109 protein-coding genes (1 of these 109 running past the window's edge) are annotated in these 115,343 nt (G+C 66.7%); 64 read left to right on the forward strand and 45 right to left on the reverse strand.

Annotation, left to right across the window (positions count from 1 at the left end; all coding sequences use genetic code 11):
• The 8 genes from RJ1_RS14635 to RJ1_RS14670 form a co-directional block, all read left to right on the forward strand.
• Window positions 1–851: MCE family protein (locus RJ1_RS14635; RefSeq protein WP_174694985.1), on the forward strand; the 851-nt coding region annotated here is incomplete at its 5' end.
• Window positions 848–1,927 carry an MCE family protein gene (locus RJ1_RS14640; RefSeq protein WP_073360969.1) on the forward strand — a complete coding sequence of 360 codons (1,080 nt, stop codon included), beginning with the start codon at window positions 848–850 and terminating at the stop codon, window positions 1,925–1,927. The genes RJ1_RS14635 and RJ1_RS14640, both read left to right, overlap by 4 nt.
• Window positions 1,924–2,919, forward strand: coding sequence for an MCE family protein (locus tag RJ1_RS14645; RefSeq protein WP_073360971.1), 996 nt, complete (start codon window positions 1,924–1,926; stop codon window positions 2,917–2,919). Before RJ1_RS14640 ends, RJ1_RS14645 begins: the two co-directional genes overlap by 4 nt.
• Window positions 2,919–4,175, forward strand: a complete 1,257-nt coding sequence (locus RJ1_RS14650) for an MCE family protein (protein WP_073360972.1) — start codon at window positions 2,919–2,921, stop codon at window positions 4,173–4,175. The genes RJ1_RS14645 and RJ1_RS14650 overlap by 1 nt, the downstream gene beginning before the upstream one ends.
• Window positions 4,172–5,473: an MCE family protein gene (locus RJ1_RS14655; RefSeq protein WP_073360974.1), complete on the forward strand. Its 1,302-nt coding sequence runs from the start codon at window positions 4,172–4,174 to the stop codon at window positions 5,471–5,473. Before RJ1_RS14650 ends, RJ1_RS14655 begins: the two co-directional genes overlap by 4 nt.
• Complete coding sequence (locus RJ1_RS14660; RefSeq protein ID WP_073360975.1) at window positions 5,470–6,717, forward strand: MCE family protein; 1,248 nt, start codon at window positions 5,470–5,472, stop codon at window positions 6,715–6,717. Before RJ1_RS14655 ends, RJ1_RS14660 begins: the two co-directional genes overlap by 4 nt.
• Window positions 6,718–6,851: 134 nt before the next feature.
• Window positions 6,852–7,448: a hypothetical protein gene (locus RJ1_RS14665; RefSeq protein ID WP_073360977.1), complete on the forward strand. Its 597-nt coding sequence runs from the start codon at window positions 6,852–6,854 to the stop codon at window positions 7,446–7,448.
• A 79-nt stretch (window positions 7,449–7,527) separates the two neighbouring features.
• A complete protein-coding gene (locus tag RJ1_RS14670) occupies window positions 7,528–8,424 on the forward strand; it encodes a hypothetical protein (RefSeq protein WP_073360979.1) in 897 nt (298 codons plus the stop codon).
• Window positions 8,425–8,587: 163 nt separating this feature from the next.
• Here the strand turns inward: RJ1_RS14670 and RJ1_RS14675 are convergent, their stop codons facing one another.
• Complete coding sequence (locus RJ1_RS14675; protein ID WP_073360980.1) at window positions 8,588–10,750, reverse strand: MMPL family transporter; 2,163 nt, start codon at window positions 10,748–10,750, stop codon at window positions 8,588–8,590.
• 410 nt (window positions 10,751–11,160) lie between these two features.
• Between RJ1_RS14675 and rpoB the strand changes: the two genes are divergently transcribed.
• The 4 genes from rpoB to RJ1_RS14695 all read left to right on the forward strand — a co-directional run bounded on the left by rpoB (window position 11,161) and on the right by RJ1_RS14695 (window position 20,416).
• A complete protein-coding gene (gene rpoB, locus RJ1_RS14680; protein ID WP_073360982.1) occupies window positions 11,161–14,667 on the forward strand; it encodes a DNA-directed RNA polymerase subunit beta in 3,507 nt (1,168 codons plus the stop codon).
• 117 nt (window positions 14,668–14,784) lie between these two features.
• Window positions 14,785–18,741 (forward strand): DNA-directed RNA polymerase subunit beta', encoded by a 3,957-nt coding sequence (locus RJ1_RS14685; protein ID WP_073360984.1) that lies wholly within the window; start codon window positions 14,785–14,787, stop codon window positions 18,739–18,741.
• Window positions 18,742–18,891: 150 nt separating this feature from the next.
• A complete protein-coding gene (locus RJ1_RS14690; RefSeq protein ID WP_073360985.1) occupies window positions 18,892–20,121 on the forward strand; it encodes a M23 family metallopeptidase in 1,230 nt (409 codons plus the stop codon).
• Window positions 20,122–20,215: 94 nt separating this feature from the next.
• Window positions 20,216–20,416: a hypothetical protein gene (locus RJ1_RS14695; protein WP_073361120.1), complete on the forward strand. Its 201-nt coding sequence runs from the start codon at window positions 20,216–20,218 to the stop codon at window positions 20,414–20,416.
• Between the two features lie 5 nt (window positions 20,417–20,421).
• On the opposite strand, the gene RJ1_RS14700 is transcribed toward RJ1_RS14695, so the two are convergent.
• Both RJ1_RS14700 and RJ1_RS14705 read right to left on the reverse strand, forming a co-directional pair.
• Entirely contained in the window at window positions 20,422–20,934 is a 513-nt protein-coding gene (locus RJ1_RS14700) for a SixA phosphatase family protein (protein ID WP_073360987.1), read from the reverse strand.
• A gap of 9 nt (window positions 20,935–20,943) precedes the next feature.
• Entirely contained in the window at window positions 20,944–21,957 is a 1,014-nt protein-coding gene (locus tag RJ1_RS14705; protein WP_083400721.1) for an aldo/keto reductase, read from the reverse strand.
• A 134-nt stretch (window positions 21,958–22,091) separates the two neighbouring features.
• Between RJ1_RS14705 and RJ1_RS14710 the strand changes: the two genes are divergently transcribed.
• A complete protein-coding gene (locus tag RJ1_RS14710; protein ID WP_073360988.1) occupies window positions 22,092–22,928 on the forward strand; it encodes a helix-turn-helix transcriptional regulator in 837 nt (278 codons plus the stop codon).
• On the opposite strand, the gene RJ1_RS14715 is transcribed toward RJ1_RS14710, so the two are convergent.
• Window positions 22,929–23,708 carry an acyl-[acyl-carrier-protein] thioesterase gene (locus RJ1_RS14715; protein ID WP_073360990.1) on the reverse strand — a complete coding sequence of 260 codons (780 nt, stop codon included), beginning with the start codon at window positions 23,706–23,708 and terminating at the stop codon, window positions 22,929–22,931. It abuts the gene before it with no gap.
• 152 nt (window positions 23,709–23,860) lie between these two features.
• On the opposite strand from RJ1_RS14715, the gene RJ1_RS14720 reads away from it, so the two are divergent.
• The 7 genes from RJ1_RS14720 (at window position 23,861) to RJ1_RS14750 (ending at window position 31,350) form a co-directional block, all read left to right on the forward strand.
• Window positions 23,861–25,522: an FAD-dependent oxidoreductase gene (locus RJ1_RS14720; RefSeq protein ID WP_073360991.1), complete on the forward strand. Its 1,662-nt coding sequence runs from the start codon at window positions 23,861–23,863 to the stop codon at window positions 25,520–25,522.
• 37 nt (window positions 25,523–25,559) lie between these two features.
• Window positions 25,560–26,525: an NADPH:quinone oxidoreductase family protein gene (locus RJ1_RS14725; RefSeq protein ID WP_073360992.1), complete on the forward strand. Its 966-nt coding sequence runs from the start codon at window positions 25,560–25,562 to the stop codon at window positions 26,523–26,525.
• Window positions 26,526–26,632: 107 nt separating this feature from the next.
• Window positions 26,633–27,103: a MarR family winged helix-turn-helix transcriptional regulator gene (locus RJ1_RS14730; protein ID WP_073361123.1), complete on the forward strand. Its 471-nt coding sequence runs from the start codon at window positions 26,633–26,635 to the stop codon at window positions 27,101–27,103.
• Complete coding sequence (locus RJ1_RS14735; RefSeq protein ID WP_073360994.1) at window positions 27,100–28,629, forward strand: DHA2 family efflux MFS transporter permease subunit; 1,530 nt, start codon at window positions 27,100–27,102, stop codon at window positions 28,627–28,629. Before RJ1_RS14730 ends, RJ1_RS14735 begins: the two co-directional genes overlap by 4 nt.
• 196 nt (window positions 28,630–28,825) lie before the next feature.
• Complete coding sequence (locus RJ1_RS14740; protein WP_073360995.1) at window positions 28,826–29,923, forward strand: LLM class flavin-dependent oxidoreductase; 1,098 nt, start codon at window positions 28,826–28,828, stop codon at window positions 29,921–29,923.
• The gene (locus RJ1_RS14745; RefSeq protein ID WP_073360997.1) at window positions 29,907–30,353 is read left to right on the forward strand and encodes a MarR family winged helix-turn-helix transcriptional regulator; all 447 of its coding nucleotides are present in this window, start codon (window positions 29,907–29,909) and stop codon (window positions 30,351–30,353) included. The genes RJ1_RS14740 and RJ1_RS14745 overlap by 17 nt, the downstream gene beginning before the upstream one ends.
• Before the next feature lie 19 nt (window positions 30,354–30,372).
• Complete coding sequence (locus RJ1_RS14750; RefSeq protein ID WP_073360998.1) at window positions 30,373–31,350, forward strand: pirin family protein; 978 nt, start codon at window positions 30,373–30,375, stop codon at window positions 31,348–31,350.
• A gap of 13 nt (window positions 31,351–31,363) precedes the next feature.
• Here the strand turns inward: RJ1_RS14750 and RJ1_RS14755 are convergent, their stop codons facing one another.
• The 3 genes from RJ1_RS14755 to RJ1_RS14765 are packed head-to-tail and all read right to left on the reverse strand — an operon-like array spanning window position 31,364 to window position 33,335.
• A complete protein-coding gene (locus tag RJ1_RS14755; protein ID WP_073361000.1) occupies window positions 31,364–32,308 on the reverse strand; it encodes a serine/threonine dehydratase in 945 nt (314 codons plus the stop codon).
• Window positions 32,309–32,339: 31 nt separating this feature from the next.
• On the reverse strand, window positions 32,340–32,768 hold the full coding sequence (locus RJ1_RS14760; RefSeq protein ID WP_073361001.1) for a PaaI family thioesterase: 429 nt from the start codon (window positions 32,766–32,768) through the stop codon (window positions 32,340–32,342).
• 3 nt (window positions 32,769–32,771) lie between these two features.
• Window positions 32,772–33,335 carry a TetR/AcrR family transcriptional regulator gene (locus RJ1_RS14765; RefSeq protein ID WP_073361003.1) on the reverse strand — a complete coding sequence of 188 codons (564 nt, stop codon included), beginning with the start codon at window positions 33,333–33,335 and terminating at the stop codon, window positions 32,772–32,774.
• A 90-nt stretch (window positions 33,336–33,425) separates the two neighbouring features.
• Here RJ1_RS14765 and RJ1_RS14770 point away from each other — a divergent pair, with 90 nt between their 5' ends.
• Both RJ1_RS14770 and RJ1_RS14775 read left to right on the forward strand, forming a co-directional pair.
• On the forward strand, window positions 33,426–34,628 hold the full coding sequence (locus tag RJ1_RS14770) for an adenylate/guanylate cyclase domain-containing protein (RefSeq protein WP_073361004.1): 1,203 nt from the start codon (window positions 33,426–33,428) through the stop codon (window positions 34,626–34,628).
• Window positions 34,629–34,709: 81 nt separating this feature from the next.
• Window positions 34,710–35,042 (forward strand): hypothetical protein, encoded by a 333-nt coding sequence (locus tag RJ1_RS14775; protein ID WP_073361006.1) that lies wholly within the window; start codon window positions 34,710–34,712, stop codon window positions 35,040–35,042.
• On the opposite strand, the gene RJ1_RS14780 is transcribed toward RJ1_RS14775, so the two are convergent.
• Complete coding sequence (locus RJ1_RS14780; RefSeq protein WP_073361007.1) at window positions 35,018–35,578, reverse strand: TetR/AcrR family transcriptional regulator; 561 nt, start codon at window positions 35,576–35,578, stop codon at window positions 35,018–35,020. The two genes, RJ1_RS14775 and RJ1_RS14780, sit on opposite strands and share 25 nt — an antisense overlap.
• 104 nt (window positions 35,579–35,682) lie before the next feature.
• On the opposite strand from RJ1_RS14780, the gene RJ1_RS14785 reads away from it, so the two are divergent.
• Window positions 35,683–37,125 (forward strand): FAD-dependent oxidoreductase, encoded by a 1,443-nt coding sequence (locus RJ1_RS14785; protein ID WP_073361009.1) that lies wholly within the window; start codon window positions 35,683–35,685, stop codon window positions 37,123–37,125.
• Here the strand turns inward: RJ1_RS14785 and pepN are convergent.
• The 4 genes from pepN to RJ1_RS14805 are packed head-to-tail and all read right to left on the reverse strand — an operon-like array spanning window position 37,115 to window position 42,237.
• Window positions 37,115–39,625 (reverse strand): aminopeptidase N, encoded by a 2,511-nt coding sequence (pepN, locus tag RJ1_RS14790; RefSeq protein ID WP_073361010.1) that lies wholly within the window; start codon window positions 39,623–39,625, stop codon window positions 37,115–37,117. The two genes, RJ1_RS14785 and pepN, sit on opposite strands and share 11 nt — an antisense overlap.
• Before the next feature lie 37 nt (window positions 39,626–39,662).
• Window positions 39,663–40,517 (reverse strand): EamA family transporter, encoded by an 855-nt coding sequence (locus RJ1_RS14795; RefSeq protein ID WP_073361011.1) that lies wholly within the window; start codon window positions 40,515–40,517, stop codon window positions 39,663–39,665.
• A 19-nt stretch (window positions 40,518–40,536) separates the two neighbouring features.
• Complete coding sequence (locus tag RJ1_RS14800) at window positions 40,537–41,337, reverse strand: crotonase/enoyl-CoA hydratase family protein (protein WP_073361013.1); 801 nt, start codon at window positions 41,335–41,337, stop codon at window positions 40,537–40,539.
• A 57-nt stretch (window positions 41,338–41,394) separates the two neighbouring features.
• Window positions 41,395–42,237 carry an SDR family oxidoreductase gene (locus RJ1_RS14805; RefSeq protein WP_073361125.1) on the reverse strand — a complete coding sequence of 281 codons (843 nt, stop codon included), beginning with the start codon at window positions 42,235–42,237 and terminating at the stop codon, window positions 41,395–41,397.
• Between the two features lie 92 nt (window positions 42,238–42,329).
• On the opposite strand from RJ1_RS14805, the gene RJ1_RS14810 reads away from it, so the two are divergent.
• The 14 genes from RJ1_RS14810 (at window position 42,330) to tuf (ending at window position 58,160) form a co-directional block, all read left to right on the forward strand.
• Window positions 42,330–43,121 carry a TIGR03084 family metal-binding protein gene (locus RJ1_RS14810; protein ID WP_073361014.1) on the forward strand — a complete coding sequence of 264 codons (792 nt, stop codon included), beginning with the start codon at window positions 42,330–42,332 and terminating at the stop codon, window positions 43,119–43,121.
• Entirely contained in the window at window positions 43,118–44,824 is a 1,707-nt protein-coding gene (locus tag RJ1_RS14815; RefSeq protein WP_073361016.1) for an acyclic terpene utilization AtuA family protein, read from the forward strand. Before RJ1_RS14810 ends, RJ1_RS14815 begins: the two co-directional genes overlap by 4 nt.
• Window positions 44,821–45,969: an acyl-CoA dehydrogenase family protein gene (locus RJ1_RS14820; RefSeq protein WP_073361017.1), complete on the forward strand. Its 1,149-nt coding sequence runs from the start codon at window positions 44,821–44,823 to the stop codon at window positions 45,967–45,969. The genes RJ1_RS14815 and RJ1_RS14820 overlap by 4 nt, the downstream gene beginning before the upstream one ends.
• Entirely contained in the window at window positions 45,966–47,564 is a 1,599-nt protein-coding gene (locus RJ1_RS14825) for an acyl-CoA carboxylase subunit beta (RefSeq protein WP_073361018.1), read from the forward strand. The genes RJ1_RS14820 and RJ1_RS14825 overlap by 4 nt, the downstream gene beginning before the upstream one ends.
• Before the next feature lie 8 nt (window positions 47,565–47,572).
• Complete coding sequence (locus RJ1_RS14830; protein WP_073361126.1) at window positions 47,573–49,582, forward strand: acetyl/propionyl/methylcrotonyl-CoA carboxylase subunit alpha; 2,010 nt, start codon at window positions 47,573–47,575, stop codon at window positions 49,580–49,582.
• Window positions 49,579–50,769 carry an acyl-CoA dehydrogenase family protein gene (locus RJ1_RS14835; RefSeq protein ID WP_073361020.1) on the forward strand — a complete coding sequence of 397 codons (1,191 nt, stop codon included), beginning with the start codon at window positions 49,579–49,581 and terminating at the stop codon, window positions 50,767–50,769. The genes RJ1_RS14830 and RJ1_RS14835 overlap by 4 nt, the downstream gene beginning before the upstream one ends.
• A gap of 1 nt (window position 50,770) precedes the next feature.
• Window positions 50,771–51,571, forward strand: coding sequence for an enoyl-CoA hydratase family protein (locus tag RJ1_RS14840; RefSeq protein WP_083400484.1), 801 nt, complete (start codon window positions 50,771–50,773; stop codon window positions 51,569–51,571).
• A 60-nt stretch (window positions 51,572–51,631) separates the two neighbouring features.
• On the forward strand, window positions 51,632–52,297 hold the full coding sequence (locus RJ1_RS14845) for a TetR/AcrR family transcriptional regulator (RefSeq protein ID WP_073361021.1): 666 nt from the start codon (window positions 51,632–51,634) through the stop codon (window positions 52,295–52,297).
• Window positions 52,298–52,335: 38 nt separating this feature from the next.
• Entirely contained in the window at window positions 52,336–52,860 is a 525-nt protein-coding gene (locus RJ1_RS14850; RefSeq protein ID WP_073361023.1) for a DUF3558 domain-containing protein, read from the forward strand.
• A gap of 11 nt (window positions 52,861–52,871) precedes the next feature.
• Window positions 52,872–53,411: a DUF3558 domain-containing protein gene (locus RJ1_RS14855; RefSeq protein ID WP_073361024.1), complete on the forward strand. Its 540-nt coding sequence runs from the start codon at window positions 52,872–52,874 to the stop codon at window positions 53,409–53,411.
• Between the two features lie 362 nt (window positions 53,412–53,773).
• Window positions 53,774–54,148, forward strand: coding sequence for a 30S ribosomal protein S12 (gene rpsL, locus RJ1_RS14860; RefSeq protein ID WP_005252198.1), 375 nt, complete (start codon window positions 53,774–53,776; stop codon window positions 54,146–54,148).
• The gene (rpsG, locus tag RJ1_RS14865; RefSeq protein WP_073361026.1) at window positions 54,148–54,618 is read left to right on the forward strand and encodes a 30S ribosomal protein S7; all 471 of its coding nucleotides are present in this window, start codon (window positions 54,148–54,150) and stop codon (window positions 54,616–54,618) included. The genes rpsL and rpsG overlap by 1 nt, the downstream gene beginning before the upstream one ends.
• Window positions 54,619–54,777: 159 nt before the next feature.
• Complete coding sequence (gene fusA / locus RJ1_RS14870) at window positions 54,778–56,880, forward strand: elongation factor G (RefSeq protein WP_073361027.1); 2,103 nt, start codon at window positions 54,778–54,780, stop codon at window positions 56,878–56,880.
• Between the two features lie 89 nt (window positions 56,881–56,969).
• Window positions 56,970–58,160 carry an elongation factor Tu gene (tuf, locus tag RJ1_RS14875; protein ID WP_073361029.1) on the forward strand — a complete coding sequence of 397 codons (1,191 nt, stop codon included), beginning with the start codon at window positions 56,970–56,972 and terminating at the stop codon, window positions 58,158–58,160.
• Between the two features lie 70 nt (window positions 58,161–58,230).
• Here tuf and RJ1_RS14880 read toward each other — a convergent pair whose 3' ends face one another.
• From RJ1_RS14880 to RJ1_RS14905, 6 genes are read right to left on the reverse strand one after another with little or no spacing between them, the layout of a single operon-like run.
• A complete protein-coding gene (locus RJ1_RS14880) occupies window positions 58,231–58,503 on the reverse strand; it encodes a YciI family protein (protein ID WP_073361030.1) in 273 nt (90 codons plus the stop codon).
• Window positions 58,504–58,537: 34 nt separating this feature from the next.
• Complete coding sequence (locus tag RJ1_RS14885; RefSeq protein WP_073361032.1) at window positions 58,538–59,113, reverse strand: hypothetical protein; 576 nt, start codon at window positions 59,111–59,113, stop codon at window positions 58,538–58,540.
• The gene (locus RJ1_RS14890; protein WP_073361034.1) at window positions 59,110–60,087 is read right to left on the reverse strand and encodes a DUF6286 domain-containing Asp23/Gls24 family envelope stress response protein; all 978 of its coding nucleotides are present in this window, start codon (window positions 60,085–60,087) and stop codon (window positions 59,110–59,112) included. Before RJ1_RS14890 ends, RJ1_RS14885 begins: the two co-directional genes overlap by 4 nt.
• Complete coding sequence (locus RJ1_RS14895; protein ID WP_073361035.1) at window positions 60,080–60,259, reverse strand: DUF2273 domain-containing protein; 180 nt, start codon at window positions 60,257–60,259, stop codon at window positions 60,080–60,082. The genes RJ1_RS14890 and RJ1_RS14895 overlap by 8 nt, the downstream gene beginning before the upstream one ends.
• The gene (locus RJ1_RS14900) at window positions 60,256–60,570 is read right to left on the reverse strand and encodes an Asp23/Gls24 family envelope stress response protein (protein ID WP_073361037.1); all 315 of its coding nucleotides are present in this window, start codon (window positions 60,568–60,570) and stop codon (window positions 60,256–60,258) included. The genes RJ1_RS14895 and RJ1_RS14900 overlap by 4 nt, the downstream gene beginning before the upstream one ends.
• Window positions 60,567–61,028: an Asp23/Gls24 family envelope stress response protein gene (locus RJ1_RS14905; RefSeq protein ID WP_073361038.1), complete on the reverse strand. Its 462-nt coding sequence runs from the start codon at window positions 61,026–61,028 to the stop codon at window positions 60,567–60,569. Before RJ1_RS14905 ends, RJ1_RS14900 begins: the two co-directional genes overlap by 4 nt.
• A 188-nt stretch (window positions 61,029–61,216) precedes the next feature.
• On the opposite strand from RJ1_RS14905, the gene RJ1_RS14910 reads away from it, so the two are divergent.
• The 6 genes from RJ1_RS14910 to RJ1_RS14935 all read left to right on the forward strand — a co-directional run bounded on the left by RJ1_RS14910 (window position 61,217) and on the right by RJ1_RS14935 (window position 65,531).
• Complete coding sequence (locus RJ1_RS14910) at window positions 61,217–61,744, forward strand: Rv1363c family protein (protein ID WP_073361039.1); 528 nt, start codon at window positions 61,217–61,219, stop codon at window positions 61,742–61,744.
• Window positions 61,741–62,256 (forward strand): Rv1363c family protein, encoded by a 516-nt coding sequence (locus RJ1_RS14915; RefSeq protein ID WP_073361041.1) that lies wholly within the window; start codon window positions 61,741–61,743, stop codon window positions 62,254–62,256. The genes RJ1_RS14910 and RJ1_RS14915 overlap by 4 nt, the downstream gene beginning before the upstream one ends.
• An 11-nt stretch (window positions 62,257–62,267) precedes the next feature.
• On the forward strand, window positions 62,268–62,711 hold the full coding sequence (locus RJ1_RS14920) for a hypothetical protein (protein WP_073361042.1): 444 nt from the start codon (window positions 62,268–62,270) through the stop codon (window positions 62,709–62,711).
• 117 nt (window positions 62,712–62,828) lie between these two features.
• Window positions 62,829–64,004, forward strand: coding sequence for an acyl-CoA dehydrogenase family protein (locus RJ1_RS14925; RefSeq protein WP_073361044.1), 1,176 nt, complete (start codon window positions 62,829–62,831; stop codon window positions 64,002–64,004).
• 9 nt (window positions 64,005–64,013) lie between these two features.
• Window positions 64,014–65,141, forward strand: coding sequence for an acyl-CoA dehydrogenase family protein (locus tag RJ1_RS14930; RefSeq protein ID WP_073361045.1), 1,128 nt, complete (start codon window positions 64,014–64,016; stop codon window positions 65,139–65,141).
• 186 nt (window positions 65,142–65,327) lie between these two features.
• Complete coding sequence (locus RJ1_RS14935; RefSeq protein WP_073361046.1) at window positions 65,328–65,531, forward strand: hypothetical protein; 204 nt, start codon at window positions 65,328–65,330, stop codon at window positions 65,529–65,531.
• Between the two features lie 7 nt (window positions 65,532–65,538).
• Here the strand turns inward: RJ1_RS14935 and RJ1_RS14940 are convergent, their stop codons facing one another.
• Genes RJ1_RS14940 through RJ1_RS14960 form a run of 5 tightly spaced genes read right to left on the reverse strand, consistent with a single transcriptional unit; the run spans window position 65,539 to window position 72,767 of the window.
• Window positions 65,539–66,699: a VWA domain-containing protein gene (locus tag RJ1_RS14940; RefSeq protein ID WP_073361048.1), complete on the reverse strand. Its 1,161-nt coding sequence runs from the start codon at window positions 66,697–66,699 to the stop codon at window positions 65,539–65,541.
• A complete protein-coding gene (locus RJ1_RS14945) occupies window positions 66,696–68,864 on the reverse strand; it encodes a DUF5682 family protein (protein WP_174694986.1) in 2,169 nt (722 codons plus the stop codon). Before RJ1_RS14945 ends, RJ1_RS14940 begins: the two co-directional genes overlap by 4 nt.
• Window positions 68,861–69,964 carry an ATP-binding protein gene (locus RJ1_RS14950; RefSeq protein ID WP_073361051.1) on the reverse strand — a complete coding sequence of 368 codons (1,104 nt, stop codon included), beginning with the start codon at window positions 69,962–69,964 and terminating at the stop codon, window positions 68,861–68,863. Before RJ1_RS14950 ends, RJ1_RS14945 begins: the two co-directional genes overlap by 4 nt.
• Window positions 69,961–71,436 (reverse strand): DUF5691 domain-containing protein, encoded by a 1,476-nt coding sequence (locus RJ1_RS14955; RefSeq protein ID WP_073361052.1) that lies wholly within the window; start codon window positions 71,434–71,436, stop codon window positions 69,961–69,963. The genes RJ1_RS14950 and RJ1_RS14955 overlap by 4 nt, the downstream gene beginning before the upstream one ends.
• Entirely contained in the window at window positions 71,433–72,767 is a 1,335-nt protein-coding gene (locus RJ1_RS14960; protein ID WP_073361053.1) for an SWIM zinc finger family protein, read from the reverse strand. The genes RJ1_RS14955 and RJ1_RS14960 overlap by 4 nt, the downstream gene beginning before the upstream one ends.
• Before the next feature lie 127 nt (window positions 72,768–72,894).
• Here RJ1_RS14960 and RJ1_RS14965 point away from each other — a divergent pair, with 127 nt between their 5' ends.
• Window positions 72,895–73,410: an SRPBCC family protein gene (locus RJ1_RS14965; protein ID WP_073361055.1), complete on the forward strand. Its 516-nt coding sequence runs from the start codon at window positions 72,895–72,897 to the stop codon at window positions 73,408–73,410.
• A gap of 9 nt (window positions 73,411–73,419) precedes the next feature.
• On the opposite strand, the gene RJ1_RS14970 is transcribed toward RJ1_RS14965, so the two are convergent.
• Together RJ1_RS14970 and RJ1_RS14975 are read right to left on the reverse strand one after the other, a co-directional pair.
• Complete coding sequence (locus tag RJ1_RS14970; protein ID WP_240319767.1) at window positions 73,420–73,776, reverse strand: antibiotic biosynthesis monooxygenase; 357 nt, start codon at window positions 73,774–73,776, stop codon at window positions 73,420–73,422.
• A 67-nt stretch (window positions 73,777–73,843) separates the two neighbouring features.
• Window positions 73,844–74,347 carry a GNAT family N-acetyltransferase gene (locus RJ1_RS14975; RefSeq protein ID WP_073361057.1) on the reverse strand — a complete coding sequence of 168 codons (504 nt, stop codon included), beginning with the start codon at window positions 74,345–74,347 and terminating at the stop codon, window positions 73,844–73,846.
• Between the two features lie 190 nt (window positions 74,348–74,537).
• On the opposite strand from RJ1_RS14975, the gene RJ1_RS14980 reads away from it, so the two are divergent.
• Genes RJ1_RS14980 through RJ1_RS14990 form a run of 3 tightly spaced genes read left to right on the forward strand, consistent with a single transcriptional unit; the run spans window position 74,538 to window position 77,724 of the window.
• A complete protein-coding gene (locus RJ1_RS14980) occupies window positions 74,538–75,062 on the forward strand; it encodes a MarR family winged helix-turn-helix transcriptional regulator (RefSeq protein WP_083400483.1) in 525 nt (174 codons plus the stop codon).
• Window positions 75,055–76,854: an AMP-dependent synthetase/ligase gene (locus tag RJ1_RS14985; RefSeq protein WP_073361058.1), complete on the forward strand. Its 1,800-nt coding sequence runs from the start codon at window positions 75,055–75,057 to the stop codon at window positions 76,852–76,854. Before RJ1_RS14980 ends, RJ1_RS14985 begins: the two co-directional genes overlap by 8 nt.
• A gap of 18 nt (window positions 76,855–76,872) precedes the next feature.
• On the forward strand, window positions 76,873–77,724 hold the full coding sequence (locus RJ1_RS14990; RefSeq protein WP_073361060.1) for a patatin-like phospholipase family protein: 852 nt from the start codon (window positions 76,873–76,875) through the stop codon (window positions 77,722–77,724).
• Window positions 77,725–77,727: 3 nt separating this feature from the next.
• Here RJ1_RS14990 and RJ1_RS14995 read toward each other — a convergent pair whose 3' ends face one another.
• Window positions 77,728–78,975: a lipase family protein gene (locus RJ1_RS14995; protein WP_073361061.1), complete on the reverse strand. Its 1,248-nt coding sequence runs from the start codon at window positions 78,973–78,975 to the stop codon at window positions 77,728–77,730.
• A 120-nt stretch (window positions 78,976–79,095) separates the two neighbouring features.
• Here RJ1_RS14995 and RJ1_RS15000 point away from each other — a divergent pair, with 120 nt between their 5' ends.
• Window positions 79,096–79,590, forward strand: a complete 495-nt coding sequence (locus RJ1_RS15000; protein WP_073361063.1) for a GNAT family N-acetyltransferase — start codon at window positions 79,096–79,098, stop codon at window positions 79,588–79,590.
• A gap of 4 nt (window positions 79,591–79,594) precedes the next feature.
• On the opposite strand, the gene RJ1_RS15005 is transcribed toward RJ1_RS15000, so the two are convergent.
• The 5 genes from RJ1_RS15005 to RJ1_RS47175 all read right to left on the reverse strand — a co-directional run bounded on the left by RJ1_RS15005 (window position 79,595) and on the right by RJ1_RS47175 (window position 83,304).
• A complete protein-coding gene (locus tag RJ1_RS15005; protein WP_073361064.1) occupies window positions 79,595–80,356 on the reverse strand; it encodes an amino acid ABC transporter ATP-binding protein in 762 nt (253 codons plus the stop codon).
• A complete protein-coding gene (locus tag RJ1_RS15010; RefSeq protein ID WP_073361066.1) occupies window positions 80,353–81,021 on the reverse strand; it encodes an amino acid ABC transporter permease in 669 nt (222 codons plus the stop codon). Before RJ1_RS15010 ends, RJ1_RS15005 begins: the two co-directional genes overlap by 4 nt.
• Window positions 81,022–81,031: 10 nt before the next feature.
• Window positions 81,032–81,820: an amino acid ABC transporter substrate-binding protein gene (locus tag RJ1_RS15015; protein WP_073361067.1), complete on the reverse strand. Its 789-nt coding sequence runs from the start codon at window positions 81,818–81,820 to the stop codon at window positions 81,032–81,034.
• A 105-nt stretch (window positions 81,821–81,925) separates the two neighbouring features.
• Complete coding sequence (gene tnpB / locus RJ1_RS15020) at window positions 81,926–83,116, reverse strand: IS607 family element RNA-guided endonuclease TnpB (protein ID WP_174694987.1); 1,191 nt, start codon at window positions 83,114–83,116, stop codon at window positions 81,926–81,928.
• Between the two features lie 8 nt (window positions 83,117–83,124).
• The gene (locus RJ1_RS47175) at window positions 83,125–83,304 is read right to left on the reverse strand and encodes a helix-turn-helix domain-containing protein (protein ID WP_174694988.1); all 180 of its coding nucleotides are present in this window, start codon (window positions 83,302–83,304) and stop codon (window positions 83,125–83,127) included.
• A gap of 178 nt (window positions 83,305–83,482) precedes the next feature.
• On the opposite strand from RJ1_RS47175, the gene RJ1_RS15025 reads away from it, so the two are divergent.
• Window positions 83,483–84,964, forward strand: coding sequence for a SulP family inorganic anion transporter (locus RJ1_RS15025; RefSeq protein ID WP_073361069.1), 1,482 nt, complete (start codon window positions 83,483–83,485; stop codon window positions 84,962–84,964).
• On the opposite strand, the gene RJ1_RS15030 is transcribed toward RJ1_RS15025, so the two are convergent.
• Window positions 84,961–85,731, reverse strand: a complete 771-nt coding sequence (locus RJ1_RS15030; RefSeq protein WP_073361070.1) for a deoxyribonuclease IV — start codon at window positions 85,729–85,731, stop codon at window positions 84,961–84,963. The genes RJ1_RS15025 and RJ1_RS15030 overlap by 4 nt on opposite strands.
• A 200-nt stretch (window positions 85,732–85,931) precedes the next feature.
• Between RJ1_RS15030 and RJ1_RS15035 the strand changes: the two genes are divergently transcribed.
• Both RJ1_RS15035 and RJ1_RS15040 read left to right on the forward strand, forming a co-directional pair.
• Entirely contained in the window at window positions 85,932–86,180 is a 249-nt protein-coding gene (locus RJ1_RS15035; protein WP_073361072.1) for a helix-turn-helix transcriptional regulator, read from the forward strand.
• Complete coding sequence (locus tag RJ1_RS15040) at window positions 86,180–87,415, forward strand: type II toxin-antitoxin system HipA family toxin (RefSeq protein ID WP_073361073.1); 1,236 nt, start codon at window positions 86,180–86,182, stop codon at window positions 87,413–87,415. The genes RJ1_RS15035 and RJ1_RS15040 overlap by 1 nt, the downstream gene beginning before the upstream one ends.
• A gap of 6 nt (window positions 87,416–87,421) precedes the next feature.
• Here RJ1_RS15040 and RJ1_RS47180 read toward each other — a convergent pair whose 3' ends face one another.
• The gene (locus RJ1_RS47180; protein WP_174694989.1) at window positions 87,422–88,036 is read right to left on the reverse strand and encodes a hypothetical protein; all 615 of its coding nucleotides are present in this window, start codon (window positions 88,034–88,036) and stop codon (window positions 87,422–87,424) included.
• Window positions 88,037–88,106: 70 nt separating this feature from the next.
• On the opposite strand from RJ1_RS47180, the gene RJ1_RS15050 reads away from it, so the two are divergent.
• From RJ1_RS15050 to RJ1_RS15060, 3 genes are all read left to right on the forward strand, one after another.
• A complete protein-coding gene (locus RJ1_RS15050; RefSeq protein WP_073361074.1) occupies window positions 88,107–89,282 on the forward strand; it encodes a hypothetical protein in 1,176 nt (391 codons plus the stop codon).
• Window positions 89,279–89,719, forward strand: coding sequence for a PPOX class F420-dependent oxidoreductase (locus tag RJ1_RS15055; protein ID WP_073361131.1), 441 nt, complete (start codon window positions 89,279–89,281; stop codon window positions 89,717–89,719). The genes RJ1_RS15050 and RJ1_RS15055 overlap by 4 nt, the downstream gene beginning before the upstream one ends.
• Window positions 89,720–89,892: 173 nt before the next feature.
• The gene (locus RJ1_RS15060) at window positions 89,893–90,792 is read left to right on the forward strand and encodes an alpha/beta fold hydrolase (RefSeq protein WP_073361135.1); all 900 of its coding nucleotides are present in this window, start codon (window positions 89,893–89,895) and stop codon (window positions 90,790–90,792) included.
• Window positions 90,793–90,858: 66 nt separating this feature from the next.
• Here RJ1_RS15060 and RJ1_RS15065 read toward each other — a convergent pair whose 3' ends face one another.
• The 12 genes from RJ1_RS15065 to RJ1_RS15120 form a co-directional block, all read right to left on the reverse strand.
• The gene (locus tag RJ1_RS15065) at window positions 90,859–91,185 is read right to left on the reverse strand and encodes a hypothetical protein (protein ID WP_240319765.1); all 327 of its coding nucleotides are present in this window, start codon (window positions 91,183–91,185) and stop codon (window positions 90,859–90,861) included.
• 489 nt (window positions 91,186–91,674) lie between these two features.
• Complete coding sequence (locus RJ1_RS15070) at window positions 91,675–92,157, reverse strand: VOC family protein (RefSeq protein ID WP_073361076.1); 483 nt, start codon at window positions 92,155–92,157, stop codon at window positions 91,675–91,677.
• 64 nt (window positions 92,158–92,221) lie between these two features.
• Window positions 92,222–93,307 carry a branched-chain amino acid ABC transporter permease gene (locus RJ1_RS15075; protein ID WP_073361077.1) on the reverse strand — a complete coding sequence of 362 codons (1,086 nt, stop codon included), beginning with the start codon at window positions 93,305–93,307 and terminating at the stop codon, window positions 92,222–92,224.
• A gap of 86 nt (window positions 93,308–93,393) precedes the next feature.
• Window positions 93,394–94,284, reverse strand: a complete 891-nt coding sequence (locus tag RJ1_RS15080; RefSeq protein WP_073361079.1) for a branched-chain amino acid ABC transporter permease — start codon at window positions 94,282–94,284, stop codon at window positions 93,394–93,396.
• Window positions 94,281–95,039 (reverse strand): ABC transporter ATP-binding protein, encoded by a 759-nt coding sequence (locus tag RJ1_RS15085; RefSeq protein WP_073361081.1) that lies wholly within the window; start codon window positions 95,037–95,039, stop codon window positions 94,281–94,283. Before RJ1_RS15085 ends, RJ1_RS15080 begins: the two co-directional genes overlap by 4 nt.
• Window positions 95,039–95,848: an ABC transporter ATP-binding protein gene (locus RJ1_RS15090; RefSeq protein WP_369691049.1), complete on the reverse strand. Its 810-nt coding sequence runs from the start codon at window positions 95,846–95,848 to the stop codon at window positions 95,039–95,041. The genes RJ1_RS15085 and RJ1_RS15090 overlap by 1 nt, the downstream gene beginning before the upstream one ends.
• Window positions 95,845–97,056 carry a substrate-binding domain-containing protein gene (locus tag RJ1_RS15095; protein ID WP_074872922.1) on the reverse strand — a complete coding sequence of 404 codons (1,212 nt, stop codon included), beginning with the start codon at window positions 97,054–97,056 and terminating at the stop codon, window positions 95,845–95,847. The genes RJ1_RS15090 and RJ1_RS15095 overlap by 4 nt, the downstream gene beginning before the upstream one ends.
• 343 nt (window positions 97,057–97,399) lie before the next feature.
• On the reverse strand, window positions 97,400–98,521 hold the full coding sequence (locus RJ1_RS15100) for an Rv3169 family protein (RefSeq protein WP_073361087.1): 1,122 nt from the start codon (window positions 98,519–98,521) through the stop codon (window positions 97,400–97,402).
• Window positions 98,522–98,566: 45 nt separating this feature from the next.
• Window positions 98,567–98,947 (reverse strand): hypothetical protein, encoded by a 381-nt coding sequence (locus tag RJ1_RS15105; protein WP_073361089.1) that lies wholly within the window; start codon window positions 98,945–98,947, stop codon window positions 98,567–98,569.
• Entirely contained in the window at window positions 98,944–99,951 is a 1,008-nt protein-coding gene (locus RJ1_RS15110; RefSeq protein WP_073361091.1) for a phosphotransferase family protein, read from the reverse strand. The genes RJ1_RS15105 and RJ1_RS15110 overlap by 4 nt, the downstream gene beginning before the upstream one ends.
• 14 nt (window positions 99,952–99,965) lie before the next feature.
• Window positions 99,966–101,165, reverse strand: coding sequence for an acetyl-CoA hydrolase/transferase family protein (locus RJ1_RS15115; protein WP_240319762.1), 1,200 nt, complete (start codon window positions 101,163–101,165; stop codon window positions 99,966–99,968).
• On the reverse strand, window positions 101,162–102,037 hold the full coding sequence (locus RJ1_RS15120; protein ID WP_073361092.1) for a cyclase family protein: 876 nt from the start codon (window positions 102,035–102,037) through the stop codon (window positions 101,162–101,164). Before RJ1_RS15120 ends, RJ1_RS15115 begins: the two co-directional genes overlap by 4 nt.
• 920 nt (window positions 102,038–102,957) lie before the next feature.
• On the opposite strand from RJ1_RS15120, the gene RJ1_RS15125 reads away from it, so the two are divergent.
• From RJ1_RS15125 to RJ1_RS15175, 10 genes are all read left to right on the forward strand, one after another.
• Entirely contained in the window at window positions 102,958–104,277 is a 1,320-nt protein-coding gene (locus RJ1_RS15125; protein ID WP_083400481.1) for a metal-dependent hydrolase family protein, read from the forward strand.
• A gap of 11 nt (window positions 104,278–104,288) precedes the next feature.
• Entirely contained in the window at window positions 104,289–105,155 is an 867-nt protein-coding gene (locus RJ1_RS15130) for a sugar phosphate isomerase/epimerase family protein (RefSeq protein WP_074872919.1), read from the forward strand.
• A 566-nt stretch (window positions 105,156–105,721) separates the two neighbouring features.
• Window positions 105,722–106,867 (forward strand): thiamine pyrophosphate-dependent dehydrogenase E1 component subunit alpha, encoded by a 1,146-nt coding sequence (locus RJ1_RS15140; RefSeq protein WP_162850334.1) that lies wholly within the window; start codon window positions 105,722–105,724, stop codon window positions 106,865–106,867.
• A complete protein-coding gene (locus tag RJ1_RS15145) occupies window positions 106,864–107,841 on the forward strand; it encodes an alpha-ketoacid dehydrogenase subunit beta (RefSeq protein ID WP_073361097.1) in 978 nt (325 codons plus the stop codon). Before RJ1_RS15140 ends, RJ1_RS15145 begins: the two co-directional genes overlap by 4 nt.
• A 10-nt stretch (window positions 107,842–107,851) precedes the next feature.
• On the forward strand, window positions 107,852–109,129 hold the full coding sequence (locus RJ1_RS15150) for a dihydrolipoamide acetyltransferase family protein (protein ID WP_073361098.1): 1,278 nt from the start codon (window positions 107,852–107,854) through the stop codon (window positions 109,127–109,129).
• Between the two features lies 1 nt (window position 109,130).
• Window positions 109,131–110,522 carry a dihydrolipoyl dehydrogenase gene (gene lpdA, locus RJ1_RS15155; RefSeq protein WP_073361100.1) on the forward strand — a complete coding sequence of 464 codons (1,392 nt, stop codon included), beginning with the start codon at window positions 109,131–109,133 and terminating at the stop codon, window positions 110,520–110,522.
• Window positions 110,519–112,162, forward strand: a complete 1,644-nt coding sequence (locus RJ1_RS15160; RefSeq protein WP_073361101.1) for a class I adenylate-forming enzyme family protein — start codon at window positions 110,519–110,521, stop codon at window positions 112,160–112,162. The genes lpdA and RJ1_RS15160 overlap by 4 nt, the downstream gene beginning before the upstream one ends.
• Window positions 112,159–114,105 (forward strand): flavin-containing monooxygenase, encoded by a 1,947-nt coding sequence (locus RJ1_RS15165; RefSeq protein ID WP_240319761.1) that lies wholly within the window; start codon window positions 112,159–112,161, stop codon window positions 114,103–114,105. The genes RJ1_RS15160 and RJ1_RS15165 overlap by 4 nt, the downstream gene beginning before the upstream one ends.
• Entirely contained in the window at window positions 114,102–114,866 is a 765-nt protein-coding gene (locus RJ1_RS15170) for an SDR family NAD(P)-dependent oxidoreductase (protein WP_073361103.1), read from the forward strand. The genes RJ1_RS15165 and RJ1_RS15170 overlap by 4 nt, the downstream gene beginning before the upstream one ends.
• A 97-nt stretch (window positions 114,867–114,963) precedes the next feature.
• A protein-coding gene (locus tag RJ1_RS15175; RefSeq protein WP_073361104.1) for a CaiB/BaiF CoA transferase family protein crosses the window boundary here: on the forward strand, window positions 114,964–115,343 show its beginning. 796 nt of this gene lie beyond the right edge of the window; only the first 380 of its 1,176 coding nucleotides appear in the window; the start codon lies at window positions 114,964–114,966; its stop codon lies off the right edge, out of view.

Genomic DNA, 115,343 nt, shown 5'->3' on the forward strand with positions numbered 1-115,343 from the left:
AGGGGCTGAGTGGCCGCGGTGCCGAGCTCGGTCTCACGCTGGACCGGCTCGAGGAGATCTTCGGCGGGCTGAACACCGAACTTCCTGCGATCCAGGAGGATCTGCGTGGTCTCGCGGACTTCTCGCAGACGTACTCGGAGGCTGCCCCCGACCTGGTCAACGCCCTCGACAACCTGCGCACCCCCGGAAATACGGTGGTGGAGAAGCAGGGTGAGATCTCCACGCTGCTCGCCTCGCTGACCGGAACCGCATCGAGCACCGCGGATCTCCTGCAGACCAACGCAGAATCCATCGTCAGCATCGCCGCCGACTCGCGAGAGGCACTGCAGATCCTCGGCCGCTACTCGCCGAGCTTCGAATGCACGTTCGCGGGCTTCGCGAAGTCCGCCCCCGTCGCCCGGGAGCTGCTGGCGCCGGACGATCCGTACCCGGGTGTGCGTGCCAGCGTGCAGTTCGTCAACCCGAAGGGGCGTTACGTGCCCAACCAGGACGAGCCGCGCCTGCTCGACGACCGCGGACCGGCGTGCTACGACAACGTCACCGCACCGGGTGGAAAGTTCCCGCAGTATCCGGGCGGGTCTTCCTACAACGACGGCGCCTACCAGGTGCCCTCGCGCAACCCGGGCCCGTCGACCATCGATTTCTTCCCGGCGCCCGCCGGCGTTCCCGATCAGGTCCCGGGGTACGGAGCCGAGGTCACGCCCGCCAGCTACGCGGGTTCGAAGATGGAGCAGGACACGTTGGACGTCGTCTACGGCGAGGCCGGCGGCATGGCGCCGGAGGACGTGCCGAGTTGGACGACGCTCGTCGGCGCGCCGACCATGAGGGGGACTGAGGTGAGCTTCAAGTGAGGGGCCTGACCGCACCATTGGTCAAGCTGATCGTGTTCGCCGTGGTCACCATCCTGGCGACCGGTCTGCTGGCCGCCACCATCGCCAACCTCGGTGGCGGCGGTGGCACCAAGTTCAACGCGATCTTCTCGGACGTCACCTCCCTCAACGAGGGCGACGAGGTCCGCATCGCCGGTGTACGCGTGGGTCAGGTCGAGAAGATCTCGATCCACGACGACCGCGAAGCGGAGGTTCAGTTCACGGTGTCGGAACGGGACTGGCTGCCTGCCAGCACCACCGCGACCATCCGCTTCCGGAACCTCGTGGGGCAGCGCTACATCGCGCTCGAACAGGGTGAGGGTCAGCAGGGGATGAAGATGAGCGGTGGCGACACCATTCCGATGGAGCGGACCAAGCCTGCCGTCAACCTCACCACGCTGTTCGACGGCTTCCGGCCGCTGTTCCAGACTCTCAGCGCCGACGACGTGAACAAGCTGTCGTACCAGATCATCCAGGTGTTCCAGGGTGAGTCGGGGACCATCACGGAACTCGTCAAGAACACGGCCAGCCTCACCAACACCGTCGCCGACAAGGATCGGGTGATCGGTGCGGTGATCAACAACCTCAACGACGTGCTCGCCACGGTGAATCAGCGTGATGATCAACTCGATTCGTTGATCGTCAACACCCAGCAGCTGGTCACGGGGTTGGCCGACGAGCGGGGAACCGTCGGTTCGGCGGTGACGTCCCTCGCGGGGCTCACCGACGCGACGGCCGATCTGCTCGAACCCACCAGACCGTCCATCCAGGAATCCATCACGTCGCTGAACACGCTGGCGACGACGTTGAACCGTAACTCCGACACCGTCAACAGCGTTCTCCAGACGCTTCCGGTGAAGCTCGAAAAGCTCGGCCGAGCAGCCAGTTACGGATCCTGGTTCCAGTTCTACCTCTGTGGAGTCGACATCGTCGCAGGACCAGGCACCGCGCCCCAACTGAACCTGCCCACGGGCTTGCCCACCGTCAACCAGCCGCTGTATACGAACTCGGCCAAACGGTGCACACAGGACGGCCTACAGGAGTTGCAGACACGATGAGCAGACGTCGCAGCCCGGCAGTGGCTGGTGCCCTCGGCATTCTCGTGGTGCTGTTGGCCACCCTGTCGGCTTTCTTCCTCGATTCGCTGCCATTCATCGGCGCCGGGTCGACGTATCACGCCGAATTCACCGAGGCGGCGGGCCTGAAGCCCTCCAACGAGGTGCGCATCGCCGGTGTCAAGGTCGGCAAGGTCACGTCGGTCGAACTCGACGGCGACCACGTGGACGTCGCCTTCAAGGTGTCGGACGCGTGGGTCGGCAACGAGACGTCGGCATCCATCCAGATCAAGACGATCCTGGGCCAGAAGTACCTGGCCCTCGACCCCCGCGGCTCCGACACCCTGAACCCGAGCGACACGATCCCGTTGGACCGCACCACGTCTCCGTACGACGTGATCGAAGCGTTCTCGGCCGCCGCACAGACGGTGGGCGACATCGACTCCGACCAGCTCGCGCAGAGCATGGTGACGCTGTCGCAGGCCTTCGAGGGAACACCCACGGAGATCCGCGCGTCCCTGGACGGTGTCAGCAGGCTGTCGCAGACCATCGCGAGCCGCGATCAGGAACTTCAGAAGTTGTTCGACGCGACCGGTAAGACCACCAAGGTCCTCGCCGACCGCAACGCCGAGTTCAACCGGCTGATCAGCGACGCCGGTCTGCTCCTCGGTGAGCTCAACAGCCGTCAGCAGTCGATTTCCCAGTTGCTCACCGGAACACAGCGCCTGTCACAGCAGTTGACCGGACTCGTGCGCGACAACGAGGCCGCCATCGGTCCCGCGCTCGAACAGCTCGACGGCGTCGTCGAGATCCTCAAGGCCAACAACGAGAACCTGGACAAGGCGATGAAACTGTACGAGCCCTTCGTACGCCTGTACACGAACGTGGTCGGTAACGGTCGCTGGTTCGACCAGGTCGTGGTGAACCTGCTGCCGCCGGGTCTGCCCGACATTCCCGGTCCGCGCGAACCCGTCCGCACGTTGGGGGGTAACTGATGGCAGACGTCGAGAACGGAACCGACCGCGGAGGACGCGGCGGGATCGCCCTCATCGCAGGAGTCGTCATCGTCGCGCTGGTGATCGCCGGTGCCCTGTGGTGGGTGTTCTTCCGGGCAGGCACCACGAAGATCACCGCGTACTTCGACAAGTCGGTGGGTATCTACGAGGGCTCGGATGTGCGGGTGCTCGGTGTGAAGGTCGGATCGGTCGACGGCGTCGAGCCGCAGGGCGATCAGGTGAAAGTCGACATGCGCGTCGATCGCGGCGTCGACATTCCCGCCGACGCGAAGGCCGCGCAGGTCACGCCGTCCGTGGTGTCCGACCGCTACATCCAGCTCGCGCCGGCCTACACGGGCGGCGACACGATGCAGAGCGGTGCCGTGATCTCGCGGGACCGTACCGCGACCCCCGTCGAGGTCGACCAGTTGTACGCGAGCATCGAGGAGCTCTCGACCGCGCTCGGCCCGAACGGGGCGAACAAGGACGGCGCGCTGTCACAGTTCGTCGAGACCGGTGCCGCCAACCTCGACGGCAACGGTGAAGCACTGGGGCAGAGCATCAATCAGCTCTCCGACGCTGCCCGCACCCTCAACGAGAGTCGCGGCGACCTGTTCGACACCGTCAAGAACCTCCAGGTCTTCGTGGGCGCGCTGGCGGCCAACGATCAGCAGGTCCGCGACTTCAACTCGCAACTCTCCGATCTGTCCGGATTCCTGGCGGGGGAGAGGGAGAACCTCGGCGCCGCCCTGAACCAGCTCGCGATCGCACTCGGCGACGTCTCGAAGTTCGTGGCGGACAACCGGGAACTCCTCGCCGAGAACGTGGACGACCTGGTCCCGGTGACGCAGACCCTCGCCGACAACCGCGAGTCGCTGGTCAACTCACTGACGCTGCTTCCGCTGGCGATCAGCAACCTCGCCAACTCGTACGACGCGGAGTCGGGCACCCTGGCCTCACGCCTCGCGTTCCCCGATCTGCAGGATCCGGCGGGTGTCGCCTGCAAGTTGATCGACCTCGGCAAGCTGGTTCCCGGCGACCCGCGGTTCGAGCAACTCGGTCGCCAGATGCAGCCGCTGATCGACAACTGCGCCAACGTCACGTCGCAGATCACGCAGTCGGCGAAGACTCCGTCGCTCGTGCTTCCGTTCGGGATCATGAGTGCGGACAACATTCAGCGGACGGTCACGCCCGGCACGGTGCCGGGTGTCGTGTCCCCGCGATTCGAAGGCGCAACGGGTGGTGAGGGCGAATGAAGCGGTCGATAATCCTCGGCGCCGGCGCGTGCGCCGTCGCCATCGCGGTGAGTTCCTGCTCCTCGGAGGGAATCTACGGAGTTCCTCTGCCGGGCGGTCCGGACGTCGGCAACGACCCGATGCACCTGACGATCCAGTTCGACGACGTCCTCGACCTGGTTCCGCAGTCCGCCGTCAAGGTCGACGGTGTGCCCGTGGGCCGGGTCGAATCGATCAAGGTGGCGCCGGACGGCTGGACGGCCGACGTGGAGGTCATTCTCGACTCGTCCGTCGATCTCGCGGCCAACGCGGTCGCCGCCATCGAGCAGACCAACCTGCTCGGTGAGAAGTTCGTCCAGCTGTCCGAGCCGCCGGAGGACAAGGATCCCGCGCGACTCGAGGACGGCGACACGATCTCTCTCGATCGCACCCGCCACGCCACGGAGATCGAGCAGGTACTCGGCGCGCTGTCGCTGCTGCTCAACGGTGGCGGTGTCGGACAGTTGCAGCCGATCGTGCACGAACTGACCACCGCCCTCGACGGGCGCGAGGACCGGGTGCGGGGACTCCTCGAGCAGGCGAACACGCTCATCGACGGTCTCAACCAGCAGCGGGACGACATCACCCGCGCCCTGGACGGCCTCGATGCGTTGACCACCCGGGTGGACGAACAGAACGAGAAGATCGGCCTGATCCTCGATCAGCTCCCGATCGCCACCGAAGTGCTCAACGAGCAGCGCCCGCAGCTCACCCAGATGCTGACGCAACTGGACCGGCTCGGCACCGTCGGAACCGACGTGATCAACAGGTCGAAGAATGACCTGATCGCGGATCTCCTCGCGCTGCGGCCAACGCTCAAGGCGCTCGCCGACTCGGGCGACAACCTGCCCAATTCGCTCGCGTTCATCCCGACCGTCCCCTTCCCGGACGGTGTGGAGAAGATCGCGCTCGGCGGATCGGTCAACCTGTTCCTCACGGTCGACCTGCAGATCGGCGACGCACTGAGCGCACTCGGCGTCGGCCAGGGCGACCCGGTGTACGTGCCGCCGAAGTTCGGTGAACCCAAGCCGATCGTGGACCCGTCGAACCCGTACTACAACGGCAACGGGCCGAAGCCGGGCTGGCCGACGGTGTCACTGCTGCCGATTCCGCCGATCATCCCCGCCCCGACAGGCCTGCGGATCCCGGGTCTCCCCGGGGCAGCACCCGCGGCCGGCAACGGTGGCGCGGGGAACGGCACGACGGACGGCCAGGCGCCGTCGCCGCAGAACCCGCTCGGGGGACTGCTGGAGCAGTTCGGAATCGGGGGTGGACAGTGAGGTCACGACTGGTCAGAATCCAGCTCGTCGCGTTCGCCGTCGTGGCGATGCTCGGGCTGGTCTACGTCGGTGCCAAGTACGTTCGCCTCGACAACCTGCTCGGGTTCGGTGAGTACGACGTGAACGCGCAGTTCAAGGATTCCGGCGGAATCTTCACCAACGCCGAGGTCACGTACCGCGGTGTTCCCGTCGGGCGCGTCGGCGACCTGTCGCTCACGGCGGACGGCATCAACGTCGAGTTGAAGATCTCCTCGGGCGGTCCCGACATCCCGGCGTCGGCCAAGGCCGTCGTCGCCAACCGATCCGCCATCGGTGAGCAGTACGTGGACCTGCAGCCCGACAGTGACCAGGGGCCGTACCTCGAACAGGGCTCGGTGATCACCGAGGCCGACACCTCGACACCGGTTCCGGTCGAGCAGGTGCTCATGGCCACCGACGGACTGGTCAGGTCGGTTCCGGTCGACTCTCTGCGCACGGTCGTCACCCAGCTGGGCACCGCGTTCAACGGCAAGGGGGAGGACCTGCAGACACTTGCGGATTCTCTGTCGACCCTGACGAAGGACGGCCTCGACGTCCTCCCGCAGACACTGGCCCTCATCAGGGACAGCCAGACGGTGCTGGCGACACAGTCCGATCAATCGTCGGCGATCGTCCAGTTCAGTGCGGACCTCGACGCGGTGGCGGCGCAGCTGCGCACCAGCGACCCCGATATCCGGTCCATCATCGACAAGGGAATTCCGGCGAGCGAGGAGATCGGTCAGCTGGTGAACGAGACCGGTCCGAGCCTCACCACCGACCTGACGAACCTTGCCGCTGTGGGCGACAAGCTGGCCCCGCAGGCGATCGCGCTCCGGCCGATCCTGATGTTCCTGCCGGCCATTGCGGCGTCCGCGTCGACCGTGGCACCGGGCGACGGTACGGTGCACCAGGGCATCGTCCTGGAAACCAACAATCCGCCGTCGTGCACACTGGGTTACGAAGGGACGCAGCAGATCCTGGCCGAGATGAAGCGGCAGGACCCGAACTTCGACGACACCCAGCAGGACTTCCCGTTCAACACGAAGGCCAACTGCGACGCTCCTCAGGGAAGCGTGACGGGTGTCCGGAGTGCCGACCGCATCGTGTTCGCCGATCCGGACACGATCCAGCCGTGGGATTTCAAGCCGAAGGTCATGCCTGACACTCTCAACTTGAATCCCATCGCAACGCAGCTCGCGCCGCTCCTCGGGGTTACTCCCAAGTAGCATTCGGTCCTTACCGAGGGCGAGTAGAAGAAAACAATCAGTAGGGTATTGGTGTGACGCGAATTACCACGCCCCCGGAGTCGGGACAACCGGCTCCGGGGAAGGACAGAACTCTGAAGGCCTCGTTTGCTGCGGTGACCGCACTGGTGGTGATCGCGGTTGTCGCAGCCGGATGGTTTGGCTTCGGGTGGGCGCGCGCTCTCTTCGTGGACAAGCCGATCGCCGACGCACGCGACTCCGCGTTGACCGGCGCCCAGCAAGCCGCGATCAACCTCAACTCGGTCGATTCCGCGGACCTCGACGGATCCTTCGAGAACATGAAGTCGTCCATCACCGGCGACAAGATGAACCAGGACCTCCAGGCGACGATGGACGGGTTCACCGACCAGATGCGTCAATCGGGGGCGGCGAGCAAGGCCGAACTGATTCAGGGCACGCTCACCGAACTGAACACCGACGACGGCACCGCCAAGGCACTGGTCGTCGTGGCTGTCACCACCACCTGGCCGGATCGCTTCGACAAGGCCAAGGTGACGATGCGGATGGACGTCCAGGACGTGGACGGGGTCTGGAAGGCCTCGTCGGTCGAACCGGTGGGCGGACGTATACCGCTCGAGAGCGGTCCGGTACCTGCCAACGGCGCAGCCCCGGCTCCCGCCGAGCAAGCGCCGGCCGAACAGGCCCCGGCCGAGCAGGCGCCGGCCCCCGAAGGTGACAGCGGCGGCCAGTAGTCCTGATGCACCGCGGTGGCGCGCCGCCGCGGTGTCCACGTCGACGACAGCTCGTCGTGCAATGAGAAAGTGGTGAATTATGCCCCCCAAGCGCCGCAACAACGTGCCGGACAGCGCTGCAAAGGGCAGGCGTCCGCGCGTGGCGGGGACCCGTCAGGTCACGCCGAAGCCGCCCCGATCGGAAACCCCGGTCGAGAAGAAGGAGCCGGTGACACAGGAGGAACCCGTCGAGAAGCCTGCGAAGGCGACGACACCCGAGACCGAGGCGACCGCGGTAGCGGCGGCTGTGACGTCCGAGACCGCGAAGGCGTCCGACACGGACAAGACGGTGTCGATGGCGAAGCCGGTGTCGACCGCGAAGCCGGTGTCGACCGCGAAGGCGGCGTCGGCGGGAAAGGCGAAGGTCCCCAACCTTCAGCCGCGCATCAGCAAGCAGCAGGCGCCGGCGGTCGCCGAGCCCGAGACGGGCAGCGGGACCGGCCGCGTCACGTGGAAACTCGTCGGGATCCTCGGCGCCGTCGCGGTGGTCCTGGGAGTGTTCGCCGCGGTCGCGGCGTTCAAGCCCGGAGCCGACATCAGCAACACCGCCTGGGTCGACGCAGGAGCAACTGCTGAAGTGACGAAGGCGGGCACCGAGGCGATCGAGACGCTGTACACCTACAGCTACGAGACCATCGATCAGGACTTCGACAAGGCGCGCGGCTACCTTGACGACGCCAAGCGCGCAGAGTTCGACTCGACCGCGGACACCACCAAACAGGCAGCCATCCAGACGAAGACGGCAACCCAGGCGTCCGTCACGGACATCGGGGTCACTGTGCTCGACGGCGACCGCGCCGAACTCCTCGCGCACATGAACGTCAGCGCCACCGGTGACGCAGTCGCTCAGGGCAGTGCCGCCACTCCGCTGTCGATCAAGATGGAGAAGATCGACGGCAAATGGGTGCTCTCCGACATCTCCGACAGTGAAGGCTGAGTCGGCACCGCCGAGGTGAAGGCTGAGTCGGCACCGCCGACGTGAAGGCTGAGTCAACAGCCCGGAAAGTATTGATCCGGAACGGGATTCGCGGGCTGGGTACGGGTGATGGCTGAATCATCGTTGCCGGCACGGTGAGCCGATCTCGGACCGTGAATCTGCGTCACTGCTGGACGGGAATCTCTTGTTGCGGTGCCTGTTTCGGGTTCCCGGATGATCCGGGTGTGGGCGTCTTCCGTGCCAGGAATCCCGGCGCCCACCAGTTGGCCTCGCCCATCAACTTCACCAACGCGGGCACCAGCATCATGCGGATGACGGTGGCGTCGATGATCAGCGCGACGATCATGCCGAGGCCGATGAACCGCATCATCGTCAGCTCCGAGAGCGTGAACGCGCCCGTGACGACGATCAGCAGCGCGGCCGCCGCCGTCACGATGCGTCCCGTGTGCGCCGTGCCGATGCGCACGGCCTCCTCGGTCGACGCCCCGTTCTCGTGGGCCTCCACCATCCGGGACATGAGGAAGATCTCGTAGTCGGTGGAGAGCCCGAACACGACCGCGATGATCAGCACGACCATCGTCGCGGGCAGCGGCCCCGGCGTCACGCCGAGAAATTCGGCACCGTGACCGTCCTCGAAGATCCACGTGAGCACGCCGAAGGACGCGGCGAGGCTGAGGGTGGCCATGGCGATCGCCTTCAGCGGCAGCACCACGGACCGGAAGGCCAGGAGCATCAGCACGAAGGTGACGGCCACCATGATCCCGATCATCCACGGCAGTCGCGCGGCCATCGCATCCAGTCCGTCGGCGGTCAGGGCGTTCAACCCGCCGAGCATCTTCTCGGTGCCGGCCGGGGTCGGGAGGTCGCGCAATTCGGCCGCCGTCGCCATCGCCCCCGTCGTCCGGTCCGCGTCGTCGAAGACGGCCCGGATGGCGACGAACGTGTCGGTGGCGCCGACCGGGACCACCCGCTGGACGCCGTCGACCGCGGCCGTCGCCCGAAAGAACTCGGCCGTGGCGGACGGTGGCGGGGCCTTACCGTCGCTGCCCTGCAGGACCAGCGTCGCGCCGTTGTTGGCGAGGGGGAAGTCGGCGGCGAGATCGTCGACGGCGAGCCGGAGCGGGTGCGCCGCGGGCAGTCCGGTGTGGTCGAGATCACCCAGCGACGCGCCTGCGAGGGGCGCGGCGAGCACGAGCAGCCCCGCGACGATGCCTGTCGCGATCACGACAGGCCGCCGCATGACCCGGGCGGCGACGCCGCCCCAGAATCGGTGCGCCCGGTCCTCGCCGCGCTCGACCACGCCCGGTCGCCACGTCAGCGAGTTGATGCGAGGCCCGAGCAGAGCCAGTGCTGCGGGCACTGCCGACAGCGACAGCACCGCGGCGATCCCGATGGCTGCCATCCCGCCGTAGGCGAAGGACCGGACGATGGCCTGGGGAAAGACGAGCATGCCCACGAAACCGCACACCAGGAGGAGTGCGGAGAACCCCACGGTTCTTCCCGCGGTGGCGAGCGTCGTGCGAACGGCGTCGTCGGTGGGCGCGCCCGATCGCAGTTCCTCGCGGAACCGGGTCACCACGAACAATCCGTAGTCGATGGACATGCCCAGCCCGACGAGGCTCGCGATGTTCACCGAGAATGCGCTGACCTCGGTGAAGTACGAGATCACCCGCAGGGCGCCGAGGGCGCCGAGGATCGCGAGACCGCCGACGCACAGCGGGACGGCGGCCCCGACCAGCCCGCCGAAGATGACGAGCAGAAGCAGCAGCAGGATCGGGAACGACACCGCCTCGGCTCGCAGCAGATCGCTCTCGGACACCTCGTTGTAGGCGTTGGCGGCCGCGCTGAAGCCGCTGAACTCCGCGTCCGTGCCGTCGATCTCCAGCAGGGGCTGGAGAGCGTGGTACGCGGAGATGCGAGTGTTCTCGTCGCCGGTCAGCGACAGCACCGCCAGTGCCTCGGTGCCGTCTGTGGAACGCAGGAACTCCTTCGCCTGCGGCGGCGCGGACCAGTACGACAAGGGAGTGTTGGCGAGCACTCCGGGATCGATCCGGGCGAGATGGGCCGCCACCTCGGGCCCGAGATCGTCGATCGTCGAACCCGGACGTGCGTGGTAGGTCACCGCCAGGTCGGGGGTCTGCCGTCCGAACGTCCCCTCGATCAGGCGCTCGACACCCGCGGACTCGCTGCCCGGATCGGTGTATCCGCCGAGGCTCAGCCGGTCGAACACCCCCGAACCCCACGCCCCGCCGATCAGCACCAGCAGAACCGTGGCGGCGACGACCAGCGTCGGGCGGGCAACGACGAACGAACTCCAGCGCGTCACGGCTCTGCTTCCCTCGAGAATCGACGGCGATCGCGTGCGCATATTGTTCACCGCCCGTGAGCGGGTGGGAAGGGGCGCCGGAAACGCTCCGCGGGCCTGCCGAAACGACGCGACACGCCCCCTAACTCTTGACGCCGGGGTGATCACGCGTCACTCTGATGCGTGAACATGCGCAGTGACGCGTGGCCGAGCGCCCGGCTGGGTGCTGTTTCGGGTGCCCGACTCGACATCTACTGAGTTTGGGTGTACTTTTGGACGTTGCGCTGGCTGCCTCCTGTCCACCTCTCGTCCGCACCGCTGCGAAGTGCTTCACTCTTCAGCAACTGTGGCGAGTTTCGTTCGGGTTGTAACCAGCGAAATTCGAAGCAGATACAGCGGCGGTCGCAACAGCACAGAGCGGCCCGCGTGAGGTGCTGGAAGGACGCATCTTGGCAGTCTCTAGCCAGACCAAGGCAGTTTCCGGAATCCCCGGAGCCCCGAAGAGGGTTTCTTTCGCGAAGATTCGCGAACCCCTCGAAGTCCCCGGGCTTCTTGATGTACAAACCGATTCGTTCGAGTGGTTGATCGGTGCGCAGAGCTGGCGCGAACGTGCCGCCGCTCGTGGCGACAGCGCAATCTCCGGAGGTCTCGAGGACATTCTCGCGGAGCTTTCCCCGATCGAGGATTTCTCGGGCTCGATGTCTCTGTCCTTCTCGGACCCGCGCTTCGACGAGGTGAAGGCCTCGACGGACGAGTGCAAAGACAAGGACATGACCTACGCGGCGCCGTTGTTCGTCACCGCGGAGTTCATCAACAACAACACCGGTGAGATCAAGAGCCAGACGGTCTTCATGGGCGACTTCCCGATGATGACCGACAAGGGCACGTTCATCATCAACGGCACCGAGCGTGTCGTGGTCTCGCAGCTGGTGCGTTCCCCCGGCGTCTACTTCGACCACTCCGTCGACAAGGGCACCGAGAAGGACCTGCACAGCGTCAAGGTCATCCCGGGCCGTGGTGCATGGCTCGAGTTCGACGTGGACAAGCGCGACACGGTCGGCGTCCGCATCGACCGCAAGCGCCGCCAGCCCGTCACCGTGCTGCTGAAGGCCCTCGGCTGGACCACCGAGCAGATCACCGAGCGCTTCGGCTTCTCGGAGATCCTCATGGCGACGCTGGAGAAGGACAACACCGCCGGCACCGACGAGGCTCTGCTCGACATCTACCGCAAGCTGCGTCCGGGCGAGCCGCCGACCAAGGAGAGTGCGCAGACGCTCCTGGAGAACCTGTTCTTCAAGGACAAGCGCTACGACCTGGCTCGCGTGGGTCGCTACAAGATCAACAAGAAGCTGGGCCTGAACCTCGGACAGCCGATCGTCGCGTCGACCCTCACCGAGGAAGACATCGTCGCCACCATCGAGTACCTGGTGCGCCTGCACGCCGGTGACACCGAGATGACCGCCCCCGGCGGTGCTCCGGTGCCCGTCGAGGTCGACGACATCGACCACTTCGGCAACCGTCGTCTGCGCACGGTCGGTGAGCTCATCCAGAACCAGATCCGCGTGGGCTTGTCCCGCATGGAGCGCGTGGTTCGTGAGCGCATGACCACACAGGACGTCGAGGCGATCACGCCGCAGACGCTGATCAACATCCGGCCCGTCGTGGCTGCGATCAAGGAGTTCTTCGGAACCTCCCAGCTGTCGCAGTTCATGGACCAGAACAACCCGCTGTCGGGGCTGACGCACAAGCGTCGTCTGTCCGCCCTCGGCCCGGGTGGTCTGTCCCGTGAGCGTGCCGGCCTCGAAGTGCGCGACGTTCACCCGTCGCACTACGGCCGCATGTGCCCGATCGAGACCCCTGAGGGTCCGAACATCGGTCTGATCGGTTCGCTGTCGGTGTACGCACGGGTCAACCCGTTCGGCTTCATCGAGACGCCGTACCGCAAGGTCGAGAACGGCCAGGTCACCGACCAGGTCGACTACCTGACCGCGGACGAAGAGGACCGCCACGTCGTCGCACAGGCCAACTCGGCCCTCGACGCCAACGGTCACTTCACCGACGATCGCATTCTGGTCCGTCGTAAGGGTGGCGAGGTCGAGTTCGTCTCGTCCGCCGAGATCGACTACATGGACGTCTCACCGCGACAGATGGTGTCCGTCGCGACCGCGATGATTCCGTTCCTCGAGCACGACGACGCCAACCGTGCCCTGATGGGTGCCAACATGCAGCGTCAGGCGGTGCCGCTCGTGCGCAGCGAGGCTCCGCTCGTCGGTACCGGCATGGAGCTGCGTGCCGCCGTCGACGCGGGCGACGTCATCGTCACCGAGAAGAGCGGTGTCGTGGAGGAGGTCTCCGCCGACTACGTCACGGTCATGGCCGACGACGGAAGCCGCAAGACGTACCGGATGCGCAAGTTCGCGCGGTCGAACCAGGGCACCTGCGCCAACCAGCGTCCGATCGTGGACGAGGGACAGCGTGTCGAGTTCGGACAGGTCCTCGCCGACGGCCCCTGCACCGAGAACGGTGAGATGGCGCTCGGCAAGAACCTGCTCGTCGCGATCATGCCGTGGGAAGGCCACAACTACGAGGACGCGATCATCCTGTCGCAGCGCCTCGTGGAAGAGGACGTCCTGACCTCGATCCACATCGAGGAGCACGAGATCGATGCCCGCGACACCAAGCTCGGTGCCGAGGAGATCACTCGCGACATCCCGAACGTCTCCGACGAGGTCCTCGCCGACCTCGACGAGCGCGGCATCATCCGTATCGGTGCCGAGGTTCGTGACGGCGACGTGCTGGTCGGAAAGGTCACGCCGAAGGGCGAGACCGAGCTGACCCCCGAGGAGCGCCTGCTGCGCGCCATCTTCGGTGAGAAGGCCCGCGAGGTTCGCGACACGTCGCTGAAGGTTCCCCACGGTGAGACCGGCAAGGTCATCGGCATCCGCGTGTTCTCGCGCGACGACGACGACGATCTGCCCCCCGGTGTCAACGAGCTGGTCCGCGTCTACGTGGCACAGAAGCGCAAGATCCAGGACGGCGACAAGCTCGCCGGCCGCCACGGCAACAAGGGCGTCATCGGCAAGATCCTCCCGCAGGAGGACATGCCGTTCCTGCCCGACGGCACCCCGGTCGACATCATCCTGAACACCCACGGTGTTCCGCGTCGTATGAACATCGGTCAGATCTTGGAGACCCACCTCGGGTGGATCGGCAAGACCGGCTGGAACGTTCAGATCGCCGGCGACGGCTCCCGTCCCGATTGGGCGGAGCAGCTGCCGGAGGAGATGCTGTCTGCACCTGCCGACTCCAACATCGCCACCCCGGTGTTCGACGGCGCCAAGGAAGACGAGCTCACCGGTCTCCTCGGTTCGACGCTGCCGAACCGCGACGGCGAGGTCATGGTCGCGTCCGACGGAAAGGCCACGTTGTTCGACGGCCGTTCCGGCGAGCCGTTCCCGTACCCGGTGTCGGTCGGCTACATGTACATCATCAAGCTGCACCACCTGGTCGACGACAAGATCCACGCTCGTTCGACCGGTCCGTACTCGATGATCACCCAGCAGCCGCTCGGCGGTAAGGCCCAGTTCGGTGGCCAGCGCTTCGGTGAGATGGAGTGCTGGGCGATGCAGGCCTACGGCGCGGCATACACGCTGCAGGAGCTGCTCACCATCAAGTCGGACGACGTGGTGGGTCGAGTCAAGGTGTACGAGGCCATCGTCAAGGGCGAGAACATCCCCGAGCCTGGCATCCCCGAGTCGTTCAAGGTGCTCCTGAAGGAGCTCCAGTCGCTCTGCCTCAACGTGGAGGTGCTGTCCTCGGACGGCGCGGCCATCGCGATGGCCGACGGTGACGACGAGGACCTCGAGCGGGCCGCAGCGAACCTGGGCATCAACTTGTCCCGGAACGAAGCGGCGACGGTCGACGACCTCGCGAACTAGGTTTCGGTCCCCGGGTCCTGAGAAATCAGGGTCCGGGGGCGTAGTTCACATTTGAATTGGCAGTCAGGTATCGGCGGCCACCGCTGATCCACAATCCCTCTGGGGAAAGGAAGTTACGTGCTCGACGTCAACTTCTTCGATGAACTCCGCATTGGCCTCGCCAGTGCAGAGGACATCCGCAATTGGTCCTACGGCGAGGTCAAGAAGCCGGAGACCATCAACTACCGCACGCTCAAGCCCGAGAAGGACGGCCTCTTCTGCGAGAAGATCTTCGGCCCCACCCGGGACTGGGAGTGCTACTGCGGTAAGTACAAGCGTGTCCGCTTCAAGGGCATCATCTGTGAGCGCTGCGGTGTCGAGGTGACTCGCGCCAAGGTTCGCCGTGAGCGCATGGGACACATCGAACTGGCTGCCCCGGTCACCCACATCTGGTACTTCAAGGGCGTGCCCAGCCGTCTCGGCTACCTGCTCGACCTGGCGCCGAAGGATCTCGAGAAGATCATCTACTTCGCCGCGTACGTCATCGTCGGTGTCGACGAGGAACTGCGTCACAACGAGCTGTCCACTCTCGAAGCCGAGATGCAGGTCGAGAAGAAGACCGTCGCGGATCAGCGTGACGCCGACCTCGAGGCCCGCGCGCAGAAGCTCGAAGCCGACATCGCCGAGCTGGAGGCGGAGGGCGCCAAGTCCGACGTCCGTCGCAAGGTCAAGGACGGCGGCGAGCGCGAGATGCGTCAGCTCCGTGACCGCGCTCAGCGTGAGCTGGACCGTCTCGACGAGATCTGGACCACGTTCACCAAGCTGAGCGTCAAGCAGCTCATCGTCGACGAGCTCCTGTACCGCGAGCTGGTCGACCGCTACGGCGAGTACTTCACCGGTGCCATGGGCGCCGAGTCGATCCAGAAGCTCATGGAGACCTTCGACATCGACGCCGAAGCCGAGAACCTCCGCGAGACCATCCGCAGCGGCAAGGGGCAGAAGAAGCTCCGCGCCCTGAAGCGTCTCAAGGTCGTGGCAGCGTTCCAGACGAACCGGAACTCGCCCATGGGCATGGTTCTCAACGCCGTCCCGGTGATCCCGCCGGAGCTGCGTCCGATGGTTCAGCTCGACGGTGGCCGTTTCGCCACCTCCGACCTGAACGACCTGTACCGCCGCGTGATCAACCGCAACAACCGCCTCAAGCGACTGATCGACCTCGGTGCCCCCGAGATCATCGTCAACAACGAGAAGCGGATGCTGCAGGAGTCCGTGGACGCGCTGTTCGACAACGGCCGTCGTGGCCGTCCGGTCACCGGTCCCGGTAACCGTCCGCTGAAGTCCCTGAGCGACCTGCTCAAAGGTAAGCAGGGTCGTTTCCGTCAGAACCTGCTCGGTAAGCGCGTCGACTACTCCGGTCGTTCCGTCATCGTCGTCGGCCCGCAGCTCAAGCTGCACCAGTGCGGTCTGCCGAAGCTGATGGCTCTCGAGCTGTTCAAGCCGTTCGTGATGAAGCGCCTGGTCGACCTGAACCACGCGCAAAACATCAAGTCCGCCAAGCGCATGGTGGAACGTCAGCGCGCACAGGTGTGGGACGTCCTCGAAGAGGTCATCGCCGAGCACCCCGTGCTGCTGAACCGTGCACCGACGCTGCACCGCCTGGGCATCCAGGCCTTCGAGCCGCAGCTGGTCGAGGGTAAGGCCATTCAGCTCCACCCGCTGGTGTGTGAGGCCTTCAACGCCGACTTCGACGGTGACCAGATGGCCGTGCACCTTCCGCTGTCCGCGGAGGCGCAGGCCGAGGCTCGCATCCTGATGCTGTCGTCGAACAACATCCTGTCGCCCGCGTCGGGTCGTCCGCTCGCCATGCCGCGTCTGGACATGGTGACCGGCCTGTACCACCTGACACGTCTGGACGAGGGTGTCACCGGTGAGCTTGTTGCCGCCAGCCACGATCAGGCAGAGCAGGGCGTGTACTCCTCGCCCGCCGAGGCACAGATGGCGGTCGACCGTGGCGCTCTCACGGTGCAGTCCCTGATCAAGGTGCGTCTCACGACTCAGCGTCCGCCGCGTGACCTGGAAACAGAGCTGTTCCCCGAGGGTTGGAACTATGGCGACGGCTGGACTGCGGAGACGACTCTGGGTCGCGTGCTGTTCAACGAGCTGCTTCCGGCGGACTATCCGTTCGTCAACGAGCAGATGCCGAAGAAGCGTCAGGCGACGATCATCAACGATCTCGCCGAGCGGTACCCGATGATCGTGGTCGCACAGACCGTGGACAAGCTCAAGGACGCAGGGTTCTACTGGGCCACGCGTTCGGGTGTCACCATCTCGATCTCGGACGTCCTCGTGCCGCCGGAGAAGGCTCAGATCATGGAGTCCTTCGAGGCTCAGGCCGATCAGATCGAGAAGAAGTACCAGCGCGGTGCTTTGAACAAGACCGAGCGCAACAGCGCACTGGTCAAGATCTGGTCCCAGGCCACCGACGAGGTCGGTAAGGCCATGGAGGCCCACTTCCCCGACGACAACCCGATCCCGATGATCGTGAAGTCCGGCGCCGCCGGCAACATGACTCAGGTTCGCTCGCTCGCCGGCATGAAGGGTCTGGTGACCAACCCGAAGGGTGAGTTCATCCCGCGTCCGATCAAGTCTTCCTTCAAGGAAGGCCTGACCGTTCTCGAGTACTTCATCAATACGCACGGTGCCCGTAAGGGTCTTGCCGATACCGCACTCCGTACGGCCGACTCGGGTTACCTGACCCGCCGTCTGGTGGACGTGTCGCAGGACGTCATCGTCCGCGAGGAGGACTGTGGAACCGAGCGGGGCATCATCACCACGATCGCGGAGAAGCAGGCCGACGGCTCGATGATCCGCGATGCTCACGTGGAGACGAGCACCTACGCTCGTACCCTGTCCGCGGACGCGGTGGACGAGAACGGCAACGTCATCGTCCAGCGCGGACACGACCTGGGCGACCCGGCCATCGACGCGCTGCTCGAAGCGGGCATCACCAAGGTCAAGGTCCGTTCGGTGCTCACCTGCACCACGGGCACCGGCGTCTGCGCCACCTGCTACGGCCGTTCGATGGCCACTGGCAAGCTGGTCGACATCGGTGAGGCCGTCGGTATCGTCGCCGCACAGTCCATCGGTGAGCCCGGTACCCAGCTGACCATGCGTACCTTCCACCAGGGTGGCGTCGCCGGCGAGGACATCACCGGTGGTCTGCCGCGCGTCCAGGAGCTGTTCGAGGCCCGCGTCCCCAAGGGCAAGGCCCCGATCGCCGATGTCACCGGGCGCGTGCAGCTCGAGGACGGCGACCGCTTCTACAAGATCACCATCGTCCCGGACGATGGTGGCGAAGAGGTTGTCTACGACAAGCTCTCGAAGCGTCAGCGCCTGCGTGTCTTCAAGCACGACGACGGCACCGAACGCCTTCTGGCCGACGGTGACCACGTCGAGGTCGGTCAGCAGCTCATGGAGGGTGCTGCCGATCCGCACGAGGTGCTGCGTGTCATGGGCCCCCGTCAGGTGCAGATCCACCTCGTCAACGAGGTCCAGGAGGTGTACCGGAGCCAGGGTGTGTCGATCCACGACAAGCACATCGAGGTCATCGTGCGCCAGATGCTGCGTCGCGTGACGATCATCGACTCGGGTGCGACGGAGTTCCTGCCCGGTTCGCTGACCGAGCGTGCCGACTTCGAGGCGGCCAACCGCCGGGTCGTCGCCGAGGGCGGCGAGCCGGCAGCCGGACGTCCGGTGCTGATGGGTATCACCAAGGCATCGCTGGCGACCGACTCGTGGCTGTCCGCGGCGTCGTTCCAGGAGACCACTCGCGTGCTGACCGATGCGGCGATCAACTGCCGCTCGGACAAGCTGATCGGTCTCAAGGAGAACGTGATCATCGGAAAGCTGATCCCTGCCGGTACCGGTATCAACCGTTACCGCAACATCCAGGTTCAGCCGACCGAAGAGGCCCGCGCTGCGGCGTACGCGGTTCCGTCTTACGACGACCAGTACTACAGCCCGGACGGCTTCGGCCAGAACACCGGTGCCGCGGTGCCGCTGGACGATTACGGTTTCAGCAACGATTATCGGTAGGCGCTCCGCGCCTGTGAGGGGTTGACGAGTCCCAGGACTCGTCGACCACTCACCATCGGACGAAGGCCCCACCCCTCTCTCTTCGGGGGTGGGGCCTTCATCTGTTTCCGCGTCTTGTCGGCGGAAGTTCATTGTTGCTAGCGTCGAACGATGGGCCGATCGCGGTTCCCCGTCTCGCTCGTGCTCGCCGTCGTCGCGGGTACCGCGATCGCGTGTTCGGCAGCGGACACCCAGCAGGCCGAGCCGACGTCCTCCACCGCAGCGGCCGTGTCGAGTGGTCCCGCCGTCCTCACTCCGGTGGTCGCCGATGTGGTTGCCGCGCCGATACCGGTGACGGGTAGCGACGGGCTCGTGCATCTCGTCTACGAACTGCGGCTCACGAACACCGGCTCGCAGCCGGCCACGATCACCTCGTTCCAGGTGACGGGCGACGGCCGAACCCTCGTCGACCTGCGTGGCGACGCCCTGACACCCTGGTTCCAGGCCCTCGGCGGCGGTCCGAAGACCGGCACCGTCCTCGCCCCCGGACAGCAGGGGGTCGTGTGGATCGACGCGACGGTGAACAGCCCGGACGACGTGCCCGGCAGCCTCGGACACGTACTGACAGTCGACTTCCCGCGGGCGACGTCGCTGGTGCCGGCGCAGCTCACCGAGAACGTCGCGAACACGGCCGTCGACACCCGCGACGCCGTCCGAATCCGCTCGCCCCTGGACGGTCCCCGGTGGCTCGACGGCACCGGCTGCTGCACGGTCACCTCGCACCGCGCGGCCGTGCTGCCGATCAACGGCGAGATGCTCGCGGCCGAGCGCTTCGCCATCGACTTCGTCCAACTCGACGAGCAGGGGCGCATCTACGTCGGCGACAAGACTCAGCTGTCGAGCTACCGGTACTACGGCGCGCCGGTGCGCGCGGTGTCGGACGGAAAGGTGATCGCCGTGGTCGGCGACCTTCCGGAGGCGGTCCCGGGCGCGAACCCGGAGGGGCTGACCCTGCCGGAGTACGGCGGCAACCACATCGTGCAGGACATCGGAAACGGGCGGTACGCGTTCTACGCGCACCTGCAACCCGGCAGCGTCGACGACATCAGCGTCGGCCAGGACCTCCGGGCGGGGGACCAGGTCGGGTTGCTGGGGAACAGCGGGAACACCGACGCCCCGCATCTGCACTTCCACGTGATGGACGGCCCGGACTTCCTGGCGGCGAACGGGATTCCGTTCGAATTCGACACGTTCCAACTCGACGCCCGGGTGTCGGGGGACAGCTTCGAGTCCGCTGCCACTGCCGGCGCTCCGGTCGTCGAAGAGCCCGGAACGCAGACCGGTGAGCGTTCCGACGAGATGCCGCTGTACCTCGACATGGTGACGTTCCCCGGCACTTAGACGATGTTCCCCCCGCTCGCGCCGGTTCTCGTCCCGTGACGACTATCCTCGACAACACCTGTCCGATATGCGTGGTTCGCTGAACGGAGACGAGATGTCCGAGAAGAAGATCGATCGCGTCAAGGCCGAGTCGGCGCTCGAAGTCGTGCGGGAAAGCCCCACGATCGCACTCATCACCGTGGCACCGGCGCTGGTCGTCTTCGGCGTGGTGTGGTGGCTGTTCGGATTCTGGTCCGCCCTCGTGCTCGTCCTCGTTCTGGGGGTCGTCGCCGTCGTCGGCCGCAAGCTGTTCTGACGTCGCTACCGCGGCACGTGGAACGTGGCGAGTGAGGCCGCGCTCGAGGTGAGTTCGTCCCACGCGCACGGCACCGTCAGGACGGCGAGGGCGGATGTGGGGAACTTCTCCCGCATCAGATTGGCGTCTCCGGTGTCGGGATTGCCCGCCAGATCCAGTGCCGTCGACGGCATGCCGGGAACATGCCCCACCACGAGCAGCGTGCGCACCGACGGTTCGACCTGCACGATCTCCAGGAGTATCTCCGACGGGTACCCGCCGTAGAGCTCCGCGGCGAATCGGGCGGGCGCGCCGACCCGGGTCGCCTCCAGCGTTTCCCGGGTGCGGCGAGCGGTCGAACACAGCACCGCGTCGACCGGGGGCTGAGTCGACCGCAGCCACTCACCGGCCAGCCCAGCCTGCTTTCGTCCGCGCGGCGCCAGGGGCCGCTCGTGGTCCGCGACCCCTTCCGGATACGCCGACTTACCGTGGCGCATCAGGATGAGAGTGCGGGTGCGCGACGAGCTGTGCGGGGCCATGGCTAGACGCTAGCTCCCCACGGCGGCGCGTTCACTGTCGAGCTGGGCCATCTGGGCCGGCGCGTAGCGTTCCCCGGCGACGGCGGTGTCGGGGACAGCTGCGGCGATCGTTGCGAGATCGTCGGCGCTGAGGTGGACGTCGAGTGCGCCGAGCGTCTCCTCGAGGCGGGCGACGGTGCGTGCTCCGACAATCGGAACGATGTCGTCGCCGCGGGCGAGAACCCACGCGATCGCCAGCTGCGCGACGCTCACTCCGTGCCGGGCGGCCAGGGCGGCGAGCGCCTCGACGAGGTTCAGGTTCTGCCGGAGGTTCTCGCCCTGGAACCGGGGGCTGTGCGCGCGGAAGTCGTCGGCCGCAAGGGTCGGATCGGTGCGCAGCGAATCGCTGAGCAGGCCGCGGGACAGCACGCCGTACGCCGTGACCCCGATCCCGAGTTCCCGGCAGAGCGGGAGGATCTCGGCCTCGATGCCCCGGGAGATCAGCGAGTACTCGATCTGAAGGTCCACGATCGGATGGACCGCCGCCGCGCGCCGGATGGTCTCCGGGCCCACCTCCGACAGGCCGATGTGGCGTACGTAGCCGGCCTCGACGAGCTCGCCGATCGCTCCGACGGTGTCCTCGATCGGGACGTCGGGGTCCAGACGGGCCGGACGATAGATGTCGATGTAGTCGACGCCGAGCCGCTGCAACGAATACGCGAGGAAGTTCCGGATCGACTCGGGTCGGGTGTCGACTCCACCCCACGTGTTGCCGGGACCGCGGAGCCCGCCGAACTTCACGCTCAGGGTGACGTCCTCACGTCGACGGCCCGCGAGGGCCCTGCCGATCAGGGACTCGTTGTGGCCCGAGCCGTAGAAGTCGCCCGTGTCGACGAGGTCGATCCCGGCGTCGAGCGCCGCGTGGATCGTGGCAGTGGATTCCCCGTCGTCCGCCGTGCCGTACATCCCGGACATGCCCATGGCGCCGAGGCCGAGCCGGCTGACGCGGGGACCGGTGTTTCCGAGTGCGGTGCTGCTGATCATCATCTGCTCCGATGGTTGGTGTCCGTTCCTGACCGACACCAGCGTCGCCTCGTCGGGGGCAGGCAACCAGAGACCGTTCATCGGGGGATCGGCGATCCCTGGCAGCGCATTCGCCCGTCCGGCACAGTGGATTCATGGACCGCTCCGAGTTGGCAGACTTCCTCCGTCGTCGCAGGGAGCAGCTGGTTCCGGCCGACGTCGGACTGCCGCCGGGGGTGCGTCGGCGGACGCCGGGGCTGCGGCGCGACGAGGTGGCGATGCTCGCGGGAATGTCCACCGACTACTACACGCGCCTCGAGCAGGCGCGCGGGCCGCACCCGTCGACGCAGGTTCTGGCGTCGATCGCGCGGGCGCTGCGGCTCACCGACGATCAGCGCGATCACCTGTACCTGTTGTCCGGGCAGGTGCCGCCGATGCGGGCCGCGGGCAACAAACACGTCGGGCCGGGGTTGCTGCACCTGCTCGACAAGCTGGACGACACCCCGGGCTGCGTGATCTCGGACCTCGGGGAGGTGCTGATCCAGAACCGGATGCACGTGATCCTGTTCGGGGACGCGTCCCGCTATTCGGGTCTCGACCGGTACGTGACGTGGCGGTGGTTCGCGCACCCCGGCGAGCGCGGCATGTTCCCCGCGGACGATCACGACCGCCTCGCCGGACAGCACGTCGCGGATCTGCGGGCGACTGCGGCCCGGCGCGCGGGCGACGCCGACGTCACGGACCTGGTGGACCGGCTGTACGAGACGAGCACCGAATTCGCCGCGCTGTGGGACCGGCACGACGTGGCCGTCCGGCGATCCGACACGAAGAGCGTTCTCCACGACGAGGGCGGACGCATCGACCTCGTCTGCGAGACGTTGCTGACTCAGGGCGCCTATCAGCATCTACTCGTGTACATGCCGCAGCCGGGTTCCGACGCGCGGGCCAAGCTCGACCTGTTGCGGGTGATCGGCACCCAGCAGATGGTCTGATCAGGTGGTGAGTGGCCCGACGTGGGCCACGGCCCGGAGGGCGTCGTCGACCAGGAACCACACGGTCAGTGACGTGTCGGTCCGGCGCCGGCGCAGAACGATCTTGTCGGTCGACACGATGGGTGCGAGGTACTCGAGCACCGCACGGTGAGGGTTGTCGACCAGGCGGCCGCCACCGGGATGCTCGTGGTCGGCGAGCAGCTCCTCGACCGCCTGCCAGTAGACGGCGTTGTTGACGTGGTCGAACGGGTCGATGTCGGTGCGGCGCAGGATGAACTCGCTGTCCTCGATGCCGTCCTCGTCGGCGGCCGGAGCATTCTCGACGAGCCACCGCTTCCACTTCAGCCGGTGTTCCTCCGCCGACTCCCCGAGGCGTTCGATGAACCCGTCGTCGATACGGGTGGGCATTCCCGTTTCGCCGCTGATGTGGATCCAGAACCCTTCGGTCTCGATCAGCGCGCCCGCCTCACCTTCGATCTGCACGCGCATGTTCGTCCAGCGGGTCGACAGCGCCGAACACCAGCGACGGAGATGCACCCGCTCGGGCCACACGGCGGGCCGCACGACGTCGATGACGGTGCGCCGGACGATCCACAGCGGGTGGGTGTCGGTGGCGTCCACCGCGTCGAGGTTGTCGAGGCCGGCGTCCTGGAGGTAGCGCGCGATCCCGTCGAGGCGGAGTCGTTTGGCGGCGTCGATGTCGCCGGTTCGGACCGGCCAGGAGGTCTCGAAGATTCGACCGCGGGAGGGTCGAGCGGCGAGGGGTCGGTCGAGTGCCAAGATGCGTTTCCTTCGCTTGTGGACGGAGCCCTGATTCTTCCATCAAGCGCCGGTGCTTGTTTGCGGACGCGATTCTCAGTACAGTTCATATAACTGTTACTACGTGTAACACAAACGAGCTCGATGGTCCGGACAGGTGTGAGGAAACCGCAATGGCATATGTCATCACCCAGGCGTGCTGCAACGACGCGAGCTGCGTCTCCGCGTGCCCCGTGAACTGCATCCATCCGACGCCCGAGGAGCGGGAGTTCGCGCAGACCGAGATGCTGCACATCGACCCGGAAACCTGCATCGACTGCGGGGCGTGCGTCGACGCCTGTCCGGTCGACGCGATCTTCCCGGAAGACAAGCTCCTCGGTTCGCTCACCCGCTACAAGGACATCAACGCCGAGTACTACACGACCAACCCCATGCCGACGGGGTGGATCCCTCTCACACCCGCGACCCCGCCGCGGCGCGACCTCGGCACGCTCCGCGTCGCCGTCGTCGGTGCCGGCCCCGCGGCCTGCTACGCCGCGGGTGAACTGCTCGAACGTTCGGACATCGAGGTCGAGATGTTCGAGAAGCTGCCGACCCCGTGGGGGCTCATCCGTGCCGGCGTCGCACCCGACCACCCCGGCACCAAGGAAGTGACGCGGATGTTCGAGTGGAGTCTCGACCGGCCGAACTTCGAATTCCACCTCAACGTCGAGGTCGGCAAGCACGTCACGCACGACGAACTGCTGGAGAACCACCACGCCGTCATCTACGCCGTCGGGGCGTCGAGCGACCGTCGACTGGGAATCCCCGGCGAGGACCTCCCCGGCGTGCACGCCGCCACCGAGTTCGTGGCCTGGTACAACGGCCACCCGGATCATGCGCAGCGCACCTTCGACCTGTCCGCGAAGCGCGCGGTGATCGTCGGCAACGGCAACGTCGCGCTCGACGTGGCCCGCATCCTCACGATGAACGTCGAGGAGCTGGAGCGGACGGACATCGCCGATCACGCCCTCGCCGCGCTGCGGCGCAGCAACATCGAGGAGGTCGTGCTCCTCGGCCGCCGCGGGCCGGCGCAGGCGGCGTACAGCAACCCCGAGTTCCTCGCGCTCGGCGACCTCGAGAACGTGGACGTCGTCATCGACGACGCAGACCTCGACCTCGACCCGGCCAGTGAGGCGCTGCTGGACGATCCGGCGACTGCGATGAAGGTCCGGCTGGCGCGGGAGTTCGCGCAGCGTGCCCCGCGTCCCGGTCACAAGCGCATCGTGTTCCGCTACCTGACGTCGCCGCTCGAGGTCACCGGGTCCGGCAAGGCCGAGTCGCTGCGCTACGGACGCAACGAACTGGTGGTCGACGACTCCGGCGCGCTGTCGGCCCGGCCGCAGGGCGAGGAGGGTTCGCTCGACACCTCGCTCGTGCTGCGCTCCATCGGGTACCGCGGCAATCCCGTAGGCGGTGTCGCGTTCGACGAGAAGCGTGGCGTGATCCCCAACGAACACGGACGTGTCTCCGACCGCGTGTACGTGACGGGATGGATCAAGCGTGGTCCCAGTGGTGTCATCGGCACCAACAAGGCCTGCGCCAAGGAGACGGTGTCCTCGCTGCTCGCGGATTTCGAAGCCGGGAAGCTCCTCGGCACGGTCGGCACCCGCAGGGACGTGAAGAAGCTGATCGAGCGCCGTCAGCCGCAGCAGATCGGGTTCCCGGGCTGGCGCGCGATCGACAAGGCGGAGACCGGTCGCGCCGCGGGTTCCGGGCGTCCGCGCGTGAAGATGACCGACACGGTCGAGATGGTGTCCGTCGCCCGCAAGCGCAGGTGGCTCTTCGCTCGTTGACGGACTCCCGCCACCACTGCGCGTCTAGTCTTCGAGCATGCGCGCAGTGGTGGTGACGGAGCTGTCGGGCCCGGGCGGCATGGCGGTCCGCGACGTGCCGGAACCGTCGGCCGAGGGTCTGGTTCTCATCGACGTCGAGGCGAGCGGCGTGTGCTTCCCCGACCTCCTGATCAGCTACGGCAAGTATCAGCTCCGGCCCGAGCCGCCGTTCGTCCCCGGCGCCGAAGTCACGGGTGTCGTCGTGTCGGCGCCGGCCGTCAGCGGATTCGAGCCGGGGCAGCGCGTGCTCGCGGCGTCTCAGGTGGGCGGGTACGCAGAGAAGGTCGCGGTGCCCCCGGAGCGCGTGCTGCCCATCCCGCCGATCCTGGGCTTCGAGGAAGCGGCGTCGCTGATCATCAACTACCAGACGATGGAGTTCGCGCTGGAGCGACGGGCACGGCTCCGGTCCGGCGAAACCGTCGTCGTCCTCGGTGCGGCGGGCGGGGTGGGCACGTCCACCATCCAGTTGGCCAAGGCGCACGGCGCCCGCGTGATCGCGGTGGTGCGGCGGGACGGCGCCGAAAACTTCCTTCGTGAACTGGGCGCCGACGAGGTCGTCCGCCTCGCCGACGGCTGGGGCGACCGGGTCCGGGACCTGACCGGTGGCCGGGGCGCGCAGATCGTGGTCGACCCCGTCGGCGGTGAGGCCTTCGACGAGGCCGTCCGCGTGCTGGCCCCGGAGGGCCGGCTGGTGGTGATCGGATTCGCCGGCGGGGCGATCCCGGAGTTGAGGATGAACCGGGTGCTGTTCCGCAACATCAGCATCGTCGGCGCCGCGTGGGGCGAGTTCATCCGGACCGAACCGAACGCGCTGGAAGAGGTGCACGCCGCATTGATCCGGCACGTGGAGCGCGGACTGCGTCCGGTGGTCACGTCCCGGTATCCGCTCGAACGGGCGCCGGACGCTCTACGCGATCTCGAGGCCGGTCTCGTGCTGGGCAAAGCGGTCCTCGTTCAGGACTGAACGCGCAGGTCGCAGCGACGGTCGGGCGGTGTGATACCTGACACCATTTATTCGGTTGCGTCATAGTTGCTGTTGGGCAATAGTTGCATGAGCGCTATCATTTGACGGTGCCCGACAAATCTCCTGATCTTCTCTTCGAACTACTCAACGATTTCTTCACTCAACTGTTGAGCGCGGGGGAGTCGGAGTCGATGGACAACCTCATCGAGCTGGACCTCACGTTTTCGCAGGTGCGCATGCTCTTCGCGCTCGCCCAGCACGGTGAGCCGCTGCCGATCAACGAGGTGGCCGAGCGGCTGCGGCTCTCGGTGGCCGCGGCGGGCCGGAACGTCGACCAGCTCGTGAAACTGGGTCTGGTCGTTCGACGGGAGGACGAACGCGACCGGCGGGTCAAGCGGGTCTCCTTGTCGGAGGCCGGGCATAAGGTCGCCAACCAGCACATCGAATGCAAGCGTGATCAGTTGCGACGGTTCGCATGGCGGGTTCCGGAGACCGAGCGGACTCGGCTGATCGAGGCACTACAACCGATCCTCGCGGGGGAGTCCCTGCGAGAACTCAACCAGGAGATATTCGGATGACATCGCCGACCGCCGCGAACGCGGCGCCCGACAAGCTCGACGGCACGGTCCTCAAGATCGCGTCCGTGGTGGTGCTCGGTGCCATCATGTCGATCCTCGACGTGACCGTGGTCAGCGTCGCGTTGCCGACGTTCGCCACGGAATTCGACACCACGTACGCCACCGTCGCGTGGACGATGACCGCGTACACCCTCGCCCTCGCCACCGTCATTCCCGTGACCGGATGGGCGGCCGACCGTTTCGGCACCAAGCGCCTCTACATGACGGCGCTCGTGCTGTTCGTCCTCGGCTCGGTGCTGTGCAGCTTCGCCTGGGACATCACCTCGCTGATCGGCTTCCGCGTCCTGCAGGGACTCGGCGGCGGCATGCTGATGCCGCTCGGTATGACGATCATGACGAAGGCGGCCGGACCCGACCGCGTCGGCCGGGTCATGGCGGTTCTCGGTATCCCCATGCTGCTCGGCCCGATCGGCGGCCCGATCCTCGGCGGCTGGCTGATCGAGGCCGCGAGCTGGCACTGGATCTTCCTGATCAACGTGCCGATCGGGATCGTCGCCCTCACTGCCGCGTACATCATCCTGCCGTCCGACAAGGCCTCGCCCTCCGAGTCCTTCGACTTCCTCGGCATGCTGCTGCTCTCGCCCGGCCTGGCACTGTTCCTGTTCGGTGTGTCGTCCATCCCCGAGGTGGGCACGGTCGCCTCGGCCCGCGTGCTCGTGCCCGGCGCGATCGGCCTGGCGCTGATCATCGCGTTCGTGTTCCACGCGCTCCGCAAGGATCACCCGCTGATCGACCTACACCTGTTCAAGAACCGGCAGCTGTCGGTCGCCGTCATCACGACCTCGCTGTTCATCGTCGCGTTCATGGGTGCCGGTCTGCTGTTCCCCAGCTACTTCATCCAGGTCGGCGGGCACACCACGCTCGCCGCCGGTCTGCTGATGGCTCCGCAGGGCATCGGCGCGATGCTGACCATGCCCGTGGCCGGACGACTCGTCGACAAGATCGGCCCCGGCAAGATCGTGCTGACGGGTCTACCGCTGATCCTGATCGGTCTGGGTACCTTCACCCAGGTTGCGGCGGACTCGCCGACGTGGCTGCTGATGGGTGCCCTGTTCGTGATGGGCATGGGCATGGGCTGCACGATGATGCCGCTGATGACCGCCGCGATCGTGACGCTCTCCAACGATCAGGTCGCGCGTGGTTCGACCCTGATGAACATCGTCCAGCAGACCGCAGGCTCGATCGGTACCGCGGTCATGTCGGTGGTCCTCACCAACCAGCTGCTCGATCGCGGTCTCGACAGTCAGACCGTCGCGATGCAGCACGTGCCCGAGGTCGCCGCTCAGGAGCCTCCCGGCATGGTGGACCAGGTCCTGAGTCAGGCTGCCGACGCGTTCGGCAACACATTCCTGGTCGCCACCGTGCTGATCGCGTTGACGCTCATCCCGGCGTTCATGCTGCCGCGGAAGAAGTCGGTCAACCCGCATCTCGAGGCGGAAGGCGCCCCGACGGTCATGATGCACTGATCCGGCTCTGCCGGTCACGATGTACTGATCCGGCTCTGCCGGTCACGATGTACTGATCGGGCTCGATCGAACGTTGCCGAGGGCGGCAAGCGCACTGCGCTTGCCGCCCTCGGTCGATTCCGGAATACCGCGAAGTGGTTGAATGTTGTAATAGGTTCATGCAAATGCATGGAGTTCTGGCGCGAGAGGAACAGCTATGCAGTTCGGAATCTTCACCGTCGGCGACGTCACGCCCGATCCCACCACCGGCCGCGCACCCACCGAGCACGAGCGCATCAAGGCGATGACGACCATCGCCAAGCATGCGGAGGACGTCGGGCTCGACGTGTTCGCCACCGGCGAGCATCACAACCCGCCGTTCGTGCCGTCGTCCCCGACCACGATGCTGGGCTACCTCGCGGCGCAGACCGAGAAGATCATCCTGTCGACCTCCACGACGCTGATCACCACCAACGACCCCGTGAAGATCGCCGAGGACTACGCGATGCTGCAGCACCTCGCGGACGGGCGGGTGGACCTGATGATGGGCCGCGGAAACACGGCCCCCGTCTACCCGTGGTTCGGCCAGGACATCCGGCAGGGCATTCCGCTGGCGCTGGAGCACTACCGGCTGCTCCGCCGGCTGTGGGACGAGGACGTCGTGGACTGGCAGGGGCAGTTCCGCACGCCGCTGCAGGGATTCACGTCGACCCCGCGTCCGCTCGACGGTATCCCGCCCTTCGTGTGGCACGGATCGATCCGCAGCCCGGAGATCGCCGAGATCGCGGCGTTCCACGGCGACGGGTTCTTCGCGAACAACATCTTCTGGCCCAAGGAGCACTACATCGCCCTGATCAACCTCTACCGCGAGCGATACGAGCACTACGGTCACGGCCGCGCGGACCAGGCCATCGTCGGACTGGGCGGGCAGGTCTTCATGCGCAAGAACGCAAAGGATGCCGTCGACGAGTTCCGGCCCTACTTCGACAACGCCCCCGTCTACGGCCACGGTCCGAGCCTCGAGGACTTCACCGACCAGACCCCACTCACCGTCGGCACACCGGAACAGGTGATCGAGAAGACCCTGACGTTCGCCGACTTCTTCGGCGACTACCAGCGGCAGCTGTTCCTCGTCGACCACGCGGGACTGCCGTTGAAGACGGTGCTCGAGCAGTTGGATCTGCTGGGCGGTGAGGTCGTGCCGGTGCTGCGCACGGAGTTCGCGGCCCGGCGACCTGCCGGCGTTCCCGACAACCCGCCGACGCACGCGTCGATGAAGTCCGATCGCGAGCCGGTCGATGCCGCCCGTCAGTAGAACCGAACGGGCGACCGAGGCGTGGGAGGCCCTCTTCCGCGCCCAGGTCGCGGTGATGCGCCACCTCGCGGCCGACGACGTGTGGGACGAGCTGAGCCTGCGCGAATACGACGTGCTGTTCACCCTCAGCCGGGCGCCCGGACGCAGGCTGCGACTGCACGACCTCAACCGGGAGATCCTGCTCAGCCAGCCGTCTCTGAGCCGGCTGGTCGAGCGCCTCGTCGTCGCGGGGCTGGTCACCCGGGAAGGCGATCCCGGCGACCGCAGGGGAACCGTCGTCGCCCTGACCGACGAGGGTGCGCGCCGGCAGCAGTCCGTGGGGCGCAGGCATGCTGCGAGCATCCGGCGGCACGTCGGGCCCGCCCTCTCGGACGACGAACTCGACACGCTCACCGACCTGTGCACAAAACTTCGCGGCGCACAGGACTGATGGAAGGCACGATGGAGCAGTGAGCAATCTGGAGACGAATTCGGTGGAAGAGCGGTGCGAGTCCCACCCCGATGGAGGTGGCATCCAGGTGCTGGGCGCCCGCGAGGTCCCGCTCGGCGGACCCCGCGCGATGCCGGTCCGGCGCACACTTCCGCAGCGGGACCGTTCACTGATCGGGGCCTGGTGCTTCGCCGATCACTACGGTCCGGACGACGTCGGGACGACGGGCGGGATGAACGTGCCGCCGCACCCTCATACCGGGCTGCAAACGGTGAGCTGGCTGTTCACCGGGGAGATCGAGCACCGCGACAGCATCGGTTCGCACGCGATGGTGCGCCCCGGCGAACTCAACCTGATGACCGCGGGGCGGGGGATCGCCCACTCCGAGGTGTCCACACCGCAGACGCGCATCCTGCACGGCGCGCAACTGTGGGTGGCGTTGCCGGCGTCGGCGCAGGACGCCGAGCCGGCCTTCGAGACGTACGCGCCCGATCCGGTCGTCCGGGGCGGCGCCACCGTGCGGGTGTTCCTCGGAACAACGGCGGGTTCGACGTCGCCGGTCCGCACGTTCACGCCGCTGCTCGGTGCGGAGATCCTTCTGGAACCGGGTGCAGACGTCACCCTCGACATCGAGCGCGGTTTCGAGGCCGGGGTGCTGGTCGACGAGGGCGAGGTGCAACTGCGCGGAACCACGCTGCGGTGGGCGGAACTCGGATACCAGCCGCCCGGCGAGTCTCTGGTGGCGCTGCGCAACACGGGCGGAACGCGGGCCCGGCTGCTGCTGCTCGGCGGCGAGCCGCTCGGCGAGCAGGTGATCATGTGGTGGAACTTTCTCGGCCGAAGTCACGAAGACATCGTCGGCTATCGCCGCGAATGGCAGTCGGAGATCCGGGGAGCGGCGCCCGCCGACCCACGGTTCGGCACGGTCGACGGCTACGACGGCAATCCGCTGCCCGCGCCCGAGCTGCCGAACAGCCGGCTGAAACCGCGCGGCTGACAGCTCCGCCGGATCAGTAGCTGGTCAGCGACGTGTTGGCGCCGCAGAGCACGACGCACAGCGGTTTGTCGTCCGTGGAGACGAGCTGTCCGGTGACGATCGCGGCCAGCGCCGCCGCGGTGCCGTGTTCGACGACGATCCGGAACTCCTCCCACAGCAGCGTTCGCGCGTCGATCAGGGCGTCGTCGTCGACGATGAGGCTGGAGACGGGCCGCGACCGGACCGTCTCCCAGGCGATGGAGCCGATCTTGGTGGCGCCGAGGGAGTCGCCGGCGATGCTGTCGATGTCGATGTCCACCGGTTGCCGGGCTGCGACGGCGGAGTGCAGCGTCGCCGCGCCGCTCGGTTCCACCCCGTAGATGGTGTCGTCCTCGCCGCTGCCGGCGACGACACCGGAGAGCAGCCCACCGCCGCCGACGGCGATGACGTAGGACAGTGGCTCGGCGACGTCGTCCTGGATCTCGAGGGCGATGGTGCCGGCGCCGGCGACGATGTCGGGGAGATCGTAGGCGTGGAGGGCGAGGGCGTTCGAGGACGTCGCGAGCTCTTCGGCGTACTCCGCGGCCTCGGAGTACCGTTCACCCACCTTGCGGACGTCCGCACCGAGCGCGACGAGCTTCTCGATCTTGACGTCGGGTGCCGTGACGGGAACCACCACGGTGCATGTCACACCCCTCAGCCGCGACGCCCAGGCTGCTCCGATGGCGGCATTGCCGCCGGATGCGATGACGACGCCCGCCTCGTCGAGCCGCCCGTCCTCCTCGGCGTGGAGCAGCGCATTGAGACTGCCCCTCACCTTGAACGAACCGCCGTACTGCAGGAACTCGAGTTTGAAGATCACCGGTACGGCGCCGTGGACGGTCGGCACGACCGCGCGGAACGTGGGTGTCCGTCGGACCAGGCCGCTGATGCGCTCACGCGCCCTGTCGACGGATGCGCGGTCTACGAAGTCAGCCATGGTCCCATCGTTTCATCCCGAACGGCGGCGGCTACCGGGGCTGCTTGACTGTCGCCGTGCCCTGGGCGGCGGCGCACAGCACCTCCGTGCCGTCGTCCTGCACCGCATAGATGTCGCAGCGGCACAACGCCTGACGCCGGGTCGACGCGTGGGCCCGGGCGTCCGCGCGCAGCAGCACGCCCTGGGCGGGACGGAGGTAGGTGATCGTGAACCCCGCGGTCATGATGTCGGCGCCGAGCACCGTGCCCGCAGCGAACGTCAGGGCGTTGTCGGCGGCGTACGACAGGACACCGCCGTGCACGAAGCCGTTCTGTTGCCGCAGTTCGTTCCGGATCGGAATCTCGAGGGTGGTGCCACCCTCGCCGAACCGTGTCATGCGCGCGCCGACGAGGGCGCTGAACGGCTGGGCCGCCAGCACCGCCTGCGCGGTGTCGGCGGTGAGTGCGGTGTCGACCGTCATCGGTTACTCCTGATTTCGTAGCGAGTTCCACGCGGCGCGCGCCAGTTCGGGCGCCACCGCGGTGGGGTCGGTGGTCATGGCGCCGGCGAGCCACTGCCGGGAGTACTCCTGAGCCGGACCCAGCCATAACGCGTAGAGCACGTCGAAGTCGAGTCGCCGGACGGTGCCGTAGTGCTCGTGGACCCGCCACCAGTGCGTGACGTCCCGGAAGAACACCGCGTTGGGGGAGTCGGCACGCTCGTCGATGCCCGGGGGACGGGGCGCGGTGAGGATCGTTGCCCGTTGTGGGTGGCCGGACACCCACTGCAGGTGGCGGACGACGGCGCCTTCCACCCCGGACCGGGCATCGGCGCATTCCGAGAGTGCCGTCCGGAAGCCGTCCTGGTAGTCGGTGAGCGCGCGCAACCAGACCTGGATGTACAGCTCTTCCTTGTTCGGGAAGTGGTGATAGACGGCGCCCACGCTGACGCCGGCCTCCGCCCGGATGTCGGACAGGCGGGTCGCGAGGACGCCGCGACGGGCGAAATGGCCCTCCGCGGCATCCAGCAACAGATCTTGAATCGGCACATACCGAATATAGTTCGGTCGTGGTCCGAGCGACAGTGAGTTCGTAGGATTACGGCGAAGGGCGACGTCGTTCCTGGGACGATTGAGGACGTGCGCAACCCGCGACAGCCCCGACGGATCACGCCCCGAACGGGGCGTCTGGTGTCCCCGCCGCCCCGCCCGCTCCGACGCCCGGGTCCGCAACCCTCGCAACTGCACGACTTCGAGCGCGCCGGCCTTCTCGACGGGCTCAGTGGGTCGGACCGCTCTGCCCGGATGGGGGTGCTCAACACCCTGGTCGAGGAGGGGGTGTCGATCGACGACCTGCGGGCCGCCTCGCGGGACAACCGGCTCGCGCACCTGCTGCTCGAGCATGCGTTGTCGCCCAAGGGCAGCTACAGCATCCACGAGATCTCGCAGATGACCGGTGTCAGCGTCGACGACGCCCGCCGCTGGTTCCGGGCCATCGGCCGGGGGGCCTCGGAGGACGGGACGTATTACAACGACGGCGACCTCTCGCTCGTGCGCGGACTCGAGCAGTACCGCAAGCTGGGTCTCGACGAGAGCGGGGTCTTCGCAGCAGCAAGGGTCCTGGGGCGCAACCTCTGGACGGTCGCCGACGCCGCGGACGCACTGCTGCAGGAGCGTCTCGAGGCGACGCGCGATCATCCCGAGGTGGCACTGCGGTACGCGGTCGAGGTGCGCCGGATCGCGGACTTCGAGGCGCAGATCCTGGCCCAGCTCATCGCCACCACTCTGCGCCAGCAACTGCGGTCCGATGCCGTGGGGATCGCCGGAGACTCGAATCTGCACCTGCGCGGTGCACAGGAGATCGGGGTCTGTTTCGCCGATCTCGTGGGGTTCACGCTGCTCGGGGAACAGGTGACGCCCGCCGATCTGGGCCGGGTCGCCGAGCGGCTCGACCGCCTCGCCACCGATCGCCTGGGTCCGCCGGTGCGTCTTGTGAAGACGATCGGGGACGCCGTCATGATGGTGTCGCCCGACCCGAACGCGTTGGCGTACGCGGCACTCGACCTCGTTCAGGCCGCGCGCGCCGAGGGTCTTCCGCCGTTGCGGGCCGGGATCGCCTGGGGCACGGCCGTGCCGAGCGCCGGCGACTGGTTCGGCCGCCCGGTCAACATGGCCAGCCGTGTCGTCGCGGTCGCACCGTCACACGAGGTGGTCGTGACGGGCGAGTTCTACGACGAACTCGACACCGACGAATTCTGGGGTGAGCCGGCAGGCAGTCACCGGCTGAAGGGAATCGATGCCCCGCAGGACCTGTTCGGGATCGGACGCCGGTCCGTGGCCTGACCGCTGCGCCGCCGAAACGTGTCGTACCCTCGCGATACTGTCATGGCACAGCTCACAGAAGCAGAACGAGTGAGGCGCATCATGACTGGTGATTCGGGCGCAGACTGGCATTTCTACGCGGTGGTCGAAACCGCGGTGGACGGCGGTCACACGCTCGCCGCGTTCGGGCCGCAGCCGACGGCGCTCGACGCTCTCCGGCTGGCCGTGCATTCGGTCAACCACACCGCGTATTCCGTTCTCGAACAAGGCATCGCGGGCGATCCGCGGGCCGACGCGAGCGTCGTCGAGCGGTTGCCGATCACGTCGTTCACGATCAGACGGCACCGCCGCAGCACGAGTGAGCTCGATGCCCGCTGGATGCTGAACGGCGGCAAGCACCACCGGCAGGACTACCGCGGTCCCGTGGTGAGGTAGTACTCGAGCACCGGCCCGACCCACCGCACCAGCTGCTCGTGCGTCATGTCGACGAGGGGCGGCACCCGGAGTACGTAGCGCGAGAAGGCGAGTCCGAGGATCTGTGACCCGACGAGGGCCGCGCGTTCGTCCGCGCGATCCGGCGCCACCGCGGCGAGGGCAGGCGCCACCTGGCGGGCGAACACCTGCAACATCGCTTCGGCGGCCCGCGGGCTGCCGGCCGCCGCGCGGAGCAGGGGGAGAAACGCGCCGTCGTTCTCCCACACCGCGAAGAACTGCGGCATCAGCACGGTTGCGAGCTGATCCGCCGGAACGTCATGGAGGTCGGGCAGGTGTAGCTCGAATTCCGCGGCCTCGGCGAACAGTGATTCCTTGTTGGTGAAGTAGCGGACCACCATTGCGGGGTCGACGCCGACGTCCGACGCGACACCGCGCATCGTCGTGCGGTCGTAGCCCTCTGTTCCGAACCGGGCTCGGGCCGCGTCGAGGATCGCGGCGCGGGTGGCGACGGCGGAGCGGGTGCGGCGTTCAGGCATTCCCACAGTGTAGTCAACAGCTGTTGACCTGGCGGGCGGATGCGCCTAACGTCGTAGTCAACAGTTGTTGACTTGATGGGGCATTTTTCGATCGGAGGATCGTCATGAAGCACATCGACGTGGTGGTGATCGGCGCCGGACCCACCGGGTGCACGCTCGCGGCCGAGCTGGCGACCGCGGGCCGATCGGTGACGGTGCTGGACAAGCGCCCCGCACCGTCCACTCTCAGTCGCGCATTCGGCGTTCACGCCCGCACTCTCGAACTGCTCGATGCTCGCGGACTCTCCGATCAGCTCGTGGCCACCGGGGCTCCCTCACCCGGTCTGAAGCTGTGGCACGGTGCGGCACTGAACCTCGGACGCCTGAATTCCCGCTTCCCGTTCGTCCTCGTCACACCGCAGCGGAACGTCGACGCCCTCCTCGAAGCGCGGGCACGCGAGCGCGGCGCCGACATCGTCCGCGGATTCACCGTCACCGGGGTGGACCAGGACCGGGACGGCGTCCGGGTCCGCGGTCACGACGGCTCGGGCGAGGACGTCACCTTTCACGCAACGTATGCGGTCGGTGCGGACGGCGCGCACAGCGCGGTGCGGACGATGATCGGGCAACCGTTCCCCGGCCAGGCCGTGCTGCGGTCGATCATGCTCGCCGACGTCGAGCTCGCGAACCCGCCGGACAACCTCGTCACCGTCAACGCCGTCCGCGACGGCTTCGCGTTCATCGCACCATACGGCGACAACCTGTTTCGGGTCATCGCCTGGAACCGGCGACATCAGGTCGACGACAGCGCCCCGGTCGACAGAGAGGAGTTGCGCGCCACCATCCGGACCGCGATGGGCACCGATTACGGACTCGGTGACGTGCGCTGGCAGTCGCGATTTCACAGTGACGAACGGCAGGTGCCGCAGTACCGGACGGGTCGGGTGTTCCTCGCCGGCGACGCGGCCCACGTGCATTCGCCGGCGGGCGGGCAGGGCATGAACACCGGCATCCAGGACGCCGTCAATCTCGGCTGGAAACTCGCGGCAGTCCTGGGCGGCGCAGACGAGTCGGTGCTCGACACCTACCACTCCGAGCGGCACCCGGTCGGGAGGCTGGTGCTGCGCTCGAGCGGTGCGACGATGCGCATGATGACGGTCCGGCCGTGGATTCTGCGGAAACTCCGGAACGTCGCCGTCTCAGCGCTTCTCGGTTTCCCGCCGATCGGAGACGCCGTTGCCCGGATGTTCTCGGGCATCGGAATCGGATACGGACACCGGACCGGTGAGAACGCACTGGTCGGCCGGCGGGTCGAGGACCTGCCCACCGACGCCGGCCGGCTGTACGAGGTGATGCGTTCGGGCGGTTTCGTTCTGGTCACCGAGCCCGGTGCTCCTGTCCCCGGCGAGATCCACGCGGTGACCCGGACCGGTGCCGGACCCGCACTGCTCGTGCGCCCCGACGGCTACATCGCCTGGGCGGGCGACAGTACGTCGGGCGAGTGGCGCGGCGTCCTGGACCGGTGGACGGCCCGCACCTCGAACGGTGCCCACGCTGTCAGTCCGTGATGTCCGGCCGGCCGTTGAAGGCCTGCGCTCGCAGGTCCCGGGCGAGATGATCCCGTTGCTCGATCACCAACCGGCGCAGCGCGGCCGGCGCATCGGCGTTGGCGACCAGCCAGCCGTCGGCGGCGTCGAGACTCGTCTCGGACGGGAACAGCCCGACCACGATCCGCCGGGCGATCTCGATGCTGCGCTCCTCCCACACCGAGCGAATCGCGGCGAAGTAGTCGGCGGCGTATCCGGCGACGAGGTCGTGCCGGGCGCCGGCGCCGAACCCGGCGATGACCGCGCCGAGATGGTCGTTCGACAGCGTGCGGTCTTCGAAGATCGACTGCCAGGCCTTCGCCTTCACGTCCGGGTCCGGTCGCGAGAACGTCGCCCGCAGGTACGCGGTGCGGCCGGAACCGGTGTCGTCCCGGCGCAGTTCACCGTCGAGGTCCGCGTCGCCGGCGTGCCCGGTGGCGGCGAGAGCGCCCCAGAACGCCCAGCGCAGATCCGGGTCGAGCGACAGTCCCGTCGGCGCAGCCCCGCCGGCCTCCAGCATCGACCGGATGTCGTCCGCGCGACCGTCGTCCATCGCGGCGGCGGCGGCCACGGCACGTGCCCAGGCGAGTTGGCTCCCCGAGGCCGGCGGTGCGGCCTGCAACGCACGCCAGGTCTGTTCGAGGCGGCCGCGGCGTGCGGCGTCGCGCGCGGTCTCGGGGAGGTAGTGCTCGACGGCGTACGGGGCGTTCGCCAGCACCGAGGTGAGGAGGGTCAGGTGCGCCTCCGTCGGGGAGAACCGCTCGGCCATCGACAGGTACCGCATCGCGCCCAGTTCGCTGTCGCGGGTGGCGTTCCACAGCGACGACCAGATCAGGCCACGTGCCAGCGGGTCGCGCAGCCGGTCGAGCGACTGCTCGACTGTGGTCAGCGAGCGATCGTCAAGCCGCACCTTCGCATATGTCAGATCGGCGTCGTTGAGCAACACCAGCGCCGCGTCGGCGAGGTCGATCGGGGTGCGCGTGTCGGTGAGGTCGACCTCGACCCGCTGCACGCACACGAGGTCGCCCACGTCGTCGAAGTCGTAGCGCCCGACCCCCAGCCGGTGCGGACGCGGCTCGGTCTGCACGATCGAGGCGCGTCCGTCGGCTTCGCGCTGAAGGGTCAGTGCCGACACCCCGGTGGTCTGCAGCCAGGCCCGCGCCCAGGTCGACAGGTCCCGGCCCGACGTGGCCGACAGTTCCGCCAGCAGATCCGTGAGGGTGGTGTTGCCGAAGGCGTGGGCGCGGAAGTAGCGGCGCGCCCCCTCGAAGAACGCCTCCCGCCCGGCATACGCGACGAGTTGCTTGAGGACGCTGGCGCCCTTCGCGTACGTGATGCCGTCGAAGTTCAGTTTCGCGGCCTCGAGGTCGACGATGTCGGCGACGATCGGATGCGTCGTGGGCAACTGGTCCTGGAGGTACGCCCAGGCCTTGCGACGGTTGGCGAACGCCACCCACGCGTCGGTCCACCGGGTGGCCTCCGCGCTGGCCAGTGCACCCATGTAGTCGGCGAACGATTCCTTGAGCCACAGGTCGTCCCACCACACCATGGTGACGAGGTCGCCGAACCACATGTGGGCCATCTCGTGCAGGATCGTGTTCGCGCGGCCCTCGTACTGGGCGTCGGTGGCGGCCCCGCGGAACACGTACGCCTCGGTGAACGTTACGCAGCCGGGGTTCTCCATGGCGCCGAGGTTGTACTCGGGAACGAACACCTGGTCGTACTTGCCGAACGGGTAGGGGTAGTCGAAGGCGTCCGCGAAGAAGCCCAGCCCCTGCCGGGTGATCTCGAAGATCGTGTCGGCGTCGAGGTACTGCGCGAGCGACGCCCGGCAGAGGACACCCAGTGGGATCGTGAGGTCGCCGCCGCTCCACGACGAGTCCACCCGGTGGTACGGACCTGCCACGATCGCGGTGATGTAGGTGGAGATCGGTAAGGTCGGCGCGAACGTGACGACCTGACCGTCGGCGGTGTCGTCCCGTGCGGCGACCCGCTGGTTGGAGACCACCTCCCACGCAGGCGGCGCAGTGACGACGAACGTGAACGGCGCCTTCAGGTCCGGCTGCTCGAAGCACGCGAACACCCGTCGCGCGTCGGCGGGTTCATACTGCGTGTAGAGGTAGGTCTGCCCGTCGGCCGGGTCGAGGAACCGGTGCAGGCCCTCGCCGGAACGGCTGTACTCGCCGCGGGCGGTGACGATCACGACGTTCGATGCCTGTAGCGCGTGCAGCGCGATGCGGGCGCCGTCGTAGTCGACGGGCACGTCCGCGCCGTTGATCGTCACCGACTCCACGCCGGCCCCGAGAAAGTCGAGCCAGGTCGCTGTGGTGGTGGCGGTGAACTCCACGGTCGTCGTGGTCCTGAACGTCCCGACCTCCGGGTCGACCGCGCCGAGGAGGTCCAGTTCCACGCGATAGCCGAGAACATCGATCGCGCGGGAACGTTCGGCGGTTTCGGCTCGGGTCAGGTTCGCGGTGCTCACGCGTCGATCCTGCCAGCCCTGCCCTCCCGCCGCGCCGCTACCGGTTGCTCAGCACCGATCCGACGCCGGCCGCGACGACGAGCGCGATCGCGGCGAGCGACTGCAGGCCGAGCACCTGCCCGAGCACGATCACTCCGGCCAGTGTCGCGGCCGCCGGTTCCAGGGCGATGAGTACGGCGAACACCTTCTTGCTCATCACCTGCAATGCTCTCAGTTCGAGCGAGTAGGGGATGACCGAGGACAGCAGGGCCACCGCCGCACCGACGGCCAGGATCCGGGGATCGAACAGCGCGGCGCCGCCGGACACCACGCCCAGCGGAATCGTCAGGGCCGCCGCGACGATGCTCGCGCCGGCGAGACCGTCCGCGCTGGGGACCGTCGCCGCGAGATTCGACCCGGCGACGATGTAGCCGGCCCACGCGGTCCCGGCGAGGAGCGCAAAACACACGCCCACGAGATCGAGGGAGTCGGCTCCCGAATTCTCGCGCAGACCGAGCAGCACCACGCCGGTCAGCGCCGCCAGCACCCACACGCCGTCCTGCAGTCTTCGCGACAGCACGGCGGCGAGGGTGAGCGGACCCAGGAATTCGATGGTGACGGCGGTGCCGAGCGGGAGCCGAGCGAGGGCCTCGTAGAACGCCGAGTTCATCACGGCGAGCGCCACTCCGAGTGCGAGGATGCCCTCGCGCTGCGTTCGTGTCCACCGTCGCCACCGCGGTCGCACGATCACCCCGAGGATGAGCGCCGCGATCGTCAGTCGCAGCGACACCGCACCGCCGGCACCCACCGACTCGAACAGGGTGCTCGCGAACGCGGCGCCGAACTGGACGGACAGCACCGATCCGAGGACCGAGACGACGGGAAGAAGCTGACTGCGCGGCTCGGCTGTCACCGGTGTGCGATGCCCGGGTTCACTGACCGGTGAAGTTCGGGCTACGGCGATCGAGCATCGCACCGACCGCCTCGTGATGGTCCGCGGTGTGGTGTGCCAGCGACTGCATAGCCGCGGACAGTTCGAGGAGACTCTCGAGGCTCTGGTGACGCCCCTCGCGCAGCAGTTTCTTGGTCATCCGCAGGACCTGCGGCGGGTTGACCGCCACCCGGTCGGCGAGCGCGCGCGCCGCGGTGAGGAGATCGCCGGGTTCCGTCACCTGCGAGACGAGTCCCCATTCGAGGGCCTTCGCGGCGTCGATCGCGTCACCGGTGAACGCCATCTCGCTGGCCCGCGCCATCCCGACGGCCTGCGGCAGGAACCAGGCGCCACCGTCGCCGGGGACGAGCCCGACCTTGACGAAACTCTCGGCGAAGACCGCGGCCGTCGACGCGATCCGCATGTCGCACATCAGCGTCAGGTCGCATCCCGCGCCGATCGCGGGTCCGTTGACGGCAGCGATCGTCGGAACCTCGCAGTGGTACAGGGCCAGCGGGATGCGCTGGATGCCGTGCCGGTAGCCCTGGCGCAGATCGGCGGGGGAGCCACCGAACATGCCCGCGCGGTCGCGCATGTGCTTGACGTTGCCGCCGGAGGAGAACGCCGAGCCGGCGCCGGTGACGATCGCGACGCGCACGCTGGGATCACCGTTGACGTCGGCCACCGCCTTCTCGAGCGCCTCGATCACGTCCGGTTCGGAGATCGGGTTGCGGGCCTCCGGGCGGTTGAGCGTCCAGGTGACGATGTCGCCATCGCGGGTGGTGAGCACGGCGTCGGTCATGGACGACTCCCTCGGGTGTGAGCGCGGATTCGAGACCGTCCCAGTCTGTCATTGCGCTCAGATGCCGGTGCGCCGTACCAGTGCGTCGGTCGCGGACGGCGCGAATGTGCCGAGCAGCCGGAACAATTCCGCGTAGCCGGGGAGCAGTTCGATCGGCCGGGTGCGCACGGCGGTGACGAACCATTCCGCCGCCTGCTCCGGGGACAGGGCCGCCATGGAGTCGTAGTCCGTGGTGGGCGCGATCATCGGCGTCCGGACCAAGGGGAAGTCGAGGGTGGTCACCGAGATTCCGCGGTCGCGCAGTTCGGCGCCGAGGCTCCGGCCGAACGCGCCCACCGCGGCCTTCGAGGCGTGGTAAGCCGAGAACTTGGGCATGACCCCGGCGGGCACGCCCCACGTCGCGACGTTGATGACGTGCCCCTCGCGGCGCTCGATCATCGAGGGGAGCAACGCGAGGGTCAGCCGGGTCGAGCCGAAGTAGTTGACTGCCATGGTGCGTTCGAAGTCGTGGAACCGGTCCAGTGAGTCCTCGACGGTCCGCCGGATCGACCGCCCGGCGTTGTTGACGAGTACGTCGACGGGGCCGATCTCCCCGAGCACCCGCGCGACGAGGGCGTCGACGGACTCCGGGTCGGTGAGGTCGCAGGGGACGGCATGCGCGTCGCAGCCGGACCGGAGGATGTCGTCGCGCACGGATTCGAGGGCGTCGACGCCGCGGGCGACGAGGACGACCTCGGCGCCGAGCGCGGCGAGCCGGCGTGCGGCGGCCTCGCCGACCCCCGAGGAACCGCCGGTGACGAGGATCCTCTTGCCGGCGACGCGGTGGCCGGTTCCCGGGACCACTCGCACTGCCAGTGTGCGCGGTGTGGGGAGTGGATTGAGCGCCGCCTGGGTGAGCATCTGTCGGATCACCTGACCAGGATGTCAGCTCCCCGGCCGAATAACAATCAATCGTGCTTGCTTTTTTATCGGGCCAGTGTGATGCTGGTCGCATGGCTGAACTGCAGAGGTTCATCGATGACTTGTGCGCCGAGAGCGAATCGCTGGACGCGCTCGTCGCCGACCTCCCCGACTCCCGCTGGGCCGATCCGACACCGGCCGAGGGCTGGACCATCGCCCACCAGATCGGACATCTGCTCTGGACCGACGAGGCCGCCCTGCTGGCGATCACCGACCCCGACGGCTTCACCGAGCGACTGATGGTGGCCGCCTCCAACCCGGCCGGCTTCGTCGATGCCGGCGCCGCGGAGCACGCCCGTCGGGAACCCGCGGAACTGCTCGCCGCCTGGCGCTCGGCCCGGGCTCGACTCGGGGAGGCCCTCCTGGCGGTGCCGCCGGGGCAGAAGATCCTCTGGTACGGCCCGCCGATGAAGGCGGCGTCGATGGTCACCGCCCGGTTGATGGAGACGTGGGCGCACGGCCAGGACGTCGCCGACGCACTGTCGGTGCCGCGGAAACCCACCGATCGGCTGAAGAGCATCGCCCACCTCGGTGTCCGCACCCGCGACTTCGCCTACGCCGTCAACGAACTCGCCCCACCCGCGGACGAGTTCCGCGTCGAACTCACCGCCCCCGACGGAGTGTCCACCTGGACGTGGGGCCCCGAGGACGCCGCGCAGAAGGTCACCGGCCCCGCCGAGGACTTCTGCCTCCTCGTCACCCAGCGCGCGAACCGAGCCGATCTCGCCCTCGAGGCCACCGGCGCGGACGCGGACGCGTGGCTGAACATCGCTCAGGCCTTCGCGGGCCCCGCGGGCGGCGGCCGTGAAGCGGGAACCCGATGACCGTGCGGATCGGCAACTGCTCCGGCTTCTACGGCGACCGACTGTCGGCGATGCGCGAGATGCTCGAAGGCGGCGAACTCGACTACCTGACCGGCGACTACCTCGCCGAACTCACCATGCTGATCCTCGGCCGCGACCGCATGAAGGATCCGAACCGCGGCTACGCCAAGACGTTTCTCCGTCAGGCCGAGGACTGCCTCGGACTCGCCCTGGACCGCGGTGTCCGCATCGTCGCCAACGCGGGCGGTCTCAACCCCGCCGGTCTGGCGGGCGCGTTGCGGGAGGTGAGCGACAAGCTGGGGCTGCCGGCGAAGATCGCCCACGTCGAGGGCGACGACTTGATCGGCCGGGCCGCCGAACTGGGGCTGGGCAGCCCGCTGACCGCCAATGCCTACCTCGGGGCGTGGGGCATCGTCGACTGCCTGAACGCCGGCGCCGACGTCGTCGTCACCGGGCGTGTCACCGACGCGTCCGTGATCGTGGGGCCGGCGGCCGCGCACTTCGGCTGGCAGCGAGGCGCTTTCGACCAGCTCGCCGGCGCTGTGGTGGCCGGGCACGTCATCGAGTGCGGTACCCAGGCGACGGGCGGAAACTACGCGTTCTTCACCGAGATCGACGACCTCGATCGCCCCGGATTCCCGATCGCCGAAATCGAGGCGGACGGCTCCTCCGTCATCACCAAGCACGCGGGGACGGGGGGCGCCGTGACTATCGGCACCGTCACCGCGCAATTGCTGTACGAGATCACGGGCGGCCGCTACGCAGGCCCCGACGTGACCGCGCGGATCGACACCGCCGCACTGTCGCAGGACGGGCCCGACCGGGTGCGGATCAGCGGAGTCACCGGTGAGGCACCGCCGCCGCAGCTCAAGGTGTCGCTGAATACGCTCGCGGGATTCCGCAACGAGGCCGTGTTCGTGCTCACCGGCCTCGACATCGAGGCGAAGGCCGCCCTCGTGAAGCGGCAGCTCGAGGGCTGGCTCCCCACGCGCCCCACCGAGCTCGACTGGTCGCTCGCCCGTACCGATCATCCGGACGCCGACACCGAGGAGGCCGCGAGTGCGCTGCTGCGTTGCGTGGTCCGGGATTCCGACGCCAACGCCGTCGGTCGCGGATTCTCCTCCGTCGCAGTCGAAATGGCGTTGGCGAGCTACCCCGGCTTCACGCTGACGGCGCCGCCCGGGCAGGGCCAGCCCTACGGGGTGTTCACCCCGGGATACGTGTACGCCAAGGAGGTGCCGCACGTTGCGGTGCTGCCGGACGGAACGCGCGTCGACATCGAACCCGCCACCGACGTTCGGGAACTCGAGGACGTCGCCGAACCCGCGCTCCCGGAGCCGCGGGGCGCGGAACCCACGGTGCGGGTGGCGCTCGGGACCATCGCCGGAGCGCGCAGCGGCGACAAGGGCGGCAACGCCAACGTCGGTGTGTGGGTGCGCACCGACGAGCAGTGGCGGTGGCTCGCCCACGCCTTGACCGTCGACGAGGTGAAGCGCCTCCTCCCGGAGGCCGCCGACCTCACCGTCACGAGGTACGTGCTGCCGAAGCTGCGTGCCGTCAACTTCGTGATCGAGGGAATTCTCGGGCAGGGCGTCGCCTCCCAGGCCCGGTTCGACCCGCAGGCCAAGGGCCTCGGCGAATGGCTGAGATCCCGGCACCTCGACATACCGGCATCACTCCTCCCCGAAGGGACAGCGTCGTGAACGCGTGGGACACCCCCGAGCGGCAGGAACTGCGCAAGACGGTGCGCAGCTTCGTCGAACGACAGATACTGCCGAACCTGGACGACTGGGAACGCGACGGCGAACTTCCCCGCTCGTTGCACCGGGAGGCGGCCGAACTCGGTCTCCTCGGCGCCGGCTTCCCCGAATCCGTCGGGGGTGAGGGCGGTGACCTCGTCGACGCGGTCCTGATCTGCGAGGAGTTCCACCAGGCCGGTGCGTCGGGCGGCGCGTTCGCCTCCCTGTTCACGTCGGGCATCGCCCTGCCGCACCTCGCGGCGGCCGGTGACCCCGAGCAGATCGAGAAGTGGGTCCGCCCCACGCTGCGTGGAGAACTGATCGGCTCACTCGCCATCACCGAACCCGGTGGCGGTTCCGATGTCGGGCATCTGCGGACCACCGCGGTCCGCGACGGCGACCACTTCGTCGTCAACGGGTCCAAGACGTTCATCACGTCCGCCGTCCGCGCCGACTTCGTGGTCACCGCCGTGCGCACCGGAGGTGCCGGGGCGTCCGGGGTCTCCCTGCTCGTGATCGAGAAGGGCACACCGGGATTCGAGGGGGCCCGCAAGCTCGACAAGATGGGCTGGCGCGCGTCCGATACCGCCGAGCTGTCGTTCGTCGACGCACGGGTGCCCGCCGCCAACCTGATCGGCGAGGAGAACAGCGGATTCGCGCAGATCGCCCAGGCGTTCCTCACCGAGCGCATCGCCCTCGCCGCGCAGGCCTATTCGAGCGCGCAGCGGTGCCTCGACCTCACGCTGCAGTGGGTGCGCGACCGCGAGACGTTCGGCCGCCCACTGATCAGCAGACAGTCGGTGCAGAACACGGTCACCGAGATGGCACGCAGGACCGACGTGGCCCGTGTGTACACGAGAGCGCTGGTGGAGCGTTCGCTCGTGTCGAACGAGGACTTCATCGCGGAGGTCTGCTTCGCGAAGAACACCGCCGTCGAGGCCGGTGAGTGGGTGGCCAACCAGGCCGTCCAACTGTTCGGCGGCCTCGGCTACATGCGGGAAAGCGAAGTGGAACGGCAGTACCGCGACATGCGCATCCTCGGAATCGGTGGCGGTACCACCGAGATCCTGACGGGGCTCGCGGCCAAGCGATTGGGGTATCAGTCATGACCACGTTGAAATCCACCCTGGACACCGGTTCGGAGGAGTACGCCGCCGCGGCGAAGGCCATGACGGACAAGCTCGCCGAAATCGACACCGAGCACGCCAAGGCCCTCGCGGGCGGCGGCGAGAAGTACACCGAGCGGCACAAGAAGCGCGGCAAGCTCCTCGCCCGGGAACGCATCGAACTGCTCGTCGACCGGGACTCACCGTTCCTGGAACTGTGCCCGCTCGCGGCCTGGGGCAGCGACTTCCCGGTCGGCGCCAGCACCGTCGTGGGCATCGGGGTGGTCGAGGGCGTCGAGTGCCTGATCGTCGCCAACGACCCCACGGTCCGCGGCGGCACCAGCAACCCGTGGACCCTGCGGAAGGGATTCCGCGCCAACGACATCGCCCGGCAGAACCGGCTCCCTGTCATTTCCCTCGTGGAATCCGGCGGCGCCGACCTCCCCACCCAGAAGGAAGTCTTCATCCCCGGTGGTCGCATGTTCCGCGACCTCACGCAGCTCTCCGCTGCCGGCATTCCGACCATCGCCCTCGTCTTCGGCAACTCGACGGCGGGCGGCGCCTACATCCCCGGCATGTCCGATCACGTCGTCATGATCAAGGAACGGTCCAAGGTGTTCCTCGCCGGACCGCCGCTGGTCAAGATGGCCACCGGGGAGGAATCCGACGACGAAACCCTCGGCGGCGCCGAGATGCACGCCCGCAAGTCCGGACTCGCCGACTACTTCGCTGTCGACGAGCAGGACGCGATCCGCATCGGGCGCAGCATCGTCAAGCGCTTGAACTGGACGAAGCAGGGTCCGGCGCCCCGGGCCGAGGTGATTGAGCCGCTCGAGGACCCCGAGGACCTGCTCGGCATCGTCCCCGCCGATCTCAAGATCCCGTTCGACCCCCGCGAGGTGATCGCGCGCATCGTCGACGGCTCCGACTTCGACGAGTTCAAACCGATGTACGGATCGTCGCTCGTCACCGGCTGGGCCGAACTGCACGGATACCCGGTGGGCATCCTCGCCAACGCGCGCGGCGTGCTCTTCAGCGAGGAATCGCAGAAGGCCACCCAATTCATCCAGCTCGCCAACCGATCGCACACGCCACTGTTGTTCCTGCACAACACCACCGGCTACATGGTCGGCAGGGAATACGAGGAGGGCGGCATGATCAAGCACGGATCGATGATGATCAACGCCGTCTCCAACTCCACCGTCCCGCACATCTCGATCCTGCTCGGCGCGTCCTACGGCGCCGGCCACTACGGCATGTGCGGACGCGCCTTCGACCCCCGATTCCTGTTCGCCTGGCCCAGCTCCAAATCCGCCGTCATGGGCGGCGCCCAGCTGGCCGGCGTCATCTCCATCGTCAGCAGAGCCTCCGCCGAGGCACGTGGGCAGGCGTTCGACGAAGAAGCCGACGCCGGCATGCGCGCGATGATCGAGAACCAGATCGAGGCCGAATCGGTGCCGATGTTCCTGTCCGGCCGGCTCTACGACGACGGCGTCATCGACCCACGCGACACCCGAACTGTGGTGGGAATGTGCCTGTCGGCCATTGCCAACGCCCCGATCGAAGGCACCGAGAACTTCGGCGTCTTCCGGATGTGAGGCAGGAAATGATCCAGTCCGTCCTGGTTGCCAATCGCGGTGAGATCGCCCGCCGCATCTTCGCCACCTGCCGCCGCGCAGGCATCGGCACCGTCGCCGTGTTCTCGGACGCCGACGCCCTCAGCCCGCACGTCGCCGAGGCCGACGCCGCGGTCCGGTTGCCGGGGCACAGTCCCGGCGACACCTACCTGCGCGGCGACCTCGTCATCGAGGCGGCGCTTCTCGCCGGCGCCGATGCCGTCCACCCCGGTTACGGGTTCCTCTCCGAGAACGCCGAATTCGCCCGCGCCGTCCACAAGGCGGGGCTGACGTGGATCGGACCGCCCGCCCCCGCCATCGAGATGATGGGCTCCAAGGTGGAGTCCAAGAAGATGATGGCCGCCGCCGGAGTCCCCGTACTCGCCGAACTCGATCCCGGCGCCGTCACCGACGCCGATCTGCCGGTGCTCGTCAAGGCGTCCGCGGGCGGCGGCGGGCGCGGCATGCGCGTCGTGCGTGAACTCGCGGACCTGCCCGAGCAGCTGGAAGGCGCGCGGCGCGAGGCGCAATCGGCGTTCGGCGACCCGACCGTGTTCTGCGAGCGGTACCTGGAGACGGGCCGGCACATCGAGGTCCAGGTGATGGCCGACCGGCACGGAACCGTGTGGGCGGTGGGGGAGCGTGAATGCTCCATCCAGCGCCGCCACCAGAAGGTGGTGGAAGAGGCACCGTCGCCGTTGGTCGAGGCCCGGCCCGGGATGCGTGAGCGGCTGTTCGAGGCGGCCCGGCTCGCGGCGAAGGCCATCGACTACGAGGGTGCGGGAACGGTCGAGTTCCTCGCTTCCGGTCGAGCGGAGCGAGGGGGAGACGACCCGGACGCGGGCGAGTTCTATTTCCTCGAGATGAACACCCGGCTGCAGGTGGAACACCCGGTCACCGAATGCACCACCGGCCTCGACCTCGTGGACCTGCAGTTGCAGGTCGCGAACGGGCACGCGCTCGACGCCGAGTCGCCCGCGGTGTCCGGCCATTCCATCGAGGTCCGGTTGTACGCCGAGGATCCCGCGGAGAACTGGCAGCCGCAGAGCGGACCGGTCCACCACCTGGAATTACCCGGCAATGCAGTCGAATTCGACGTTCTCCGCTCCCCGGGCATCCGGCTCGACTCCGGCGTGGTCGACGGATCCGCCGTCGGCGTGCACTACGACCCGATGCTCGCGAAGGTCATCTCCTTCGCGCCCACTCGTACGCAGGCCGCGGCCGGGCTGGCCGCCGCGCTGAGCCGCGCGAAGATTCACGGACTGCGCACCAACCGGGACCTGCTGGTCAACGTGCTCCGCCACCCGGCATTCCTCGCCGGTGACACGGACACCGCCTTCTTCGACACCCACGGGCTCGACGTGCTGGCGCAGCCGCTGGCGTCGGCGGAGACCGAGCGACTGTCGGCGCTGGCCGCCGCGCTCGCGGACGCCGCGCACAACCGTGACGTCGCCGCCGTCGACGCCACACTCCCCAGCGGCTGGCGGAACCTGCCGTCGGTCCCGCAGAGCCGCACCTTCGAGGTGCGCGACCGCGAACTCGAGATCCGCTACCGGCTCACCCGGTACGGGCTGAGAGCCGAGGGCTTCGAGGACGTCTCGCTCGTGACGGCCACGTCGCGGAACGTCACCCTGGATGTCGCGGGTTTACGCCGGTCGTTCGCGGTGTCCCGGTACGGCGACGACGTATTCGTCGACTCCGCACTCGGACCGGTGAGTCTGCACGCCGCACCGCGTTTCACCGATCCGAGTGCCGTCGTCGCCGAGGGATCGCTGCTCGCCCCGATGCCGGGCTCGGTCATCCGACTCGGCGCCGAGGCCGGCGATTCCGTGACCGCCGGTCAGCCGATCGTGTGGCTCGAGGCAATGAAGATGGAACACACGATCAAGGCACCGGCCTCCGGTGTCGTCACCGAACTTTCCGTGACCGTCGGTCAGCAGGTCGACGTGGGAACGGTCCTGGCAGTAGTCGAAGCAGCGCACACAGAGGGAGAGTCATGAGCTTCATCGAGACCGAAGAACAGAAGGAGCTGCGCGCCTCCGTGTCGAGGCTCGGGGAGCGCTTCAACTACGTCGACTACGTGCTGCCCCGCGCGCGGCGCGGCGAACCGCTCACCGAACTGTGGAACGAGGCGGGCAAACTCGGCTTCCTCGGCGTCAATCTCCCCGAGGAGTACGGGGGGGGCGGCGCCGGCATCTACGAACTGGCCCTCGTCCAGGAAGAACTCGCCGCCCACGGCGCCGGTCTCCTGCTGGTGGTCGTGTCACCGGCCATCTGCGGCACGATCATCGGCAAGTACGGCACCGACGAGCAGAAGCGGACCTGGCTTCCCGCGCTGGCCGACGGTTCGAAGATCATGGCGTTCGGCATCACCGAGGCCGACGCGGGTTCGAACTCGCACCAGATCACGACCACCGCGCGGCGGGTCCGGTCGAGCGAAGCGAGGGGTGATGGTCAAGCTGACGACTGGCTGCTGTCGGGGAACAAGATCTACATCTCCGGGGTCGACCAAGCCGACGCCGTGCTCATCGTCGCGCGGACCGAGGACTCGAAGACGGGCAAACTGAAGCCCGCGCTGTTCATCGTCCCTACCGACGCAGAGAACTTCGTGAAGACGCCGATGGAGATGGACATCGTCGAGCCCGATCATCAGTTCATGCTGTTCCTCGACGACGTCCGGCTTCCTGCCGACGCGCTCGTCGGTGAGGCGGACGCGGCGTTGATGCAGCTGTTCGCGGGTCTCAACCCCGAACGCATCCTCGGCGCCGCCATGGCGATCGGGATGGGCCGCTACGCGCTCGACGCAGCGGTGCGGTTCGCGAAGGAGCGGACGGTGTGGAAGGAGCCGATCGGCGCGCACCAGGGCATCTCGCATCCACTGGCACAGATCAAGATCGAACTCGAACTCGCCAAACTGATGATGCAGAAGGCGGCCGTGCTCTACGACAGCGGCGACGACTTCGGCGCCGCCGAGGCCGCCAACATGGCCAAGTACGCCGCCGCCGAGGCCAGCATCAAGGCGCTCGACCAGGCCGTCCAGACGCATGGTGGCGCAGGCCTGACCAAGGAATACGGTCTCGCGGCCATGCTCGGCGCGGCCCGCATCGCCCGCGTCGCACCGGTGAGCCGGGAAATGATCCTCAACTTCGTCTCCCAGCATTCGCTCGGGTTGCCGAAGTCGTACTGAGATGTCGAACGGACAGCACATGACCGACGTGGAAGCCGACCGGTACGTCCGGTACGAGGTGAGGCGGGGGTTCGCCACCCTCACGCTCGACTCGCCGCACAACAGGAACGCGATCTCCGGCAGGCTCGTCGGCGAACTGCTGCAGGGACTGCGGGACGCCGCCGCGGACGACGACGTCCGCGGCGTCGTCCTCACCCACACGGGCGGCACGTTCTGCGCCGGGGCCGATCTGAGTGAGACGTCCGGCGACGTCGGCTCACGGACCCGGCAGATGGCCGAACTGCTCCGGGCGATCGTCGAATTGCCGAAGCCGGTGATCGCCCGGATCGACGGTCACGTCAGGGCCGGGGGTATGGGCCTCGTCGGAGCATGCGACATCGCCGTCGCCGGACCGCGCAGCACGTTCGCGCTCACCGAGGTCCGGCTCGGCCTCGCCGCCTCGATCATTTCGTTGACCGTGCTGCCCCGGATGGATCCGCGAGCCGCGAGCCGCTACTTCCTCACGGGCGAGAAGTTCGGCGCCCACGAGGCGGAGGCCATCGGACTGATCAGCGAGTCCGCCGAGGATCCCGAGGACACCGTCGAGGAACTGCTCGACCAGTTGCGGCAGGCATCACCGCAGGGACTGGCCGAGTCGAAGACCCTGACGACGCGCGATGTTCTCGCCGACTTCGACCGCTACACGGACGAGTTGACCGCCCAATCGGCGAGGCTGTTCGAATCCGAGGAGGCGCGGGAAGGCATGATGGCGTTTCTGCAGAAGCGCCCGCCGAGGTGGGCCTCCGGCCCCGTGCGTGGTTGACGAGTCTCAGGACTCGCTACGCACGCACGGGCGCGGAGCGCGACGAGAGGAAGGTGACACATGACCCGCGAACCGAAGCAGGACCGTAGCCGGGTCACGCGCGGGCACCTCCTCGAGGTCACCATCGACTGCCTCGCCGAACTCGGCTGGGGCGCCACCACGGTGAGCCTCGTCGCCCAGCGCGCCGGAGTGTCCCGAGGCGCCACTCAGCACCATTTCCCCACCCGCGAGGATCTCATCACCGCGGCCCTCGAGGTCATGTTCGACGCCCGGATGGAGCAGGCCCGGCGCGAGGCCACCGACCTGCCCACCGGGGCCGGACGCACCGAGGCGGTCGTCTCCCGGCTCGTCGACTACTACACGGGCACCCTCTTCAAGGCGGCGCTGCAGGTGTGGACGGCCGCCGCCGCAGACCCCGAACTCCGGGCACGGATCGTGCCGCTCGAGGAACGGTTCGGCCGGATCGCGCACCGCACCGCAGTCGAACACTTCGGGTTCGACGACTCCGACCCGGTGGCGCACCGACTGGTCCAGGCCACGCTCGACCTCGCGCGCGGACTCGGCCTGGCCGACGTGCTCACGGACGACTCCAAGCGGCGTGCCGAGGTGGTGCGGCAGTGGGCGGCGCAGCTGGACGCGGCACTACCGCGGTGCGGTGAATCTGTACTACCGCGGTGCGGTGAATCTGTACAGCCGCGGAGGCTCGACGCGGCCGTTCTCGACTGATCCGGCAAAGTACGCGGGGATCGGTAGAGTCACCGACCATGGGCCGGATATGCGGAGTGCTCGTCCTGATCACCGTCGCGGCCGGTCTGGCCGGCTGCGGGGGAGACGGAGACGACCCCGGCACCGATCCCGCCGCGCAGGCACCCCAGCAGGTGACCGATCCGGGCCCGTTCTTCGGGCAGTGCGGCTCGGTCACCGACGAAGAGGTCGCGAAGGCGTTCGGGATGCCGCCGTTCACCGGGGTGACGCGCAATTCCGTCGGCTGTGAGTGGGAGACCGCGGGAATAGGCGGTCCGAGCGTGACGTTCTCGTGGTACCGCGGCAGCCCCATCGGCCGTGAGCGGGCGGGGTCGGAACTGATCGGCAGACCGGCCACCGACATCGATGTCCAGGGGCATCCCGGATTCATGGCGTCGTCCGAAGGAATTCTGTGTGAACTCGGGGTGGAGTTCGGGGGCGACTTCGTGCACTGGTCGGTGATGTACGCGGACGCGCAACCCGCGGCGGACCCCTGCACGGTGGCGCGTCAACTCGCCGAACTCAACGTGTCGAGGGCCAAGTGAGTGGGGGAGTGATGAGCAGCGGGACGTGGCGCCCGGCGCGGGTGCTGATCGCAGCCACCGCGGTCGGGATGATCGCGGGATGCGGGTCGTCGATCGAGGGCTCACCGAGGGCGGAGGGGGCTTCGTCGTCCGGTGACACCGAACAGTTCACGGCCCTGCTCGAGGAGTGCAATGCGGTCACGGACGAACAGATCGCCCAGACCGTCGGCGCCGACGCCATCGAGCGGGGGTTCTTCGGCGCGATCTGCCGTTGGGACGCGGTCGGTGCCAACGGTCCCGTCAAGGTGACGTTCAACTGGTTCGAGACGGGGTCCCTCGACACGGAGAAGTCGACCGGCGAGGAGCTGGGGTACACCGTGGAGTCGTCGACCATTCAGGGTCGCAAGGCCGTCGTGATGCGGCCCCCGGACGATCCGGGGGCGTGTGGCGTGACAGTCGGATCGCCCTCCGCGGGCGTCGTCGGCTGGTGGGTACAGTTCAGGGCGGGGGCGGCAGATCCGTGCGAAGCGGCATCGACGCTTGCGGATCTGACGCTCAATCTGAGTAGTTGATGTGCCCGAACCCGTCCCGACAGCTCCACGTAGTGCCCCACATCGCAGGTCAGCCCTTACCACTGCCAGCCCACTTTGACCTTCCGGCGCGCCGCCGGGTATCGTTGTGGGTCGTGTCCGGCATGCCCGGGCCGATCTGTGTGCCTAGCGAGGTATTGCCGTGCGCGCGTTCGTGCAGATTTCTGCATGGAACGAGCATCCGGCTGCCTGTGTGGGGGTATGCGACACACCCGACCTCGGGTGCAGCTCGAGGAGCGGGTGAGGGGCAGCAGCTCTCTTGCCCCAACTGCTGGATCCCTAATTTCAGAACAGCCAAGGTTGCTTGTCCAGAGCAGTCTGTTCAACACGAAGAAAGCCGGTAAATGCCAACCATCAACCAGCTGGTCCGCAAGGGCCGCCGCGACAAGACCGCGAAGGTCAAGACGGCAGCCCTCAAGGGCAGCCCGCAGCGTCGTGGCGTGTGCACCCGCGTCTACACCACCACCCCGAAGAAGCCGAACTCGGCGCTCCGTAAGGTCGCGCGTGTGCGCTTGACCAGCTCCGTCGAGGTCACCGCTTACATCCCGGGCGAGGGCCACAACCTGCAGGAGCACTCGATGGTGCTCGTTCGCGGTGGTCGTGTGAAGGACCTCCCGGGTGTGCGCTACAAGATCATCCGCGGCTCCCTCGACACCCAGGGTGTCAAGGGTCGCAAGCAGGCCCGCAGCCGCTACGGCGCCAAGAAGGAGAAGAGCTAATGCCACGTAAGGGCCCCGCTCCGAAGCGTCCGCTCATCAACGACCCGGTCTACGGTTCGCCCCTGGTGACGCAGCTCGTCAACAAGATCCTGATGGACGGCAAGAAGTCCACCGCCGAGCGCATCGTCTACGAAGCGCTCGAGCAGGCGCGTGAGAAGACCGGCACCGATCCGGTCGTCACCCTCAAGCGCGCACTGGACAACGTCAAGCCTGCCCTCGAGGTTCGCAGCCGCCGTGTCGGTGGCGCGACCTACCAGGTGCCGGTCGAGGTTCGTCCGGGCCGTTCCACCACCCTCGCGCTGCGCTGGCTGGTGACCTTCTCCCGGCAGCGCCGCGAGAAGACGATGGTCGAGCGTCTCGCCAACGAGCTCCTCGATGCCAGCAACGGCCTCGGTGCCGCTGTGAAGCGCCGCGAGGACACTCACAAGATGGCCGAAGCCAACAAGGCATTCGCCCACTACCGCTGGTGACGTCACGTCGGAGCAGTCACCAACAGTGACTGCTCCGGCGTCGTCGCACGTCGGTCCCCACCAGGGACCGGCTGATCTACAACTCGAGACAATGGCCCCGCTGGTGAACGCCGGGGAGGCCGTCACCCGATACACGAGCTACGAGCGGGGAAGAATCCTGTGGCACAGGAAGTGCTGACCGACCTGAACAAGGTCCGCAACATCGGCATCATGGCGCACATCGATGCCGGCAAGACCACGACCACCGAGCGCATCCTGTTCTACACCGGTGTCAACTACAAGATCGGTGAGACACACGACGGCGCGTCGACGACGGACTGGATGGAGCAGGAGAAGGAACGCGGCATCACGATCACCTCTGCCGCGGTGACCTGCTTCTGGAACAACAACCAGATCAACATCATCGACACGCCCGGCCACGTCGACTTCACCGTCGAGGTGGAGCGTTCGCTCCGCGTGCTCGACGGCGCCGTTGCCGTGTTCGACGGCAAAGAGGGCGTCGAGCCCCAGTCGGAGCAGGTGTGGCGTCAGGCCGCCAAGTACGACGTTCCGCGCATCTGTTTCGTCAACAAGATGGACAAGATGGGCGCGGACTTCTACTTCACGGTCCAGACCATCATCGACCGCCTCGGCGCGAAGCCGCTGGTCCTGCAGCTCCCGATCGGCGCCGAGGACGACTTCGACGGCGTCGTAGACCTGGTCGAGATGAAGGCCATCACCTGGCGTGGCGTCGTGCCGACGGGTGCCGCGCCCACCATCGAGGAGATCCCCGCGGATCTGGCCGACAAGGCTGCCGAGTACCGCGAGAAGCTGCTCGAGACGGTCGCCGAGTCCGACGAGAAGCTCATGGAGAAGTACTTCGCCGGCGAGGAACTCACCGTCGAGGAGATCAAGGGCGCCATCCGCAAGATGACGGTCGCCTCCGAGCTGTACCCGGTGCTGTGTGGTTCCGCGTTCAAGAACAAGGGCGTTCAGCCCATGCTCGACGCGGTCATCGACTACCTGCCGAACCCCCTCGACATCGGCGAGGTCCAGGGTCACGCCCTGGGCAACGAAGAAGAGATCCTCACGCGTAAGCCGAGCAAGGAAGAGCCGTTCTCGGCTCTGGCCTTCAAGATCGCTTCGCACCCCTTCTTCGGCAAGCTGACGTTCGTCCGCGTGTACTCCGGCCGGATCGATCCGGGCGCCCAGGTCATGAACGCGACCAAGGGCAAGAAGGAGCGCATCGGAAAGCTCTTCCAGATGCACGCCAACAAGGAGAACCCGGTCGACGAGGCCGTGGCCGGCCACATCTACGCGATGATCGGTCTGAAGGACACCACGACCGGTGACACCCTGTGTGCACAGGACGCGCCGATCGTGCTCGAGTCCATGAGCTTCCCGGACCCGGTCATCCAGGTCTCGATCGAGCCCAAGACCAAGTCCGACCAGGAGAAGCTGGGCACCGCGATTCAGAAGCTCGCCGAAGAGGACCCGACGTTCTCCGTCGAGCTCGACGAGGAGACCGGCCAGACCGTCATCGGCGGCATGGGCGAGCTCCACCTCGATATCCTCGTCGACCGTATGCGTCGCGAGTTCAAGGTCGAGGCCAACGTCGGCAAGCCGCAGGTTGCCTACCGCGAGACCATCACCAAGAAAGTCGAGAAGCACGACTACACCCACAAGAAGCAGACGGGTGGATCGGGCCAGTTCGCCAAGGTGATCATCGCGCTGGAGCCGTTCGTCGGCGAAGACGGTGCCACCTATGAGTTCGAGAACAAGGTCTCCGGCGGCCGCATCCCTCGCGAGTACATCCCTTCCGTGGATGCAGGCGCGCAGGACGCGATGCAGTACGGCGTTCTCGCCGGCTACCCGCTGGTGAACCTGAAGCTGTCGCTGCTCGACGGTGCATACCACGATGTCGACTCGTCGGAAATGGCCTTCAAGGTTGCCGGTTCGCAGGCACTGAAGGAAGCCGCCCGCAAGGCCGGCCCGGTCATTCTCGAGCCGCTCATGGCTGTCGAGGTCACCACACCCGAGGAGTACATGGGTGACGTGATCGGCGACCTGAACTCCCGCCGTGGCCAGATCCAGGCCATGGAGGAACGCAGTGGTGCCCGTGTCGTGAAGGCGCTGGTTCCGCTCTCGGAGATGTTTGGTTACATCGGTGATCTGCGGTCGAAGACCCAGGGCCGGGCGAACTTCTCCATGGTGTTCGATTCCTACGCAGAGGTTCCCGCGAACGTCTCGAAGGAAATCATCGCCAAGGCGACCGGCGAGTAACCTCGGTTCCAGCCGGCCGAAGCACGACCCAGTAATAACAACCGCACTGCTGCATACCGCAAGCATCAATCAGTCCAGGAGGACACACAGTGGCGAAGGCGAAGTTCGAGCGGACGAAGCCGCACGTGAACATCGGCACCATCGGTCACGTCGACCACGGCAAGACCACGCTGACCGCGGCCATCACCAAGGTTCTGCACGACGCGTACCCGGATCTCAACGAGGCCTCGGCCTTCGACGAGATCGACAAGGCTCCTGAGGAGAAGGCTCGCGGTATCACGATCAACATCTCGCATGTTGAGTACCAGACCGAGAAGCGCCACTACGCGCACGTCGACGCTCCCGGTCACGCCGACTACATCAAGAACATGATCACCGGTGCGGCGCAGATGGACGGCGCCATCCTCGTGGTCGCGGCCACCGACGGCCCGATGCCCCAGACGCGTGAGCACGTGCTGCTCGCCCGCCAGGTCGGCGTGCCGTACATCCTCGTCGCCCTGAACAAGGCCGACATGGTGGACGACGACGAGATCATCGAGCTCGTCGAGATGGAGGTCCGTGAGCTCCTCGCTGCGCAGGAGTTCGACGAGGAAGCTCCCGTCATCAAGGTCTCCGCACTCAAGGCGCTCGAGGGCGACCCGGAGTGGACCAAGAACATCCTCGAGCTCATGGCTGCGGTCGACGAGTCGATCCCGGACCCGGTCCGTGAGACCGACAAGCCGTTCCTCATGCCCGTCGAGGACGTCTTCACGATCACCGGCCGTGGCACCGTCGTCACCGGTCGTATCGAGCGTGGCTCGGTCAACGTCAACGAAGAGGTCGAGATCGTCGGCATCAAGGAGACGGTCACCAAGACCACGGTCACCGGTATCGAGATGTTCCGCAAGCTCCTCGACTCGGGCCAGGCCGGTGACAACGTCGGTCTGCTGGTTCGTGGTATCAAGCGCGAAGATGTCGAGCGTGGACAGGTTGTCGTCAAGCCCGGCACCACCACCCCGCACACCGAGTTCGAGGGCCAGGCGTACATCCTGTCCAAGGACGAGGGCGGCCGCCACACGCCGTTCTTCAACAACTACCGTCCGCAGTTCTACTTCCGTACCACGGACGTGACGGGCGTTGTGACGCTGCCCGAGGGCACCGAGATGGTCATGCCCGGTGACAACACCGAGATGTCCGTCAAGCTGATCCAGCCCGTCGCCATGGACGAGGGCCTGCGCTTCGCGATCCGCGAAGGCGGCCGTACGGTCGGCGCCGGCAAGGTCACGAAGATCAACAAGTGATCTAGCTCCACCAACGCCGATGGCGCTCACCCTCCAGGGTGGGCGCCATCGGCGTTTTCGGGGTACGGACTCAGCGGTAGTTCAGCGCATCCCATTCCCGGATGTCGCTGGGATGCGCGATGCCCTCGAGGACGAACGGGTCCCGGGCGATGAATTGTTCTGCCCGCTCGCGACTGGTGAAGATCGCCATGGATCCGTTGCTCGCCGGGTCGTCGAACGGTCCGATACCGAGCAGCCCGCCTTCCGCGGCGAACGCGTCCAGGTACTCCCGGTGCCGCGGATAGATCTCCGGAATCCGGGTGGCGGTGGTCGGATCGGTCGCGTAGAACACCACGTACTCCATGGCACCGAACCTACCGAGACCGGAACGCGCCGTGTCAGCTTTCGACGTGCACCGGGTGGTCGGCGCGGTCGAGGTGGAGCAGGACCTGCGTGGCGACTTCTTGTCCGCCGAGGGTCGATGCGACCCACGATGCGACGTCTTCGGATTTGCGGGTGAAGTCGTGGAGGTCGAGGGTGGGGTCGGCGGTCACGACGATCGAGAGTGTGGGCAGCCCGCGTTCGATGACGGCGCGCGCCCGCGTCTGCCGGACGCCGGGGTACTCGGCGAGTTCGATGGCGACGCCGTTGGCGAGGGAGCCGAGATCGACGGTGACGAATGTGCCCGACTCGCGATCCGGGACGGCGACGGGAGAGGTGCGTCGCCGGGTGAGGTCCAGGGCGAGGAGCACGATTCCGAAGACCAGTCCCACGAGCACCGTCGCGGCGAGGGCCCAGCCCCACCAGTCCTGGTCGGGTAGCGCAGTGACGCGTTCGCGGTCGTACCGTGAGACCCATTCGCGGACGAGGGGAACTTGTAGGTCCCAGGCGACGGCGTAAGTGCCGAATCCGAGGAGTGCGAGACCGACGAGCAGGACGATCACTCGATTGATCGCGGCGGTCCGATGTCTCACGGTTTCACCTGCACTCGGAGTTCGGGGGACGTTCCGAGCAGCGACAGTGTCGGTTCGACGGCCTCGCGGACGGAGATGGCCACGTCACCTGCGGGTGTCGACTCGGTGCGTACCACGCGGACGGTGACGTGCTTGCGGTCGACCGTGGTGTGCGCCGACAGCACCCCGGGCACGGTGTTGGCGTGGCTGCTGGAATTGCGGGCCAGGTCGGTGGGACGCAGCCAGACGATCGGGGTGTCACCGACGGCGAGTGGCAGATGGGTGCGCGGCCGCGGTTTGAGGGCCGCGACGATGAAGACGACGCCCAGGACGATCGCGCCGGCCGCCACGGGGACGATCCAGTCGGACCAGTGCAGCCGGCCGAGCCATTGGACGGTGTTGCGGATCCAGGGTGCGTTGGCGAAGGTGCCGCGCATGATCAGCAGCTCGCGTGCGGCGACCACTGCGAGACCGAGGGCTCCGATGGCAACGAGGATCGCGGCGGGCACGGCGGCCGGAGTGGCTCGCGGCGTGCGCGGCCGGACAGGTGTCACCGCAGTGGGCGCTACAGTCGGGCCTCCTGGTTCGGCGTAGAGGATTTCGCTCGAACTGTCTTCGGGTGCAGCAGATTCCGTTCCGACGACCACGATGTTGAGTTCGATGACCGGCATGCCGGTCATCTCCTCGACCTGACGGTGCACCTGCGCGCGGACCCGCCGGTTGAGGAGATCGAGGTGACACGGCCACTGCACCGCGATGTACAGGTTGATCGCGACGGCGTCCGCCCCCGTGGAGACGTCGGCACGGGGGAGATCGCGACCCGTGAGACGGGACAGTCCGCCCGACTGCTTGACGACGCCGGGTACCTGGAGCGCTGCGGCGACGGCGATCTTCACGACGGCGCGTTCCTTGATCACCAAATCGCCGCGCAGGGAAGTGTCGTCGAACAGCGCGTCGTCCTGGGGGCCGGCGGGAGCGGTGGAGGATTCAGCCACGGCCGCGGCTTCGGAGGATGGCGCCGAGGTCGAGGTGGCCGTCCCGGTGGGCGCCGACGGCCATGCCCAGTGCGCCGAGGAGGACTGCGAAGACGAACCCGCTGAAGCCGCCGAGAATGCCGGCGAGGGCGAGGAGTAATCCGACGATCAGGCCTGTGATTGTGCTGTTCATTGAGCTTGTCCTGTCTCTGTCAGGAGATCTTCGATGATCACGTCGACGGGGACGTCCACCAGCGATTCCACTGCGGCCCGCACTCGTTCGGCGGTGTCGACGACGTTGGCGGGGTAGCGCGCCGCGAGGTGGACGGCGCAGGACGTGGGGCCGACGGTTACCCCGGTCACCCGGCGTCCCGGCAGGTAGGTCGCGACTTCGCCGAAGGTTCCGCCGTGCATCGCTGCCACTCCGGGAGTCGCGAGCACGGCGGCGACGATGCGTTCGGAGATGTCCTCGGGGTGGCCGTCCGGTGGCAGAGGTCCGGTCACTGCACCCTCGGTTTGCCGTCGAGTTCCGTCACGGCCTCGGATTCGTCGAACAGCATGACGTCGAAGACGGTGATGTTCACTTCGGTCACCTCGAGGCCGGTCATGCGCTCGACGGCGGCGATGACGTTGCGGCGGATGCCGACCGCGAGTTCGTGCAGTGCGACGCCGTACTCGGCGACGATGCCGATGTCGATGGCGGCCTGTTTCTCCCCGACCTCGACGGCGACGCCCTGCGCGTGGTTGACGCGTGCGCCGGGGATTCGATCGCGGAGGGCGCCGACGGCGCGTGCGGTGCCGCCGCCCACGTCGTACACGCCGTTGATTTCACGTGTGGCGATTCCCGCGATCTTGGCGACCACGGCGTCCGCGATGATGGTTCGTCCCTCGGAACTGACGAGTTCCGGCGTCGCCCCGGCACCGAACTGCACGCGGCTACGTGCGCCTGAATCGCTGGTCATCGTGGATCCCCTTCGAGTCGCCTGCCTTGCCTCCAACAGTAATGATCACCGACGGTACGCGGGGTCTCCCACGCGCCTTTGCGCCCGCGGATCTGCCGTGGGGAGGTGGTGAAAATATTTGATATGACTACGCGGTAGCATCTGGCGTGATCCAGGTAACACGAGCACGGCACGACGAGAGGAACCCGATGACGGAAGAGTCACCCGTTGAGGACACCGCCGCCGACGCCCGGCCGCGGACAGTCACCGCGGGTGTGGTGGTCCTGTCCGCCCTCACCCTCGCCTTCCTCGCGGTCAGCGGCTACTTCGGCTACACGCACCGGCAGGCAGAGCAGGAGGCGCAGCAGAGGTCCGAGATCCTGGAGGCGGCGCGTCAGGGCGTCGTGAATCTGACGACGATGGACTTCGAGCAGGCCGACGAGGACGTGCAGAAGGTGCTCGACGGCTCGGCCGGGGACTTCCGCGACGAGTTCGAGGCCCGATCCGAGGATCTCGTCGCGGTCATGCAGGAGGCCAAGGTCAAGTCCGTGGGAGAGGTGCAGCAGGCGGCGATAGAGACACAGAACGGTGACTCCGCCGATGTGCTCGTCGCGGTCGCGCAGAAGGTGTCCAACGCGGGTGGGGCGGCGGAGGAACCGCGCGGCCAGAGGATGCGCGTCACGATGCAACTCGACGACGGCTCGTACAAGATCGTGAAGGCGGGGTTCGTGCAGTGAGCACCGACGCGTCACCGAAACCAGGCAGACTCCTCCTGATCCTGGGTGCGCTCACCGTGATCACGGCCGTGCTGGCCGGGGTTCTGTACTTCACGCTCTACCTGCCCGACCGTCGCGTCGACGACTCGGTCCGCGCGACCGTCACCGACACCGCGTCCCAGGGCGCGATCGCGCTGCTGTCGTACACGCCGGACACAGTGGGGAACGACGTCGGCTCCGCCCGGGACCGTCTGACCGGGGAGTTCCTCGACTATTACACCCAGTTCACGAAGGATGTCGTCATTCCGGCGGCGCAGGAGAGTGGGGTCGCGACCCAGGCGACGGTGGCCGCGTCGGGCCCGGTCGACGTGCAGGCCGACACGGCGAGAGTGCTGCTGTTCGTCAACCAGACCACCACCAGCGCGGCGAAACCGGAACCGGCGACGACGGCGACGAGCATCGATGTCGAGCTCACCCGATCCGGCGACGACTGGCTGATCTCCGGCTTCGATCCTGTTCGATCCCACGAGTAGCGTTGGCGCCCATGAGTACTCTTCGAGAGGTCGGCGACCGGGAGTCGTGGCGCTGCTGGCTGTGCGACGAACCTGTGGACCCCGACATGTCGGTCAACGATCCGCGCGGCCCCAGCATCGACAGCGTCGTCACCGCGAAGAAGGCGAAAGCCAAGGGCAGCGTCGAGCGCCTCGCCCACCGTGCGTGCAACACCAAGAAGGGCGCGGTGAAACCGGTCGTGCCGTGGCCCGACCGGTTGTTCGTCGTCGATCCCGCCCCGATCATCGGCGTGGTCGAGCAACTCGGCCGCAAGGGTGGACGGGTGGCGGTGGCGCGGTGCCCGGGCAAATCGGACGCGGAGGACGCGTCGGAGTGGTTGCTCGACCGGTTGTCCCGTCTCGCGCCGGAACTGAACGTCGAGACGCAGATCGACGCCGTGGGTGGCGCGTACCTGCTCGTCCTTCGCACCGCCTGACCCGTGAGTACTTGTTAACCACGGGCGGTTGACAAGTACTCACGGGCGGCGGAGCCGCACGAGGGAGTACCGTCGGGACCAGAACATGAATCCGACCTCGAGTGCGAAGGAATTCCGATGAATCTGGCCTTGACCGACGAGGAGCTGGCGTTCCGCGACGAGATGCGAACGTTCTTCACCACACAGATTCCGGCGGAGATCCGCGAGCGGTATGCGCGTGGAGAAGAGGTGGGGAAAGAACGCTTCATCGAGTCCCAGCGGATTCTGAACGCCAACGGGCTCGCGACGCCGCACTGGCCGGTGGAGTGGGGTGGCCGCGACTGGACGCCGGTGCAGAAGCACATCTGGCTCGACGAGTTGCAGCTCGCGTCGGTCCCCGAGCCGCTCGCGTTCAACACCAGCATGGTCGGCCCCGTCATCGCGGCATTCGGTTCGCAGGAGCAGAAAGAGAAGTTCCTTCCCGCGACCGCCAACCTGGACATCTGGTGGTGCCAGGGATTCTCCGAACCCGAGGCGGGCTCCGACCTCGCGTCGCTGAAGACCCGCGCCGTCCGCGACGGCGACGACTACGTGATCAACGGCCAGAAGACGTGGACCACCCTCGCGCAGCACGCCGACTGGATCTTCGTCCTCGCCCGCACCAACCCGGACGCCCCCAAGAAGCAGGCCGGCATCTCGTTCATCCTCGTGGATCTGAAGACGCCCGGCGTGACGGTGCGCCCGATCAAGCTGATCGACGGCGGCTACGAGGTCAACGAGATCTTCTTCGAGGATGTGCGCGTGCCCGCCGAGAATCTCGTCGGTGAGGAGAACCAGGGCTGGAGCTACGCCAAATTCCTGCTCGGCAACGAGCGCGCCGGCGTCACGCGCCTGGGATTCTCCAAGGTCCGCCTCGCGCAGGCGAAGGAACGCGCCGCCGAGATCGCGGTCGGCGAGGGAACGCTGCTCGACGATCCGCTGTTCGCCGCCCGGGTCGCGGAACTGGAGAACGAGATCATCGCGCTGGAGCTCACCCAGCTGCGGGTCGTCGCCAGTTCGGCCGACGGCAAGCCGAACCCGGCGTCGTCGCTGCTGAAACTGCGCGGCTCAGAACTGCAGCAGGCGACCCTCGAACTGCTGACCGACGTCGCGGGATCCGACTCCCTGCCCTTCGCAGCCGGTGACGGCATCTCGTCGCCGCGGTGGGCGCAGCGGACGGCTCCCACCTACCTGAACTACCGCAAGGTTTCCATCTACAGCGGATCGAGCGAAGTGCAGCGCAGCATCATCGCCTCCTCGATCCTCGGATTGTGAGGGCGTGACATGGACTTCGAACTGACCGACGAACAGAAACTGCTGCGCGACACCACCCGTGAACTGCTGGGCCGCAGCTACGACGCCGAGAAGCGCAACGCCGTCACCGACACCGAGCAGGGGTGGAGCCCGCAGGTGTGGAAGCAACTCGCCGAGGTGGGGCTGCTGGGTCTGAGCTTCGACGAGGAAGACGGCGGGATGGGCGCCGGACCCGTCGAGGTCGCGTCGGTGATGACCGAGATCGGCCGCCGCCTCGCACCCGAACCCGTCCTCGACGCGGTGCTCGTGCCCGGCGGGCTGATCGCCGCCGCCGGCAGCACGGAGCAGCGTCGCCGGATTCTTCCCGACGTATCCGAGGGCAACCTTCTGCTTGCCTTCGCCGATCGGGAACCGGGTGTGCGCTGGCCGTCGACCCGGGTGTCCACGACGGCGACGAAGGACGGCGACTCGTGGACCCTGACGGGGACCAAGAATCCCGTCCCGCACGGCGGCAGCGCGAACACTCTGGTCGTCACCGCGGCACTCCCGGACGGTGGGGTCGGACTGTTCCTCGTCGACGCCGCCGCCACCGGTTTCACCCGCACCCCGTACGCGACCCACGACGGACTGCGGGCCGCGCAAGTGGAACTGTCCGGCACCCCGGCCGAGCCGCTCGGGGAGGGCGGCGACGCGTCGTCGGCGATCGAGGGCGCGCACATCCGGGCGCAGGCGGCGCTGTGCGCGGAGGCCGTCGGCGCGATGGAAGAAGCGCTGCGACTGACCACGGAGTACCTGAAGACCCGCAAGCAGTTCGGTGTCCCGATCGCGAAGTTCCAGACGCTCACCCACCGTGCGGCCGACATGTACGTGCTGCTGGAACTGGCTCGCAGCATGAGTCTGTACGCGACGATGTCGCTGGCCGACGGCGCCGTGGACCCGGTGGTCGCGTCCCGTGCCAAGCTGCAGATCGGCCGCTCCGCCCGCACGATCGGGCAGGAAGCGATCCAGATGCACGGCGGCATCGGCATGACGGCCGAGTACCCCGTCGGCCACTACGTGAGCAGGCTGACCGCCATCGAGCACACCCTCGGCGGCTCCGACGACCACCTGCGGGTGCTCGCGGCGACCACCGCCCCGGGGACGATCAGCATCATCTAAGAGCCCCCGTGAGTACTTATCAACCGCCCGCGGTTAATAAGTACTCACGGGTCCAGGTCTCGGATTGGTATCGGATAGAGCGTTTTCGACGTGTCGCACGAGGACCCCAGTGTGACGCGGCTAACGTTCTGCGCGCACACCAGAACTCACGGGGGATGTACGTAATCTCGGTGAAGGAGCATTGCCATGGGGTCCGGTCCAGTCAAAGCGATCATGTGGAGCCTGCTCGTTGTCGGGCTCGTCGGTGCGGGAGTCGGGATCTCGGAACTGCACGTTCCGTGGACCGTCGCGTCGCTGATCGTCGCCTCGGTGTCCGGCCTGGTCCTGCTGAGGATCCGCGCCGACGCCCACCCCGAACTGCACAGCGACCACCGGATGGCCGCCGGCTGACCCCCGGTCACTCCGCCCGCAGACTGTCCGCCCAGCGGCCGATGTCGCCGCGTTCGAGTGCGAGCGCCAGCAGTTCCGGGAACTTGTCCGGGGTGCACGCGAACGCCGGGATGCCGAGCCCACCCAACGCCGCCGCATTGTCGTGATCGAACGACGGCGCACCGTCGTCGGACAGCGCCAGAAGAACCACCACCTGAACGCCGGCGTTCTTCATCGCCGCCATGCGCCGCAGCATCTCCGCGCGGATCCCGCCCTCGTACAGATCCGAGATCAGCACGAACAGCGATTCCGTCGGCCTGTCGATCAGGGACTGGCTGTAGGCGATGGCCCGGTTGATGTCGGTGCCGCCGCCGAGTTGCGTGCCGAACAGCACGTCGACGGGGTCGGACAGTCTGTCGGTGAGGTCCACGACCGCCGTGTCGAACACGACCAGTGACGTCTTCAGTGCGCGCATCGACGCGAGCACCGCACCGAACACGGACGCGTACACGACGCTCGACGCCATCGAACCGGACTGGTCGATGGCGAGGACAACGTCGCGGTGCACGGCCTGCGATCGGCGGCCATATCCGATCAACCGCTCCGGCACCACCGTCTTGTACTCGGGTAGGTAGTGCGCGAGGTTGGCGCGGATGGTGCGATTCCAGTCGATGTCGCGGTACTTGGGGTTGGTGGTGCGCGCCGACCGGTTCAGGGCGCCGGTGATCGCGGTCCGGGTTTTCTGCGCGATCCGTTCCTCCACCTCGCGGACCACCTTCTCGACGACCATCCGGGCGGTGGCCTTGCTCGTCTCGGGCATCACCCGGTTCAGGCTCAGCAGTGTGCCGACGAGGTGGACATCCGGTTCGACGGCATCGAGCAGTTCGGGTTCGAGGAGCAGCTGGGTCAGTCCGAGCCGGTCGATGGCGTCCTTCTGCATCACCTGCACGACGCTGCTCGGAAAGTAGGTGCGGATGTCGCCGAGCCAGCGCGCGACCTTCGGTGCCGATCCGCCGAGACCCGCGCTGCGGCGTCGACTCTTCGACCCCTCGCTGCTGGTGTCGTAGAGGGCGGCCAGTGCACCGTCCATCGCCGCGTCCGTCTTGGACGCCAGCCCACCGGTGGATTCCTCGGCGGCGTTGCCGAGCAGCAGGCGCCACCGTCGTAGCCGCTCCGCGTCTTCGCTCACGACGTCACCCCCAGGATGTCGGCGACGGTCCGGATCGCGATGGTGCCGCGCCGGGCATCGACCTCCGCTGGGGTCTCGGCCGTGGAACCGCCCTCGACGGACTGTCCGATCGCCCGACGTTCCCCGGTCTCGAACCCGCCGAAGGTGCGCCGCAGCAGGGGCAGCACATCGACGAAATCCTGCTCGCGCAGTCCGGACACCCAGCCGTCGAGCAGTCGTAACAGCTGCCGATCGTGGACCAGCAGCAGCCCACCGCCGCCGAGGAAGCCGTCGACCCACCCCGCCTTGGCGGGCGGATCGGCGCCGACGGACAGCGCCCGCGACAGCCGGGTGGCGGATTCGGTTTCGCTGACGGTGCCTGCGTCGCGGAGCAGCCGGACCACGCGGCCGATCACCAGTCCGTTCACGTCGCCGCGGTCGACGAGGCCGACGAGGGTACCCAGCCACCGGGCCGACGCACGATCGTCGTCGCGCAACATCACTGCGGCGTGGACGTCGTCGACGGCACGGCGCACCTCGAGTGCGCTGTCGTCGTCCAGTCCCGACATCGCCGACGGCAGTCCCGCGCAGATGCGGACGAGAAGGCTGTCGGTGACGCGGGTGAGCGAGGAGACGTCGGTGCCGCGGACGTCGCCGTAGCGCAGGGTGCGGGTGAGGGCGGGCAGTGCGTCCATCAGGTGCATCACGTCGTGGTCGAGTGTTGCCGCGGTCTCCAGCGCGCGCAGCAATTCGGCCAGGGCGTCACCGAGATCGGACAGCAGTGCCTGTTCGAGCAGCCCGGTGAGCTGGGCGAGGGACACGTCGCCGGACGACGCTTCCTCGCGCACCTTCGCGGTGGCCGCGGCCTCGACGGTGGTGCCCCACAGCGACGCCTCGATGATCGACACCGCGAGTTCGGGGTTCCAGGTGAGGGACCACGTCTCGCGGAAGGTGCCGGTGCCGCGGACCTCGCTGTCGGCGCGGGTGCCCCACCCGACGTCGAGGATCTGCAGGCGGTGCAGGAGGCGGGACCGTGCGACGTCGGTGTCTCTGCGCAGGTCGAGGTCGAGCGTCTTCTCGATGGCCTGCTGCTTGAGCCGCAGGGTCTTCGCCCGCGCCCGCAGATCGGCGTCGAGGGGGACCGTGGGGGTGTCGTCGGGCACGGCGCCGAGGGCCTCGCCGACGACGAGACGCCGCGTGATCAGGTCGAGCAGGACGTCGTCGCCGTCGCACATCACGGCGCGGGTGGCCTCGGTGACCTCGGACAGACCGGCCAGCGGGCGCGCACGCATCGCGGCCAATGTGTCTGCGAGACGAACGGATTCGATGACATGCGCGCTCGACACGGGAAGGTCCTCGTCCCGCAGCACCCGCGCGACCTTCGTGAGCCATCGGGTGATCGTCCGGTCCGGTGCGGTGAACAGGTGGTGGTACCAGCCGGGGGAGGTGATGCCGGCCCCGTACCCCGACGCCGTGGACAGCCGCGAATGCGTCCACGGCACCCAGGTGAGGGAGGTCTTGATCTTGGGGATTCCCTTGAGGATTCGGGCGTCCACGGTGGCCGGGCCCAGAGGTCCGGCGAGTGCCGGAGCGTGCCAGGCGCCGCACACCACCGCGATCCGCTCGGCGCCGCCCTTGATGACCTTCCGCAGTGTCTGGCGCATGTACGCCTCGCGCCTGCTGGTGGATTCGTCGAGCGCGACGGTGTCCCGCAGCGCGGCCATGGCCTCGGCGATCGCGTCGAAGGAATCAGCGTCCGAACCTGATTCGACGACGGCGTCCCACCAACGTTCGGTGTCGTCGTAGCCGGCCGCCGCGGCGAGCTGCGCGAGTGGGTCCTCGCGATCCGGGTCGCCGCGGTCGGCGGCGAGGGTGTTGGCGGCGGGAAGGTCGCAGAAGCGTACGTCGACGCCGTGCCCCGCCGCCCAGGACAGTGCCTGCCACTCCGGGGAGAACACGGCGAACGGCCAGAACGCCGCCGTCTTCGGTTCCCCGGTGGCGTAGGCGAGCAGGGCCACCGGCGGTTCCATGGAGTCGGAGGCAGCCAATGCGACCAGCGGATCGGCGTCCGCGGGCCCTTCGATCAGGACGGTGTCGGGGACGAACTCCTCGAGTGCACGGCGCAGCGACCGTGCCGAACCGGGCCCGTGGTGGCGGATGCCGAAGACACGGACGTCGGAGATCACCCGGTGACCTCGCGGCACGCCCGGTAGAAGTCGGCCCAGTCCTCCCGCTGGCGGACCACGGCCTCCAGGTACTCGGTCCACACCACCCTGTCGGCCACCGGGTCCTTCAGCACGGACCCGAGGATTCCGGCGGCGACGTCGGACGGGCGGAGTACCCCGTCGCCGAAGTGCGCGGCGAGGGCGAGGCCGTTGGTGACCACCGAGATCGCCTCCGCCGTCGACAACGTTCCGGACGGCGACTTCAGTGTGGTGCGACCGTCGCTGGTGACGCCCGACCTCAGTTCGCGGAACACGGTGACCACCCGCCGGATCTCGTCGACCGTCGCGGGGACCTTCGGCAGTTCCAGTGAGGCCCCGAGTTGCTCGACGCGTCGCGCGACGATGGCCACCTCGTCTTCCTCGTTGGCGGGCAGGGGCAGCACCACCGTGTTGAAACGCCGGCGCAGCGCGGAGGACAGTTCGTTGACTCCGCGGTCGCGGTCGTTGGCGGTGGCGATCAGGTTGAAACCCTTGGCGGCCTGGACCTCGGTGCCCAGTTCGGGGATGGGCAGGGTCTTTTCCGAGAGCACGGTGATCAACGCGTCCTGCACGTCGGCGGGAATGCGGGTCAGTTCCTCGACCCGCGCGATCCGCCCGCCCTGCATGGCCGTCATGACCGGGGACGGTACGAGTGCGCCCGCGGTCGGGCCCTCGGCGAGAAGCCTCGCGTAGTTCCAGCCGTACCGGATGGCCTCTTCGGGCGTGCCCGACGTTCCCTGGACGAGCAGGGTCGACTCGCCGGAGACCGCCGCCGACAGGTGTTCGGACACCCACGTCTTGGCGGTTCCGGGGACGCCGAGCAGGAGCAGCGCGCGATCGGTGGCGAGCGTCGCGACGGCCACTTCGATGAGCCGGCGGGGACCGACGTACTTGGGGGTGATGACGGTGCCGTCGTCGAGTTCGCCGCCGAGGAGGTACGTCACGACAGCCCAGGGCGACAACTTCCACGACGGTGGCCGGGGCCGGGTGTCGTGCGCGGCGAGGGCCGTGAGTTCGTCGGCGTGGGCCTGCTCGGCGTGGGGTCGGAGCAGGTCGGCCTGGGCGGCCGCGATCTCGGTCACTCGAGCTCCTTCAGTACTGATCGGCGATGGTCGATGTTGGCGGCGACAGTGGAGAACGCCTGCTGCCAGCCGGGGTCACGGGTGCGTTCGGCGGCCGAACGCAGCAGCGGTACCGCCGCGAACGGGAAGTGCGTCTCGGCGCTGCGGAGGGTCGAGTAGTGGCTGTGCCGGGAGAACTGCCCGAGGTCCTTGCCCGTCTCGGCGTGCCGTCCGGCCACATCCTCGAGGCGAGCGATCACCCGCGCGGCGAGGTCGAGCGGCCAGGGGTGCGGCAGACCGTCGAAGAGGGCGGCGCCGTCCACTCCGAGCAAGTAGGAATCGGCCCGGCCCGACAGGATGTAGTCCAGGCGTTCGCGGGCGGGGACGATCGGCACGACGCGACGTTCGGTCTTCCGCCCCTCCCGGTGCAGCAGGGCGGACGCCCAGCGCGGATTGCGCTGAAGCACAGTGGCGTTGGTCCACGCTTCCGTCATCACCTCCCGCCATTGGTCCTCGATCCGGATCTCCCATGCCTGGGAGGCGGAGCCGATCATGCCTTCCCACACCGACAGGGGCGCGGCGGTGACCACCATCCGCAGCCACCAGCTGCGGATTCCCTTGTTCTTGAAGTGGACGTCCTCGATTCCGTCGCGACGGGCCGAATCGTCCAGGGAACCGGGCATGTTCACCACGAGCCGGGTGCGCAGCGGTTTCTTCTCCACCCGCACCCACGACCGCGCGCGGGCCGCCATCCGCTGGGCGTACGCGGAGTTCGGCAGCTGCCGCAACAGCTGGACGGCCTGCTGGCGCACCTCTTTCCGACGGTCGTCGAGTGCGTGCTCGAGCAACGCGGAGTCCGAGTCGCCGAGCCCCGTTCCCAGGACGGCGATGAACGCCGCCCGGTGCTCGCCCCGTTCGGAGTCCCAGCTGCGGCTCAGTTCCGTCATCGCGACCGCGGGCTGTACCGCCCGCATCGTGGTGAGCCACTGCAGGCGTTCCTGGTGTGAGCCGTGCGTCCAGACATCGGTGCGGCCGGACCGTCGGACCAGCGTCGACCATTCCGGGTTCTGCGCGGCGAGCCACTGGCCGCGGGGGCCGGCCAACCGCAGGATGCTCTCACGGTGGGTGTCGTTGGTGCGTGCGACAGCCATCAGGTCGGCCACGAGATGATCGGGCGCGCGGTACCCGCGTTCGTCCACCACCGCGAACCATTCGGTGAGTGTCCACGATTTGGCGGCCAGCAGCTGCATGAGATGAGACGAGGAGGCGGGCGGCAACTGCAGCCGCGGATCGTCCTCCGCGGGTGCGGGCGGCACGTGTGTGGCCGCGGCGACTCCGCCGTCGCGATACGCGTTCTCGAGGGCTGCGGCGCCCAGCAGGGTCTCCGCCGGATCCCCGCAGACCGACTGCGCGAGTGCGCCGGTGGCGAGACCGTGGAACGACGGGGCAGACCGTGCGGTACCGAGCAGTGCGGACGACAGGAGTTCGCTCATCGGCGACTCACCGCCGCCGGCCTCGAGGGTGTGCCCGTGCCGGTGACGAGCGGGAACACGGTGCCGTGATCGAACACCGACACGGGCACGAGTGACTCGCTGTTCCACTCCCCGAACACGGTGACGGGATGGCCCCCGGACATTCCGAGGAGCCGCCACAACACCGGATCCTCGCCCGACAGCGGCAGCGCCCGCCCCTCCGGGTCGACGACGAACCATCGCCCGTCGTCGACGGTCCGGGTGACGCCGGTGAGCAGAGCCGGCCACGAGCGGACCCATGGGTCGGCTCCGACCGCGGCGGCGAAGTGGTCGAGTGCGGTGTCGATGCCGCCCGGCGCGAGAGTGGTGAACGGTTCCGGTGCTGCGTGGGCGTCGCCGAACTGGGCGCGCAGCGGTGCGGCGCCGGGGTAGAAGTGCAGGGTTGCGTCGACGAGCGAACCGAGCGGCGGGACCGCGGTCGCGAAGGTCGCGGAGCCGTGCGCGAAGTCCAGCAGGATCGCGCGCCGGCCGTGGTCGCGGCCGACCAGCCACACCTTGCGGGTGAACAGCCGCTTCTCCTCGGTGGTCTGCACTCCCAGGACCATCCACCGGTCGCGGTCCCCGGGCTGACTGCGCACGCTGTCGGTGGAGATCGGGTATCCCACGTGTGAGCGCACCGATGCCTGCACCGGTTCCGGCAGCTCGCCCAGGCGGCGATGGGCGACCACGAGCAGGTGCAGCCGGGCGTACTCGCGCAGCAGCCGGTCGGGCCAGTCGGCCCGGGTAGCGACGACGACGGGAAGGCGACGCAGGGCGGATGCGACACCGGGTGCCTGCGCGTCAACCATCCGGGCTGCGATGGCGTCGAACGCGGACGCCGAGACGTCGGCTGCGCCGAGCCCGCCCCGGATCTGGTCGGTGAGCCACAGGTCGAGTTCGTCGAGTCCCGCCGCAACCCGCTCGGCCCGGCGTTCGGTGGCCTTCACACCGGCCGTCCTGGTGGCCGTAGCCGCGGGCACGGCTGCCCGCTCGGCCCGGCGGCTCAGCCACTCACGTGCGAACTGGGGCGGTGCGGACTGTTCGGGGACCCTGCCCTGCGACCAGATCAGCAGCAGTCCGAGGGCATGCTTGCACGGAAACTTCCGGCTCGGGCACGAGCAGTGGTACGCCGGCCCGGACAGGTCGACGACCGCGCGATACGGGCTCTTGCCGCTGCCCTGGCACAGTCCCCACACTGCGTCGCCGGTGCTGCCCGTCTGCGACCACGCGGCCGACAGCTTTCTCGCGGCAGTGAGCGAGCCCGCATCGGGGGCGACCGATGCGACCTGTCCCTCCGACCAAGGCGACGTCACTCCGTCACCGTAAGGGAGTTGTCCGACACGAAGGGAGGAGGGTGCGCGGAATTGTCCGCCAACTTCGATGTGGACGTCGGCCTCCCGTGTCAAGCTGTCGTCAGGTGCGACAGCGAGGAGTGGGCCGGTGATCCACGGAAGGTATTTCGAGTTCAAGGGTCGTCCCGCCGTGCGGTTCCGGTGCACGTACCCGTTCCCCGTCCAGAGGCTGTGGGAAGCAGTGTCCGATCCGGACGAGCTCGCACACTGGTTTCCGTCGCGCGTCCGGATCGACGCCTACGCCGGCGGCGACATCGAGTTCTTTCCGGAACCGCACGGCGACTCCGAGACGGGGACGGTGCTCGTGTACGGCGCGCCGTGCACACTCGCTTTCACCTGGGGCGGTGACGAGATCCACTTCGAGGTGGAGCCGACCGCGGAGGGGTGCGCCCTGACGCTGGTCAACGTCCTCGAGGTCCGCAACACGGCGGCCCGCAACGCCGCCGGGTGGAGCGTCTGTCTCGCCGACCTGGACCGGCACCTCGACGGAGCGGACGCCTCCGGTCACCGGCGGGACGCGTCGCCCGATTGGCGGCCGTTCTATCAGACGTACCTGGGGGAGGGGATGCCGTCGGGCGCCCAGATCCCGGGCGAATCCGCCTGACCGGCGCCGTCAGAGTCGAGGCCGCTCGAACAGGCTCTCCACGTTCGTCGCCCGTTCGTTCGGTTCCTCGACCGCGATGTTCCCTCCGGTCCGCAGCCATCCGTTCCGCAGCGAAGACGTCAGCCAGTTATCCAGCGCGGCTTGGGTTTCGAACTTCAGCACGATCACGCACACGTCGGAGGTGCTGCTCTCCTTCAGCCATCCACCGCCGAGGAATCCGGGAAACAGCCGGGCGAGGCCGAGCCCGGTCTGGATCCAGTCGGCGAACTCCTCGTCGCAGCCGGCGAGGACCCGGCGCACGATCGTCGTCGTGACGGATGCATCCGCCGGCTCGCCTGCGCGGGCGCTCTCGGCCGCGTTCTCCATCGTTTCCTACCTCGGTTCCCGCTCACCCCGTGACACGTGCCACCTCAAACTACCAGCGGATTCGTCGTCACAGGTCGTAGAACGGCGCCGCGTACCGGAACGTGCCGGTGAGGCTCGGATCCCAGCGTGCGAGGCGGCGCACCTGGAAGTGGGACGACCACGACGGCTCGTCCGGCTCGATCCCGAGCGACGTGCCGGAGACGAAGCCGAAGCGGGGGTAGTAGTCGAGGTGGCCGAGCAGTGCGACCAGGGGTTCGTCGCGGGCGTCGGCGCCGCCCAGGACCGCATGCATCAGCGCGGAGCCCACCCCGTCGCCCTGGACGTCGGGGAGGACGCCGATCGGACCGAGCGCGAGGACGTCCGCGGAGTCGACGGTGGCGCGGGAGAGGCAGACGTGGCCGGCCACGGTGCCGGACAGTTCGGCGACGAGCGACAACTGAGGAACCCACGCGTCGCTCGACCGCAGCCGGGTCACGAGGTCGACCTCGACGGGAGCGTCGCCGTCGAAAGCCTGCCGGTGCACTTCGGCGACCGCGTCGACGTCGCCCGGATTCTCGCGTCTGATCAGCATGCCGTCAGAGTGCATCGACGCGGCCGTGGTCGCAACGCCTTTTCGCCGTGGCGGGTTGTCCGGCCGGTAGCCGTGTGACGAAAGCGTTCTCCAATTGTGACCGTGTGACTTTTCCGGCCGAATGAAATTCCGAAGCGTCGGTAGCAGTATGGGCAGAACGTGAGTCGAGCGAAGGACAACGGGGAACGGGGTGCGGGTGGTCGAGGCCAGGGTGGTCGGTTACAGTTGCAGTGTGCAACACAACGAGGTCGAGCCGGAGGAAACGCCCGCATCGGGTGTGGTGGCCGTCCACGACGAACTCGTCCGCCTCGTCCGCCAATTGGTTGCCGGTGACCGTCCTCCCGCGGGATCCCCGACGTTCGCTCAACATTCGCTGCTCTCCTTCGTCGCCCGCAATCCCGGGTGCCGGGCCACCCAGATCTCGGACGCGTTCGGAGTGCACCGCTCCACCGTGTCGCGGCAACTCCGCGGCTGCGTCGACGAGGGCTGGGTGCACGCCGAGCCGGGACCGCTCCGCAGCGGTCACCCCCTGAGCCTCACCGACGTCGGCATCGCCGTGCTGGCCGGCGCCGACGCACGCCGGGTCGAAGAAGTGCGCGACCGAGTGGCCTCGTGGTCGGACGGCGAGATCGCCGCATTCGCCCGGAATCTCCGGAAATTTCGCCAGGGCGGCGACATCGACCACGAGAGCATCGGAGACGACCCCCGTGCGTGAGTACACCAGCGCCGCGACGGTCACCGTCTCGGACCACGAGAACGCTGTGCTGACGGTGTTCGCGCACGCCGAGAGCAACCCGGGTCGCGTGATGTACTCCCGCCCGGAGTCCGGCGGGTGGGTCGACGTGACGGCCAAGGACTTCGGCGCACTCGTCACCGGGGTCGCGAAGGGCCTGATCGCCAACGGGGTCCGCCCGGGCGACCGGGTGGCGCTGCTGTCGTCGACGAGATTCGAATGGTCGCTGCTCGACTACGCGATCTGGGCGGCGGGCGCGGCGTCCGTTCCGATCTACGATTCCTCCTCACACGACCAGATCCGCTGGATCATCGAGGATTCGGGGGCCGTGGCCGCGCTCGTGGAGACCGCGGCGCACGCGTCGAGTTTCGAGGGTGACGGAATCCCCTACACGCTGAAGCGCATCCTCACCATCGACGAGGACGCGGTGGGCACGCTGATCACGGACGGCTTGTCGATCGACGATTCCGAGGTGTTCAAACGGGTGGTGGCGTTGACCGCCAACGATCTCGCCTCGCTGGTGTACACGTCGGGGACGACGGGTCGGCCCAAGGGGTGCATCCTCACCCACCGCAACTTCCTGTCGGAGGTGCGGGCGCTGCTCGCGGCGCCGATCGGTGACGTCGCCCGCCCGGGCAACCGCGTCCTGACGTTCCTTCCCCTCGCGCACGTGCTGGCGCGGGCGGTGTCGCTGGCGATGTTCGAGGCCGGCGCGACCCAGGCCCACTGGTCCGACTTCGGCACGGTCACGGGCGAATTCGAACGCTTCCGGCCCAACACCATCCTCGGTGTTCCGCGTGTGTTCGAGAAGGTGCGCGACGGTGCGGCCCGCAAGGCGGCGTCGGGTGGCGGCCTGCAGAAACGGATCTTCGACTTCGCCGAGGCCACCGCGGTGGCATACAGCGAAGCACAGGACGGCGGCGGCCCGTCGCTGCGGCTCCGGCTCGACCGTGCGGTGGCCGACACACTCGTCTACTCGAAACTCCGTGCCGCCCTGGGAGGCGACTGCTGGTGGGCGATCTCGGGCGGCGGCGCGCTCATGCCGAGGCTCGGCCATTTCTTCCGCGGCATGGGCGTTCCGGTCTACGAAGGCTACGGCCTCACCGAATCGACTGCCGCGCACTGCGTGAACGTCCCGGGTGCCCAGAAGATCGGGACGGTCGGCCGGCCGTTGGGCGGCAACAGTGTGCGCATCGCCGAGGACGGCGAGATCGAACTGCGCGGCGGCGTCGTGTTCGGCGGGTACTGGCGCAACGAACACGCCACCCAGGAAGCGTTGGACGAGGGCTGGTTCCGCACCGGCGACCTCGGTGAACTGGACGACGAAGGGTACCTCACCATCACCGGGCGCAAGAAGGATCTGCTGGTCACCGCCGGCGGCAAGAACGTGTCCCCGGGGCCCCTCGAAGACCGGTTGCGCTCGCACACCCTCGTCTCGCAGGCGGTGGTGGTCGGTGACGGCCGCCCGTTCATCGGCGCTCTGCTGACCGTCGACCCGCAGGAATTCGAGAAGTGGAAGTCCGCGCACGGCAAGCCGTCCGACGCGTCGGTGGCGGACCTGCGTGACGACGAGGAACTGCGCGGAGATCTGCAGGACGCCGTCGACGACGCGAACACCACCGTCTCGCACACGGAATCCATCAAGCGGTTCGTGATCCTGGGCCGCGACCTCACGGAGTCCGACGGGGAACTGACGGCCACGCTGAAGATTAAGCGTCCGGTGGTGACCGAGCGCTTCGCCGAAGACATCGCCGGCCTGTACCGCCGCGGCTGACCGGTTACGGTGGCGGGCATGACCACAGCGTTCGTTCTGTCCGGTGGAGCCAGCCTCGGGGCCATCGAGGTCGGGATGTTGCAGACCCTGATCGGCAGGGGAATTCGGCCCGACCTCATCGTCGGCACGTCCGTCGGAGCGCTCAACGGCGCCTGGCTCGCCGGCGGCTCCTCCGATTCGGATCTTCGTGAACTGGCCGATCTGTGGCGCGGGTTGAAGCGCAGCGCGGTGTTTCCCGCCGGGTTGTTCACCGGGTTCAGCGGTTTCGTCGGTCTCGGAAACCATCTCGTGTCGAACCGGGCCATCACGCGGTTGCTGGCGAAGCATCTCCGGTTCGAGCGGATGGAGGACGCACCGATTCCGCTGCACGTCATCGCCGCCGACGTGCTGACCGGCAAGGACGTTCGCTTGTCGACGGGACCCGGGGTCGACGCCGTCACCGCCAGCGCGGCGCTGCCGGGCATCCTCCCGCCCGTGGTGATCGACGGCCGGGCCCTGATGGACGGCGGGGTCGTCAACAACACCCCCATCTCCCACGCGATCGAATTGGGCGCCACGACCGTGTGGGTGCTGCCCACCGGATACGCCTGCACGCTGTCGAAGGTCCCCGGAAGTGCCCTGGGGATGGGGTTGCTCGGGGTGACCCTGGCGATCAACCAGCGGCTCGCCCTCGACATCGAGCGGTACGAGAGCGTCGCCGATCTCCGGGTGGTGCCTCCGCTGTGCCCGCTGGACACGAGTCCCGCCGATTTCGGCGACGCCGACGAACTGATCACGCGGGCCCGGGAGCAGACCGCGAAGTGGCTCGACGAGGCGCGGGTCGCCGCGGTCGGGCAGGCCGATCTGCTGCTGCCGCACCTGCATCGGTGACTGTCAGGGGCATCCCATGGGCGCCGGCACACCGGCGAGTCGCTCGTCGATCCAGCGCACGACCTCCGGCAGCGCGAACACCGCCGCGGTGAGGTGCTCGCCGATCTGCGGGGCGTAGGTGACGTTCCCGCCGCCGCGGCACCACTCCTGCTGCAGGGCGATCACCCCCTCCTCCGGAATCCACTCGTCGCCGAGGAACACCCGGGAGGACCCGTGGTAAAGCAGCACCGGGGTGGCCGGGGTGAGCGCGCCCATCCGGTTCTCCGCGACCACCGTTCGTGCCGTGGCCGAGCTGAACGGGTCGGGCGCGGCCGCGAGCAGTTCGGCGGGAATCGAGGCGATACCGGCCGGTGCGAGAGCCACGATGCACTGGTCTCGTAGCGGTGACGTCGCCAGCAGCACCCCGAGCGGATTCGCCAGTGTCAGCATCTCCGGATATTCGCGAGTGAGCCCGAGGACGGCGGACAGGTACACACCCGAACCGATCTGACCGTTCATCGTCCTGCGCAGCAACCCGAAGTCGGCGGGAGTTCCGCCGGCGGCGGCCCCGGCAAGCGCGACGTCCGGCGCGTACGTCGGCTGGAGTTGCGCCGCCCAGCCGGTGGCGATCGCCCCACCGCTGTACCCGGTCGCGACGACGGGACTGTCCGAGAGCCCGAGCCCGGGTAGCCGCTTCACGCCGCGGATGCTGTCGAGGACGGCATGACCCGCCATTCGTCCCGCGCTGTACGCCATCCGCGGACCCTCGTGATCGGGCACGAGCACCGCGTAGTTCTTCGCGAGAAACAGCGACAGCACCGGCGGGATGTCCAGGTCGAGGGTCTGCCAGTCGTGCAGCATCTTGTACGACGGGGTGCACCGGGCGCCCAGCGAGTCGATGGGCATGTTGTAGGCGATGACCGGTCTCGACCCCGGCGCTGTCCACTCCGCCGCCGGTACCAGCACCGTCGCCGTCACCGGCACGGGACGGTCCTTGGAATCGTTGGAGCGCACCATGATCTGGTGGGCCCGGTGCGGTACCAGCGGGTTCGGGAACGCGCGGAGCGTCACCTCCCGCGAGCGGATGATCTCGCCGGCCGCGAAGTCCGCGACATTCGGCGGCCACCCGAAGAAGTCGTCGTCGAGGATGGGGGACGGGAGAATGGATTCTGGCCCGAGGGGCTGGGCGGACGCACGCGGGGGGTGGGCGCAGATGTATGCGGCCGCGCAAGTGGAGAGTGTCATCAGGACCACTGCACGAAACAGCTTCATCGCTACCACCGCCCTGAGGTAACTGTCCCGGAATGTAACTGTAACTCCAGTCACATCGTCGCAGATAGACACGGTTGCAGCGGTGGTTTGTTTTCGCAGCGGGGTGGCTACTGTGTGTGCATGGCGGTCACCGTGGAGCGGGCAGTACTCGAGCAGGCTGAAGACATCGTTCAGATGCACTGGGACGCAGAGGATTGGCTCCTGGCCAGGGAAATCGACCCCCCGGCCCGCGGTGAGGTGTCGCTCGCGGACGTGCGTGAGCAGATCGAGTTCGGGGAATGGCGTGTCGCGCTCTTCGCCGGGATCGTGGTGGGGGCGCTCCGGGTGCTGCGTTCGGATCCGGACGTATGGATCGACGACGACATCCCGGCCGCCTACGTGGCCCGCGTCATGACCGACCGCCGCCACGCCAGTGCAGGACTCGGCGCCCAGCTGCTCCGGTGGGTAGACGAGCACGCGCGCTCCGAGGACGCGACCGTCGTCCGGCTCGAGTGCGTCGAGACGAACTCGCGGCTCCGCGACTACTACGAGGAGCAGGGCTTCTTCCTGGTGGGTCGCAGAGATTTCGAGGTGGAGTGGCCGAGCGTCGTCCTGATGGAGAAGACCGTCCGCTGACCGTTCACAGCGGGTCGAGGATGCGGTGCAGGAACTGGCGGAGCCGCGCTCCCGTCGGGTTGGTGAGCACGTCCCGGGGTATGCCGCGTTCGAGTACGACGCCGCCGTCGATGAACAGCACCTGATCGGCCACCTGCTGAGCGAACCGGATCTCGTGCGTCACGATCACCATCGTCCAGCCCTCGGTGGCGAGATCGCGGATCACCCGCAGGACCTCGCCGACGAGTTCCGGGTCGAGCGCCGACGTCGGCTCGTCGAACAGCATCAGTTTCGGTTTCAGCGCCAGCGCCCGCGCGATGCCCACCCGCTGCTGCTGCCCGCCGGACAGCTGATACGGGTACTGGTCGGCCTTCTCGGCCAGTCCGACCTGGGTGAGCAACCTCATCGCGTCCGCGCGCGCCTCGTCCTTGGGGCGTTTCTGGACCACCACCGGTCCCTCGGTGACGTTCTGCAGCACCGTTTTGTGGGGGAACAGGTTGTGGGACTGGAACACCATCCCGCTCTGTGCGCGGAACCGGGCGAGCGTCGACCGGCCCACCTCGGCGCCGAAATCCACGGACACGTCGCCGATGGTGATCACGCCGGCGTCGGCCATGTCGAGGGCGTTCAGTGTGCGCAGTACCGTCGTCTTGCCGGAACCCGACGGTCCGATGATGACGGTGACCGTGCCGGCGCCGACGTCGAAACTGATGTCGCGTAGCACCTGATGGTCGCCGAACGACTTCTCGACGCCGGATACCTGGAGCAGGGGAGAGGTGTCGGTCATCGGGCCACATACCTGTCGAGTCGGGCTTCGAGCCGGCCCTGGACGGCCGACAGGAAGATGCAGATCACCCAGTAGTACAGAGCCGCGACGCTGTACAGGGCGAAGAAGTCGAACGTGGGCGCGGCTGCGAGCTGGGCGACGCGCAGCAGTTCGGTCACCAGGATCGTCGACGCCAGCGAGGTGTCCTTCACCAGCGAGATCAGCGTGTTCGACAACGGCGGGACCGCGACCCGTGCGGCCTGCGGCAGGACGATCCGCTGCAGCGTGGTGGTGTACCCCATTCCGATGGTTTGCGCTGCCTCCCACTGCCCCTTGGGGATCGACAGGATCGCCGACCGGATCACCTCCGCCGCGTACCCACCGACGTTGAGGCTGAAAGCGATCACCGCCGCCGGGAACGGGTCGAGAACCACGCCGAACTGGGGCAGCGCGTAGAACACGATGAACAACTGCACCAGCAGCGGCGTGCCGCGGATGATGGAGACGTAGAACCGGGCGATCACCGACAGCGGTCTGATCGACGAGATCCGGGCGAGCGCCACCAGCAACGCGATGACGAGCCCGACGGTGAAGCTGATGATCGTCAGCGGGATCGTCATGGTGACCGTGGCCTTCAGCATCGGCCACAGGTTGTCCAGGATCAGCTGGACCGTTGCGTCGTCCACGGGCAGTCTCTCAGTTGGTCGGAGTCGAGACGTCGGTGCCGAAGTACTTCTGCGAGATCTGGGCGAGGGTTCCGTCGGCGCGCAGTTCGTCGAGGGCCTTGTCGATGTCGGGCATCAGACCGCTGTCCTTGCGGGCGGCGAACGCCTGCTCGCTCGTGTCACCGGTCTCGGCGGCCACCTTCACCCCGGTGTCGCCGGTCTGCTTCTCGTACTCGGCGACGGCCAGATTGTCGTTGACGGTGGCGTCGACGCGCCCGTCCTTCAACAGCGTGATGGCCTGCACGAAGCCCTCGACGGATTCGACGTTCGCGCCCGCGTCCCTGGCCACCTGCGCCCAGTTGCTGGTCGCCGACTGCGCCGTCGTCTTGCCGTTCAGGTCGGCGAGCGAGGTGATGGAGTTGTCGTCGGCGCGAGTGACGATCACCCCTTCGGAATAGGTGTACGGCGTCGACAGGTCGTACTTCTGGGTGCGTTCGTCGTTGACGGTCACCTGATTGGCGACGAGGTCGTACCGCTTCGCCTCGAGGCCCGCGAAGATGGAGTCCCACGGTGTCTGCGTGAACTCGACGGAAACGCCGAGCTTGTCGCCGACCGCGCGGATGACGTCCACGTCGTACCCCGTGAGCTGACCGTCCGGGCCCTGGTAGCTGAACGGTGTGTACGTACCCTCGGTGCCGACCTTCAGCACCCCGGACTCGCGCACCTGGTCGATGACCGGCCCCGAATCGGAGTTGCCGCAGGCTCCCAGCGACAGTGCGGTCAGGACGGCGATCAGGACGGCCGGAAGTGTGCGTCGCACGGCGTTCCTCCTCGTTCGGCGGATCAGCTAACCGTACTGGTCGAACGCCACCCGGATAGGATCTTCGACGTCCACTCAGGAAGAAGGATTGTCGCGCCGTGCCGTTCAGGAATCGTGTAACACGTGCCCTGAGTCGACGCCTCGCGGTGTCGACGTTGACCCCCGCCATTCTCGAGGGGGTCTTCCCGTGGCGGTACCCGTTGCCCGCGCGGTGCGGGTCTGACATGGGTTTCCATCGGGCTCGTTTTCCGTCGCCCCGCAACTCGGGGAGGACGCCTCAACGAGGGCCGCGAGGTTGCGGGCCGCGTTGAGGTCACGATCGATGCGAATCCCGCAGGATGCGCAGGTGAATATGCGTTCGGACAGGCGCAGCTTGGCTTTCACCACACCACATGCCGAACACGTCTTGGAACTGGGATACCACCGGTCCGCTACGTGGACTCGCACCCCGGACCGATCGGCCTTGTACTTGAGTTGCCGACGAAACTCGCCCATGCCCGCCCCGGCGATGTGCCGGGCCAGGCGCCTGTTGCGCATCATCCCGGCCACGTTCAGGTCCTCGACCACCACGACGGTGTTCGCGCAGACCAAAGTGGTCGACAGCTTGTGCAACCCGTTCTGTCGGGCGTTGGCGACGTAGGCGTGCAGGCGAGCGATCCGCGCCTGAGTCTGTCGCCACCGATTCGACGGCTGCTGCCCCGAACGACGATCCGGGCCGTGCCGCCGCGACGCCTGACGCCCCAGCCGTCGCAACTTTTTCAGGGCGTGTTCGAGGTGCTTCGGGTTCTGCACCACCTCGCCGGTGGACAGGACCGCGAGAGATTTGATCCCCAGGTCCACGCCCACCACCGACTCCGACAGCGTCGGTGCCGGATCGGATCGTACGACGTCGACGGAGAAGGACACGAACCAACGACCCGACCGGAACGTGACGGTGGCCGACCGGATCCGCGCAGTCCCTGCCTCGATGCGGCGGGCGAGTTTGCGGGTGGACTCGTGGGTCCGCACGAGCCCGATCCGGGGGAGTTTCACGTGCCGGCGATCAGCGCCGACCAACCCAAACGCTCCGGTGGTGAACCGGCACGACAACCTCGTACGTTTGTTCTTGAACCTGGGGAAATGGACCTTCGGACCTTTCCGCTTCCCCGACCGGGAGGACGACCAATTCGCCAGCGCCGTCGCCAGGTTCGCCAGCCCCGAGGAGTAGGCCTCCTTCGAGTTCTTACCCCACCACGGCGCCACCTCGTCTTTAGCATGGTTCCAGTCCTTGCGGAGACCGTAGGCCGACCACGACACGGACGGGGTCAGATCGACCCGTCGATCCCATACGAGCGTTCCGCGGCCCGCTGGTCCAGGTTCGCCCGCACCCGCGCCAACCCCCAGTTGAAGGCGAACCGCTGACCACCACAGTGCGACCGCAACGCTGCTTCTTGCCCGGAGGTCGGGTCCAGGGCGAACTGGTAGGCCTGCAGGACTGTCGTCACCCTCAACCCCTAGTCGAATGTGTGTTCGATAGTACGGGGAGGGTGCGACAATTTCCGCGGTTCCCGTGGACGTCCATGACGGCACCGATGCCGGCACCCCGGTCGCGGACACATGGCGGCGAGGTGCCCGACACCGACAGTTGCGGGACATTCCTACACAGAAGGACGATTTCTATCCATGCGCGCCAACCGCTTCCAACCCTCTCCCGCTCTCCGACGGCCGGTGTGGCTGCATCCGACGGTGTTTCGTATCGAGTCGTTGTCCGCGCTCGTCGTGGCGATGGCCCTCATTCCGGAGGCGTTGTCGTTCTCCATCATCGTGGGTGTCGATCCGCGGGTGGGACTGTTCACTGCCGCGATCATGGCGATGACCATCGCGTTCACCGGCGGCCGTCCCGCGATGATCTCCGCGGCGACGGGTTCGGTGTCGCTGGTGCTGGCCCCGCTCATGGCGTCGCACGGGTTGCAGTACCTCATCGCCGCGGTCTTCCTCGGCGGTGCGATGCAGATCCTCCTCGCCGTTCTCGGGGTCGCGCGACTCATGCGGTTCCTGCCTCGCAGCGTGATGGTGGGGTTCTGCAACGCGCTGGGGATCCTGATCTTCGTCCACCAGTTCCCGTATCTGACGAACGTGCCGTGGGCGGTGTATGCCCTGCTCGCTGTCGGTCTGGCGCTGCTCGTGTGGATTCCGAAGCTGACCACGGCCGTACCGGCCCCGCTGCTGGTGATCGTCGGTCTCACGGCGTTCACCGTGCTCGCCGGTGTCGCTGTGCCCACCGTCGGCGATCAGGGTGAACTGCCCGACGGGCTGCCGACCCTGATCGGGCTGCCGGACGTTCCGCTCACGGTCGACACCCTGAAGATCATCGCCCCGTTCGCTCTGGCGATGGCCGTCGTCGGACTGCTCGAGTCGTTGATGAGCGCCAAGCTCGTGGACGCCGTCACCGACACGCATTCGGACAAGACGCGGGAGTCGTGGGGGCAGGGCGTCGCGAACATCGTGACCGGACTGTTCGGCGGCATGGGCGGGTGCGCCCTGATCGGGCAGACCATCATCAACGTCAAGACCGGCGGGGCGCGGACCCGGCTGTCGACGTTCCTGTCGGGGGCGTTTCTGCTGATTCTCGTGGTCGGGCTCGGCGACGTGGTGGGGACCATCCCGATGGCGGCGCTCGTCGCCGTCATGGTGCTGGTGGCCGCGACGACCTTCGACTGGCACAGCGTGCGCACGCTGCGGCGGATGCCGCTGAGCGAGACGATGGTGATGCTCAGCACCGTCGCGGGAACGCTGGCCACGGACAATCTCGCGATCGGCGTCGGAGTCGGCGTACTGGTGGCGATGGTGCTGTTCGCACGACGGGTCGCCCACATGGTCGACGTGCACGGCGAACTCGACGGCGACGTCAAGACGTACCGGGTGAGCGGTCAGCTGTTCTTCGCCTCGTCCAACGACCTCGTGTTCTCGTTCGACTACGCCGACGACCCCGCCCGTGTCGTGATCGACCTGTCGGGCGCCACCATCTGGGACGCATCCACCGTGGCCGCGCTCGACGGCATCACCACCAAATACGCGAGCCGGGGCACCGACGTCACCGTCGAGGGCCTGAATCCGGTCAGCGAGGAGCGGTACCGCAGGCTGACCGGCCGGCTGGGAGACTAACCGACCGTTTCCCGGAGGTACGCGAGGTCCTCGGCCAGACCTTCCGCCGGGGTCTCGAGGACGACGGGCGCATCGGCGGTCCGCACCACCTCGGCGAGCAGTTCGGCGTCGATGGTTCCGTCGGCGAGGTTCGCGTGCCGGTCGCGTGCCGAGTTGAACTCGTCGCGGGAGTTGTTGAGGTGGACCAGGTCGATGCGTCCGGTGATGGCCTTGATGCGCTCGACGACGCCCACCAGTTCCTCGCCGCCCGCCCACGCGTGGCAGGTGTCGAGGCAGAAGCCGGCGCCGAGATCGCCGACCTCCTGCCACAGCCGGTCGATGGCGTCGAAGTGCCGTGCCATCGCGAAGTCGCCGCCCGCCGTGTTCTCGATGAGGATCGGCACCGGGAATCCGCCCTTGTCGGCCTGGCGTTCGAAGAGTTTGCGCCAGTTGACGATGCCCGCGTTCACGTCCTCGCCGTCGCGGACGTGCCCGCCGTGGACCACCAGCCCGAACGCGCCGATATCGGCGGCGGCCTGGGCCTGCTGTGCGACGGCGTTGCGGGACGGCATCCGGAGCCGGTTGTTGAGGCTCGCGACGTTGATCACGTACGACGAGTGGACGACGACGTCGATGGGGCTGTCGCGGATCTCGTCCGTCCGCGGATGCGACGGCGGTTTGTCCCACTTCTGCGGGTCGGTGAGGAACATCTGGATGACGTCGGCGCCGAGCCGTTCGCCGTATCCGATCGGATCTTCGTCCTGGCGGACGTGTGCTCCTATGCGCATGTACCCAGGGTAGGGGGTGGGTAGCGCCGTGCCACTTGTGCTTGTCATCGCAGGCGTAAGAAGGGGTTGTCCTGGATCTGGAACTGTTTGTCGGCTTAAGCCTGCTTTCGCAGGCATAGGCATGGACTTCGGCGGAGAATCGGCGCACACTGTCCTTAAGCATCCGTTTACAAGCATTGCGATCAGATCGGGAGGCTTCCATGGCTACCCCACGCCGCCGCGAGCGAACGGAGACCGGCGGCATCGCCGACGGATTCGTGGCGCGCCGGCATCAGCTCGGGCTCACGCAGGCGGAGCTGGCCGACCTGGCCGGGGTGTCGAGGTCGAGCGTGCAGTCGATCGAATCGGGCCGGGGGACGGTCCAACTCGATCTCGTCGAGGCCGCCGCGGACGCACTGGGCTGCCGTCTCGTGCTCGTGACCCGCGCAGGTGTCGAGGTGACGTCCTGATGGTCGAGAATCTCAGCGGAGTCGAGCGGGCCGACGTCTACAAGGGTGAGCGTTTCGCGGGCAGCCTCTCGAGGGAGGGCGGGGACGTCGTGTTCCGCTACGACGCCGTGTATCTGAACGACCCCGAGGCCCCACAGGTTGCGTGGACGATCCCCGCGTCGTCGCCCGAAGTGCGAGCGAGCGGGGGGAGCGTGCCCCCGTTCTTCGCGGGTCTCCTCCCTGAAGGGATCCGGCTGCGGGGTGCGGTGGCGGCCACCAAGACGTCCGAGGACGATCACCTCACGATCCTGATGGCGGTCGGGGCCGACACGATCGGAGACGTGCGCGTCCTGCCCGCGGGGGTGGCGCCGCCGGAGACGGCACCGGTGTTCGACCCCGACGCCATCGAACGCTCCGACCTGCGAGCCCTGTTCGAGCACATGTCGGGGCACGAAGCGGTGAAGCTGGACCCCACCTCGCTCCCCGGTGTGCAGGCGAAGGTGTCGGCTCAGATGTATTCGACGCCGATCGCGACCGAAAAGGGTCCTGCGATCCTCAAACTTTCACCACCGCAGGGCTATCCGCAGCTGGTGGAGAACGAGCACTTCTTCATGGGACTCGCCGCGCAGTGCGGGCTGCCGGTCGCCGACCACCAACTGGTGCGCGACGGGAAGGGCAACGCCGGGCTGCTGGTCGCCCGTTTCGACAGGCGCGTCGATTCCGCCGGCCACGTCATCCGCACACCACAGGAGGACGCCTGCCAGGTGATGGGAGTGTTCCCCGCCGCCAAGTACCGGCTGAAGACCGAGAACGTGATCACCGCGCTGGCCGACGTGTGCGAGCGCGGCGGCGGGTCCGCACGCCTGGCGACACTGGAACTGCTTCGGCTGGTCGCATATTCGTACGCCATCGGCAACGGCGACCTGCACGGCAAGAACTTCTCGGTGCAACTCGCCGCGTCGGGGCTGTGGAGTGTGACCCCCGCCTACGACCTGCTGTGCACCCAGCCGTACCTCGGGTGGCGCGACCCGATGGCGCTCGACTTCTACGGCAAGGCGAACAAGCTGAACCGCAGGCATTTCGTCGAATCCGGTGGCCGGCTGGGTGTTCCCGAACGCGCCGTCACCAGGATGCTCGACGGAGTCCGCAAGGGCATCCGACGCGGCATCGGGGAGATCGAGAGAATCGGCTTCACGCCGAAGGAGAACGCTCAGCTGCGCACCCTGATGGAGCGCCGCTCCGAAGAATTGGGCTGAACTCGGTCACCACACCCGGAACGCACTGTCGGAGAGCGTGAATCCGTGTCCGGCTTCGCTCCGGCACGTCACCCCGGACTTCTCGTCGACGAGGCACGTCAGATCGTTCACCTGTAACGCGGAGTCGTAGGGAAGTGCCGGGGCCGCCGACCCGTCGAGGGGGTAGTACCGGGGGTCCCCGGCGCTGGCGAACTGCCCGGGGCGGGCGCCCGTGACCTCGATCGCATTAGGAGTCACCGCAGTGCCGGACGCGCCGGCCCCCGGAACCTTCGGTGCAGACGCCGGCATCGGGCCGTGGCAGCCGGCCGTCGGGAGGTCGCCGCCGGTCAGGATTCCGCAGTGGAACTTGGTGCTCGGGGTCGTGAAGTAGTAACTCCCCGCCGCCGTGCCGGCGAACGTCTTCGGATCGGCTTGCGCCTGGGCGGTGGCGGTCGGTGTTGTGGTTGTGGTCGTGGTGCGCGGGGGCGTCGTGGTGGTCGTTCTCGGGGCAGTCGTCACCGAAGGTGTGGTGGCGGGGCCCGCGACGGCGCCGGTCTCCGGGGAGCCGTCGACCGAGCGTCCGCAACCGGCCACCAGCAGCACCGTCGCGAACAGGAGCACCGCACGCACCGTCGAGGTCATGGGGGAGAGCTTAGAGCGCGTCGGACGGAATTCTGGGACAGTGGTGATCAGCCGGTTGCCAGGAGGTTCGATGTCGGAAAGCGCCCACTACGAGGAGCGTCGTGCCCGCATCTCGGCCCAGGTTCGCCACTGGTGTGAGCGGGCCGCGATCGCGGGCAAACACGCCCCGCTATCGGACGCCGCAGCGGTCCTGATCGCCGCCGGACATCTCGATTCGCCGACGCGTCAGGTCCTCACCCACCGCCGTCGTGCGGGCCGGACCATCCCGTCGATCGGGGGCTTCGGGGCGTTGCGACTGCTGACGGACGAATTCAACGACGTCGCTCGGCGCGCCGACACCCTGCGCCCCGGGCCGGCACAACTGCTGTTCAAGTACCGCGCCACCGAACTGGGCCGCAAGCTGCAGTCGTACCGGTCTGCGGTGGTGATGTCGACGGCGCACTACGGCAACGGTGTCCGGGCGATGCGCCGGGACCGGCGTGAGGGCGTGCATCTGGACCTCGAACAACGGGAAGCCCTGTTCCGGGCGCTGCAACGGACGCCGGTGCCGATCACCGGCACCCCGCTCGAACGGGCCGGGAACTACGCCCGCGGCACCGCTGCGGAACGCATCGGCCAGGCGGTGGAGAACACGCCGATGGCAGCGGTCGGACGACGCGTCGCCGAGGCGATCGGCAAGGGCGCTGATCTCGACAACGACACCTTCGCCGACGGCTACGACACCCTGCTCTACCTGGCTGGGATGCTCTTCGACAGGATCAACGGCTCCGCGGTCTGGCATTCGGAGCACTTCGCGGTGCAGCGGCATCAACTCGACCTCGCCGAAGAACTGACACAGATCGCCGTCGACACGGTTGCCCTTCGCGGCATCCGGCTCGAACTCGACGCAGCGCTCCGCGTCACCCATTCCGACAGTGGGCGGCAACAGATCGAGGCCCGGCAGAACGCGGTGAAACCGGTGTGGGACCAGCTCGTCGACCGCGTCGCCGCCCTCGCCCGAATAGGCGATCTGCTGTCCCGAGCCGAGGTGCAACTGCGTTCCGTGCTGGCGGTCAACCAGGCGATGAGCCTCGACAGTCGCATCGACGAACTCATCGCACGTTCCGGCGATCGCGAACTGTCGGCGGAGAACACCCACTACGTCGGCGATCAGTTCGGCGGGGTGGAGGAGCTGATGCTCACCTACCAGTCGGCGCTGTACGGAGACATCGCCGAACTCACCTCGTGGTCGGGTGGGAACAGGTGACCTTCAGCGCGATGGGTGACCAATCGTTCGTCTCCCTCACCACCTTCCGGAAGTCCGGGGTACCCGTGTCGACGCCGATCTGGATCGCGCGCGACGGCGACGATCTCATTGTCACCACTCCGGAGGAAAGCGGAAAGGTGAAGCGGCTACGCAACAACCCGAGCGTCGAACTTCGCCCGTGTTCGCGGCGGGGAAGTGTGGACGCCGCGGTCGACCCGATAGCCGCAGTGGCCGAGATTGTCACCGACGAACCCGCCAGCCGAAGGATGGCCGAGGCAATCCGGGACAAGTACGGGCTCGAATACCGGATCGTGATGTTCGTCGAACGCATCCTCGCGCGTCGGCAGAAGCCGCGGGTTCTTCTGCGCATCACCCCGGCATCCGAGGGCGCACGACCAGCCGATGTGGGTGACCTCGGTCGGCCTCGACGCATGTAGGGAGCCGGACCAGCCGCTGCGGCGTGCGGCGATCACTGCCCACTGCACGGGGTATGTCGGCGATGGCGCGATCGGGAACCAGGTCATGCAATGGGTACGGGGTGAATCATCGTTTACCCCGTGGTGCAACATGATGGAGAACGCTCAACTCGATGATGTTGGTGAGGTACTCCATGGATCCGGTAGTCACGCAGTCCGAATTCCGCGGTGACGGTGTCACGCTTGCCGCCGACCGGTGGGACCCACCGGCGAGGGGTGCCGGCGGATCGGGTGTCGACAGGAAAGGCTTGGTCCTGTTGTTGCACGGCGGCGGGCAGACCCGGCATTCCTGGCGGAACACCGGGCGCAGCCTCGCGGCGGACGGCTGGTCCGCCATCACTGTGGATGCGCGTGGACACGGCGACAGTCAGTGGGCACCGGACGGGGACTACGGCATCGATGCGCTGGTCTCCGACCTGACCTCGATCATCGGCGAACTGGGGGAGAAGCCGGTGCTCGTCGGTGCTTCGATGGGCGGGATGACGTCGTTGATCGGGCAGGGTGAGAATCCCGAGCTTGCTCGCGGTCTGGTGTTGGTCGATATCGCACCGAAGGTCGAAACCGCCGGTACCGCGGAGATCATGGCTTTCATGCGTAGTGGTCTCGATGGTTTCGAGAGCCTCGACGATGCTGGAGCGGCGATCGCGGCGTATACCCCGAACCGTGTCCGCAAGCCGAACCCGCAGGGGTTGCGCAAAAACCTTCGCCTGCGTGATGGCCGCTGGTATTGGCATTGGGACCCGGAGTTCCTTCGCCAGGGCGACGAACCGACTCGCCAGGCCGACTCGATCGTGCGCTACGAACGCGCTCGGGACGCCGCGGCCGCGATCACCGTTCCGACGATGCTCGTTCGTGGCTCGCAATCCCATGTGGTCAGCGAGGAAGGCGCCAAGGAACTGCTCGAGCTGATCCCGACCGCCACGCTGATCGACGTCACCGGGGCCGGTCATATGGTTGCCGGCGACGACAACGATGTCTTCAGCGGGGGATTGAAGGGATTTCTCGACGACGACGTTGTCGCATCGCGTCACTGAAGCCATCGAGCCCCTCGAACGTAACTGGCCAGGGCCTCGACGTCAGCGCGAAGCCTCGTGCGCGGCTCACAACTCCGCAAGCATGGGGAACAGGGCGATCGCGGAGACGGTAATCCCTGCGACGCCGATAACGACGCCCAGCAGGGCCCGCAACGATGCCGCCTCGTGCTCGGCCACCGCGGACCGCGACGTGGCGACGGCGCCGCAGATCACCGCGCCCACTCCCCAAAGGAAGCCGAGTCCGACCACCCAGAACGACGCAACGGACAGCGCGCCGAGGGCGATCGACACAGCGGGCAACCGCGAACCATGCTGCCTCCCTATCTCGTTGCCGTCGACGGAGGAGCACACGCCGTTGTCGGCACGGGGGCCGTGGGGGACGACGGCGGTCATGATCCTCCTTCTCACGGTTGAAGAGTCGGGTGGGCGGGAACAACGTGGCTGTACAGGACCGGAAGCGTCTTCGGGACTGTTCGGTCGGAGACCGTGCGCGGTCGCGACTCGGTCGAGGGGTCTCCAGCTTGTGACCTGGACCCCATGAGAATTTAGCACTCTAGTGGTGGGAGTGCTAACTCTTTCGGTAAGTAACTTCAAGAAACTTCAGCTTTCTGCGTGCGGTGGACCTGTTCTTGCAGGTGTCAGGCCGGTGGAAGCGCGCCATCGATCTCGTGCAGCGGCCTACTTTGCCGTTCGCCGGGTCGGCAGTGTTGCTCGGACTCGACGACCCAGCGTCCGACTTGTAACCCGCGGACCACGACCCCGCCCGTGCGGACCTGGTTGAGCGCCGGTTACCTCGGCGGCGCCGGACCGGCCAGCGTGCCCGCGTGACGATCCATATGACCGTGGCGGTCGACTATCGGAACCACCTGGAGTGCTATCGGCTCAGACGACGAATCCTCCCGGCCCCATTATCCCGGTTTGAATCCATTTCTCGAGATCTTCCCGTGCGGATTCGTCCACGAACTCGAAGCGAACCCCGCCGGTAGTCTTCGGGTTCGTGTACCACGCAAATGTGGTTCCATCGGGGTTCAGAACCTCGCCATCCGATTCCACTCCGGAATCGATATATCGTTTCTTGTTTTCATCGATCTTCGGGTCCCACATGCCAATGTGGTGCAGGCCTTCCCCGTGGCCGGCGGAATAAACTCCGTCGCCCTTGGCTTCGAGCAGCTCCATATAGGGGGGTCCTTGTTGGGAATATGTCACTCGCAGGTCGAACTCGTGTTCGTCGGGATCGGCTAGTCTATTGAGGTGGACTGCAGTCGGCTCGTGGAAGGTAAGTCCAAAGAGCTGACCGTACAGCTCGATGGCTTTGTCGATGTCGCTGACGAGAATTCCGTAGTGATAGACGTTCGGCGATTCCATTGGAGTTCCTTTCGGGAAGTGCGTGAAATTGGACGGCGGGAAGCGGTGGGATACCTATCTGCTCCTAATTACTTTTCCTGATCTCATCCACTCCGATCGGCCCATTTGGAGGTAGGTTTCGTCCATTTCTACTCGTGGTCTGTGATCGCATTGTCCGGAGCCAGGAGTTGGTACGGTAGACAAGTCCGACGATGCCATCTGGGAAAAACAAGACAATCAGGATAAACAGAAAGCCGAGAACGAAAAGGGGTTCGGACACCGTGCGGCCCGCCCATTCAGGTAAGCCGTCGAGGACGCCAGATGTAGAAAGCTCGGGAAGTCTCAAAGTGAGGATCCCGTATACAATGCCACCGATCGCTGCCCCCCAGAGCCGGCCGCGTCCGCCCAATACCACCATGACGATCAATGCGAGACTGAAATGCACTGACGCGCTGGATGGGTTGGCGCCGCGCGCAATCAAGAGATAAACCGCTCCGCCTGCCGCCGCTATCACGCCGCCGAAGGCATATGCCACCAGCTTGTAGCTGTACGAGAACAGGCCAAGGCTTTCGACACGATCCTCGTTCTCGCGGATCGCTTGCCAAACCTGGCCGCAACGAGACCGCGTCGCCATCCACGCCGCAAGGTAGGCGACCACGGCGAATGCAAGTGATAGCCAGTAAAGCCAGCGGACATCGCGGGCGCTCGCGAGCAGATCGGGGATCTGCTTGAAGGCAACCGGCAGGCCCTCCTCGCCACCAAAAATCCCCACAGGATCTACCAGCAGCAAGATATAGAAGGCTTCGCCGAACGCCAGTGTGACCATCGTGAAGGCGACTGCCTTCACGCGAAGGGTGATCGCTCCCAGCGCGGTATTGACCAGCCCGGACAGCACGATGGCGAGCGCTGCGGCGGAAAAATACCCCAGGCCTGCGTGCATCAGTAGGTTGGTTGCGTAAATTCCCAGAGCGAAAACCAGGGCATGGCCAGCGCTCAGCAGGCCGGTGTATCCAAATACGACATCGAAAGATATCGCGACGCCAGCGAACACAAGGCCGATCGACAAGATGAGCAGAGAGCCCGAACTCGATAACTGTCCAGGGAGAAGGATCGGAACCGGAACATCCAACATCGGTAGAGCAGCCAAAGCGAGAATGACGGCGAGGCCCACTCGTGCCCCGACGGGAATCCGTCTCGGGTGCATTTTTGCTGGACCCCGGTCGACGGGCAACTGAGTTTGGGTAGTAGATAACGGAATCATGCTGTTGCAACCCTTCCGAGCAAGCCCTGTGGACGCAGTAGTAGCACTGCCGCAAGCAGGCCGACGACCGCGATATCGCCCAGTCCGGTGCTTACGTAGAAGTTCACGATTTGCTGAGTAAAGGCGACGAGAGCGGCTGCGATCGCGGTGCCGCCGATAGATCCGAGTCCGCCTATGATTACCACGATGAAAGCGAAGATCAACAAATTCGGACCCAGAGCAGGAGTAATTCCCGTGAAATAGACCGCGCCCAGTGCGCCCCCCAGGCAGGCCAAGGCCGCGCCCAGTACGAACACGAAGGTGAAGCTCCGCGCGACATCAATTCCCAACGCCTGAACCATCTGTCTGTTCTCGACACCTGCGCGGATGATCAACCCATACTTGCTCTTCTTCATGAAGAACAGCAAGCCCACAAGAACCAAGGCTGATATGACGAAGATAAGGATTCTACTGTTGGGAATGCGTACACCGAGCATCGCTGTGACCTCGGTGAACCAGACCGGCTGGGCGATCGTTTGCGGTGAATACGAAAATATACCGCCAATGAGTCCCTCGATGACGAATGCGAGTCCCAGCGTGATAAGGATCTGCGTGAGGTGATCACTGTAGTTTCGCGCTATCAGCGTCCGCTCTACGAAGTATCCTAGAACGCATCCGAATATGACTGCGACAGCTGTGGCGACAGCGAAACGTGCAGCGAGGGGTTCGATCAAGTTGAGCCGGTCCATGACGATCCAGGCCGCATAACCGCCCACCCCGAAGATGGCAGCGTGCGCAACATTCAAGACATCCATCAAGCCGAATATCAGGGAAAGCCCTGAAGAGAGAAGGAAATACAGGCCCGCGAGTCCAAGGCTTGTAGCAGTGAGGACGATAAGAGTTGTCATCGTGCAGACCCCTTCTCGGTCCCAATCGTGTTGCTGTCGCGGGAAGACGGCGCGACACCGAGGTAGCGCTGCGTGAGATCCGCATCTGCGGCCAAATCCTCCATCGAACCGGTAAATACCACTGCGCCGTGGTCCAGTACGATCGCATCGGTGGCCAGGCGCTGCGCGACTCGGATGTTCTGGTCGACCAGCAAGATTGTGGTGGCGCTGGCGGCCTTCGCCAGAGCCTCGACTACCTGGCCGACCACGATGGGCGCCAATCCCTTGCTCGGCTCGTCGATGAGGAGTAAGCGGTTCGGGTTCAGGATGGCGCGTGCGATTGCCACCATCTGCTGCTGGCCCCCGGACAGCCCTCCCGCCCGCTGAGCGTTCCTGCGCAGCAAGTCTGGAAACAATTCGTGTACGAGTTCCAGTCGCTGGGTCGCCTCCGGCGTCCGAGCGGCCAATCGAAGATTCTCGGCGACAGTTAATGTGCTGAATACCTCGCGGTCCTCGGGCACGTATCCGATACCTCGGCGGACCAGGTGGTGGGTCGGCACGCCCAAGGTCTCTTCACCGTAGAGCTTGATGCTGCCGCTGCCCTCGAGCAATCCGAGAATTGTCATCAAGGTTGTCGTCTTCCCCGCACCGTTGCGACCGAGTAGTGCGGTGACACGATGTGGGCGTACCTCGAATGACACGCCTTCGAGAACATGTGCTTCGCCGCGGTGCACCTGAAGGTCTTGCACGGACAGGGCCGCGTCGCCGGTGGCCATCAGAACTCCGGCCCGAGGTAGGCGGCCTGGACCCGCGGATCGGACATCACTGTGTTCGGCTCATCGCACAGGAGAAGGCCACCGTCCTGCATGACGGCAATACGATCGGACGCGTCGAGAACCAGATCCATTCGATGCTCGACCATCACCACCGTGCGGCCTGAGCCGTGTACTGCCCGTACGACATCGATCAGCGCGTGGACATCCTCGGCGGAGACGCCGGCCGTCGGTTCATCCAAGAGCAAGACGCGCGGGCGCGCGCACAACGCGAGGGCTATCTCGAGCTTCCGCTTGTCTCCGTACGGTAGGTCGGAAACGATGTTCCCGCCCATCTCGTGCAGGCCGACCTCTTCGAGGTGCTCTCGCGCACGCTCTGTGGCTTGATCGTAGGCCGAGGGCCTGCGCCAAAGGTTCATGCTCCCGCCCAGCGCGGCCTGGGCCGCCAACCGTGCGTTCTCGAGGACCGTCAACCCGGAGAACAGGCTCGAAGTCTGGAACGTCCGTCCCAAGCCGCGCCGGACACGGTGTGCGGCTCCCATCTTGGTGATGTCCTGACCATCGAAGTGCACTGAACCCGACGAGGGGCGGTATACCCCTGACAGGAGATTCATCAACGTGCTCTTGCCTGCCCCGTTCGGCCCGATAACGGTGAGAAACTCTCCGCGCCGGACACGGAGTCCGACATCGTTGACGATGGTGAATCCACCTACATTCCAGGAGAGATCAACTGTCTCGAGCGCATACTCCATCGCTGGGCCCAGCGCCGGTGATCTCGGCCCCATTCGGGCAGGTGCTGCGGTATTTTTCATGGTTTCGCTGCCTCGCTACCCACGTTTCCGACGGTGTGGGCGACCAATTCGCCATCGTTGTCACTGAGCGAAACGAGGTACATATCCTGAAGTAGGGCGTGGTCGCCTGAACGGATTGTCATAGGTCCTTTCGGTGCCTCGAATGACCACCCATTCAGCGCCTCGATCATGCCTTCGACGTCGTCGGGGCCCGCAGTGGAGATGGCGTGCACGATCTGCTGAGCAGCCACGAAGCCGTCGTGGGTGGACAGGTCGGCATCAGGTACTCGTTCAGTCAGGCATTCGTTCATTTCGCCGCCTGGGGCGCCAGGGTAATAGTGCGTCACGAAGTTGATCTTCTCGGCGGCATCACCGTAGATGGACCAGTGCGACTTCTCGACCAGCACGCTCGCCACCGTGGTCGTGTCCAAGATCCCTTGTTGCGACATCGCTTGCCACATGGACGGAGCCCCATCGCCGTAGTACACAACAATCAGTAGATCGGGCTTCAACTCGCTGATACGTCGCGCGTAGGGGGTGAACTCATTCGTGTCCAAAGGCACCAGCACTTTTTCTACTTCAGATCCGCTCGATTCGAGGATGCCGGTGACCGTAGAGGCGTACTGCTGTCCGAATGCGTAGTCCTGGGCGAGCACTACCGTCTTTTTATTGGTTTTCTCGAGCACGCTGCTCAGGGCAGCCGCTTCCTGATACGCCTGTCGCGAGGCGCGGAAAGTGTTGGCATTCAAGCCGGTGACATCATCGATTCCCGCGGCACCGGAGATATACAGGAGATTCTGTTGCTCGGCGAAGTGCCCAAGTTGGACCGCGGCGGCGGACGATGTGGTGCCCGTGAGGATGTTTATCCCGTCACCCACCATCCTGGTGGCTGCAGCGAGTGTCTGCTCGGGATCGCCGCCGTCATCGGCGTAGACGAATTCGATTGGCTTGCCGTCGACTTCGTTGGTCCCGTCGGTACTGCAGTACAGGCCGGCTTCCAGGCCGTCCTTGATCATGTTTCCGTAGGTACCGAACGATCCGGTAAGAGACGTTGTCACGCCAACGTGAATCGCATCTCTCGATGAGCCGGAATCCGTTGAACTGCAGGCGACCAGCCCGACCGACGCCAATAACGCTGCCGACAGTGCACACGCGCCTCGCCGCCCACTCCGTAATATCACCACAATTTGTCCCTTCAGGAAGATTCTCGTCGCACGAAATGCCGGCATCTGAGGAATGCGACTGGCCGAGATCGCTCAATGCTGCTTCAGAAGTGCCAATCTCATGATCTTCGATCAGATCCGGATTGGTTCGCCACGGCCACGTGAGATTCAGAGTTCATAGACTCGAAACGCATTCCGGGTATCAGAATGTCGCGCAAGATGGCTGAAGTCAAGGGGCTCAGGGAGTTTGGCCCGCACTGGGCGAAACCGTCCTGGCCTGGTGCAGCGCAGGATGTGCGCAGCACAGCTTGTCGCCTGGCCCCGAAAGCCGTGGCCGCGCAGATGGAAGAGCACGCGCCCGACCCTGTGCTCGAAGGTGAAGGCAGGGTATGGCGCCCAGGAGTGCTTCTCAGACGAGGAGGTTCCAGCCCTTCCTGCCCGACATGCACACTTCATAGGCCACGGGGTCGATGGTCTGGTATATCCCGAGAGCGGTCTGGCCGTCATCACGTGTGACACGGCAGAGATGCTCGTCGAGGCCGCGGATGCCGATCCGGGTCTCCGGTCGGCTCAGATCATACGTTTCTCCCTCGGTCAGGTCGGAGCCGTCGTATCCGCCTTGGTGGATATCGCGATCCGGTGTGCCGCCGTACATTCCGCATCGCAGATAGGCCGTCTGCTGACCTATCCGCTCGTAGTGGAGTTGGACTTGCTTGCCGTTATCGAACTCGTAGTCGACGACGGCTTCGACGAAGATGTCCGTGTCGGGTTCGAACCGAAGCCGGCGGGTGGGCTTGAAAACTCGTGTCGAACCCGATGTCGAGCCGCCGAACGGGTAGAACAGTCGGTCACCCCATAGCGCCCAGTCCGGAAATGCCACGAAGGCGTTGCCGTTGGTCCCGACGTGCAGGCGGCCTCCCAGGGACAACTCCGGTCCCCCGACACCGCGGCCGGTGCCCCAGTGGCGATCCCTCGTGCCGGCAGCATTCGGACCCAAAGTGGTTCGCTTGCCCTCGATCTCGACCCAGCCGGTCACCGATCCGAAGCATTCGAACCCGCTTGTGACATCGTTTCGGCGGCCAGTGGGAAAGCCGTGCGCAGAGTCCGACAACGGCTCGCGAAAAACCTGCCGCGTGGTGTCATGGAACGTCAAGTCGTAGCTGACCCCCCACTCGTTCGGCTCGAGGACGTAACGCCACTCCCGCAGACCGCGAACAATCGTGGGGACAATCGGCCCCACGCGCAGGTCGGTGCGATCCGCGCCGATCGAGCGGAAACTCCGGACGGCGGTATGTCTACCTTTCGAGTTGACGATCGCGTAGGCCTCGGCCCGGTCGAGGTTCGGATAGAGGCTGCCGCCCGTGGCGATCAGTAAGTCGCCGGTGTCGTCGTGGACCACCACCCAGTGGCGCTCATACGCCCGGGGATCCCCTGTCCACATGACCCGCACGGGATCCGGGGTTTGGTGGACGAAATAGTCATCGATCGGTGACAGCGGAAACTGCTCGGCCAAGTGCTTGTCGCCGGACATCGATTCTGGTGATAGCGCGTTCACGTTTGCTCGCCTTTCTGGTTGTCAGGTCGGATCGGTAGCAACCCGCGACTGCAGGTAATGTCCGATCTCGGCCCGACGCTGTCGACCCTCGGGGTCTCTGGGAAGGGTGGAGATGAGCTGAGCCAACGATCCTCGTAGCTCCTCGTTTCGCGCGGCGACGACTGTGATGTCGGTCGGGACAGGTGCCTGCGCCTCGACTCCGGTGTTGAGGAGTTCGCTGAGCCGAGCGTTGTCGTCCAGGAGGAAGGGCAATGCCGTGTCCCATGACGTGGCAACCCGCTTGATCAGTCGGCGCGCGTTGCTCAGCAATTCGGACGTCTCGGCCGGAAGCGAATGGGATTCGTGAGCGAGATCGAGAAGTCGATCAACTCCGGACAACTGCTCGCGAATGGTCGGTCTCATCGGAAATCCTCCTTGACTACGAAATCGAGCAATGTCGAAAGCACGCGGCGGGTGGGGCGAAATGGCTCGTCGCTACGGCCATCGAGAAACGATCGCAGACCGCTGACCTGCATCACCGCGGTCTTGAAGGTCGAGAAGGCCTGCCACCACTGAAGGCTGCTGTCGTCGACCTCGAATCCTGTGGCTCGCTCGTAATGCGCGATCAGATCGTCGGCATCCCACGCTCCGTCGATCAGGTGCTCCACCCTGCGCAGCGGCTGCGTCACCCAGCCGAGGTCCTCGAGCGGATCGCCGAGATGAGCCAACTCCCAATCGAGCAGTGCGGTAATCCGATCACCGTCCAACAGAATGTTGCCGGGTTTGAAATCGGCGTGGACCAGAACCGTGCGAGCCGGCTCGGGTGCTGACGCTCGCAGTCCCGCAATCGCAAAATCCAACTCGGGCAATGGCTCCAGCTGATTTTGACGCAGAACCTTTTCCCAGGCGGCGAGTTCGGCAGGCGCACCGAGGTGGCCGGAACCATCGAGTACGGCTGACAACCCGAGCGCCTGCCAATCGGTGCTGTGGACTTGCGCCAGCAGGTCGCAGAAGCTTTCGGCAAGGGCCCGCCGCTGAGTGATCGAGCGTTGCGAGTCCGAAAGCACCCGGTAATCGCAGTCCCCTGTGCACCGCTGCATGATGAGCGAGGGCCGGCCGAGCCATCGCCCGTCGGCGTCCAGCCAGCGGGCACCCGGCGTTGGCAGATCGCTGTTCTCCAGTAGGCCGAGCAACGCGAACTCCACGTTGCGGTCTGTGTCGACCAAGCCTCCGTCCGGGTCGCTGCGCAGGATCAAGGGCTCGCACTGCTCGGTACCATCGTGGTCGGTCACCAGGTCGAACACCCAATTGTCCCGGGACCTACCGACACCGATGCGGTTGAGGCCCACTACCCGAGCACCGGTCCCATCCAGTTGGTCGGACAGGAATCTGGTGAGACGGTCGTCGATTTCGGATGGTGGTGTCATCGTTGTTGTCCGTTCTATTCGTGAAGGCTCGATCGGTGTTGAGGCGCCGCTATCGCGATCATTGCGTCGGCGCGTTCGCGCAGAGTCCGTCCTCTGAGATCGACGACGCCGAACTCGGTGGCCACGAAGTCGATGCTCGTTCGCGGCGTCGTGACGGTCGGGGGATGCAACTGTCGAACGATCCGGGAGGTTCGTCCGCTGTGTGCCGTTGCAGCGAGCGCGACGATCGACGCCCCGCCGGGCGAGCGCTGAGCGGCCCGCAGGAAGTCGGCTTGCCCACCGGTGGCTCCCAGATATCTGCTGTCGATCTCTTCGGCATTGACTTGGCCGGTGAGGTCTACCTGCAATGCCGAGTTGACTGCGATTAGTCGTGGGATCGACGCGGCCGCTGCCGGACCGATTACCTCGGCGACTGGCCGTACCCACGCTTTCGACGTGGCGATGTGCTCGTAGAGTTCCTCTGAGCCTGCGGCTTCGCTGATGATGACCGAACCGGGCTCTCCGCAGAGCGATCCGGCGCGATGCAGATCCAGCAGCCAGTCGCCGGCAAGGGTCGATCGAACACGCAATCCCCGACGTGCGGTCAGGGCTTTCCCGATGGCTGAGGGGACCGCGCCGATGCCGAGTTGGATGGTCCCGCCGTCAGGGATCAGAGGCAGGATATGCCTGGCGATTGCGTGGTGATTTTCATCCAATGCTGGTGTGGGCACAATCGGAAGAGACCGGGACGTGTGGATAACGGCATCGAACGTGGACGCCGGAAGTGTAGGCGCGGAAGTGGTCGGCATCGCGGCATTGACCTCGGCCACCACGGTGCGTGCTTCCGCGATCAGTTCGTAGGTGTAGTCCATCGCCATTCCCAGGCCGTAGCATCCCTGCGAATCAGCAGGGGACACTTGCATCAGGAGCACGAGGTTGCTCTGGGCACGCAAAGGCAAGAGGCGTGGCAGGTCGTCGAAATTGCAGGGGATTACCTCGGCATGACCGGTAGCCGCGAGCTTGCCGAGCGGCCCCATTGCGCCGAAGGACACAAGCGGACGCTGCGGCGCAGATCCTTTGAGCGCATCACTGTGGCTGAGTCCGACGAAGATCTCGACGTCGCGTGGGCAGGCCGCGAGTAGCTGATCGAGCAGCGGCGTCGGCTCCCCGACGCCTTGTGCCACCACAACCAGGTCTCCGGGCCGCACGAGATCGGCAGGCCAGCTGGTGTTCACAGGACCGCCACGGGCGTCACCGGAGTTCCGGTCGAGCCGACGAGGGGGATCGGAGCGAACAGTAGGAAGAACGTCGAACGCTCGAGGACGGACAGCGCCTCCGCGAGTTCCGCGAGAGCCAGGTTCTCGATCAGCGGCACGCCGAACTGGTGGAGGAGCACCAGATGTGCCGGAAAGCCGGGCTCCGCCGATTGCTGTTCGACCGCATAATTGTCCGCACCCACCAGCGCCACGTCGCGGCTGGCGAGCCAGCGCGCTGCCTCTTCGGTGATGCCGGGTTCGTCCGCGAAGTAGCAGTCGCTCGATCCTTTCGACTCCCACCACCCGGTCCGGACCAAGACAGCGTCTCCCGGCTCAACCGACACGCCGGCTTCCGAAATGCCACGCTCGAGGTCTTCCGGGCCGACCGCGGTCTGCGGGGCGAGCGGTTCACCGGATGCGCGTACCAAGTCGACGAGAATGCCACGGGTGGCGACAGGTGCGAGCTTCTCGGCGCCGCACCGCTGTGCGCCCTGCGTACTTCTGGTGAGGGCAGACGAATGCCCGTTGTAGAGTTCGTCCCCCGACCACGCATGGGACAGTGCATCGACGTGGGTACCACTGTGCGTCGCGAATTGCACTGTGTCCTCAGCGAATTTAAACCCTCCCGGCGTGCGTGCTCCGAGCGCGTAATCGCCGGCGTCGCGGTTCATGAACCGCGACGGCTGCTGCCGGTGGCCGGGCGCAGGTGTCCTCGGGCCGAGAGGTTGGGCCAGTGACAGCGTCTGTCCGGTCGCGACCAGGCCCGCGGCTCTGCGCGTCACGCCGGTCGTGACGAGATTGAGTGCACCGGCTTCGTCGTCGGCGCCCCATCGTCCCCAGTTGTTGCTCATGCGCAACTCCGATCCTGTGTCAGTTGTGCTTCCACCAGTGCCGCCGCCCGTTCGCAGTGACGTATGAGCTCCTCCGGGGTGACTGAGGAGGATCGCACCACCACGAAGGCCGCCGCCACTTCGTCGAATGACGGATGCGTCGCACCCACCACGAGAGCTTCGATCATCAGGGTGAGCCACGAGAAAGCTCTCGATCTCAGCTGGAGAGACGTTCATGCCCGAGGTCTTGATCATGTCACTCATCCGATCGACGAATGAGAATGTTCCGTCCGAATTCTGGACGAGTCGGTCGCCGGCACGGAACCAGCCATCGACAGTGAACGCGTTGGCACATAGCGATCTCTCCTTATGGGGGGTTCTGCTCAGCGCTCAGCGAGCTCGTAACGGTGAACCAGCAACATGAGAATCTCTCGATATCTCGAAATTGGTTTCCTGTATTCGAATAGTAGCGATCCACGCGCGACGACGTCAAGGGTCGGGGGACGTGAGCGTCTTCGGACTGCTCGGGGTCGTCTGGCGCCCAGTGTTCGTGCATTGCCCCTGTCGGGTCGACTTCGGTGCGACGGCACGACAAGTGAAGCAGGAGAAGATGATTGCATGCGAGCGCGGTCCAGGCCAGCCGGACCGGTCCGCCTCGCGACGGTAGTGCTACGCGAGGCGGACCGTGCCGGTGTCAAGTCTGCTGACTTGCCTTGTCGTGACCGTCCGGGTCAATTCCGGATTTTCCTTGACAAGACTGCGATCCGGTGACACATTTCACAACTAGGAATACGGTTCCGAATTTAGGAAGTATTCCGCTCACAGAGGGCGGCGCTCGAAGGGCGCCCTATACCGCCGGAACGGGACCGGACGATCCTGTTCGCGTCTCGCCGCTGCGCTTCACCAATCCTGGATTCCTCGAGGCTGAGAAGGAGAAAAACGTGACGATCAAGCTTCGCAACGCACGGCTGATCGATGGTACGGGCGCAGAGCCGTATCTCGCCGAGATCGTGATCGAAGGGCAGCGGATCGTAAGTGTCGCTGCGGAAGGGACCGGGAACGGGCAGGACTCCGACACCACAGTCATTGACGTCGGCGGCGCGACGGTCATGCCGGGCCTGATCGACGCTCACTCGCATCCGAGCTTCCTTCCCGAGATCGACCTTGCCAAAATGGGCAATCTGCCGGTCGAGGAGCACACGTTGCTCACTGCTCGCAACGCACGGCTGATGCTGGATCAGGGGTTCACAAGCATCCTGTGCGCCGCATCGGCGAAGCCGCGACTGGACCTGGTGGTCCGAAACGAAATCAACGCGGGCAACCTGATCGGTCCGCGCATGCTGGTCGCATCCCCCGAACTGACCGTCACCGGAGGAGTCGGCGACGTCCGGCTGCCGCACATGCATCGGCAATCCGTCGAGCATGTCTGCGATGGTGTGGATCAATTCCGCCAGACGACTCGGTGGTACATGCGTGAAGGCGTGGACCATATGAAGCTCGACATCTCTGGTGACGAGTTCATTCCCTACGCCAAAGGTCGCATGACCACAATGACCGACGAGGAGGTCGCCGCCACGTGCCAGGTGGCCCACGCTCGCGGAAAACGCGTCGCGGCACACGCCCGAAGCGCGGAATCGGTGAAGATGTGCGTCCGCCACGGCATCGAGATCATCTTCCATGCCGATTTCATCGACGAGGAAGGTCTCGACCTGGTGGCCGAGAACAAGGACAAACACTTCGTGGCCCCGGCCTTCGGCTTCCTCCACACGTCGAGGTACGAGGCCGGCGACTGGGGGCTGACCCCGGAAGTCACCGCTTCGATGGGTCTCGACGAACAGCTGGAGAGCCTGATCGCGAACATGATCGAGCTCAAGAAGCGAGGAGTTCGAGTGTTGCCCGGCGGTGACTACTTTGTGCCCTGGAACCCGATGGGCAACAACGCCCGGGACTTGGAACATTTCGTCAACTTCCTGGAGTTCAGCCCGATGGAGGCCATCGAGTCTGCGACCCGCCTCGGTGGCGAGCTGATGCTCCAACCGGACGATTTGGGCTGCATCAAGGCCGGCTACCTCGCTGACCTGCTGGTTCTCGATGGCGACCCATTGGAGGACATCGCGATCCTGCAGAATCAGTCGACCTTCACCGGCATCATGAAGGATGGCGTCTGGCATAAGGAACCGCCGCTCTTCCGCAACGGCGACATTGAGAAATGGTCGATCAGCGGGTCCGCGACCGGCACCCCCGAACCGGTTCTTCGGTAGCGGGTAAGGGGATGATCGAGGTGAATGGTCGCCAGCAGTATGTGGTGCTGGCCAACATGACCACTGTGACGACGTCCAGCTTCCGGGAACGCGTCGAGGTGGCGGCAGCCGCGGGTTTCGATGCGCTGGGCATCAGCCTGGACACGTACCGACGGGTCGTCGCGGAGGAGATGAGCCCGAAGGAGCTCGAGGCCGTCGTGGTCGACAACGGTCTGGAGATCGTCGAGCTCGAAGCAGTATTCGGGTTTGCCGTTCCCACGGCCGAGACCGGCGTTCCGTTTGGCGGTGGGCTCGTCTACACCAGCCCTGACGACCTGAACGAGTTCTGGGCCATGGCCGAACTTTTCGGCGCACGGCACCTGCAAGCAGTCGGGGCATTCGACCGAGTGGATCTGGAACCCGACGTCGTGGAGCGATTCGCATCGCTCTGCGACCGTGCAGCCGACGTCGGGCTGCAGATCGCTCTCGAGTTCGTGCCGACGACCAATATCCCGGACGCCGGCACTGCGCTCTCGATCATCGAGCAGTCCGGCCGGGACAACGCCGGCCTCTGTGTCGATTCGTGGCACCACACGCGCGGAGCCAACGACCTGGAGATGCTGCGGTCGATTCCGTCTCGACGAGTCACGATGATCCAGATCAACGACGGTCCACAGGATCCCGCCGATCCCGACTTCCTGGTGGAGACCCTTCACCATCGGGCGGTGCCGGGCACCGGTGACTTCGACCTCGACGGTTTCGTCGACGCCGTGACCGAGGGTGGTGTGACCGCGCCGGTGTCTGTCGAGGTGATCTCGGACGAACTTGCCCGACTCGAACCAGCCGAGGCGGCACGCCGCTGCTACGCCGGCGCGATCGAGGCGCTGGCAAGGAAATAGGTGTCGTGGCACTGCCCAACGGGGGAGGATCATGGGAAGGGGTCCTCGGGGGCGTACCTGCGTAGCAAATGCGGGTAGTGAAGCACGTAGATCACCGCCGTCGAATTCGCCGCGCAATTGCGAGTCTTGTCGGCATGAACAGCACACCGCCACCGAAACAACTCACGCACCACCAGCACCTCCCGCACGCCGTGTGGCTGGCCGAGGAAGGTGTGGAAGCGATAGAGGATGAGGTGGCCGCACCGGCAGGCCGGCCTCCGGTTGCCTCGTTCGATTCGTTCGAAATGCACATGGCTCCTTGCCATTCGAAGCGGAATCATCCAGGAGCACTAGGTAGGTGAGCCGGAGGTCTACGGACCTCTGGCTCACCGGCATGTGGTGCCACGTCGGGCCGATGTGGGGGAGGCGCCGCGAAAGGAATGAGGGTTGACATGGTGCCCCTGAGCGGCGACAATTTCGATGTTAGGAATTCGATTTCGAATTTGCGAAGTTTCTCGCCGCGGTCTGCTTTCGAAGGGAGCAGTGCCGCCAGCACCACGCGGTCGATCAGGACGCGGATGGGGCGAGTGCTGACCGCCATCGCGGACACCCTTCCCCCGACGGCAGAAAAGGACGTCATGAACGGTACAAACACGCCGAATGCCAGTGCGTCAGCGCACGTGCTGACGCCTGTGCGGATACTCGACGAGAACGGAATGCTGGTAGGTGAGCCGCCCCAGATCGAGCCGGAGCGCCTGCGCGCGATGCTGCGCCTCATGATGCTTGGACGCCGCCTGGACCAGAAGGCAATTTCCTTGCAGCGCAGGGGGAAACTCGGCACCTACCCACCCTTGTCCGGGCAGGAGGCTGCCGCGGTCGGCACCGCATATGCGATGGATGCCGAAATAGACCACTTCGTGCCTCAGTACCGTGAACAACTCACGATGCTGCACTGGGGGTTGCCGCTATCTACCTATCTTCTGCAGCGGATGGGGCACCCCGCGGGCTCTGCCCTGCCGTCCCACGGCCGGTTGTGGCCACAGCAGGTCGCGCTCGGCGCGCATCTACCTCATGCGGTCGGGCTCGCATGGGGAATGCGACTGCAGGGCAAGTCGGGCGTGGTACTGACTCAGTTCGGCGATGGCGCTTCCAATGAGGGCGACTTTCACGAGGCGTGCAATATCGCAGGCGTCAGACGTGCGCCGCTCGTGATGGTTTGCCAGAACAATGGCTGGGCCATCTCGGTCCCGTGGCATGAGCAGTCGGCCGCGGAGTCCGTGGCGTTGCGCGCAGCAGGTTACGGCTTTCCGGGGATCGCAGTCGACGGTAATGATGTGCTCGCGGTCTACACAGCCGTCGCGGATGCGCGGACCCGTGCCGAGGCCGGCGACGGCCCGACCCTGATCGAGGCGCGATGCCATCGTCTCGGCGCCCATTCGACAGCCGACGACCCCAAGCGCTACCGACCTGCCGACTTCGACGACCAGGCAGCCAGGGTTGATCCGATCCACCGGTTCCGGGCCTACCTCGTCGGCCTCGGGCTGTGGGACGACACCGCTGACGCCGACACGATCGCGTGGTGCGACGACCAGATTGTCACGGCAGTTGCCGAGTTCGATGCCACGCCGCCGCCCGACCCCGGGCAGATGCTCCAGCACCTCTACGCAGAGCCCGACATGCGACTACGTCGCCAGCAGGAAGAACTGCGCAGCAGTATCGAGGAGAACCGATGACTGGCATGAACATGGTGGAAGCGGTGCGCAGCACGCTCGAGGCAGAGATGCGCCGCGACGAACGGGTTGTCCTGCTCGGCGAGGATGTCGGGAAGTCGGGCGGCGTCTTCCGAGCGACGGACCGGTTGCAGACGGAGTTCGGGGCCGATCGTGTCTTCGACATGCCGACCAGTGAGGCGGGGATAATCGGGGCCGCCGTCGGGCTCGCCGGCGCGGGCCTGGTGCCCGTCGTCGAAATGCAGTTTCTCGGTTTCACTCAGCAGGGGTTCCATCAGCTCGGTAATCAGCTCGCCCGGATGCGCTATCGCACAAACGGTGCTCTGACGATGCCGGTGACCATTCGTGCACCCTTCGGAGGTGGCGTACGCACCCCAGAACTGCATTCCGACGCCTTCGAAGCGCTCTTTGCCCACAACCCCGGGATGCGGCTGGTTGCCCCCGCGACGGCAGCGGATATGAAAGGGTTGCTGGCCACAGCAATTCGGGATCCGGATCCGATCTTCGTCCTCGAGCCGCTCCGTGGCTACCGGCTTGTGCGGGACGACGTTCCCGACGGTGACCACCTCGTCCCGTTCGGTAAGGCGCGCATCGCGCGTGAGGGGACCGATGTCACCATCATCGCGTGGAGCGCGATGGTCCAGGTCGCAATGGAGGCCGCGACTGCTGCCGCTGAGCATGGTATCGGCGTGCAAGTCATCGACCTACGCTCACTTGTCCCGCTCGATTGCGACACTTTGCGTGAGGCGGTGGCGCGCACCGGCCGGGCAATTGTAGTTCAGGAGGCTCCCTACACCGGCGGGTTTGCCGGTGAGGTCGCCGCTACCGTCGCCGAAGAGGCTTTTCTGCACCTCGAAGCCCCGGTCACCCGCGTCGGCGGATATGACATCCCGTTTCCCATGCCCCAGCTCGAGGATCACTACATCCCCGACGCGAGGCGAATCTTGCGCGCGATCCGCGCTGCCGTCGACTTCTGAGGATCGATACATGTCTTATACCTTTCACTTGCCCGACATCGGCGAAGGCATCGCAGAGGCGGAAATAGTCCGATGGCTCGTCGGCCCAGGGGATCAGGTCGTCGAGGACCAGCCCATCGCCGAGATCGAAACCGATAAGGCGCTGGTAGAAATGCCCTCCCCGGCCACCGGCCAGGTCGCCGAGCTCTGTGCACCAGAGGGCGCCATGGTCCGGGTCGGAGAACGTCTCATCGTCATCGCCGATGGCGCAGCCCCCACGCCGGCCGAGCCGGCGCAGTCCAGTGATAGCGGAGCAGGCGCGCCGCCGGCCGGCTCGAGCAATCACACTCCCCAGAGTGCACACGGATCCGGAGCGCAGAAGCGGCCACTGGCAACACCGGCGACCCGGCGGCTGGCCAGGGAGCTCGGCGCGAGCATCCAGACCCTGGTGGGCACAGGGCCCGGAGGACGCATCAGTGACAACGACGTTCGCGCTGCCGTTCACGGAGCGTCGCAGGAGAAGTCCGCCCCCACCAGTCCGGCGACTGCGGTAGCCGCAGAGCGCTCGCTTCCGGAGTCCGGGTCCCACCAGCCGGTCGGTCTCACAGAAGACCAGCGAATTCCGGTCCGGGGGTTGCGCCGGCGTACTGCGGAGGCGATGGTCCGGGCACTCCGAGACATCCCGCACACTGTCGCGATGCACCATGCGGACGTGGGAGATCTACTCGCCCTGCGCAAGTCGCTGCTACCCGGAGCCGAAGCCAAGGGGATCGGCCTCACCCTGACCCCGTTCCTGGTGAAGGCCACGGCGCTCGCGCTGGTCCAGTTCCCGATGGCCAACGCCAGTTTCGATGACGCGGCCCAGGAAATCATCGTGCGGGCACGGCGAAATGTCGGATTCGCAGTCAACACCCCTGACGGCCTCGTTATTCCGGTGGTCAAGGACGCCGATCGGAAGCCGCTGTTGGCCATCGCCCGCGAGGTGGAGGCCCTCACCGCCGCAGCACGGACCCGAACGGTGGCGATCGAGCAGATGCAGGAGGGCACGTTCACCATCAGTAATCACGGGCCGCTCGGCGGGAACTTCGGTACGCCCATCATCCGCGCACCCGAGGGCGGCATCCTGGGCTTCGGGCGGGCTACGCCGCAGGCCGTCGTCCGTGACGGCGACATTGTCGCACGAACGTTGCTACCGATCTCGTACTCCGCCGACCACAGGCTGGTCGACGGCGACGTCGTGATCGGCTTCTGCCAAGCACTGATCACGCTGCTAGAGGCGCCGGTGCAGCTTCTCGTCGAGGAAGGATGACATGGTTGTAGGAGAGATGGCCGAGCCGGTCGAGGTGCTGGTGGTGGGTGGCGGCCCCGGAGGGTACACGGCCGCCGCCCGGGCCGCGGAGCTGGGCAAAGAGGTTCTGCTCGTCGAGCAGAGCGATCTCGGTGGGGTATGTCTGAATGTCGGATGCATCCCCTCGAAGGTCTTCACTACCGCCGCGCACGACCTTGCCCGTAGCGCACGACTTCCCGTCCAGGGGCCACAGCTGCAGCCCAGAATCGACCTTTCCGGTCTGCAGGCCTGGCGAAAGCAGGTCGTCGACCGGCTGGTCGGGGGCGTCAGCGCCACTCTGGGCCGGGTGCGGGTGGTGTCCGGCACCGCGTTCTTTCTCGATGAGCACCGGATATCGGTCGAGAGCGGTGATCACGTCCAGCACTTTCGGTTCGAGCAGGCGATCCTGGCTACCGGCTCCCAACCGGTGGAGCTCGCTGCTCTGCCCGTCGATGGGACCCGGGTGTTCGACTCGACGGGAGTGCTCGCCTTCGACGAGGTTCCGCCCTCGCTCGTCGTTGTGGGAGGCGGCTACGTCGGGATGGAACTGGGCATGGCGTTCGCCCATTTCGGCACTCGTGTCACCGTTGTCGAGGCCACCGACAGGTTGCTTGCGGGATTCGATCCCGACCTGGTGCAGGTGGTCACCGCGCGTGCGGGGGAGCTGGGGATCGACATCCGCCTCGGCACGACCGCGGTCGGGGTCCAGGCCGATAACTTGCTGGTCCGCACGGACGGCACAGACGACCAGGTGCCCGCGCACGCGATCCTGGTCGCCGTTGGCCGGGGCCCGGTCACCGACGACCTGCAGCTCGACAGGCTGGGACTCACAGTGACTGCGACCGGACACGTCCCCGTGGACGAGCAAGGCAGGACCGCGCTGCCCCACGTATACGCAATCGGGGACATCACCCAAGGACCCGCGCTCGCCCACAAGGCGATGGCCGAGGGAGTCGTGGCCGCCGAGGCGATCTCCGGCCTGCCGAGTGCCATTGACGCGCAGGTGCCGCTCATCGCATTCACCGACCCTGAAATCGCGGCCGTCGGGCTGACTGCGGAGCAGGCCGAGGAGCAAGGGTACGAGGTAGTCGTGGGCCGTAGCTCGTTCGCCACCTCCGGGCGAGCTGTGGTGCTCGGCGAGGCCGACGGGATGGTGAAGATCGTCGTCGACGCGGAGACAGACGTGGTGCTCGGGGTACACATGGTCGGTCCCAGCGCCTGTGATCTCATCGCCCAGGCCGCGGTAGCGGTCGAGACATCTTGCCGCACCGAAGATTTGGTGGCCACCATCCACCCACATCCGTCTCTGGTGGAGACGGTGCATGCGGCCGCAGTGGCCGCGCGCCGTCGCGCTGCACGCAGGAGGAACCGATGAACGCCACCGACACGCCGCTGCCCGCGTCGATTGCCGAGATCGTCCAGGACACCTCACGGCAACGCCGCTCCCAGCCCGCCGTCATCGACGAACGGGGAGAGCTCAGCCACGGTCAGCTCGCGGAGTCCGTGGCGGCGACTGCGGCTGGGCTGCGCGCGATCGGAGTCGGCCCGGGAACCCGGGTCGGCCTGTTGTGCACGAACCGCAGAGAGTGGCTCGTCGCCACCTATGCCGCGATAACGGTCGGAGCCACCGTGGCGGCCTTCGCGACCTGGTCGCGGCGGTGGGATCTCGATCATCTACTCACACACTCGCGCTGCGAGGTTCTCATCACAGTAGATGGCTTCGGCGCAACCGATCTGATGCCCACGATCCGCGAACTCGTCCCCGAAGCGTGGAGTGCCGCCGGACCGGGATGGCGTTCCGCGGCCTACCCCGCACTGCGTGGTGTGGTGATCATCGGAAACCGGGTCCCAGCGGGGGCGTGCGCGTTCCGAGAGCTGGGCGAACATCGTCGCGGCAGCGCTGTCCCCACCGTCGAGACCGGCACCGATGACACCGCTCTGGTTCTCTACACATCGGGTTCGACATCGAGGCCCAAAGCCGTCCGGCTCGGAGAACACGATGCCATCGACCATGCTCGCGAGGTCGCCGAGCGGATGGGGATCACACCCGAGGACCGCATCGTGGTGCCCGTCCCGCTCTTCTGGAGCTACGGCGGAGCCAACGCACTGATGGTCGCCCTCGTCACCGGTTGCACGATCGTCCTCCAGGAGACCTTCGATGCGGGCGGAGTCCTCGAGCAGATCGAACGGCACCAGTGCACTGCCATCTACACGTTGCCCTCCATCACCCGCGGCCTGCTGGCGTACCCCGAGTTCTCCCGCGCCCGCACCGCGAGTCTGCAACGGGGGATGACGATCGGCCCGGATGCCGATGTCCGTGCCGCCGCAGAAGAACTCGGTGTGACCGACATCTGCAACGCATACGGGTCGACGGAAATGTATGGCGGTGCCACGGTCACTCCGCATGACTGGCCACTGGAAATGAAATGCTCGATCCAGGGGCCACCGCTGCCTGGAAACCTGGTTTCGATCATCGACCCGGAGACCGGCGCCGAACTGCCCGCCGGGAAGGTCGGCGAGATCACGGTGTCCGGCTTCGTCTCGTCCGGGTATCTCGACCAGCCGGATGAGACCGCCGGTGCATTCACCGAAGACGGTATCTTTCGCACCGGTGACCTCGGGCACCTCGACGACGCCGGCATGCTGCACTTCGCCGGCCGTGCTTCGGAAATGATCCGGACCGGGGGCATCAACGTCTCCCCGCTCGAGGTGGAGGACTTCTTGCTCACTCACGAGGCGGTCTTGGAGGCGGCGGTCGTGGGAGTCGACGACAGCGACAAAGATCAGGTCCCCATCGGATTCGTCCGCGTCGATGGCTCCGCCGTCGCAGATGAGGCCGCGCTGGTCGACTACTGCCGCCATCACATCGCCTCCTACAAAGTTCCCGGCCGAATCGTGATGAGGCATAACGAGTTACCTCGAACACCAACGGGGAAGCTCATTCGAAAAGCATTGCTGGACGAAGCCAAGGAAGTGTGGGCGTCATCCAATAACACAAAGGAGTACACAGAGTGACGAACACCGAAGTCGAGGCGGAGACCTCGCGGCTGAACGAAAGAAAGATTCGCGAGGCTGTGGCGGTGGCCAACGTGCCGACCTTGCTGATGGTGTTGTTCCAGATGACAGGGGAGCAGCGTTGGTTGGCCGAGCCCTACCTGCCTACCCCTGTACGGGGGCTCGGTGACAACGACACAGCCGGGCTCGAACAGCCGCTCCAGGACGAGATTCGACACGCCGCGGCAGAGGCGATCCTGAATTGGGGCAGGAGCGGTTCCCTCGCGGTTGCGCAACTGTCACCCGATCAGCTGATCGAGATGTTGCGCGTCTCGGTCGGGGAGCACGTGCCTGACAAGTATGCCGACATGGCCTCCCACGAATTGCAGGTCGGCTCGGGCGAGACGGTCGCGGCTCCCGCGATGGTCCCGCCGCCATGCTTCGACGCCATCATCATCGGCGCCGGCGCGTCGGGCCTCTGCGCCGCCTACCGGCTGGGTGAAATGGGCATTTCCTACACCGTGCTCGAGCGGAACGACGAAGTCGGCGGAACATGGCTGGAGAACCGCTACCCGGGATGCGGTGTCGATACACCGAGTCACCTGTACTCGTTCTCGTTCGCGCGGCACGACTGGTCCCGCTGGTTCGCCTCACGGGACGAGTTGCACGGCTACTTCCAACAGATTGCCGACCGGTTCGGAATTCGCCCGAACATCAGGTTCGGCATCGAGGTCGAGGGCGCCACCTGGGATGAAGACACCCGGCGGTGGACACTGGATCTGATCGACCGGGACGGTCACCGATCGACCACCACTGCCGCGATCGTGATCAGCGCAGTCGGGGCCTTCAACAAGCCGAAGATCCCCGTGATCCCGGGCACCGAGTCGTTCACCGGGCCCGTGGTCCACACGGCGCGGTGGCCCGAGGACCTGGACATCGCAGGCCGGCGGGTAGGAGTGATCGGCAACGGGGCGAGCGCGATGCAGCTGGTTCCCGCGATCGCCGATGCCGCCGAGTCGGTCACGGTATTCCAGCGGTCGCCGCAATGGGCCGCCCCGTTCGAGAAGTTCAAGGTCGATGTTCCGGAGCCGATCCGCTACCTCATGGCCGAGGTCCCCCTGTACCGGTCGTGGTATCGGCTCCGGCTGACCTGGATCTTCAACGACCGCGGCCACGACGGATTGCAGAGAGATGGTCAATGGCCGCACCAGCATCGGTCGATCAATGCGATGAACGACGGCCACCGGCGGTTCCTCACCCGGTATCTGGTCAAGGAGCTCGACGGGAACTTGGAGATGCTGGGCGATGTGTTGCCCACCTATCCGCCCTTCGGAAAGCGAATGCTGCTCGACAACCGCTGGTTCGCCAGCCTGACCCGCGACGACGTCCACTTGCAGACGACACCGATCGCCGAGATCCAGGATCAGTGCGTCCGCACCACGGATGGCCTCACCCATCCAGTCGACGTTCTGGTGTTCGCAACGGGCTTCGATGTCGTCAGATTCCTCGCTCCCATGCGTATCACGGGCCGTAGCGGCCGCACACTCGAGGCGGCCTGGGACGGTGACGACGCGCGTGCCTACCTCGGCGTCACGGTTCCGGACTTCCCCAACTTTTTCACCCTGTACGGTCCCAACACCCAGTTCGGCCACGGCGGAAGCCTCATCTCCATGATGGAGCTCCAGATGAATTACATCGCCGATCTGATGAACCAGATGATCACCAAGGACCTGGACTCCGTGGAGTGCAGCCAGGACGTCTACGACGACTACAACCGCAAAGTGGATGATGCGCACTCTCGGATGGTGTGGTCCCACCCCGGGATGGACGTCTACTACCGCAACTCCAAGGGGCGGGTCGTGGTCAACAACCCGTTCAAGGTGGTCGATTTCTGGGACATGATCCGTCGAGCCGATCTGGGCGACTTCCGGACCACCGAACGTGCCTCAGGAGACATGGGATGAAGATTGCAGGTTGCTCCGCAGTGATCAGCGGGGGAGCGTCGGGTCTGGGCGCGGCTGCCGCTCGCCGGTTGGCCCGGGCAGGCGCGAGCGTGGTGCTACTCGACCTTCCCCGTGCGGAGGAGGCAGGCGCTACGCTCGCCGCAGAGTTGGGGGGCGGCGCCGTTTTCGTACCCGGCGACGTGACGAATTGGGACGACGTGGGCGTTGCCATGCGGACAGCACGGGAACTTGCTCCGCTGCGGATCGCGGTTGCCGCCGCGGGAATTGCGACCAGCGGGAGTCTCGTGGGCCCGCGCAGCGACAGAGGAGAGCTGTTCGCGCAGACGGTGGCTGTGAATCTCGGCGGAACCTATGCCCTCCTCGCGCAAGCTGCTTCCACGATGAGTGAGCATGCGCAGACCGACGGAGACCGCGGAGTGGTGGTCTGCACTGCTTCGATCGCCGCATACGAGGGGCAGGTTGGGCAAGTGGCCTACGCGGCCTCCAAGAGCGGAGTCGCAGGAATGACGCTGCCGGCCGCGAGGGAGCTCGCCAGGCACCAGATCCGCGTCGTCACCATTGCCCCCGGTTTGTTCGAAACTCCGATGTTCGCAGGAGTCGCGGACGAGGTGCGCGCCTCGGTGGGCGCGCAGGTTCCACACCCGAGTCGGCTCGGCAATCCCGATGAGTATGCAGGTCTCGTGCAGCACGTGATCGAGAATCCGATGCTCAATGGTGAGGTGATCCGGCTCGACGGCGCGATCAGAATGGGGCCGCGATGAGCACGCTTCGATATCGACCCACTGCATTCTTTCGAGATATCGAATTCAAATCCGTTATTATGTAGCAAGTGAACGATTGAGTGTTGGGAGTTCAAGTATGGGTCCGTTGGCGGGGATCAGTGTGGTCGAGTTTGCAGGCATCGGACCGACGCCCTTCGTCGCTCTGTTGCTCAGCGACCTGGGAGCTGATGTGATCACCATCGACCGGGTACCTTCCGCGGATGGCGGTACACCAGACGACTTGGTCAGAATGACCACCGGGGGGCTCGGCCGGGGGCGCCGCTCCGTGGCCGTCGACCTCAAGTCGCCCGGTGGGATCGACACGGTGCTCGAACTGCTGAAGAACGCGGACGGACTGATCGAGGGGTACCGGCCTGGAGTGATGGAACGCCTGGGCTTGGGCCCGGAAGTGTGCCTGGCTCGAAATCCGCGCCTTGTCTTCGGGAGAATGACCGGATGGGGCCAGGACGGCGACCT

This window comes from Rhodococcus jostii NBRC 16295 (assembly GCF_001894825.1).
In the GTDB taxonomy this organism is placed as follows: domain Bacteria; phylum Actinomycetota; class Actinomycetes; order Mycobacteriales; family Mycobacteriaceae; genus Rhodococcus_F; species Rhodococcus_F jostii.

Bases quoted from the DNA above. Each gene is read 5' to 3' on its own strand.
- RJ1_RS14645 (WP_073360971.1), top strand. From the start codon at position 1,924: ATGAGCAGACGTCGCAGCCCGGCAGTGGCTGGTGCCCTCGGCATTCTC.
- RJ1_RS14650 (WP_073360972.1), top strand. From the start codon at position 2,919: ATGGCAGACGTCGAGAACGGAACCGACCGCGGAGGACGCGGCGGGATC.
- RJ1_RS14655 (WP_073360974.1), top strand. From the start codon at position 4,172: ATGAAGCGGTCGATAATCCTCGGCGCCGGCGCGTGCGCCGTCGCCATC.
- RJ1_RS14670 (WP_073360979.1), top strand. From the start codon at position 7,528: ATGCCCCCCAAGCGCCGCAACAACGTGCCGGACAGCGCTGCAAAGGGC.
- RJ1_RS14690 (WP_073360985.1), top strand. From the start codon at position 18,892: ATGGGCCGATCGCGGTTCCCCGTCTCGCTCGTGCTCGCCGTCGTCGCG.
- RJ1_RS14695 (WP_073361120.1), top strand. From the start codon at position 20,216: ATGTCCGAGAAGAAGATCGATCGCGTCAAGGCCGAGTCGGCGCTCGAA.
- RJ1_RS14700 (WP_073360987.1), bottom strand. From the start codon at position 20,934: ATGGCCCCGCACAGCTCGTCGCGCACCCGCACTCTCATCCTGATGCGC.
- RJ1_RS14705 (WP_083400721.1), bottom strand. From the start codon at position 21,957: ATGATCAGCAGCACCGCACTCGGAAACACCGGTCCCCGCGTCAGCCGG.
- RJ1_RS14710 (WP_073360988.1), top strand. From the start codon at position 22,092: ATGGACCGCTCCGAGTTGGCAGACTTCCTCCGTCGTCGCAGGGAGCAG.
- RJ1_RS14720 (WP_073360991.1), top strand. From the start codon at position 23,861: ATGGCATATGTCATCACCCAGGCGTGCTGCAACGACGCGAGCTGCGTC.
- RJ1_RS14725 (WP_073360992.1), top strand. From the start codon at position 25,560: ATGCGCGCAGTGGTGGTGACGGAGCTGTCGGGCCCGGGCGGCATGGCG.
- RJ1_RS14735 (WP_073360994.1), top strand. From the start codon at position 27,100: ATGACATCGCCGACCGCCGCGAACGCGGCGCCCGACAAGCTCGACGGC.
- RJ1_RS14740 (WP_073360995.1), top strand. From the start codon at position 28,826: ATGCAGTTCGGAATCTTCACCGTCGGCGACGTCACGCCCGATCCCACC.
- RJ1_RS14745 (WP_073360997.1), top strand. From the start codon at position 29,907: ATGCCGCCCGTCAGTAGAACCGAACGGGCGACCGAGGCGTGGGAGGCC.
- RJ1_RS14755 (WP_073361000.1), bottom strand. From the start codon at position 32,308: ATGGCTGACTTCGTAGACCGCGCATCCGTCGACAGGGCGCGTGAGCGC.
- RJ1_RS14760 (WP_073361001.1), bottom strand. From the start codon at position 32,768: ATGACGGTCGACACCGCACTCACCGCCGACACCGCGCAGGCGGTGCTG.
- RJ1_RS14775 (WP_073361006.1), top strand. From the start codon at position 34,710: ATGACTGGTGATTCGGGCGCAGACTGGCATTTCTACGCGGTGGTCGAA.
- RJ1_RS14780 (WP_073361007.1), bottom strand. From the start codon at position 35,578: ATGCCTGAACGCCGCACCCGCTCCGCCGTCGCCACCCGCGCCGCGATC.
- RJ1_RS14785 (WP_073361009.1), top strand. From the start codon at position 35,683: ATGAAGCACATCGACGTGGTGGTGATCGGCGCCGGACCCACCGGGTGC.
- RJ1_RS14800 (WP_073361013.1), bottom strand. From the start codon at position 41,337: ATGACCGACGCCGTGCTCACCACCCGCGATGGCGACATCGTCACCTGG.
- RJ1_RS14805 (WP_073361125.1), bottom strand. From the start codon at position 42,237: ATGCTCACCCAGGCGGCGCTCAATCCACTCCCCACACCGCGCACACTG.
- RJ1_RS14810 (WP_073361014.1), top strand. From the start codon at position 42,330: ATGGCTGAACTGCAGAGGTTCATCGATGACTTGTGCGCCGAGAGCGAA.
- RJ1_RS14815 (WP_073361016.1), top strand. From the start codon at position 43,118: ATGACCGTGCGGATCGGCAACTGCTCCGGCTTCTACGGCGACCGACTG.
- RJ1_RS14825 (WP_073361018.1), top strand. From the start codon at position 45,966: ATGACCACGTTGAAATCCACCCTGGACACCGGTTCGGAGGAGTACGCC.
- RJ1_RS14830 (WP_073361126.1), top strand. From the start codon at position 47,573: ATGATCCAGTCCGTCCTGGTTGCCAATCGCGGTGAGATCGCCCGCCGC.
- RJ1_RS14835 (WP_073361020.1), top strand. From the start codon at position 49,579: ATGAGCTTCATCGAGACCGAAGAACAGAAGGAGCTGCGCGCCTCCGTG.
- RJ1_RS14840 (WP_083400484.1), top strand. From the start codon at position 50,771: ATGTCGAACGGACAGCACATGACCGACGTGGAAGCCGACCGGTACGTC.
- RJ1_RS14845 (WP_073361021.1), top strand. From the start codon at position 51,632: ATGACCCGCGAACCGAAGCAGGACCGTAGCCGGGTCACGCGCGGGCAC.
- RJ1_RS14850 (WP_073361023.1), top strand. From the start codon at position 52,336: ATGGGCCGGATATGCGGAGTGCTCGTCCTGATCACCGTCGCGGCCGGT.
- RJ1_RS14855 (WP_073361024.1), top strand. From the start codon at position 52,872: ATGAGCAGCGGGACGTGGCGCCCGGCGCGGGTGCTGATCGCAGCCACC.
- rpsL (WP_005252198.1), top strand. From the start codon at position 53,774: ATGCCAACCATCAACCAGCTGGTCCGCAAGGGCCGCCGCGACAAGACC.
- rpsG (WP_073361026.1), top strand. From the start codon at position 54,148: ATGCCACGTAAGGGCCCCGCTCCGAAGCGTCCGCTCATCAACGACCCG.
- RJ1_RS14880 (WP_073361030.1), bottom strand. From the start codon at position 58,503: ATGGAGTACGTGGTGTTCTACGCGACCGATCCGACCACCGCCACCCGG.
- RJ1_RS14895 (WP_073361035.1), bottom strand. From the start codon at position 60,259: ATGAACAGCACAATCACAGGCCTGATCGTCGGATTACTCCTCGCCCTC.
- RJ1_RS14905 (WP_073361038.1), bottom strand. From the start codon at position 61,028: ATGACCAGCGATTCAGGCGCACGTAGCCGCGTGCAGTTCGGTGCCGGG.
- RJ1_RS14910 (WP_073361039.1), top strand. From the start codon at position 61,217: ATGACGGAAGAGTCACCCGTTGAGGACACCGCCGCCGACGCCCGGCCG.
- RJ1_RS14920 (WP_073361042.1), top strand. From the start codon at position 62,268: ATGAGTACTCTTCGAGAGGTCGGCGACCGGGAGTCGTGGCGCTGCTGG.
- RJ1_RS14925 (WP_073361044.1), top strand. From the start codon at position 62,829: ATGAATCTGGCCTTGACCGACGAGGAGCTGGCGTTCCGCGACGAGATG.
- RJ1_RS14930 (WP_073361045.1), top strand. From the start codon at position 64,014: ATGGACTTCGAACTGACCGACGAACAGAAACTGCTGCGCGACACCACC.
- RJ1_RS14935 (WP_073361046.1), top strand. From the start codon at position 65,328: ATGGGGTCCGGTCCAGTCAAAGCGATCATGTGGAGCCTGCTCGTTGTC.
- RJ1_RS14955 (WP_073361052.1), bottom strand. From the start codon at position 71,436: ATGAGCGAACTCCTGTCGTCCGCACTGCTCGGTACCGCACGGTCTGCC.
- RJ1_RS14970 (WP_240319767.1), bottom strand. From the start codon at position 73,776: ATGGAGAACGCGGCCGAGAGCGCCCGCGCAGGCGAGCCGGCGGATGCA.
- RJ1_RS14975 (WP_073361057.1), bottom strand. From the start codon at position 74,347: ATGCTGATCAGACGCGAGAATCCGGGCGACGTCGACGCGGTCGCCGAA.
- RJ1_RS14990 (WP_073361060.1), top strand. From the start codon at position 76,873: ATGACCACAGCGTTCGTTCTGTCCGGTGGAGCCAGCCTCGGGGCCATC.
- RJ1_RS14995 (WP_073361061.1), bottom strand. From the start codon at position 78,975: ATGAAGCTGTTTCGTGCAGTGGTCCTGATGACACTCTCCACTTGCGCG.
- RJ1_RS15000 (WP_073361063.1), top strand. From the start codon at position 79,096: ATGGCGGTCACCGTGGAGCGGGCAGTACTCGAGCAGGCTGAAGACATC.
- RJ1_RS15005 (WP_073361064.1), bottom strand. From the start codon at position 80,356: ATGACCGACACCTCTCCCCTGCTCCAGGTATCCGGCGTCGAGAAGTCG.
- RJ1_RS15025 (WP_073361069.1), top strand. From the start codon at position 83,483: ATGCGCGCCAACCGCTTCCAACCCTCTCCCGCTCTCCGACGGCCGGTG.
- RJ1_RS15030 (WP_073361070.1), bottom strand. From the start codon at position 85,731: ATGCGCATAGGAGCACACGTCCGCCAGGACGAAGATCCGATCGGATAC.
- RJ1_RS15035 (WP_073361072.1), top strand. From the start codon at position 85,932: ATGGCTACCCCACGCCGCCGCGAGCGAACGGAGACCGGCGGCATCGCC.
- RJ1_RS15040 (WP_073361073.1), top strand. From the start codon at position 86,180: ATGGTCGAGAATCTCAGCGGAGTCGAGCGGGCCGACGTCTACAAGGGT.
- RJ1_RS47180 (WP_174694989.1), bottom strand. From the start codon at position 88,036: ATGACCTCGACGGTGCGTGCGGTGCTCCTGTTCGCGACGGTGCTGCTG.
- RJ1_RS15050 (WP_073361074.1), top strand. From the start codon at position 88,107: ATGTCGGAAAGCGCCCACTACGAGGAGCGTCGTGCCCGCATCTCGGCC.
- RJ1_RS15060 (WP_073361135.1), top strand. From the start codon at position 89,893: ATGGATCCGGTAGTCACGCAGTCCGAATTCCGCGGTGACGGTGTCACG.
- RJ1_RS15065 (WP_240319765.1), bottom strand. From the start codon at position 91,185: ATGACCGCCGTCGTCCCCCACGGCCCCCGTGCCGACAACGGCGTGTGC.
- RJ1_RS15070 (WP_073361076.1), bottom strand. From the start codon at position 92,157: ATGGAATCGCCGAACGTCTATCACTACGGAATTCTCGTCAGCGACATC.
- RJ1_RS15080 (WP_073361079.1), bottom strand. From the start codon at position 94,284: ATGACAACTCTTATCGTCCTCACTGCTACAAGCCTTGGACTCGCGGGC.
- RJ1_RS15085 (WP_073361081.1), bottom strand. From the start codon at position 95,039: ATGGCCACCGGCGACGCGGCCCTGTCCGTGCAAGACCTTCAGGTGCAC.
- RJ1_RS15090 (WP_369691049.1), bottom strand. From the start codon at position 95,848: ATGAAAAATACCGCAGCACCTGCCCGAATGGGGCCGAGATCACCGGCG.
- RJ1_RS15095 (WP_074872922.1), bottom strand. From the start codon at position 97,056: ATGCCGGCATTTCGTGCGACGAGAATCTTCCTGAAGGGACAAATTGTG.
- RJ1_RS15100 (WP_073361087.1), bottom strand. From the start codon at position 98,521: ATGTCCGGCGACAAGCACTTGGCCGAGCAGTTTCCGCTGTCACCGATC.
- RJ1_RS15105 (WP_073361089.1), bottom strand. From the start codon at position 98,947: ATGAGACCGACCATTCGCGAGCAGTTGTCCGGAGTTGATCGACTTCTC.
- RJ1_RS15110 (WP_073361091.1), bottom strand. From the start codon at position 99,951: ATGACACCACCATCCGAAATCGACGACCGTCTCACCAGATTCCTGTCC.
- RJ1_RS15120 (WP_073361092.1), bottom strand. From the start codon at position 102,037: ATGAGCAACAACTGGGGACGATGGGGCGCCGACGACGAAGCCGGTGCA.
- RJ1_RS15130 (WP_074872919.1), top strand. From the start codon at position 104,289: ATGATCGAGGTGAATGGTCGCCAGCAGTATGTGGTGCTGGCCAACATG.
- RJ1_RS15145 (WP_073361097.1), top strand. From the start codon at position 106,864: ATGACTGGCATGAACATGGTGGAAGCGGTGCGCAGCACGCTCGAGGCA.
- RJ1_RS15150 (WP_073361098.1), top strand. From the start codon at position 107,852: ATGTCTTATACCTTTCACTTGCCCGACATCGGCGAAGGCATCGCAGAG.
- lpdA (WP_073361100.1), top strand. From the start codon at position 109,131: ATGGTTGTAGGAGAGATGGCCGAGCCGGTCGAGGTGCTGGTGGTGGGT.
- RJ1_RS15160 (WP_073361101.1), top strand. From the start codon at position 110,519: ATGAACGCCACCGACACGCCGCTGCCCGCGTCGATTGCCGAGATCGTC.
- RJ1_RS15170 (WP_073361103.1), top strand. From the start codon at position 114,102: ATGAAGATTGCAGGTTGCTCCGCAGTGATCAGCGGGGGAGCGTCGGGT.